Genomic DNA, 115,343 nt, shown 5'->3' on the forward strand with positions numbered 1-115,343 from the left:
ACGCCCAGGGACTCCAGTTCGGCGGCCAACTCGGCGGCGCCGGGTGCGGCGGGGCCGCGTCGGCTGGTGAGCAGCAGGTGCCGGACGCCGCGGGCGGCCAGCCTGCGGGCGAGGTGGCGGCCGAGCGCGCCGGTGCCGCCGGTGACGAGGACGGTGCCCTCGGGGTTCCAGGCGGGCGGCATGGTGAGCACGGTGCGGTGAGGGGCCGCGCCGTCCGGGGTGTCCGTGCGCAGGGCCGTCCGGGCGTGCCGGATGTCGTAGGTCCGGACGGCGTACGGGGTGGCCGAGGCGTCGGGCAGGTCCGCATGGGCCGTCCCGGCCGCGGTCGCGCGGTCGGCCGCGCCGGCCGCCCGTGCCCACGTCCAGCCGTCCGGTACGGGTGCGAGTGCGTGCTCCGCAAGGATCGCGAGGGAGGCGACGGCGACCGGCTCCGTGCTCGTGACCCGGTCACCGGCCCGGAGTCCCGTGACGCCGGGGCCGGTCTCGCTGACGGTGCCGGTGATCCGTGCGAGCGGTCCGTCGGCGGCCTCGCCGTTGAGGCCGGCCGCCGTGACGGCGATGCGTACCTCGCCTTCGGTGAGCGGCCGTGCCGCTTCGGGGCAGGGCAGCAGCCGCAGCTCGTCGGCGTCACCGCCCTCGGGCAGGCCGAGCCGCCAACCCGCTTCCACGGGCGGCAGCAGGGTCGGGGCCGTGGCCAGCCGGGCCAGTCGGCCGACGTGCAGTGTTCCGCCGCGCACGGCGAACTGGGCCTCGCCCGCGGCGAGGGGTCCCGCGAGCCGGGTGAGGGCGTCGGCCACGTCGGTGTCCTTCTCGGCGTCGAGGAGGACGAACCGGTCCGGGTGCTCGGAGTTCGCCGAACGCACCAGCCCCCAGGCGGATCCGCCCGAGAGATCGCTCACGGTGTCCTCGACGGCGGCACGGATCGCCCCGCGGGTGACGAAGACGAGCCGGGAGGCGGCGAACCGCTCCCCTTCGAGCCACTCCTGGACCAGGGCCAGTACCCGGCCCGTCAGGGCGTGGACGGCCCCCGGCACGTCGCCGCCGGTGCATTCGGGCAGCGGTACGACGACCAGGTCGGGCGACCGGCCTGCGGTGGCGTCGAGTTCGCCGAGCGTGGCGGCACGGGCGCCGAGGCCGTAGGGGTCGTCGGCACCGAGGGCCAGGGTGCGCGGTTCCCGGGCCGGCGCGCTCTGCGTGTCGGCGGGGACCCACTCCACGTGGAACAGCGGTTCGCGTTCGACCGAGCGGGCCGGTCCCGCGGCGTCCTCGTCGGCGGCCAGTGCGACCGAGGCGGCGGAGAGGACGGGGGCGCCTTCGGCGTCGTACGCACCGATGAGGACCGTGTCCTCGCCGGACCGGGTCAGCCGGACCCGCAGTACGGAGGCGCCGCCCGCGTGCAGGGTGACGTCCTGCCAGGTCCGGGGGCGCGGCAGCCGGTCCTCGGCGCCGATGCCGAGCAGGACGGCACCGTGCAGGCACGCGGCGGACAGGGCCGGGTGCAGGCCGAAGTAGCGGGCGTCGTCGGCGGCCTCGCCCGCCAGCCGCACTTCGGCGAACACGTCCTCGCCGTGCAGCCAGGCCGCGGTGAGGCCCTGGAAGACGGGCCCGGGTGCGCCGGCCCCGTAGAAGCCGTCGAGGTCGACGGCGGCCGCGCCGGTGGGCGGCCAGACCAGCGGGGCGGGCGGCGCGGTGAACGGCTGCGCGGTCAGGGTGCCGGTGGCATGCCGGGTCCACGGTTCGTCGGGGGCCGCGTCGTGGGGCCGCGCGTAGCAGGCGACCGTTCGGTCCCCGCTGTCCCCTTCGGGGGCGCCGACCCATACCTGGACGACCGGTTCGGCGCCGTCGAGCGGCAGCGGCGCGGTGACGGCGAACTCCCTGAGGTGTCCGCAGCCGACCTGGTCGCCCGCCTGGACGGCGAGTTCGAGGAAGGCGGTGTCCGGGAAGCGGGCGCTCCCCTCGGCGCGGTGGTCGAGCAGCCACGGGTGGACGCGGAGCGAGAGCCTGCTGGTGAACAGCACGCCGTCGGCGCCGGCGAGCGGGACGGCCGCGCCGAGCAGCGGGTGTTCGGCGGGCACGAGGCCGGCCGAGGTCACGTCCCCGGACAGGGGTGCGGGGCGCGGCCAGTACCGGTCGTGCTGGAAGGCGTACGTGGGCAGGGGGGTCCGGCGGGCCCCGGTGCCGTCGAAGAGCCGCGGCCAGTCGACCGCCACGCCGCTGACGTGCAGCCGGGCCAGGGCGGTGATCAGAGCGCTCTCCTCGGGCTTGCCGGCCCGCAACGCGGGAACGCAGAGGACCTCCGCGGCGTCCTCGGTGAGGCTCTGCGGGGCGAGGGCGGCGAGGGTTGTGTCGGGGCCGACCTCCAGGAAGGCGGAGGCCCCGGCGTCGCGCAGGGCGTGCACGGCCTCGGCGAAGCGGACGGTTTCCCGGACGTGCTCGACCCAGTACGCGGGATCGCGGAGTTGTTCGACGGAGGCCGGTGCGCCGGTGAGGGTGGAGACGAGCGGGATCTGCGGCTCGGCGACGGCGAGCGTGGCGACGACGGCCCGGTACGCGTCCAGCATCGGGTCCATCAGCGGGGAGTGGAAGGCGTGCGAGACCCGCAACCGGGTCGCCTTGCGGCCCAGCTCCGCGAAGTGGGCGCGTACGGACTCCACTTGGTCCTCCGCGCCGGACACGACCACGGAGGACGGCCCGTTCACCGCCGCGACCGACACCGACTCTCCGAGCAGCGGACGGACTTCGTCCTCCGACGCCTGCACGGCGAGCATCGCCCCGCCCTCGGGCAGCGCCTGCATCAGCCGACCGCGCGCCGCCACCAGCGTGCACGCGTCGGCCAGCGAGAACACCCCGGCCACATGGGCGGCGGCGATCTCGCCGACGGAGTGCCCCGCGACGAGGTCCGGACGGACGCCCAGCGCGGCGAGCAGCCGGAACAGGGCCACCTCCACGGCGAAGAGCCCGGTCTGGGCGTACTCCGTCCGGTCGGCCGCTTCGGCGTCGGATCCCCAGATCACCTCGCGCAGGGGTCGTTTCAGGTGCGGGTCGAGTTCCGCGCACACCGTGTCGAAGGCGTCGGCGAACACCGGGAAACGGGCGTGGAGTTCGCGGCCCATGCCGAGGCGCTGCGCCCCCTGTCCGGAGAACAGGAAGGCGGTGGTGTGACCGGCGGCCTCGCCGCGGGCGACCTCCGTGCCGTCGAGGAGCACCGCGCGGTGCGCGAAGACGGAACGGGCGGTGGCGAGGGAGAGGCCGACGTCGAGCGGGTCGCGGCCCGCGACGTCCGCGGTGAGGCGGGCGAGCTGCTCGTCCAGGGCGGCGGCGGTGGCACCCGACACCGGCCACGGGACGGCGGTGGCCTTCACCGACGGCGCGTCGGGCGCCGGGACGCGGTTCTCCGCGGGCGGGGCCTGCTCGATGATCGTGTGGGCGTTGGTGCCGCTGATCCCGAACGAGGAGACGCCCGCCCGCCAGGGGCGGTCCACCTCGGGCCACGGCCGGGCCTCGGTGAGCAGGTCGATCGCTCCGGCGGTCCAGTCGACGTGCGTCGACGGCTCGTCGATGTGCAGCGTCTTGGGCAGGACTCCGTTCCGCAGCGCGAGGACGGTCTTGATCACTCCTGCCACACCGGCGGCGGCCTGGGCGTGCCCGATGTTGGACTTCAGCGAGCCGAGCAGCAGCGGTCGCTCGGGGTCGCGGTCCCGGCCGTAGGTGGCGAGCAGGGCCTGCGCCTCGATCGGGTCGCCGAGGGCGGTGCCGGTGCCGTGGCCCTCGACGGCGTCCACGTCGGCGGGGGTCAGTCCGGCCGCGGCGAGGGCCTGGCGGATGACGCGCTGCTGGGAGGGGCCGTTGGGGGCGGTGATGCCGTTGGAGGCACCGTCCTGGTTGACGGCGGAGCCGCGTACCAGCGCCAGCACCTCGTGCCCGTGGGCACGGGCGTCGGAGAGGCGTTCCAGGACGAGCATGCCCACGCCCTCGGACCAGTTGGTGCCGTCGGCCGCGTCGGAGTACGCCTTGCAGCGGCCGTCCGCGGCGAGGCCGCCCTGGATGGTCATGCCGGCGAAACCGACGGGGGTCGCCATCACGGTGACTCCCCCGGCCAGGGCGAGCGAGCACTCGCCGCCGCGCAGCGCCTGGGCCGCGGAGTGCAGCGCCACCAGCGAGGAGGAGCAGGCGGTGTCGACGGTGACTGCGGGACCTTCGAGTCCGAGGGTGTACGAGATGCGCCCGGACAGCACGCTGGAGGCGAGGCCGGTGCCGGCGTGGCCGCCGATGTCCTCGCGGGAGTTCATCATCAGCGTCGCGTAGTCGAGGCCGCTGGTGCCGACGAACACTCCGGTGCGGCTGCCGTGCAGGGAGTCCGGCGCGATGCCGGCCCGCTCGACGGCCTCCCAGGAGGTCTCCAGGAGCAGGCGCTGCTGCGGGTCCATGGCGAGGGCCTCGCGCGGCGAGATCCCGAAGAAGCCCGCGTCGAAGTCGGCGACACCGGGAACGAATCCGGCCTCCAGGGTGGCGCTGCGGCCCCGCCCTTCGAGGTCACCCGCACCGAGGGTCTTCAGGTCCCAGCCCCGGTCGGTGGGGAACGGCGCGATGCCGTCGCCGCCGGTGGAGACCAGCTGCCACAGCTCCTCGGGCGTGCGAATCCCCCCCGGCAGACGGCAGGCCATGCCGACGATCGCGATCGGGTCGTCGTCGAGGGCGGCCCGGGGTGCGTCGGCCGACGCGCCGTCCGGCTCCCGGCCGCCGAGGAGTTCGGCGAGCAGGTGCTCGGCGAGGCCGGTGGCGGTCGGGTAGTCGTAGACGGCCGTGGCGGAGAGCTTCAGGCCGGTGGCCAGGTTGAGGCGGGCGGGGAGTTCGACGGCGGTGAGCGAGTCGAAGCCGAGGTCGCGGAACTTGCGGTCGGCGGAGACGGCTGCCTTGCCGCTGTGTCCGAGGACCGTCGCGACGTGGGTGCGCACCAGGTCGGTGAGGAGGGTCAGGCGCTCGGCGGCGGGCAGCGCCCGCAGCCTGAGGGTGAGTTCGTGCGCCTGCGAGGTGATGTCCTCGCGGGCCGTCTCCGCGTCGGCGATGGCCTGCCGTGCGGCGGGAAGCCCGGCCAGCAGGGGGTTGCCGCGCAGTCCGACGAGGGTGTCCAGGACCTGCGGCTGGCGCAGGTCGAGGACGATCAGGGTGGGGGCGGCCCCGGTGACGGCCTGGCGCAGGGCGGCGAGCGCGAGCTCGGGATGCACGGCGGGGACACCGGTGCGCCGGGCGGTGCTGTCGGTGTGCGTGGCGTCGGTGGCGGTGGCGGGCTGGGCCACACCCGCGCCGGGAGCGTCCGCGCTCGGGGAGGCGGTGCCGGACTGGGTCCTGCCCGGCACGGAGCCGTCGCTACGCGGGGCAGCCGTGCCGGGCCGGATCTCGGAGTCGGCGCGTACGCCCGCACCCCGTTCCGCGCCTTCGGTCCGCGCTCCGGGCTCGGCGGGCTCGCCGTCCATCCAGGCGCCCCAGGCCAGCGAGGTCGCGGGCAGGCCCCGGGCGTGGCGCTGCTGGGCGAGCGCGTCGAGGACCGCGTTCGCGGCGGCGGCCACGGACCGTCCGGGGGTGCCGACAGCACCGGCCACGGACGAGAACATCACGAATGCCGACAGGTCGAGGTCGCGGGTCAGCTCGTCCAGGTGGAGAGCCGTCAGCGCCTTGGCCCGGTGCACGGCGGTCAGTCGCTCCGGCGTCAGGTCGTCGAGGACACCGTCGTCGACGACGGCCGCCGCGTGGACCACGGCCGTGAGCGGGTGGGCGTCGGGGACGTCTGCCAGTACGGCGGCCAGCGCGTTGCGGTCGGCGGTGTCGCAGGCCACGACGGTGACCTCGGCGCCCAGGTCGCGCAGCTCGGCGACGAGTTCGGCGCTGCCGACCGCTTCGGGCCCGCGACGGCTGACCAGCAGCAGACGGCGTACGCCCTCGGCCGCCAGCCAGCGAGCGGTGCGGCTGCCCCGGCCGCCCGTGCCGCCGGTGATCAGCACCGTGCCCTCGGGGTCTGCGGCGGGCTGCCAGCCCGCGTCGGGTGCGCCGGGCGGTGCGGGCACGAGCCGCCGTACGTGTACGGCGGAGTCGCGCACCGCGATCTGGTCCTCGCCGTGGGAACCGGCCAGGACGGCGGCGAGCCGGCCGGTGGCCCGCGCGTCCGGCTCGTCGGGCAGGTCGATGAGACCGCCCCAGCGCTGCGGGTGCTCCAGGGCGGCCACCCGGCCGATCCCCCAGACGCCCGCCTGCTCGGGACGGGGCAGGTCCTCGGTCCGGGCCACGGCGACCGCGCCGCGGGTGACACACCACAGGGGTGCCGCGATCCCGGCATCGGAGAGGGCCTGGAAGAGTACCGCGGTCGCCGTCGCGGCGCCGCCGTCCGGAGCCGACAGGGCCAGCACGCCCGTGAATCCCGCCACCGGCGAGGGGAGTTGACGCAGAACGGCGCTCAGTGCCGTCCGGTCGGCGGTCGGGTCGACGGTGAGGTGCAGGGCCTCGGGCCCGGCTGCTTCCCGTACGGAGGCGGACCAGCTGTCGTCCGCGGTGCCCGCGGGCGTGACCACGAGCCAGGTGTCGGCGGGCTCGCCCCCCGCGGGCTCGTTCATCGGCTGCCACGCCTCGTGGAACCTCAAGGCGTCGAGCAGCGCCTGGTCACGGCGGTGGCGGCGCCAGTTCGACAGTGCGGGCAACACGGCGCCGAGCGCTTCGCCGTCCACGTCGAGGTCGGTGGCCAGTGCGGCCAGGTCCTGGCCCTCGACGGCGGTCCAGAACTCGGCGTCGGCCGGGTCGACCGCCGGGGCGTCGGGCCGCACGGCGGGGCCGGTCCGCGGCCAGTGCCGGGCACGCTGGAAGGCATAGGTGGGCAGGTCGACGAGCCGGGCGGCGGTGTTGTCGAAGAGCCGCGCCCAGTCGACGCGCACGCCACTGACGTGCAGCCGGGCGAGCCCGTCGACCAGGGCCCGCTCCTCGGGCCGCCCGGCGCGCAGGGCGGGCACGGCGACGCAGGTGCCGTCCTGGGCGCCGAGGGCGGTGCGGACGGCGGCGGTGAGGATGCCGTCGGGGCCCAGTTCCAGGAAGGCGGACACCCCGGCATCGCGCAGCGCGCCGACGCCGTCGGCGAAGCGGACGGTCTCGCGGACGTGCCGCACCCAGTAGTCGGGGGTGGTGACCAGGCCCGGCCCCGCGACCTCGCCCGTCAGGTTCGACACGAGCGCCAACTGCGGCTCCGCGAAGGCCATCCGGGCGGCCACGGCCCGGAACTCGTCCAGCATCGGGTCCATCAGCGGGGAGTGGAAGGCGTGCGAGACACGCAGCAGGTGCGTCCTGCGGCCCGCTGCCTCGAAGTGCGCGCCGATCCGCGCGACCGCGTCGGCCACGCCGGAAACGACCACCGAGGAAGGCCCGTTGACCGCCGCGATCGACACCGGTCCGGCGGCGATCGGTGCGGGGCCGCCGTCGCTCGGCACGGGCCGGCCGTCGACCGGCACGGACCCGGCGTCGGGCAGCAGCGCCCGCACCTCCTCCTCCGACGCCTGCACGGCCAGCATCGCGCCGCCCTCGGGCAGAGCCTGCATCAGCCGCCCGCGCGCCGCGACGAGCGCACACGCGTCGGCAAGGCCGAACACCCCGGCGACGTGCGCGGCGGCGATCTCACCCACCGAGTGACCGGCCACGAACTCCGGCCGTACGCCGAGCGATTCGACCAGCCGGAACAGCGCCACCTCGACGGCGAACAAGGCCGCCTGGGCGTACTCCGTACCGTTCAGCGCGTCTGCGTCCTCGCCCCACACGACCGTACGGACAGGGCGGTCGAGGTGCTCGTCCAAGGCCGCGCACACGGCGTCGAAGGCATCGGCGTAGACGGGGAAGCGGGCGTACAACTCCGCGCCCATTCCGATGCGTTGGGAGCCCTGTCCGGAGAACAGCACGGCCGCGACCCGGCTTTCCTCCGCCGTCCCGCGGGCGATCTCGACGCCGTCCACCAGCACGGCCCGGTGCTCGAACGTGCCGCGGCCGGCCGCCAGCGCGTACGCGACGTCGAGCGCGGGCAGTTCGGCCAGCAGCGGAGCCAGCCGGTCGGCCTGGGCGTCCAGGGCCCCTTCGGACTTGCCGGACACGACCCACGGCAGTACGGCGGGCTCCGAGACCGGCCGCGCACCCGGTTCGAGGTGCTTCGCGTCCGGTTCCTCGGCGGCCGGGGCCTGCTCGATGATCGTGTGGGCGTTGGTGCCGCTGATCCCGAACGCCGACACGGCGGCCCGGCGCGGCCGGTCGACGTCCGGCCACGGCACGGCCTCCGTGAGCAGTCGGACGTCGCCGCCCGTCCAGTCGACGTGGGTGGACGGCTCGTCCACGTGCAGGGTGCGGGGCACGGCGTCGTGGCGCATGGCCATGACCATCTTGATCACACCGGCGACTCCCGCCGCGGCCTGGGTGTGCCCGATGTTCGACTTGAGCGAGCCGAGGAGGAGGGGCTGCCCCTCCTCGCCGCGCTCCTGACCGTAGGTGGCCAGCAGGGCCTGCGCCTCGATCGGGTCGCCGAGGGCGGTGCCGGTGCCGTGGCCTTCGACCACGTCGACGTCGGCGGTCGTCAGACCCGCGTTGGCGAGGGCCTGCCGGATGACGCGCTGCTGGGCGGGGCCGTTGGGGGCGGTGAGCCCGTTGGAGGCGCCGTCCTGGTTGATGGCGGAGCCGCGTACGAGCGCCAGGACCTGGTGTCCGTTGCGGCGGGCGTCCGAGAGCCGTTCCAGGACGAGCACGCCGACGCCCTCGGACCAGCCGGTGCCGTCGGCGGCGTCCGCGTACGCCTTGCAGCGTCCGTCGGTGGCGAGGCCGCCCTGCCGGGTGAAGCCCGGGAAGCCCATCGAGGAGGACATCACGGTGACGCCGCCCGCGAGGGCGAGCGAGGACTCGCCGCTGCGCAGCGACTGGGCGGCCAGATGCATGGCCACGAGCGAGGAGGAGCAGGCGGTGTCGACGGTCACGGCGGGGCCTTCGAAGCCGAAGGTGTACGACACCCTGCCGGACACCACGCTGGCGGCGAGGCCGGTGCTGGCGTGGCCCTCGATGTCCTCGGGGGAGTTCATCACGAGGGTGACGTAGTCCTGGCCGCCGGTGCCCACGAACACTCCGGTCGCGCTGGAGCGCAGAGTGGCAGGGTCGATGGCGGCGCGCTCGATGGCCTCCCAGGAGGTCTCCAGGAGCAGGCGCTGCTGCGGGTCCATGGCGAGGGCCTCGCGCGGCGAGATGCCGAAGAAGCCCGCGTCGAACTCGGCGACCCCGTGCAGGAATCCGCCCTTCGCGGTGGCGCTGCGGCCCCGTCCTTCCGGGCCGGCTCCTGCGCCGAGGAGCGTGTCCAGGTCCCAGCCCCGGTCGGTGGGGAAGTCGGCGATGCCCTCCCGGCCGTCGCGGACGAGTTCCCACAGGTCCTCGGGGGAGTCGACCCCGCCGGGAAGCCGGCAGGCCATGCCGACGATGGCGATCGGGTCGTCGGCCGCCGCGGTGGAGACGGCGGCGGGCAGGCGCACCGCCCCTTCCTCGTCGAGGAGTTCGGCGAGAAGGTGGCCGGCGAGGGCGGTGGGGGTGGGGTGGTCGAAGACGAGAGTGGCGGGCAGCCGCAGGCCGGTGGCCTCGGTCAGCCGGTTGCGCAGTTCCAACGCCGTGAGGGAGTCGAGCCCCAGGTCGTGGAAGTCGCGCTCCGCGCCGACGGTCTGCGCGGAGGCGTGTCCGAGGACGGACGCGGCCTCCGTACGGACCAGCTCGACCACGGTACGCAGGCGGTCCGCCTCGCGCAGTTCCCACAGCCGGGCGGCCAGGGCGACAGCCGTCCCGGCCCCCGTTGCGGTGGTGGCGGCCATCCGCCGCCCGCCGCGGACCAGCCCGCGGAACATGGTGGGCACCTCGCCCCGCAACCGCGCCCCGGAACCGCTCGCGAGGCGGCCGAGGGGGACCAGGTGGGCGGCGTCGGTGGCCATCGCGGCGTCGAGGAGAGCGAGACCCTGCTCGACGGAGAGCGGCGGAACACCCGAAGCGGCGATGCGCTGCCGGTCGGACTCGGAAAGAGTCGCGGTCATACCGCCGGACGGCGTCCACGCACCCCAGGCAAGGGACTGCGCGGGCAGACCCTCCGCACGACGACGCACCGCCAACGCATCCAGGAACACATTCGCGGCAGCGTAATTACCCTGACCCGCCGAACCCATCACCCCGGAAATCGACGAGAACATCACGAACGCCGAAAGATCCATCCCCCGCGTCAACTCGTGCAGATGCCAGCCCGCATCCACCTTCGGACGCAACACCTGCGACACCCGCTCAGCCGACAACGACGTCACCACACCGTCATCCAGCACACCCGCGGTATGAATCACCGCCGACAGCTCCACCCCCGCCAACACCTGCGACAGAGCCTCCCGGTCCGCCACATCACACGCAACAACCGACACCCGCGCACCCAACGCGCACAACTCGTCCCGCAACTCCACCGCACCCGGAGCACCCAACCCCCGACGCGACACCAACAACAGACTCCGCACCCCGCGCTGTACGACCAAGTGCCGGGCAACCTCACGCCCCAACCCACCCGTACCACCCGTCACCAGCACAGTCCCGTCACCCAACGGGGACTCCACCGCACCGACCGCAGCACCCAACCGCGCCAGCCGGCCGACATGCACGACCCCGCCACGGACCAGCACCTGCGACTCACCCGCCGCAAGCACCTCCCCCACCGGCACCTCCCCGCCACCCTCAACATCCACCAGCACGAACCGCCCCGGATTCTCCGACTCCGCAGCCCGCACCAGACCCCACACCGCAGCACCCGCCAGATCAGCCCCCGACACAGCACCCCGCGTCACAAAAGCCAACCGCGCACCATCCCCCCTCCCCAGCCACTCCTGCACCGCAGCCAGCACACCCGCACACGACGCATGCACCGCCTCCGGCGAAACACCACCAACCACCGGGAACAACGCCAACGAGTCCTCGTCGACCGCGGACGCCCCCGACACGTCCGCCGGCACCCACTCCACACGCAACAGCCCGTCCCGACCCGGCACCCCCACCGGCACCACCGGCTCCCCGAGCACCAGCGACTCGACGCTCAAAACCGGCTCACCCGCAGCATCCACCAACAGCAACGACACCGAATCCGCCGCCGTACGGACGATCCGCGCCCGCACCACCGACGCACCCGCCGCATGCAACGACACCCCACGCCAGGAAACAGGAATCAACTCCCGCTCCCCCGCAACCTCCCGCACCACCTCCGCCAGCAACGCCGGATGCAGACCGAACCGCTCCGCCTCCAACGCCACCTCACCCGACAACGCGCACTCCACCTCGGGAGCCGTGGCTGCGATCTGTACGACTCCGGTGGTCGCACCGGCGACCAGTACGCCCGAGGCGTGTTCGATCCACTCGTCGTCCGCGTCCTGTTCACGCCGCGAGTGCAGCCTGACCGGTCGGGTTCCGTTCTCGTCCGGCGTACCCACCCACACCTGCACGGCGACCCCGCCGTCCACGGGGAGTACGAGCGGTTCGGTGTGCGTCAGCTCTTCGATCCGACCGCAGCCGACCTGGTCGGCGGCCCGGACGACGAGTTCCAGCAGCCCCGCTGCCGGGAAGACCACCTGTCCGTCCGCCACGTGCTCCGACAGCCAGGGCTGCGCGGCACACGAGAGCCTGCCCGTGAGCACCGTCCCCTCCGAACTGGCCAGGAAGACGGTGGCGCCCAACAGCGGGTGTTCGGCGGGCATCAGGCCCGCGCCGGCGACGTCTCCCACGGGCAGCGCCGGACGCGGCCAGTAGCGTTCGTGCTGGAAGGCGTAGGTCGGCAGGTCGACGACCCGGGCGCCCGTGCCGTCGTACCAGCGCGCCCAGTCCACCGCCACACCCGCGCAGTGCAACTTCGCCAGCCCGTCGACGAGCGCGCGCTCCTCGCCCCGGTCCTTGCGCAGCACCGGGACCGCCACGGCCTCCACGCTCGACTGCGCCAGCGCGCACAGGCTCCCGTCCGGCCCCAACTCCAGGAAGGTGTCGACGCCTTGTTCCGCCAGGGCGCGGATGCCGTCGGCGAACCGTACGGTGTCGCGCACGTGCCGCACCCAGTACTCCGGGTCGCACACCACCGCGCCGTCGACGGCCATCGATATCTGCGGGGGCGAGAACGTCAGCCCCGACACCACCGAACGGAACTCGTCGAGCATCGGATCCATCGACGGCGAGTGGAACGCGTGCGAGACACGGAGACGAGTCGCCTTACGGCCCAAGCCCTCGAAGTGGATCCGGACAGCCTCCACCGCATCCTCGACGCCCGACACGACCACGGACGACGGTCCGTTGACCGCCGCGAGGGAGATCGACTCGTCCAGCAGCGGCGTGACCTCGCTCTCCGACGCCTGTACGGCGAGCATCGCACCGTCCTCGGGCAGTGCCTGCATCAACCGGCCCCGGGCCGCCACCAGCGTGCACGCGTCAGCGAGGGAGAGCACCCCGGCCACGTGGGCCGCCGCCACCTCGCCGATGGAGTGACCTGCCACGAAGTCCGGACGCACGCCCAGCGACTCGACGAGCCGGAACGACGCCACTTCCACGGCGAACAGGGCGGTCTGCGCGCACTCCGTGCGGTTCAGCGCCTCCGCGTCCTCACCCCAGACCACGTCCCGCACCGGAACGTCCAGCCCCGCACACACCTCGTCGAAGGCCGCCGCGAACACCGGGAAACGCGCGTACAGCTCGCGACCCATGCCCAGCCGTTGCGCGCCCTGGCCCGAGAACAGGAAGGCGAGGTTCCGCCCGGATGCCTCCCCCCGGGCGATCTCGTTTCCGTCCACCAGGACGGCCCGGTGTCCGAGGTTCGTACGCCGCGCGGCCAGCGAGAAGCCCACGTCCGGGGCGGCCTCCCCGGAGACCGTGGCGAGCCGTGCCACCTGCGCGTCCAGCGCGGCGGCCGACTTCCCCGACACCACCCACGGCGCGACCGCGGGCACCACCAGCGGCTCCGTCGGCACGGGAGCCTCCGGCTCCGCCTCGGCGGACGGAGCCTGCTCGATGATGGTGTGGGCGTTCGTGCCGCTGATGCCGAAGGCCGACACGGCGGCTCGGCGCGGCTGTCCCGTTTCCGGCCAGTCCGTCTGCTCGGTGAGCAGCGAGACCTCGCCCGCCGACCAGTCCACGTGCGTGGTCGGCCTGTCCACGTGCAGGGTGCGCGGCAGCACGCCCTCCCGCATCGACATGACCATCTTGATCACACCCGCGACACCGGCCGCGGCCTGGGTGTGCCCGATGTTCGACTTGAGCGAGCCGAGCAGCAGCGGCCTGCCCTCGGGGCGGTTCTCGCCGTAGGTGGCCAGCAGCGCCTGCGCCTCGATCGGGTCGCCCAACGGCGTACCCGTCCCGTGCCCCTCCACCGCGTCCACGTCCGCCGCCGACAGACCGGCAGCCGCCAACGCCTGCCGGATCACCCGCTGCTGGGAGGGACCGTTGGGTGCGGTCAGCCCGTTCGACGCGCCGTCCTGGTTCACCGCCGAGCCACGCACGACGGCCAGGATGTCGTGCCCGTTGCGCTTGGCGTCCGAGAGCCGTTCCAGGACCAGCACGCCCGCGCCCTCGGACCAGCCGGTGCCGTCGGCGGCGTCCGCGAACGCCTTGCAGCGCCCGTCCCCGGCCAGCCCGCCCTGCCGGCTGAAACCGGCGAAGCTCATCGGCGTGGACAGCACGGTCACACCGCCGGCCAGGGCCATGGTGCACTCGCCCGAACGGAGGGCCTGCGCCGCGACGTGGAGCGCGACGAGCGAGGACGAGCAGGCGGTGTCCAGGGTGACCGCTGGGCCTTCCAGGCCGAAGGCGTACGAGATACGGCCGGACAGGACGCTCGCGGTCAGACCGGTGGTCGCGTGGCCCTCCACGTCCTCCAGGGAGTTCATGACCACGCCCACGTAGTCCACGCCCGCCGTACCGACGAACACGCCGGTCCGGCTGCCGCGCAGGGTGGCCGGGTCGATCCCGGCCCGCTCGAACGCCTCCCACGAGGTCTCCAGCAACAGCCGCTGCTGCGGGTCCATCGCCATCGCCTCGCGCGGCGAGATCCCGAAGAAGTCGGCGTCGAAGGACGCCGCGTCGACGAACCCGCCCTCCACCGAGGCGCTGCTGCCGCTGCCCTCACCGTTCAGGGCCGCCAGATCCCAGCCCCGGTCGGTGGGGAACGCCGAGATCCCGTCGCGGCCCTCCGTCACCATCCGCCACAGGTCCTCGGGCGAACGCACACCGCCCGGCAGCCGGCACGACATGCCGACGATCGCGATCGGCTCCTGCTTCTCCGACTCGACTTCCAGCAGCCGTTGGCGAGTCTGGTGCAGATCAGCGGTGACCCACTTGAGGTAGTCAACGAGCTTGCTGTCGTTCGACATGGAGGTGGAGCCTTCCTACAGCGAAAGAGAAGAGATGAGAGGCGGCGGTCGGACCGGATCAGCGGTCGGTCAGCCGGCCGAGCTCGTTGTCGATGAACGCGAGGACTTCGTCGGCGGTGGCGGATTCGATCCGCTCCGCGACCTCGGCGGACTCGGTGTCCTCGTCGTCGGCGCGCCACTTCTCCAGGAGGTGGCGCAGCCGCTGGGAGACCGCCGCGCGGGTCTGTTCGTCGGGCTCGGCCGCCGTCAACGCGGCGTCCACCCGGTCGAGTTCCGTGAGGAGCGCGGACTGGGCGTCCTGCCCTTCCCGGTGGTCCTGGAGCAGGACGGCCAGCAGATGTTCGGCGAGGACCGCCGGGGTCGGGTAGTCGAAGACGAGAGTGGCGGGCAGCCGCAGACCGGTCAGGGCGGTGAGCCCGTTGCGCAGTTCGAGCGCGGTGAGGGAGTCGACGCCGAGGTCCTTGAACTCCCGCTCGGCGTCCACGGACTGCGCCGACCCGTGCCGGAGCACTGCTGCCGCTTCCGCCTGGACGAGTTCCCGTACGTGTCGGAGCCGCTCCCCTTCACGCAGCTCGCGGAGCCGGGCGACGAGTACGTCCTGGGTTCCGGCCGCGGGGCCGCCGGTGGCTGCCTGCCGCTTGGCGCTCCTGACCAGGCCGCGCAGCAGCGGGGGCACTTCCCCGCGCATCCGGGGCGCGCCCGCCCCGGACATCCGGCCGAGGGGGACGAGGTAGGGGAGGTCGGTGGCCATCGCGGCGTCGAGGAGAGCGAGACCCTGCTCGACGGAGAGCGGCGGAACACCCGAGGCGGCGATGCGCTGCCGGTCGGACTCGGAAAGAGTCGCGGTCATACCGCCGGACGGCGCCCACGCACCCCAGGCAAGGGACTGCGCGGGCAGACCCTCCGCACGACGACGCACCGCCAACGCATCCAGGAACACATTCGCGGCAGCGTAATTACCCTGACCCGCCGAACCCATCACACCCGAGATCGACGAGAACAACACGAACGCCGAAAGATCCATCCCCCGCGTCAACTCGTGCAGATACCAGCCCGCATCCACCTTCGGACGCAACACCTGCGACACCCGCTCAGCCGACAACGACGTCACCACACCGTCATCCAGCACACCCGCGGTATGAATCACCGCGGAGAGCTCCACCCCCTCCAGCACTTCCGCCAGCGCTTCACGGTCCGCCACATCACACGCAACGACCGCGACCTCCGCACCCACGGCACACAGCTCATCCCGCAACTCCACCGCACCCGGAGCACCCAACCCCCGACGCGACACCAACAACAGACTTCGCACCCCGCGCTGTACGACCAAGTGCCGGGCAACCTCACGCCCCAACCCACCCGTACCACCCGTCACCAGCACAGTCCCGTCACCCAACGGGGACTCCACCGCACCGACCGCAGCACCCAACCGCGCCAGCCGGCCGACATGCACGACCCCGTCACGGACCAGCACCTGCGACTCACCCGCCGCAAGCACCTCCCCCACCGGCACCTCCCCGCCACCCTCGACATCCACCAGCACGAACCGCCCCGGATTCTCCGACTCCGCAGCCCGCACCAGACCCCACACCGCAGCACCCGCCAGATCAGCCCCCGACACAGCACCCCGCGTCACAAAAGCCAACCGCGCACCATCCCCCCTCCCCAGCCACTCCTGCACCGCAGCCAGCACACCCGCACACGACGCATGCACCGCCTCCGGCGAAACACCACCAACCACCGGGAACAACGCCAACGAGTCCTCGTCGACCGCGGACACCCCCGCCGACACGTCCGCCGGCACCCACTCCAGACTCAGCAAGCCATCCCGGCCCGGCACCCCTACCGGCACCACCGGCTCCCCGAGCACCAACTCTGCCACCGTCAGCACCAGTTCGCCCTCGGCGTCCACCAGCTCCGCCGCCAGCACGCCCGGGGCGGTCGACACGGTCCGCGCCCGCACCACCGACGCACCCGCCGCGTGCAACGACACCCCACGCCAGGAAACAGGAATCAACTCCCGCTCTCCCGCGGCATCCCGCACCACCTCCCGCAACAACGCCGGATGCAGCCCGTAGAGCCTTGCGTCTTCGCCGCGGCCCGGCAGAGTGGCCTCGCTCGTCGGCGCGTCGTCGGGGAGGTTCAGGACAGTCTTCTCGGGGGTCAGCCGACCGGTGGCGTGGCAGGTCCACGGCTCGTCGGGCCTCTCCTCGGGCCGCGAGTAGCAGCCGACGGTACGGGCGCCGGTCTCGTCGGGTGCCCCGACCGTCACCTGGACGACCACGGCGCCCGACTCGGGCAGCACGAGCGGTCGGTCGGCAAGGGCGAGTTCCCCGAGGTGCTCACATTCGGCCTGTTCACCGGCCCGCAGCACCATGTCCAACAGGCCCTCGCTCGGGAAGACCACGGGCCCCCCGGCGGAGCCGTCCGCGAGCCACGGCAACGCGGCCAGGGTCAGCCGGCCGGTGAGCAGTATGCTCCCTCCGGAGTCCGCCGGGGAGACGGCCGCGCCCAGGAGTGCGTGCCCCGTCGGGGCGAGACCCGCGCCCGCGACATCGCCCGTGCGGGCGGCGGGGACGGGCCAGTACCGCTCGCGCTGGAAGGCGTACGTCGGCAGGTCCACCCGACGGGCGCCGGTACCGTCGTAGAGCCGTGCCCAGTCGACTCCCACGCCCGCGCAGTGGAGCCGCGCCAGGCCGTCGACCAGGGTGCTCTCTTCGCCCCGGCCCTTGCGCAGCACCGGCGCCAGCACGACGTCCGCCGGGTCCTCGACGCCCCCGGCATCCAGGATCTCCCGAGCGAGGGCGGTCAGCACTCCGTCCGGGCCGAGCTCGGCGAAGGCCGTGGCTCCGGCCGCACGCAGCGCTCGTACGTCGTCGGCGAACCGTACGGTCTCCCGGACGTGCCGCACCCAGTACTCCGGGTCGCACACCACCGCAGCGTCCGCGGCCATCGGTATCTTCGGCGGAGAGAACGACAGTTTCGAGACCACCGCACGGAACTCGTCGAGCATCGGGTCCATCAGAGGTGAATGGAACGCGTGCGAAACCCGCAGTCGCGTCGTCTTCAGCCCCCGCCCCCGGAAGTGCGCGTCGATCCTCTCGACTGCCTCCTCCGCGCCGGATACGACCAGCGAGGCGGGACCGTTGACGGCGGCGACGGTGACGAACTCGGCGAGCCGCGGGCGCACTTCCTCTTCCGTGGCCTGCACGGCGAGCATCGCGCCGCCCTTCGGCAACGCCTGCATCAACCGGCCCCGGGCGGCCACCAGCGCGCACGCGTCGGCCAGCGACAACACCCCCGCCACATGCGCGGCGGCGATCTCACCCACCGAATGCCCGGCGACGAAGTCCGGCCGCACGCCCAGCGACTCGACGAGCCGGAACAGGGCCACCTCGACGGCGAAGAGGGCGGGCTGCGCATACGCGGTCCCGTTCAGCGCATCGGCGTCCTCGCCCCACACCACCTCGCGAACCGGTGTGTCGTCCCACTCCGCGCAGACCTCGTCGAAGGCGTCCGCGAACGCCGGGAAGCGTGCGTACAACTCCCTCCCCATGCCCAGCCGTTGCGACCCCTGGCCGGAGAAGAGCACCGCGAGGGACCTTTCGCGAGCCGCTCCACGCGCGATCTCGACTCCGTCCACCAGCACTGCCCGGTGGGTGAAACGGGCCCGTGAGGCCGACAGGGAGATGCCCACGTCGAGCGCAGACGCCTTGAGGCCCGCCAGCCGTTCGATCTGGGCGTCCAGGGCGGCCTGCGACCTGCCCGACACCACCTGCGGGGCCAGGATCGTCGCTCCGGACGATTCGCCGGACGCCTCGGACGGTGCGACCGGCGCTTCGGCCACTTGCTCCAGGACGACGTGCGCGTTGGTGCCGCTGAGACCGAACGAGGAGACCCCGGCCCGCCGGGGTCTGTCCGACTCCGGCCACACGGTGTTCTCCGTGAGGAGGCTGATGTCCCCCGCAGTCCAGTCGACGTGACCGGAGGGCGCGTCCACGTGCAGCGTGCGCGGCAGCACGCCCGCCCGCATCGACATGACCATCTTGATCACACCGGCCACACCTGCGGCGGCCTGGGTGTGCCCGATGTTCGACTTCACCGAACCCAGCCACAACGGTCCGCCGCCCGCGCCCCGCTCCCGGCCGTACGTGGCCAGGAGCGCCTGCGCCTCGATCGGGTCGCCCAACGGCGTACCCGTTCCGTGCCCCTCCACCGCGTCCACGTCCGCCGCCGACAGACCGGCAGCCGCCAACGCCTGCCGGATCACCCGCTGCTGGGAGGGGCCGTTCGGTGCGGTCAGCCCGTTCGACGCGCCGTCCTGGTTCACCGCCGAGCCACGCACGACGGCCAGGATGTCGTGCCCGTTGCGCTTGGCGTCCGAGAGCCGCTCCAGGACGACCACGCCGACGCCCTCGGACCAGCCGGTGCCGTCGGCGGCGTCCGCGAACGCCTTGCAGCGCCCGTCCCCGGCCAGCCCGCCCTGCCGGCTGAAACCGAGGAAGCTCACCGGGGTGGACAGCACGGTCACACCGCCGGCCACCGCGAGCGAGGACTCGCCGCTGCGCAGGGACTGGGCGGCCAGGTGCATGGACACCAGGGAGGACGAGCAGGCGGTGTCCACGGTCACTGCGGGGCCTTCGAGCCCGAGGGCGTACGACACCCGACCCGAGATGACGCTGTTCGCCAGGCCCGTACTGGCATGGCCCTCCACGTCCTCGCGCGAGTTCATCACCAGCGAGGCGTAGTCCTGCCCGGTGGTGCCCACGAAGACGCCGGTCCGGCTGCCGCGCAGCCGGGAGGGGTCGATCCCGGCCCGCTCGAACGCCTCCCACGAGGTTTCGAGCAGCAGCCGCTGCTGCGGGTCCATGGCGAGCGCCTCGCGTGGCGAGATCCCGAAGAAGGCGGCGTCGAAGTCGCCCGGAGCGGAGAGGAATCCACCCCTGCGGGTCGCGCTGCTTCCCCTGTTGCCGGGGCCGTCGTCGCCGAAGAGGGCGGCGAGGTCCCAGCCCCGGTCGGTGGGGAAGTCCGTCATTCCTTCCCGGCCTTCGAGAAGCATGTCGAAAAGGCCCTCGGGGGTGTCCACGCCGCCGGGCATCCGGCACGCCATGCCGACGATCGCGATCGGGTCGGCGTGGTCGGATGCGCGCGGTGCGTCCGTTTCCACGGCCTGCTGCTCGTCGAGCAGTTCGGCGAGGAGATGGCCGGCGAGGGCGGTGGGGGTGGGGTGGTCGAAGACGAGGGTGGCGGGCAGCCGCAGGCCGGTGGCCCGATTCAGGTGGTTGCGCAGTTCCAGTGCGGAGAGCGAGTCGATGCCCAGGTCCTTGAACTCCCGCTCGGCCTCGATCGACGTGGACGACGCGTGTCCGAGGACGCCGGCGGTCTCGGTCCGTACGAGGTGCAGCACCTCCCGAGCCCGTTCCTCCTCGGCGAGGACGCCGAGCCTCAGCCCGAGCGCCCCTGCGGTCGCCGACACGGCCCTCCGGCGGGCGTTCTTGAAGAGCCCGCGGAACAGCGGGGGCACCTCACCCCCGGGACGCTGCTCACCGCCCAGGCGGCCGAGGGGGACCAGGTGGGCGGCGTCGGTGGCCATCGCGGCGTCGAGGAGAGCGAGACCCTGCTCGACGGAGAGCGGCGGCACCCCCGAGGCGGCGATGCGCTGCCGGTCGGACTCGGAAAGAGTCGCGGTCATACCGCCGGACGGCGCCCACGCACCCCAGGCAAGGGACTGCGCGGGCAGACCCTCCGCACGACGACGCACCGCCAACGCATCCAGGAACACATTCGCGGCAGCGTAATTACCCTGACCCGCCGAACCCATCACACCCGAGATCGACGAGAACAACACGAACGCCGAAAGATCCATCCCCCGCGTCAACTCGTGCAGATACCACGCCGCATCCACCTTCGGACGCAACACCTGCGACACCCGCTCAGCCGACAACGACGTCACCACACCGTCATCCAGCACACCCGCGGTATGAATCACCGCCGACAGCTCCACCCCCGCCAACACCTGCGACAGAGCCTCCCGGTCCGCCACATCACACGCAACAACCGACACCCGCGCACCCAACGCGCACAACTCGTCCCGCAACTCCACCGCCCCCGGAGCACCCAACCCCCGACGCGACACCAGCAACAGACTCCGCACACCCCGCCGAACCACCAGATGCCGGGCAACCTCACGCCCCAGACCACCCGTACCACCCGTCACCAACACCGTCCCCCCACCCAACGGGGACTCCACCGACGGCGTTTCCGTGCCCAGTGCGGCCAGCCTCGCCACCTGTACGGATCCGTCACGGACCCGTACGTGCGGCTCTCCGGCCGCCAGCACCTCCGCAGCCGACCAGGCGCCCTCTGCTTCCACCAGCAGGAACCGGCCCGGGTTCTCCGATTCCGCCGCCCGCACCAGACCCGTGACGGCAGCGCCGGCGAGGTCGCCCCGCACCACGACCACCAGTCGCGCGCCCTCCGGGCGCTCCTGCGACAGCCATTCCTGCACCGCAGTCAGCACTCGGCCGCACGAGGCATGCACCGCCTCGGGCTCGTCACCACCGGCCACGGGCAGCACCGTCAACGAGTCCTCGTCGACCGCGGACGCCCCCGACACATCCGCCGGCACCCACTCCAGACTCAGCAAGCCATCCCGACCTGGCACCCCCACCGGCACCACCGGCTCCCCGAGCACCAGCGACTCGACGCTCAAAACCGGCTCACCCGCAGCATCCACCAACAGCAAGGACACCGAACCCGCCGCCGAACGCAGAATCCGCGCCCGCACCACCGACGCACCCGACGCATGCAACGACACCCCACGCCAGGAAACAGGCACCCACCCCCGCTCCCCCGCGACCTCCCGCACCACCTCCGCCAGCAACGCCGGATGCAGACCGAACCGCTCCGCCTCCACCGCCACCTCACCCGACAACGCACACTCCACCTCGGCGCCGCTGATGTCCGCGGGCGGCCGGCCGCCTGCCGGGGCGACCACGCCGGTCGCGTGCTCGGTCCAGGCCGCTCCGTCGGCGCGGGAGAAGAAGGCGACGGTTCGGGCGCCGGACGCGTCGGGTTCCCCCACGCGCACCTGTGTCATGACGCTGCCCTCCACGGGCACCGCCAGGGGCGCGGTGTGCACCAAGCTCTCGACCCGGTCGCAGCCGACGTGATCGCCGACCCGGAGGGCCAGTTCCAGCAGGCCCGTCATCGGTGTCGACCGTCCGGTCAGCCAGGGCTGGGCGTGCGCCGAGAGCCGGCTGGTGAAGACCACGCCCTCGGACTGGGCGAGCGGAAGGACAGCCCCGAGCATGGGGTGTGCCTCCGCGATCAGCCCCGCCGCCGTGACGTCGCCCGCGTCGGGGATGAGCGCGGGCCAGTGGCGTTCGTGCTGGAAGGCGTACGTCGGCAGGTCCACGATCCGTGCGCCCGTACCGTCGTACAGGCGCTCCCACTCGACCGTGGCCCCCGCGCAGTACAGCTTCGCCAGCCCGTCGAGGAGTGCGCGCTCCTCGCCCCGGCCCTTGCGCAACACGGGGGCCGCCACGGCCTCCACGCTCGACTGTGCCAGCGCGCACAGGCTCCCGTCCGGCCCCAGCTCCAGGAACCTGTGCACTCCCTGGGCTGCCAGTCCCCGCACCGCGTCCGCGAAGCGCACCGTCTCCCTGACGTGCCGAACCCAGTACTCCGGGTCGCACACCGACTCGTCGCCGAGGGCCATGGGAATCTCCGGAGCCGTGAACGACAGCCCCGACACCACGGCGCGGAACGCGTCCAGCATGGGGTCCATCAAAGGCGAGTGGAACGCGTGCGAGACACGCAGCCGCGTGGTCCGCCGGCCCGAGCCGTCGAAGTGGGCGCGTACGGCCTCCACCCCGGCCTCGGCGCCCGAGACGACGACGGCCGTCGGGCCGTTGACCGCCGCGATCGACACCCTCTCGCCCAGCAGCGGCGTCACTTCCTCCTCGGACGCCTGGACCGCGAGCATCGCGCCGCCCTCCGGCAGCGCCTGCATCAACCGGCCGCGCGCCGTCACCAGCGTGCACGCGTCGGCCAGGGACAGCACTCCCGCCACATGGGCAGCGGCTATCTCGCCCACCGAGTGCCCGGCCACGAAGTCCGGACGCACGCCCAACGACTCGACGAGCCGGAACAGCGCCACTTCCACGGCGAACAGGGCGGTCTGCGCGCACTCCGTGCGGTTCAGCGCCTCCGCGTCCTCACCCCAGACCACGTCCCGCACCGGAACGTCCAGCCCCGCACACACCTCGTCGAAGGCCGCCGCGAACACCGGGAAACGCGCGTACAGCTCCCGTCCCATGCCCAGCCGTTGCGCGCCCTGGCCGGAGAAGAGCACCGCGAGGGGGCTTTCGCCCGCCACCCCGCGCGCGACCTCGACACCGTCCACCAGCACGGCCCGGTGCGCGAAGCGCGCCCGTGAGGCCGACAGGGAGAAGCCCACGTCGAGCGCGGAGCCCGGCACTCCCGCCAGCCGCTCCACCTGGGCGTCCAGCGCGGCAGCCGTCTTCCCCGAGACCGGCCAGGGGGCGAGCGCCGCCGCGTCCGAGGGTTCGGCGGCGGGTTGCGCCGGGCCTTCCTCCAGGACGACGTGCGCGTTCGTCCCGCTGATGCCGAACGAGGAGACGCCTGCCCGGCGCGGTCGTGCACCGGCCGGCCACTCCGTGGATTCGGTGAGCAGGCGTACGCCGCCCGACGCCCAGTCGACATGGCTGGAGGGTGCGTCCACGTGCAGCGTGCGCGGCAGCACGCCCGCCCGCATCGCCATCAGCATCTTGATCACGCCCGCGACACCGGCCGCGGCCTGCGTGTGCCCGATGTTGGACTTCACCGAACCCAGCCACAACGGATTCGCGCCCTCGCCCCGCTGCCGGCCGTACGTGGCCAACAGCGCCTGCGCCTCGATCGGATCGCCCAACGGCGTACCCGTCCCGTGCCCCTCCACCACGTCCACATCCGCCGCCGACAGACCCGAAGCCGCCAACGCCTGCCGGATCACCCGCTGCTGGGAGGGACCGTTCGGTGCGGTGAAGCCGTTGCTCGCGCCGTCCTGGTTGACGGCGGAGCCGCGTACGACGCCGAGGACGCGGCGTCCGTTGCGTACGGCGTCCGAGACGCGTTCCAGGGCGAGTACGCCCACGCCCTCCGACCAGCCCGTTCCGTCGGCGGCGTCGGCGAACGCCTTGCAGCGGCCGTCGCCCGCGAGCCCGCCCTGCCGGCTGAACTCCATCAGGGAGCCGGGCGTGGACATGATGTTCACGCCGCCGGCGAGGGCGAGGGAGCATTCCCCGGCCCGCAGGGACTGGACCGCCCAGTGCAGGGCGACCAGTGAGGAGGAGCAGGCTGTGTCCACGGTCACCGCGGGCCCCTCCAGGCCCAGTTGGTAGGCGAGTCGACCGGAGACCGCGCTGGCGGCGATGCCGGTGCCGATGTCGCCGGTGGCGTCGTCGAGTGACCGGACGAGCAGGTAGGCGTAGTCCTGGCCGTTGGTGCCCATGAAGACGCCGGTGCGGCTGCCGCGCAGCCGCGACGGGTCGATCCCGGCCCGCTCGAACGCCTCCCAGGAGGTCTCCAGGAGCAGTCGCTGCTGCGGGTCCATCGTCGCGGCTTCCCGGGGCGAGATGCCGAAGAAGTCGGCGTCGAAGCCGGCCACGTCGTCGAGGAACCCGCCGCCCCGGCTCACGGAGTGGCCGCGCGCGTCGACTCCGGCGCCGCGCAGGGCGTCGAGGTCCCAGCCCCGGTCTGCCGGGAAGTCCGACATGGCGTCGGTTCCGGCCGCGACCAGGTCCCACAGGTCTTCGGGCGAGTGGACCCCGCCCGGGTAGCGGCAGCTCATCGCCACGACGGCGATGGGTTCGGTGGCGGCGGCGACCAGGTTCTGGTTCTGGCGCCGCAGCCGCTCGGTCTCCTTCATCGAGGACCGGAGCGCTTCGACGACCTTGTCGTGGGGCGTGGGCGTGGCCATGTTCTGCTCCGTCTGCTCCGTCAGTCCTGCGGTTCGGCGTGCGGGGTCGGTTCGGCCGTGAGACCGGACGTGGGGTGGGGGGTGGGGTCGGATTCCGGGTGGGGTGCGCCCGTGTGCAGGGCCGCCTGGACCAGCGCGTCCAGGTCCATCGCGTCGATGGAGTCGGCGTACGCGGCCCCCTCGCCCCGCTCCTCGGTCGGGGCCTCGGCCCGGCCGGTCTCGGCGGCGAGCTTCAGCAGCGGCTCCAGTACGCCGATGCGGCGCAGTTGGGCGACCGATACGGAGGCCAGCAGGTTCTGGAGGCGTGCCTGGTCCACGTCCTGCTGTTCGGCCGTGTCGTCGGCCGTCGCCGGGTCGAGCCGCCGGGTGATGTGCTCGGCGAGTTCGGCCGGGGTGGGGTGGTCGAAGACGAGGGTGGCGGACAGTTCGAGCCCGGTGGCCGCGGTGAGCTGGTTGCGCAGCTCCACCGCGCCGAGCGAGTCGAAGCCGAGATCGCGGAACGCCTTCTCCGGGCCGACCGCCGTGCTTCCGCCCAGTCCGAGGACCTCGGCGGCGCGGGTGCGCACCAGCTGGAGCACGGCGGCCTCGCGCCTGGCCCCGGGCAGCGCGGTCAGTTCGGCGCGCTGTTGTGGGACCGCCGTCCCGCCGGGTGCCTCCGGTGCCTGCGGCACGGCGAGGTTGTCGAGCAGCCTGCTGGGGCGTACGGCCGTGAAGGCGCGGACGAAGCGGTCGGGTTCGACGTCGGAGATGACGGTGATCGGCTCGGGCTCCATGACGGCGCGGCGCAGCGCCGTGACGGCCAGGTCCGGGTCCAGGGGCCGGATGCCGGCCCGGTGGGCGGCCCCGGTGGCCCGGTCGGCGGACGCCATGCCCGCGCCGCCCCAGGCCCCCCAGGCGAGGGAGGTGGCGGCGAGGCCGCGGGAACGGCGCTGTTCGGCGAGGGCGTCGAGGACGGCGTTGGCTGCCGCGTAGTTGCCCTGGCCCGGGTTGCCGACGGATGCCGAGGCCGAAGCGAAGAGGGCGAACACGGCCAGGTCCAGGTCCCGGGTGAGTTCGTCGAGGAGCAGCGCCGAGGTGACCTTGGCGTGGAACACGGCGGCGAACCGGTCCGGGGTGAGGCTGTCGATGACCGCGTCGTCGAGTACGCCGGCGGCGTGGATGACGGCGGTCAGCGGCGCGCGGTCGGGAAGGGCCGCGAGGACGGCCTCCAGTGCCTGGCGGTCGGCGGCGTCGCAGGCGGTGAGGGTGACCTCGGCGCCCGCTTCGGTCAGTTCGGCGCGCAGGGCGTCGGCGCCCGGGGCGTCCGGGCCGCTGCGGCTGAGCAGGACCAGGTGACGTGCTCCGGCGACGGCCAGGCGGCGGGCCACGTGCGCGCCGAGGGCTCCGGTGCCGCCGGTGATGAGGACGGTGCCTTCGGGGTCCCAGGCGCGGGTGGGCGGTGTGGCGGTCGCGCTCGGGGCGGTCGCCGTGCCGGTCGTGCCCGGGGTGTGTGCTGTGCCGGTCGTACGGTCGGCGGGGAGCGGGCTCAGCCTGCGGCCGTGCAGCGTCCCGGACCGGATCGCGACCTGGTCCTCCCCGTCCGGTGCGGCGAGGAAGGCGGTCAGCCGGGCGAGGGCCGCGGTGTCGGCCTCCGTCGCGTCGGACACGTGGGCTTCGGCATCCGTGGCGTCGGTCACGTCGGCGGCCGGAAGGTCGATCAGTCCGGCCCAGCGCTGCGGGTGTTCGAGGGCGGCCACGCGGCCCAGGCCCCAGACTGCCGCCTGCGCGAGACCCGGTACGGGCTCGCCGGGGGTCACGGCGACCGCGCCCCTGGTGACGCACCACAGGGGTGCGGTCAGCCCGGCGTCGCCGAGGGCCTGGAGGAGGGTGGCGGTCAGCGCCGCGCCCCGGGCGACGTCGGCGCTCCCTTCGAGCGCGAGGAGGGAGACGATTCCGGCGAACTGTGCTCCGGCGGGGCGCAGTTCACTCAGCCCCTTCGCCATCCGTTCCCGATCGGCGTCGACGTCCGGGACGATCTCGAAGCGGACGGTGTCCGGGCCCAGGCGGTCCAGGAGGGCCTGGGTCCAGGGGTCTGCGGCACGCGCGGCGGGCAGGACGGCGAGCCAGGTCCCGACGGGCGGGGCCGGGCGGCCCCTGGTGCCCGTCGGCGGGGTGGCGCGGTCGACGGTGCCCGCGAGCGGCTGCCAGGTGATGTGCTGGCGCCAGCCGTCGACGGTGGTCTCCTCGGCACGTCGGCGACGCCAGTCGTCGAGGGCGGGCAGCACCTTGGACAGCGCGTCGCTGTCGACGTCGAGGGTCCCGGCGAGCGAGTCGAACGCCTCGGAGCGTACGGCGCTCCAGAAGGCGTCGTCCGTTCCCGCGGCGACGGCGGCGACCTCGCCGGCCGCTTCGGTCGCCACGACCGGGCTCCGGTGGGCCCAGTACCGCTCGCGCTGGAAGGCGTACGTCGGCAGCGGCACCCGGCGTGCTCCGGTGCCCTCGAAGACGGCCGGCCAGCGCGGGGCGCAGCCTGCGACGTGCAGCCGGGCGACGGCCGCGAGGAGGGTGTCCTGCTCGGCCCGCCCCTTGCGCAGGGCCGGCACGGCGGTCACCTCGGCGGCCCGCGGCGTGCCGTCGACGTCCTGGGCCAGGGCCGACAGGGTGGCGTCCGGCCCGAGTTCGAGGAAGCGGGTGACTCCGCGGTCGGCGAGGGCGCGCAGGCCGTCGCCGAACCTGACGGTCTCGCGGACGTGCCGCACCCAGTACTCGGGGGTGCACATCAGCTCGGCGTCGGCGGGCTCCCCGGTCAGGTTCGACACCAGCGGAAGACTCGGGGCGGCGTAGGCGATGCCCCGGGCCACCCGTGCGAAGTCGTCGAGCATGGCGTCCATGTGCACGGAGTGAAATGCATGGCTGACCCGCAAACGCCTAGTCTTGCGGCCGGCGTCGGCGAAGCCCCGGGCGATCAGGTCCACGGCGTCCTCGTCACCTGCGACGACGACGGCCCGGGGGCCGTTCACCGCCGCCACCGACACCCTCCCGTGCCCGGCCGCCGCGAGGCGTTCGCGGACCTCGTCCTCGGTCGCCTGGAGGGCGGCCATCGCGCCGCCCGCGGGCAGTGCGGCCATCAGCCGGGCCCGAGCGGCCACCAGGGCGCAGGCGTCGTCCAGGGAGAACACCCCCGCCACGTGGGCGGCGGCGATCTCACCGATGGAGTGCCCGGCGACGAAGTCGGGGCGCAGGCCCCAGGACTCGACGAGCCGGTAGAGGGCCACCTCGATGGCGAAGAGGGCCGGCTGGGTGTACCCCGTGCGGTCGAGCAGGGCGGCCTCCGGGGCGCCCTGCTCGGCGAACAGGATCTCGCGCAGCGGCCGGTCCAGTTCCAGGTCGAACCGTGCGGTCACTTCGTCGAGGGCGCGGGCGAACACCGGTTGTGCGGCGTGGAGTTCGCGTCCCGCGCCGGGGCGCTGGGCGCCCTGGCCGGAGAACAGGAACGCGGTCTTCCGGCTGCGGGCGGCGGCCTCGCCGCGCAGTACGTGCGGTCCGGTGCGGCCGTCGGCGAGCGCCTTGAGCCCGGCCAGGAGTTCGTCCCGGTCGCCGGCGAGGAGGGTGGCCCGGTGGTCGAAGGAGGAGCGGGTGGTCGCCAGCGAGTACCCGAGGTCGGCGACCGCGAGGGCGGGCCGTTCGCTGAGGTGGGCGTGCAGGCGGGCGGCCTGGGCCCGCAGTGCCTCGGGGGTGGTGGCGGACACCGGGACGGGGACGCGGGCGGGAGTCGTACGGGTGGGGGCGGGTACGGGCGTCGGGTCGGCGGCGGTGGCGGACGTCGCGCCGAGGGTGGCCGGCTCCGGCGACTGCCGGATCGCGGCGAGGGGTTCGTCCTGCATGGGGTCGGTTGCCTGTTCCAGGATCACGTGGGCGTTGGTGCCACTGGCACCGAAGGAGGAGACGCCGGCGCGGCGCGGGCGGCCGGTGTGCGGCCAGGAGGTCGCCTCGGTGAGGAGGTCGACCGCGCCGGACGCCCAGTCGACGTGCGAGGACGGCGCGTCCAGGTGGAGGGTCTTCGGCAGGACGCCGTGCCGCATCGCCATGATCATCTTGATCACTCCGGCGACGCCCGCGGCGGCCTGCGTGTGCCCGATGTTGGACTTGACCGCGCCGAGGAGCAGCGGCCGGGCCGCGTCCCGGTCCCGGCCGTACGTGGCAAGCAGCGCCTGCGCCTCGATCGGGTCGCCCAGCTTGGTGCCGGTGCCGTGCGCCTCGACGGCGTCCACCTCGGCGGCGGTCAGCCGGGCGTTGGCCAGGGCGCGCCGGATGACGCGGCGCTGGGACGGGCCGTTGGGTGCGGTGAGTCCGTTGCTCGCGCCGTCCTGGTTGACCGCGGAGCCGCGCAGGACGGCGAGCACGTCGTGGCCGTTCCGGCGGGCGTCGGAGAGGCGTTCGACGACGAGTACGCCGACACCCTCCGACCAGCCGGTGCCGTTCGCCGAGTCGGCGAAGGCCCGGCAGCGGCCGTCCGGGGACAGCGCGCCCATCTCGCCGAACTCGACGAACCCGACGGGGCTGGACATGACGGTCACGCCGCCCGCCAGCGCCATGGAGCACTCCCCCGCCCGCAGTGCCTGCGCGGCCAGGTGCAGGGCGACCAGCGAGGACGAGCAGGCGGTGTCCACGGTCACCGAGGGCCCTTCCAGGCCCAGGGTGTAGGAGAGCCGGCCGGACAGCAGGCTGGCGGACTGGGCGGTCTCGACATGGCCGATCTGGCCGATGGCGGGCCGGTAGTCGCCGCTGCCGCCGCCGAAGAAGACGCCGGTGTCGCCGCCGCGCAGGGTGTGCGGGTCCACGCCGGTGCGTTCCAGTGCCTCCCAGGCCGCTTCCAGCACGATCCGCTGCTGCGGGTCGACGATCAGCGCCTCGCGCGGCGAGATGCCGAAGAAGGCGGCGTCGAAGTCGGCGACGTCGTAGAGGAAGCCGCCGCTCCGGGTGACGCTGCGGCCGCGTCCTTCCTCGTCGCCGTGGGCGAGGCGCTCCAGGTCCCAGCCCCGGTCGGCGGGGAAGTCGCCGATGGCGTCGACCTCGGCGCGCAGCAGCTCCCACAGGTCCTCGGGGGACTGGACGCCGCCGGGGTAGCGGCAGCTCATGCCGACGACGACGATCGGGTCGTCGGCGGTGTCGCCGGTCGCGCCGACGGCGGTGGCGGCCGTGTCGGCGGGAGCGGGCTCCTCCGCCTCCTCCAGCAGTTCCGCGCGCAGTTGCGCGGCGAGTGCCGTCGGGGTCGGGTGGTCGAAGGCGAGGGTGGCCGGCAGGGTCAGGCCGGTCGCCCGGCCCAGTTGGTTGCGCAGGTCCACGGCGGTCAGCGAGTCGAAGCCGAGGTCCTTGAACGCCTGGTCCACGGGGATGGCCTCGGCGTCCCCGTAGCCGAGCACGGCCGCCACCTCCCGGCGTACGAGGGCCAGCAGCACCTCGTCGCGCTCGGCGCCCCCGGGCCTCGCCAGGAGTTCCGCGCGCAGCGCGGCGGCGGCGCCCGTGCCCGTCGCGGGGTCGGCGGGCACGCCCGCGGTCCGTCCTTCGGCGGGCGCAGAAGCCTCGCGCACCTCGGGGAGTTCGGTGAACAGGCTGCTCGGCCGGGTCTGTCCGAAGGCGGGCGCGAAGCGTTCCCACTCCACGTCCGCGACGATGACGGACGCCGCGGCGTCGCCGGTGGCCCGCAGCATGGCGGCGAGGGCCCGGTCGGGGTCCATCGCGGGCAGTCCGCTGAGCCTGAGGTGCCGGTCGAGAGAGGCGCCGGTGAGTCCGGTCCAGGCTCCCCAGGCCACGGCGAGAGCGGGGTGGCCTTCGGCGCGGCGGCGCTCGGCGTAGGCGTCGAGCCAGGCACTCGCCGCGGCTCCCTGCTCCTGGCCGCGTACGCCCCACACACCGGCGATCGAGGCGAACAGGACGAAGGCGTCCAACTCCCTTTCGCCGAGGGCCTCTTCGAGTGCCGCCTCCAGGGTCTCCATCGCGGTCCGCACCTGCTCGGGGCCCTTCACGCCGACGCCGTACCCGGTGTGGATCACCGAGTTGAGCGGCTGGTCCGCGGGGATCGCGGACAGTGCCTGGGTGAGCGCGGCGCGGTCGTGGGGGGCGAGGGCGGCCAGGGTGAGCGTGGCTCCGGACCGGGCCAGTTCGTCTCCGAGTTCGGCGGCGACGCCGGGGGCGCCGGTGGCGTCCGGTTCGCTCGTGCCGATGAGCAGCACGTGGGCCGCGCCGCGGCGGGCCAGCCAGCGGGCGGTGTGCCCGCCGAAACCGTCGGCGTCGCCGAGGACCAGTACGGTGCCGGAGGGCGTCCAGACCTCTGCGGCCGGGTCGGGGGCCGAGCGTACGAGACGGCGGGCGTAGACGCCGGACGGACGCAGCGCCAGCTGGTCCTCGCCTCCGGGGCCGGCGGCGAGGAGAGCGCGCAGGCGGGCGGCTGTTCGCGCGTCGGGAATCCCGGTCACGTCGAGCAGCCCGCCCCAAAGCTGCGGGTGTTCGAGTGCGATGACGCGGCCGAGTCCCCACCCGGCGGCCTGCGCCGGATCGGCGGGCGCGTCGGCACGGCCCACAGCCACCGCCCCACGGGTGACCCACCACAGCGGGGCCTCCACACCGGCCTCGGCGAGGGCTGCCGTCAGGGCGTCGGGCAGCGGTGACGAGGAGGACAGCAGGGACAGCACGCCGTCGAACCGTCGGCCGAGCCCCGCCAGTCGTGCCGCGAGTCGCTCGGCGTCGGCCGGGTCGACCGCGACGCGTACCGCGTCCGGTCCCAGGGCGTCCACGATCCCGGCCGCCCACGGGTCGTCCGGGCAGTTCTCCGGTACGAGTGCCAGCCAGGTGCCGTCGAGGGTGTCGGCCGGGGTCGTGCCGAGCGGCTTCCAGGTGGTCCGGTAGCGCCAGCCGTCCACCACCGTGCTCTCGTCGAGGCCGCGACGCCAGGCGGACAGGGCGGGGAGGAGCGCGGTCAGCGCCGTCTCGTCCTCGGCCAGGCCCAGGGTGGCGGAGAGCGCGGGCAGATCGCCCCGCTCCACCGCGGCCCAGAAGTCGGCGTCGTACGCCTGCTGTTCCCGCGCGGCGCGTCCCGGCGCGGGCAGGGCCGCGGGCTCGGGCCAGTACTGCTCCCGCTGGAAGGGGTAGGTGGGCACGTCGGTGCGCCGGGCGCCGGTGCCGTCGTACAGGCGGGTCCAGTCGACCCGTACGCCGCTGACGTGCAGTCGTGCCAGGCCGGTGACGAGGGCCGCCTCCTCGGGGCGCCCGCCGCGCAGGGTCGGGGTGAACACGTGGCCGGCGCCGGTGAGGTTCTGCTCGGCGAGTGCGGCCAGGACGCCGTCCGGGCCCAGTTCGAGGAAGGCGTCGGCCCCTGCCTCGCCGAGGGCGCGGACCCCGTCGGCGAACCGGACGGTCTCGCGGACGTGCCGCACCCAGTACTCGGGGTCGCCCAGCAGCTCCGCCGTCGCGAGCGCGCCCGTCACGTTCGAGACGAGTGGCAGCAGCGGCGCGGCGAAGGACAGCCGGGAGACGACCTGCCGGAAGGCGCCCAGCATCGGTTCCATGAGCGGCGAGTGGAAGGCGTGCGAGACCCGCAGTCGGGTCGTCCTGCGCCCCCGCGCGGCGAACTCGGCGCGTACGGCCTCCACCGCGTCGGCCGCTCCGGAGACGACCACCGAGTCCGGTCCGTTCACGGCGGCGAGGGAGACGACGTCACCGAGCAGGGGCTCGACCTCGTCCTCCGCCGCCTGGAGCGCGGCCATCGCGCCGCCCTCGGGCAGGGCCTCCATCAGCCTGCCGCGCGCAGCCACCAGGGTGCACGCGTCGGCGAGCGTGAGGACGCCCGAGACATGGGCCGCCGTCACCTCGCCTATCGAGTGGCCGGCGACGAAGTCGGGCTGCACACCCAGTGATTCGGCCAGCCGGTACAGCGCGACCTCGACCGCGAACAGCCCGGCCTGCGCGTACTGCGTACGGTCGGCCAGGGCCGGGTCCGTGCCCCAGACGACGTCGCGCAGCGGCCGGTCCAGTTCCTGGTCCAGCCCGGCGCAGGCGGCGTCGAAGGCCGCGGCGAACGCCGGGAAGCGGGCGTACAGTTCGCGTCCCATGCCCGGCCGCTGGGAGCCCTGGCCGGAGAAGAGCACCGCGAGGGACCGCTCGGCGGCCGTTCCCCTGGCGATCTCCGTACCCGCCACGAGCACGGCCCGGTGCGCGAGGTGGGTACGCCCGGCGGCGAGCGAGAAGCCGACGTCCGTCGCCGACTCCGCCGTCCCGGCCAGCCGTGCGAGCTGCGCGTCGAGTGCGGCCGGGGACTTGCCGGAGACCACCCACGGTGCGACCGACGGCGCGACCGCGGCCGGTTCCGGGTCGGGGGCGGGCGGTGTCTGTTCCACGATCACGTGCGCGTTGGTGCCGCTGACGCCGAAGGCGGACACGCCCGACCTGCGCGGGCGCCCGGTGCGGGGCCAGTCCTGTTCCTCGCGGACGAGGACGACGGCTTCGTCGGCCCACTCCACGTGGGTGGACGGAGTGTCCACGTGCAGGGTGCGCGGGAGCACTCCGTGACGCATGGCCATGACCATCTTGATGACGCCGGCCATGCCCGCGGCGGCCTGGGTGTGACCGAGGTTGGACTTGACCGTGCCGAGGAGCAGCGGCCGTTCGCGGTCCTTGCCGTACGCGGCCATGAGCGCGCCGGCTTCGATCGGGTCGCCGAGCGGAGTCCCCGTGCCGTGTGCCTCCACGGCGTCGACCTCGGCGGGCGCGAGGCCCGCGTCGGCCAGTGCGTGGCGGATGACGCGTTGCTGGGCGCGCCCGTTGGGTGCGGTCAGTCCGTTGCTGGCGCCGTCCTGGTTGACGGCGGTGCCGCGCAGCACGGCGAGGACGGTGTGGCCGTGGCGTCGGGCGTCGGAGAGGCGCTCCAGGACGAGGACGCCCGCGCCCTCCGACCAGGAGGTGCCGTCGGCGGTGTCGGCGAAGGCCTTGCAGCGGCCGTCGGGGGCGAGACCGCCCTGGGCGGAGAACTCGACGAACGAGTCGGGGCTCGACATCACCGAGACGCCACCGGCGAGGACCAGGGAGCATTCGCCGCCGCGCAGGGCGCGCACGCCGAGGTGGAGGGCGACGAGGGAGGAGGAGCAGGCGGTGTCGACGGTGACGGCGGGCCCCTCCAGGCCCAGGGTGTAGGAGAGCCTGCCGGACATCACGCTGGCGGTGTTGCCGGTGGCGACGTGGCCCTGGACGTCGGAGGCGCCGCGACGCAGGACGGAGGTGTAGTCCTGGCCGTTGGTTCCGATGAACACACCGGTGGCGCTGGCGCGCAGCGAGTCGGGGGCGATCCCGGCCCGCTCCAGCGCCTCCCAGGAGGTCTCCAGGAGCAGGCGCTGCTGCGGGTCCATGGCGAGGGCCTCGCGCGGGGAGATGCCGAAGAAGCGGGCGTCGAACCGGCCGACGCCGTCCAGGAAGCCGCCTTCCAGGGTGGCGGAGCCGCCCCGGCCGAGGGAGTCGAGGTCCCAGCCGCGGTCGGTGGGGAAGGCCGAGATGGCGTCCTCGCCGTTCGCGAGGAGCCGCCACAGGTCCTCGGGCGAGGCGATGCCGCCCGGGAACCGGCAGCCCATGCCGACGATCACGATCGGGTCCCGGTCCGTGGCGGACGCCGCCGCGGGGGCCGCCGGGAGCCGGTCCTGCGGTTCCTCGTCGCCCAGCAGCTCGGTGAGCAGGTGCGCGGCGAGGTCCTGCGGGGTCGGGTGGTCGTAGACGAGAGTGGCGGGCAGTGCCAGGCCGGTGGTCGCGCTGAGGGTGTTGCGCAGTTCGACGATGGTCAGCGAGTCGAAGCCGAGGTCGGTGAACGCCTGGTCGGCGTCGACGGCCACGGCGTCGGCGTGGCCGAGCACGGCCGCCACCTGGGCCCGCAGGAAGTCCAGCACGAACTTGGCGCGACCGGCCGCGGGCAGGGCGGTGAGCCGCTGCCGCAGGCCGTTCTCCTCCCCGGCCGCGGTCCGGGCCGCCGTCGCGGCGGTCGGGGGCGCGGCGAGGTCGGAGATCAGCGGGTGGGGCCGCGTCGCGGTGAAGACCTGGGCGAACCGGATCCAGTCGATGTCCGCGACGGTCAGGGCGGCCGGGCCGGTGTGGTCCAGGGCGCGGGTCAGCGCGTCGAGTGCCAGCTCCGGTGCCATGGGCGTGTAGCCGCCGCGGCGGACCCTGGCCCCGATGCCGGTTCCGCCGCCGGCCATGCCGGTGCCGGCCCACGGGCCCCAGGCGAGGGAGACGGCGGGCAGGCCCTGCCCGCGCCGGTGCTCGGCGAAGGCGTCCAGGAAGGCGTTGGCGGCGGCGTAGTTGGCCTGCCCGGCCGCGCCGAGACTCGCCGCGGTGGACGAGAACAGCACGAAGGCGTCCAGGTCCGTGTCGCGGGTCAGCTCGTGCAGGTGCCGCGCGGCCGTGGCCTTCGGGCCGAGCACGGCGGCGAACGCCTGCGGGGTGAGGGTGTCGAGGACGCCGTCCTCGACCACGCCGGCCGCGTGGAAGACCGCCGTCAGCGGCAGGTGTTCCGGTACGTCGGCCAGGACGCGGGCCAGCGCGTCGCGGTCGGCGACGTCGCAGGCGGCCAGGGTGACCTCGGTGCCCGACTCGCGTATCCGTGCGGCGAGTTCCGCGGCTCCGGGCGCGTCGGCGCCGCGTCGGCCGACGAGCAGCAGGTGGGCCGCGCCGCGGGCGGCGAGCCGTCGGGCGACGTGCGCGCCGACGCCGCCGGTGCCGCCGGTGATCAGGACGGTTCCGCGGGGAGCGTACGGGCGGGCGTCCACGGGGTCGGCTGCCGGGAGGCGGGTCAGCCGACGGGCGTAGAGACCCGCGGCGCGCACGGCCACCTGGTCCTCGCCGCCGAAGCCGCTGCCGCGCGTGGCACCGATCCCACCCGTCCCACCGGAACCAACGGGGGCTTCCTCCCGCGTGAGCAGTCCCGCGATCCGCTGCGCGGCGGGCTCGTCCAGGACTTCCGGCAGGTCGATGAGCCCGCCCCAGCGCCCGGGGTGTTCCAGGGCCGCGCTGCGTCCCAGTCCCCAGACGGCGGCCTGGTCGGGGTCGGCGAGCCGGTCGGAGCGGCCGATGCTGACCGCGCCCCGGGTCAGGCACCACAGCGGGGCGTCGATCCCGGCGTCGCCGAGGGCCTGGACGGCGGTGGCCGTCGGCAGCAGGCCCTCGTCCTGGAGCGCCAGGAGGGAAAGGACTCCGGTGAATCCGCCGCTTTCGGTGGCGCGTTCACGCAGCCGCTCGGCGAGCGTGCCGCGCGTCTCGCCCGGCGGCACGGTGAGGGTGATCCGCTCGCCGCCGAGCCGGTGGAGCAGTTCCGCGCCGTGCTCCCCGTCGGCAGGCACCAGGCAGAGCCAGGCCCCGGTGAGCGCGGTGGGCGTGCCCGGGGCGGCGGGCAGCGGCTTCCAGGTGCCGGCGTAGCGCCAGCCGTCGACGGTGGACGCGGCGCGGTGCTTGCGCCGCCACGAGGTGAGGGCGGGCACGACGGCAGTCAGCGTGGCGTCGTCCAGGCCGAGGTCGGCGCCGAGCGCGGGCAGATCGGCCCGCTCCACGGCCGCCCAGAACGCCGAGTCCACCGGGTCCTCGGCCCTCCCGGCGGTACCCGCGGGGCTCGCCTCCGGCCAGTACCGCCGGCGCTGGAAGGCGTACGTCGGCAGGCCCTCGAAGTCGTCGCGCCCGCTGCCGGGGAAGAACGCGGACCAGTCGACGCGTGCGCCGCTCGTGTGCAGCCGCGCCAGGGCGCCGACCAGCGCCGGGGTCTCCGCGCGGTCCCGGCGCAGGGCCGGTACGACGGTGCGGCGCTCGTCGGTCACGGACTCCCGGGCCGCGCCGCTCAGTACGGCGTCCGGGCCGAGTTCCAGGAACACGGTGGTGTCCAGTGCGGCGAGGCGGCGGGCGGCGTCGGCGAACCGCACCGTGGCACGCACCTGCTCGACCCAGTACGCCGGGGTGCACAGCTGCTCGGGATCGGCGATCTCGCCGGTCACGGTCGACACCAGCGCGATCGTCGGCGCGTGGTAGGTGATCTTCCGTGCGGTGCGGGCGAAGGCGTCCAGCATCGGCGCCATGTGCGGCGAGTGGAAGGCGTGGCCGACCCGCAGCCGCCTGGTCCGGCGGCCCTGCGCGGCGAAGCGCTCGGCGAGTTCCAGAACCGGTTCCTCGTCGCCGGACAGGACCAGTGAGCGGGGGCCGTTGACGGCCGCGAGCGCCATCCGGTCCTCGTGGCCGGCCAGCAGCGGCAGCATCTCCTCCTCCGTGGCCTCCACGGAGACCATCGCGCCCCCGGTGGGCAGCGCCGACATCAGCCGGCCGCGTGCGGCGACCAGCGTGCAGGCGTCCTCCAGCGAGAACACCCCGGCGACGTGGGCGGCGGCGAGTTCGCCGATGGAGTGCCCGGCCAGGTGGTCGGGCCGTACGCCCCAGGATTCGACGAGCCGGTGCAGTGCCACCGCCAGGGCGAACAGGGCGGGCTGGGTGTACGCCGTGTCGTCGAGCAGCGCGGCCTCGGCGCTGTCGGGTGCGGCGAACATCACCTCGCGCAGGGGCTGTTCCAGTTCGAGGTCGAAGCGGGCCAGTACGGCGTCCAGCGCGTCGGCGAACACCGGGTACCGGTCGTACAGTTCGCGGCCCGCGCCGGGTCGCTGCGAGCCCTGACCGGTGAAGAGGAACGCGGTGCGCGAGCGCGCGGCGGCACGTGAGGTCAGCAGGGCGGCGTCCGGCAGCCCGTCGCGCAGTGCGGTCAGGGCCCGTACGCACTCCTCGTGCGTGTCGGTGACCACGGCGGCCCGGTGTTCCAGGGCGGCGCGGCCGGTGGCCAGGGCGCGTCCCAGGGCGGGCAGTTCGGCCGGCCGGTCGGCGAGCGTGTCGAGCAGGCGGCCGGCCTGGGCGCGCAGTGCGGCCTCGGTGCGGCCGGACAGCACGAGGGGGACCACCCCGTGGGTCGGTGCGGTCTCGGGGGTCTCGGGGGTCTTGGGCTCGGCGGACTCTGCGGGTTCGTCGGCCGGGGCCTGTTCCAGGACCGTGTGGACGTTGGTGCCGCTGAGGCCGAAGGAGGAGACGGCTGCGCGGCGCGGACGGCCGGTGCGCGGCCAGTCCCGTTCGCCGGTCAGCAGCTCGATCGCGCCGGACGTCCAGTCCACGTGGCTGGAGGGCCGGTCGATGTGCAGGCTCGGGGGCAGTGTGCCGTGCCGCATCGCCATGACCATTTTGATGACGCTCGCCACGCCGGAGGCCATCTGGGTGTGGCCGATGTTGGACTTCACCGAGCCGAGCAGCAGCGGCTGTGCGGCGTCGCGGTCCTGGCCGTAGGTGGCGAGCAGCGCCTGGGCCTCGATGGGGTCGCCGAGGCGGGTGCCGGTGCCGTGTCCTTCGACGGCGTCGATCTCGGCGGCGCGGACGCCCGAGTTGGCGAGCGCCTGGCGGATGACGCGTTGCTGGGAGGGGCCGTTGGGCGCGGTCAGTCCGTTGGACGCGCCGTCCTGGTTCACGGCCGAGCCACGGATGACGGCCAGCACCCGGTGGCCGTTGGCCAGCGCGTCCGACAGCCGCTCGACGAGGACCAGGCCGACGCCCTCCGCCAGGCTCATGCCGTCGGCGGCCTCCGCGTACGGCTTGCAGCGGCCGTCGACGGCCATGGCGCGCTGGCGGCTGAATCCGACGAAGGCGTTCGGCGTGGCCATGATGCTGACGCCGCCGGCGAGGGCGAGCGTGGACTCGCCGCCGCGCAGCGACTGGCAGGCCAGGTGCAGCGCCACCAGCGAGGACGAGCAGGCCGTGTCGAGGGTGACGGCGGGGCCCTCGAAGCCGAAGGTGTAGGAGATCCGGCCGGACAGGACGGACGGCACGGTGCCGGTGACCAGGTGGCCCTCGGCGCCGTCCTGGGCGGAGCCGCCGGAGGTGTAGTCCTGGTAGCTGGCGCCGATGAAGGTGCCGGTGCGGCTGCCGCGCAGCGCGGCCGGGTCGATCCCGGCGCGCTCCAGGGCCTCCCAGGAGGTCTCCAGCAGCAGCCGCTGCTGCGGGTCCATCGACAGGGCCTCGCGCGGCGAGATGCCGAAGAAGGCCGCGTCGAACTCGGTGGCGGAGTCCAGGAAGCCGCCGCGCGTCGAGTACGTCTTGCCGGGCCGGTCCGGGTCGGGGTCGTAGAGCCCTTCGGCGTCCCAGCCCCGGTCGAGGGGGAACTCGCCGGTGGCGTCGCCTGCGGCGGTGACGAGCCGCCACAGGTCCTCCGGCGAGGCGACGCCGCCCGGGTAGCGGCAGCTCATGCCGATCACCGCGATGGCGTCGTCGTCGCCGTGCGCGGACGCGGACGCGGCCACGGCTGCCGGGGCCGGGGCAGCGGTCTCGGCGCCGACGACCTGCGTCCGCAGGAACTCGACCAGGGAGAGCGGGTTGGGGTAGTCGAAGACCATCGTGCTGGGCAGGGTGAGGCCGGTGACGGCGGCCAGCCGGTTGCGCAGGTCCACGGCGGTCAGCGAGTCGAAGCCGACGTCGCGGAACGCCCGCTGCTCGGACAGCACGTCCGGGGAGGCGTGCCCGAGGGCGATGGCCGCCTCGGCGCGGACGAGGTCCAGCAGCGCCCGGTCCTGCTCGACGGCGGGCATCGTGCGCAGTCGGGCGATGAACTCGCTGTCGCCGGAGGGCCGTTCGGACGCTCGCTGTGCCAGCTTCGCCACCTCGGCGATGTCCTCGAACAGGGCCGTGGGCCGTCCCGAGGTGAACACCGGGTGGTAGCGGTCCCAGTCGATGTCGGCGACGGTGACGACGGGCGCGTCCTCGGCGAGGGCCTGGCGCAGCCCGGTGAGGGCCAGCTGCGGGTCCATGAAGTTCAGGCCGCTGCGCCGGATCTGGCCGGGGTCGACGCGGCCGAGCTTCAGGTCGTCGGACCAGATGCCCCAGGAGACGGCGGTGGCGCGGGCGCCGCGGGCCCGGCGGTGCTCGGCGAGCGCGTTGAGGTAGGCGTTCGCGGTGACGTAGGCGGCGTGCCGGCCGCTGCCCCACATGCCTGCGGTGGAGGAGTACAGGACGAACGCGTCGAGCTGGTCGTCGTCGAGGAGTTCGTCCAGGTGCCGGGCGCCGCTGACCTTGGCGTCGACGACCTTGGCGAACGCCTCGGGGCTCGTCTCCGCGAGGGAGGCCAGTTCGATGACGGCGGCGGTGTGCACGACGTTGCGCACCGTGCGGCCCTCCGCCGTCAGTCCCTCCAGGAGGGCGGCGACGGCCGCACGGTCGGTGAGGTCGCAGCTGCGGAACTCTGCCTCGCAACCCGACTCCCGCAGTTCCGCGACGAGTTCGGCGGTTCCGGGTGCGTCGGCACCGCGTCGGCTGGTGAGCACGAGGTGCTCGGCGCCCTGTCCGGCGAGCCAGCGGGCCAGGTGCGGGGCGAGGGTGCCGGTACCTCCGGTGATCACGGTGGTGCCGCGCGGGCGCCAGGCGCCCCCGCCGAGGTCGCCGCTCGTGGCGGCACGGGCGATGCGTCGGGCCAGGACCCCGGTGGCGCGCAGGGCGAGTTGGTCCTCGCCGGTCGTGCCGCCGAGGACGGCGGCGAGCCGTTCGCGACCGCGCGCGTCCAGCGGGGTCTCGGGCAGGTCGACGACGCCGCCCCAGCGGTCGGGGTGCTCCAGGGCGGCGGTCCAGCCCAGGCCGTGGATCTGGGCCTGGACGGGGCGGGCGAGCCGGTCCGCGCGTCCGGTGGACACCGCTCCCCGGGTGACGCACCACAGGGGTGCGCCGATGCCCGCGTCGCCGAGGGCCTGCACGAGGGAGAGCGTCAGGGCGAGCCCGGTGGTGAGCGCGGGCACGGCCCGGCCCGGGGCCTCGTCGGCGGCGAGAAGTGAGACGATGCCGGTCAGGCACGTGCCGTCCTCGGCCGGGGCGGCGATCCCGGCGGCCAGCCGCTCGGCGAGCACGGCCCGGTCGGCGCACGCGTCGTCCAGCACCAGGTGCCGTACGTCGGCCCCGGCGGACGTCAGGGCTTCGGTGACGTCGGCGTCGGCCGGGGCGTCGGCGGTGGCGACGACGAGCCAGGTCCCGGTGAGGCGGGCGGGGGGCAGTCCGCCGAGGGGCTTCCACGCGGCGCGGTAGCGCCAGGCGTCCACGGCCGCGCGGTCCCGGCTGCGGCGTCGCCAGCCGGCGAGCGCGGGCAGCAGCGGGGTGAGCTCGGACTCCGCCATCCGCAGCCCGGCGGCCAGCGACTCGACGTCCGACTCCTCGACGGCGGTCCAGAACGCGGCGTCCGCCGGATCCTCCTCGCCCGTCGTGCGCGGCTTGCCGGGCAGTGCCCACAGGTGCTCGCGCTGGAAGGCGTACGTGGGCAGGGCGACGCGGCGTGCGTCGGTGTCCGCGAAGGCGCGGCTCCAGTCCACCCGCGCGCCGCGGACGAACGCCTCGGCCACGGAGGTCAGGAAGCGCTGCGTGTCGCCCTTGTCGCGGCGCAGGCTGCCGATGGCGGCGGCCCGGTGTCCGGTGTCCTCGGCGACTGCCTGGACGGCCATGGTCAGCACGGTGTGCGGGCTGCTCTCCACGAAGACCTGGTGGCCCTGGTCGAGCAGGGCGGCCACGGCGGGGCCGAAGCGCACGGTCCGGCGCAGGTTCCGGTACCAGTACGCGGCGTCCAGAGCGGCGGTGTCCAGCCAGTCACCGGTCACGGTCGAGAAGAAGGGGATCTCCGAGGTGCGCGGGCGCACGGGGGCCAGGGCGGTCAGCAGTTCGTCCTCCAACTGCTCGACCTGCGCCGAGTGGGAGGCGTAGTCGACCGCGATGCGGCGGGCCCGTACGCCCTCCGCGGCGAGCTCTTCGACGAGCGCGTCCAGGGCTTCCGGGTCGCCCGCGACGACCGCGGTCCGGGGCCCGTTGACGGCGGCGACGGAGATGCCTCCGCCACGCGCCGCGAGACGTTCCTCGATCTCCTCGGCGGGCAGCGGTACGGAGACCATGCCGCCGGAGCCCGCCAGGCCGCGGGCGATGGCCTGGCTGCGCAGGGTCACCACGCGGGCGGCGTCCTCCAGGGTGAGGGCCCCGGCGACGGCGGCCGCGGCGATCTCGCCCTGCGAGTGGCCGAGCACGGCGTCGGGGGTCACGCCGTACGAGGCCCACAGGTGGGCGAGCGAGACCATGACGGCGAACGTCGCGGGCTGGACCACGTCGACCCGGTCCAGGGAGGGCGCGCCCTCCGCGCGGCGCAGGACGTCGACCAGCGACCAGTCGGTGTGGACCGCCAGGGCGGCGGCGCACTCGTGCAGGCGCTCGGCGAACACCGGCGACTGGTCGAGGAGTTCGGCGGCCATGCCGACCCACTGGGAGCCCTGTCCGGGGAAGACGAACACGGTCTTGCCGTCGAGGTCGGCGGTCCCGTGGACGACGGCGGCGGACGAGTCCCCGGCGGCCAGGGCGTCGAGTTCGGTGCGCAGTCGGCCGGTGCGGTCGCCGAGGACCACGGCGCGGTGTTCGAACAGCGCGCGCGTGCCGACGAGGGAGTGGCCGATGTCCGCCGGTCGCGCTCCGGCCTCCGCGCCCCGGCGGTCGAGGTGTGCGGCGAGCTGCGCGGCCTGGGCCCGCAGGGCGCCGGGGGTCCTTGCGGACAGCACCCAGGGGGTCACGGCGCTGTCCGGGGTGGGTGCCTCCGCGCCGAGCTCGGCGGCGGCCGGGTCGGTGACGGACGAGGTGCCGGGGACGGCCGGCAGTGCGCGGCCGTCCGCGGCCTCCGGGGCCCCGGTCGGCTCCGGCTCGCCGGGCGCGCCCGCGGTCCCCGGCGCCTCCTCCAGCACCACGTGCGCGTTCGTGCCACTGATTCCGAAGGACGACACCGCGCAGCGCCGGGCGCGCTCGTCGGCGGGCCAGGCGGTCGGGGTGGTCAGCAGGGCGACGGTGCCGTCGCTCCAGTCGATGTGCGAGGACGGCTCGTCGGCGTGCAGGGTCTGCGGGAGCACGCCGCCCCGCAGCGCCATGACCATCTTGATGACGCCCGCGACGCCGGCCGCGGACTGGGTGTGGCCGATGTTGGACTTCACCGAGCCGAGCAGCAGCGGATTGCCGGTGGGGCGGCCCTGTCCGTAGACGGCCTGGAGGGCCTGGGCCTCGATGGGGTCGCCGAGTGCGGTGCCGGTGCCGTGGGCCTCGACGGCGGTGATGTCGGCGGCGGTCAGGCCCGCGTTGCTGAGTGCCTGGCGGATGACGCGCTGCTGGGAGGGGCCGTTGGGGGCGGTGAGTCCGTTGGACGCGCCGTCCTGGTTGATGGCGGAGCCGCGTACCACGGCCAGTACGTCGTGGCCGTTGGCCTGGGCGTCGGAGAGGCGTTCCAGGACGACGACGCCGACGCCTTCGGCGAGGGTCATGCCGTCGGCGGCCTCGGAGAAGGGCTTGCAGCGGCCGTCGACGGCCAGTGCGCGCTGCCGGCTGAACGCGATGAACGGGGCGGGGTTGGTCATGACGGTGGCGCCGCCGGCCAGCGCGAGGGAGCTCTCGCCGTTGCGCAGGGACTGGCAGGCCAGGTGCAGGGCCACCAGCGAGGAGGAGCAGGCGGTGTCCACGGTGACGGCCGGGCCTTCGAGGCCGAAGAGGTAGGCGAGGCGGCCGGAGAGGACGCTGGGGCTGGTGCCGGTGACGGCGTGTCCGGCGGACGCGTCGTCCATTCCGGTGCCGTACTCCTGGTAGGTGGAGCCGATGAAGGTGCCGGTGGCGCTGCCGTGCACGGCGGCCGGGTCGATGCCCGCCGATTCGAACGCCTCCCAGGTGCTCTCCAGCAGCAGCCGCTGCTGCGGGTCCATGGAGAGGGCCTCGCGCGGAGAGATGCCGAAGAACTGGGCGTCGAACTCGCCGGCGTCGTGCAGGAATCCGCCGCGGACGGAGTACGTCTTGCCGCCCGCGTCGGGGTCGGCGTCGTAGAGGTCCTCGGGCCAGCCGCGGTTGACGGGGAACTCGGAGACGGCGTCCACGCCGTCGGCGATCAGCTGCCAGAACTGTTGCGGGGAGCGGACCCCGCCGGGGAAGCGGCAGCTCATGCCGACGATGGCGATGGGTTCGTCGTACCGGCCGGCGAGCACGGCCCGCGGGGCTGCCTGGGCGTCGGCCGAGCCGAGTATCTCGCCGCGCAGGAAGGCGGCGAGGGCGACCGGCGTCGGGTGGTCGAAGGCCATGGTGCTGGGCAGCGCGAGACCGGTGACGGTGGCCAGCCGTGTGCGCAGTTCGACGGCGGTCAGCGAGTCGAAGCCCGCGTCGCGGAAGGCGCGGGTGGGGGCGACGGACTCGGCGGAGGCGTGCCCCAGGACGGTGGCCGCCTCGCGGCGCACCAGGTCGACGAGCTTGCGGTCCCGCTCGGGCTCCGGCAGCGCGCGCACCGCGCGGACGAACTCGGAGGCGGTGGCCTCGTTCTTCGGGGCGGCGGCGGCGAGTGCGCGGACCTCGGGCAGTTCGCCGAAGAGGCGGCTGGGGCGGGCCGCGGTGAAGACCGGGACGTAGGTGGCCCAGTCGACGTCGGCGACGGTGACGGCGGTGTCCCGCTGGAGGATCGCCCGGCCCAGTTCGGCCAGGGCGGTGGCGGGCGCCAGGAAGCGCAGCCCCTGGCGGGCGAGGCTGTCGGAGACGGCCTCGTGGGTGGCCATGCCGGCCTCCGCCCACGGGCCCCAGGCCAGGGAGGTGGCGTTCAGGCCGCGGGCGCGGCGGTGTTCGGCGAGGGCGTCGAGGTAGGCGTTCGCGGCGGCGTACGCGCTCTGCCCGGCGCTGCCCCAGACTCCGGCGACGGACGAGAACAGGACGAAGAAGTCCAGGTCCCGGTCCTTCAGGAGGGCGTCGAGGTGTGCCGCGCCGAGCAGCTTGGCGGCCGCGTACGCGCGTACGTCGGCGAGCGGTGTCGCGGCGAGCGGGGCGGCCTGGCCGAGCCCGGCGGCGTGGATCACCCCGGTCAGCGGGTGCTCGGCCGGTACGGAGTCCAGCAGGGCCGCCAGCGCGTCCCGGTCGGCGACGTCGCAGGCGGCGAGAGTGACCTCGGCACCCAACTGCTGGATTTCTGCGGCGAGTTCGGCAGCTCCGGGTGCGTCCGGGCCGCGTCGGCTGGTGAGGACCAGGTGGGCGGCTCCGTGCTTGGCGAGCCAGCGGGCCACCTCCGCTCCCAGCGCGCCGGTGCCTCCGGTGACGAGCACGGTGCCCGAGGCGGTGAAAGCACCGTCCTGGGGAAGCTCGGCGGCGGGAGCGCGCACCAGACGGCGGGCGTAAGTGGCGCTGCCGCGCAGGGCGAGCTGGTCCTCGGCGGCCTCGCCCGGGGCGGTGGCCAGCGCGCTGACGAGGCGCTGCACGGCGGGCGCGGTCAACGTCTCGGGCAGGTCGAGCAGCCCGTGGAAGGCGTGCGGGCGTTCCAGGGCGGCCACGCGGCCCAGGCCCCAGGCGGCCGCCTGGAGGGGCCGGGTCACGGGGTCGGAGCCGCCGGTGGAGACGGCGCCACGGGTGACGGTCCACAGCGGAACGGTGCTCTCGTTGTCGTGCAGGGCCTGGGCGAGGGCCACGCCGAGTGCGAGTCCCGCGGGCAGGTCGGCGCCGACGGGGTCGGTGGTGTCGGTGGTGTCGGCGAGGGGCAGCAGCGACAGCAGGCCGTGGTGCTCCCCCGCCTCGTCGAGCCGGGCGGCGAGTTCGGCGCGGTCCGGGCGCGTGGCGTCCAGGACGAGGCGGGTGAAGCGGGCGCCGTGGCCGCGCAGGGCGTCGAGGAGTGCGGTGTCCTCGACGGCGTCGGTGGTCAGGACGAGCCAGGTGCCGTCCAGGACGGGGGCGGCGGCGGCGCGGACCTGCTGCCACTGGACGCGGTGGCGGGCGGCATCCAACAGCGTCCGCTCGGCGTGGTGGAGCCGGTACGTCGACAGGGCGGGCAGCAGCGCGGCGAGACCTGCGTGCTGCTCGTCGCGCAGGCCGAGGATGCCCGCCACGCCGTCGGCGTCGCCGCGCTCGACGGCTCCCCACAGCGCGGTGTCGGCGGGGCCGGTGGTCCCGGGGGCGGCCGTGGCGGCGGTCCGCTCGGGCCAGTAGCGCTCGTGCTGGAAGGCGTACGTGGGCAGTTCGACCCGGCGCGCGCCGGTCCGGGCGTGGTACGCGGCCCAGTCCACGGCGATCCCCCGCACGTGGAGCCGGGCGAGCGCGGCGGTGGCGCTCCGTTCCTCGTCGCGGCCGGTGCGCAGCAGCGGGACGCAGGCGACGGCGTCGTCGCCGATGACGTCCTGGGCGAGGGCGGACAGTACGCCGTCCGCGCCGAGTTCGAGGAAGGTGGCGGCACCGGCCGCGCGGGCGGCGCACACACCGTCGGCGAAGCGGACCGCGCGGCGGACGTGCTCCACCCAGTAGCCGGGGGTGCACAGTTCTCCGGCCGCGGCGATGCGGCCGGTCACGTTGGAGACCACGTCGAGGACGGGCGCGGTGTACGTGAGCTGTTCGGCGACGGCGCGGAACGCGTCGAGCACGGGCTCCATGCGAGCCGAGTGGAAGGCGTGGCTGACCCGCAGCCGCTTGGTCTTGCGGCCTTCGGCCGCGAACCGCGCGGCCAGCGCGAGGACTTCGTCCTCCTCCCCGGCGACGACGACGGAGTCCGGTCCGTTGACGGCGGCGACGGAGATGCCGTCGGTGAGCCGGGCGAGCACCTCCTCCTCGGTGGCCCGAACAGCGACCATGGCCCCGCCCTCGGGCAGCGCCTGCATCAGCCGGGCCCTTGCGGACACCAGCGTGCACGCGTCGGCGAGGGTGAACACCCCGGCGCAGTGCGCGGCGGCGATCTCACCGACGGAGTGCCCGAGCAGCGGCCCGGGGCGCACCCCGAGCGAGGTGATCAGCCGGAAGAGGGCGACCTCGACGGCGAACAGGGCGGGCTGCGCGTAGCCGGTACGGTCGAGCAGCGCCGCCTGAGCACTGCCTTCGGCGGCGAACACGACGTCGCGCAACGGCACCTCGAAACCGTGGTCCAGATGCTCCAGCGCCTCGTCCAGCGCCGCCGCGAACACCGGGAACCGGCCGTACAGCTCCCGTCCCGCACCCGCCCGCTGGGAGCCCTGCCCGGCGAAGAGCAGACCGAGTACGCCGTTGCCGCTCCCGCCTTCGCACAGTGCCGGGTCGCTCTCGCCGCGGGCCAACGCGCGCAGGGCGCGCTGCAGCTCGGTGCGGCTGCCGACGGCCACGGCGCGCTGCTCGAAGGCGGGCCGGGTGGTGGCCAGGGACAGCCCGATGTCGTCGGTGGGCAGGTCGGCGTGCGTCTCGGCCCAGGCGCGCAGGCGCACGGCCTGGTCGCGCAGCGCTGCCGGGGTCCGGCCGGCCAGCGGCCAGGCGGTGACCCGGGACTCCTCGCGCGGGGCGGGGGCGGGCAGGGCGGGCGCCTGCTCGATGATGACGTGGGCGTTGGTTCCGCTGATGCCGAAGGAGGAGACGCCGGCCCGGCGCGGTCGGCCGGTCCGGGGCCAGGGCGTCTCCTCGGCCAGCAGCTCGACGGCTCCGGTCTGCCACTCGACGTGCCGGGAGGGTGCGTCCGCGTACAGGCTGCGCGGGACGGTCTCGTGGCGCAGCGCCATGACCATCTTGATGACGCCCGCGACACCGGCGGCGGCCTGCGTGTGGCCGATGTTGGACTTCACCGAGCCGAGCAGCAGCGGCCGTTCGGCGTCGCGGTCCTGGCCGTAGGTGGCGAGCAGCGCCTGGGCCTCGATGGGGTCGCCGAGGGTGGTGCCGGTGCCGTGTCCTTCGACGACGTCGACGTCCGTGGTCCGCAGACCGGCGCCGGCCAGGGCCTGGCGGATGACGCGCTGCTGGGAGGGACCGTTGGGGGCGGTCAGCCCGTTGGACGCGCCGTCCTGGTTGATGGCGGAGCCGCGCACCACGGCGAGGACGGTGTGTCCGTTGCGGCGGGCGTCGGAGAGCCGCTCCAGGACGAGGATGCCGACGCCTTCGGCCCAGCCGACGCCGTCCGCGCCGTCGGAGTACGCCTTGCAGCGTCCGTCCGGGGACAGGCCGCGCTGACGGGAGAACTCGATGAGGGAGGTCGGGGTGGACATCACGGTGACGCCGCCCGCGAGGGCGAGCGAGCACTCACCGGCGCGCAGCGCCTGCATGGCCCAGTGCAGGGAGACCAGCGAGGAGGAGCAGGCGGTGTCCACGGTGACGGCCGGGCCTTCGAGGCCGAGGGTGTAGGACACCCGGCCGGTGGCGATGGACGGCGCGGTGCCGCTGCCCTGGTGGCCCTCGAAGCGGCTGTCGGTGAGGGTGGCCGCGTAGTCGTTGTACATGACGCCCGCGAACACGCCGGTCTGCGAGCCGCGCAGCGAGAGCGGGTCGATGCCCGCGCGCTCGATGGCCTCCCAGGACGCCTCCAGCAGCAGTCGCTGCTGGGCGTCGGTGGCCAGTGCCTCGCGCGGGCTCATCCCGAAGAAGTGCGGGTCGAACTCGGCCGCCTCGTGCAGGAATCCGCCGGAGCGGGTGTACGCGGTGCCGGGGTGGTCGGGGTCCGGGTGGTAGAGCGCGTCGAGGTCCCAGCCGCGGTCGGTGGGCAGGCCGGAGACGGCGTCGGTGCCCTCGTGCACCAGCTGCCACAGGTCGTCGGGCGAGGCGACCCCGCCCGGGTAGCGGCAGCTCATGCCGACGATGACGATCGGGTCGTCCGAGGCGGCGGTGCGCGGGGCGGCGGCCACGGCGGCTGCGCCGCGCTCCCCCATGAGTTCGTCGAGGAGGTGCCCGGCGAGGGCCGTGACCGTCGGGTAGTCGAAGATCACGGTGGCGGAGGTGCGCAGTCCGGTGGTGGCGCGCAGCCGGTTGCGCAGTTCGACCGCGGTCAGCGAGTCGAAGCCCAGGTCCTGGAACTGCCGTACCGGGTCCACGTCCTCGGGTGTGCCGTGCCGCAGCACCGCGGCGACCTGGGCGCGGACGAGGTCGACGACGACCGCGGTGCGGTCCGGCCCGTCGAGCCGGGCGAGCCGCTGGACGAGTCCCGCGGCGGCTTCGGAGCCCGCGACGACGGATCGTCGGACGGGGGTGCGGACGAGTCCGCGCAGGAGCGGCGGTACGTCACCCAGCGCGCGCAGCACCGGCAGGTCGAGCCGGGCGGGCAGCAGGACGGGCGCGTCGACGGCGAGGGCGGCGTCGAAGAGCGCGAGTCCGTCCTCCTCGGTGAGGGCGGGCGTGCCCCGGGCGGCGAGTCGCTCCAGGTCGGCCTCCGACATCCCGCCGGTCATTCCGGCGGTGGGGGCCCACGGTCCCCAGCCGAGCGAGCGGGCGGGGAGCCCTGCGGCGCGCCGCAGGTGGGCCATGGCGTCGACGAAGGCGTTGGCTGCGGCGTAGTTGCCCTGCCCGGGGGCGCCGGCCGAGCCGGAGAGCGAGGAGAACAGCACGAAGGCGGCCAGGTCGGGGCAGTGTTGCCGGGTGGCCTGGTGCAGGTGCCAGACGGCGTCGGCCTTGGGCCGCAGGACGGCGCTGATCCGCTCGGGGGTCAGGGAGGTGACCACGCCGTCGTCGAGGACTCCGGCGGCGTGCACCACGGCGGTCAGCGGGTGCGCGGCGGGCACGGCGGCGAGCAGCCGGTCCACGGCGGCCCGGTCGGTGAGGTCGCAGTCCTCGACGGCGACCCGGGCGCCGAGCGCGCCCAGTTCGTCGGCGAACTCGGCCGCGCCTTCGGCAGCGGAGCCGCGCCGGCTCGCCAGCAGCAGGTGGCGCACGCCGCGCCGGGTGACGAGGTGGCGGGCCAGGGCCCTGCCGAGGCCGCCGAGGCCGCCGGTGATCAGGACGGTGCCCTCGGGGTCGAGGGACGCCCCGGCCGGTTCCCGGCGCGCCCTGGCGAGCCGGGCGACGAGCGCGGAGCCGTCCCGCACGGCCAGTTGCGGCTCCGCCCCGGTCAGGGCCTGCGGGGGCACGGCGGCGGGGGCTCCGGGGTCGAGGTCGAGCAGGCCGAACCGGCCGGGGTGCTCGGCCTGGGCGGAGCGTACGAGGCCCCAGACGGCCGCCGCCGCCGGGTCGCGGACGCCCTCGTCCTCTTCTGCGGCGACCGCGCCGCGGGTGACGAAGACGAGCCGGGAGTCCGCGGTGGCGTCGTCGTCGAGCCACTCCTGGAGCTGCCGGAGGACGCGCGCGGTCAGGGTGTGCGCCGCGGCGGCCGGGTCGCCCGCGGTCGCCGCGAGGACGGGCGCCAGGACCACGGCGGGCGGTGCGGCGCCTTCGGCCCGTACGAGGGGGGCACCGAGGCCGTACGGGTCCTCGCCGAGGACGGCGACGGACGGCGCGGCGGCCGGCGCGGTGGTGCCGCGCGGGCGGGTCCACCGCAGTTCGAACAGGGCCTCGCGGGCGAGCGCGTCGGCGGGGTCCGCCGCGGTCTCGGGCAGGGCGCGCAGGACGAGCGAGCCGACGGTGACGACCGGCCGTCCCTCGGTGTCGGTGACGCTCAGCGCGACCGCGTCGTCACCGGCCGGGGAGAGCCTGACCCGTACGGCGGTGGCGCCCGTGGCGTGCAGGGTGACGTCCTGCCAGGCGAAGGGCAGTCCGCCGCGCCCGTCCTCGCCCAGGTCGAGGAAGGCGCAGGGGTGCAGGGCCGCGTCGAGCAGGGCGGGGTGGATGCCGAACGCGTCGGCGGCGGCGGTGGACTGCGGCAGTGCCACTTCGGCGTACACGTCGTCGCCGGAGCGCCAGGCGGCCCGTACGCCCTGGAACAGCGGCCCGTAGCCGAAGCCCGCCTCGGCCATCCGGGGGTAGAGGCCGTCGAGGTCCAGCGGGCGGGCGTCGGCCGGCGGCCAGGGTCCGGCGGCGGGCTCGTCCGCGGCCGTCGGGTGGTGGTCCGTGGCGGCGAGGACTCCCTCGGCGTGCTGGGTCCACGGCTGTTCCTCGTCGACGGCCGCGTCCTGGCCGGCGTCGGGCCGGGAGTGGACGGTCAGGGTGCGTCGGCCGCTCTCGTCGGGGCTGCCGACCCACACCTGTACCTGCACGCCGCCCTGTTCGGGCAGGGCCAGGGGCGCGGCCAGGGTGAGTTCCTCGACCCGGTCGCAGCCCACCTCGTCGCCGGCCCGGACGGCCAGTTCGAGGAAGCCCGTGCCGGGCAGCAGGACGGTGCCGCGTACGGCGTGCTGGGCCAGCCAGGGGTGCGAGCGGAGGGAGAGGCGGCCGGTGAGCAGCAGGCCGTCGGAGTTGGCGAGGGAGACCGCGGCGGCGAGCAGCGGGTGGTGGGCGGCGCCCAGACCGGCGCCGCGCACGTCTCCCGCGTGGCGGCCGAGGGCCGTGCGGGGCCAGAAGGATCGGTGTTCGAACGCGTACGTCGGCAGGTCGACGGGGCGGGCCGCGGTGTCGGCGAACAAGCCGTCCCAGTCGACGCCGATGCCGCGCACGTGGAGTGCGGCGACGGCCTCGGTGAGGGTGTCGGCCTCGGGGCGGCCGGGGCGCAGCAGCGGGCTCGCCACCGGCTCCTCGGCGGCGGCCTGGGCGAGGGCGGACAGCACGCCGTCGGGGCCGAGTTCGAGGAAGGCGCCGACGCCGTGGCCGGTCAGCCAGGTGAGGGCGTCGGCGAAGCGCACGGTGCGGCGGGCGTGGTCGGCCCAGTAGTCGGGCGAGGCGAACTGGCCCTCGGTGGCGGGGACGCCGGTGAGGGTGGAGATCACCGGGACGGACGGGGCCTGCGCGTCGAGTCCGGCGACGACGGTGCGGAACTCCGCCAGCATCGGTTCCATCAGCGGCGAGTGGAAGGCGTGCGAGACGCGCAGCGGCTTCGTCTTGCGGCCGAGCCCGGCGAAGTGCGCGGCGACGGCGGCGGTCTCGTCGGCGTCTCCGGCGACGACGACGGAGTCCGGTCCGTTGACGGCGGCGACGGAGATGCCGTCGGTGAGCCGGGCGAGCACCTCCTCCTCGGTGGCCTGAAGAGCCGCCATGGCCCCGCCCTCGGGCAGCGCCTGCATCAGCCGGGCCCTCGCGGACACCAGCGTGCACGCGTCGGCGAGGGTGAACGCCCCGGCGCAGTGCGCGGCGGCGATCTCACCGACGGAGTGCCCGGTGAGGAAGTCGGGCGTGATGCCGAGGGACTCGACGAGCCGGAAGAGGGCGACCTCCACGGCGAACAGGGCGGGCTGGGCATAGCCGGTACGGTCGAGCAGCGCCGCCCCGTCACTCCCCTCGGCGGCGAACAGCACCTCGCGCAACGGCACGTCGAACCCGTGGTCCAGGTGCTCCAGCGCCTCGTCCAGCGCCGCCGCGAACACCGGGAACCGGCCGTACAGCTCCCGTCCCGCACCCGCCCGCTGGGACCCCTGCCCGGCGAAGAGGAAGCCGAGTCGGGTGCGTCCCTGGACGGTGCCGCGCACGAGGCCGCCCCGCCCGGCACCGTCGTCGTCCGCGAGCGCGGTGAGCGCGGCCAGTGCGTCGGCCCGGTCGGCGGCCGTGATCACGGCGCGGTGTTCCAGTGCGGCCCGGGTGGTGGCCAGGGAGTACGCGAGGTCGGTGTCGGGGTGCGACGGCTCGGCGGCCAGGAACTCGCGCAGCTGGGCCGCCTGGCCGCGCAGGGCCTGCGGGGTGCGGCCGGACACCAGCCACGGGAGCGGACCGGGGTCGGCCGTCCCGGGGGTCCGCGGCTCGGGGGCGGCGGTGTCCTCGGGGGCCTGCTCGATGATGACGTGCGCGTTCGTGCCGCTGAGGCCGAAGGAGGAGACACCCGCTCGGCGGGGTTCTTCGCGCCGGGGCCACGGGGTGGCCTCGGTGAGCAGCCGTACGGCGCCGGCCGACCAGTCGACGTGGGTGGACGGTTCGTCCACGTGCAGGGTCCTGGGCAGCAGTTCGTGGCGCAGGGCCAGCACCGTCTTGATGACGCCCGCGACGCCGGCGGCGGCCTGGGTGTGGCTGATGTTGGACTTGACCGAGCCGAGCAGCAGCGGTCGTGCGGCGTCGCGGTCCTGGCCGTAGGTGGCGAGCAGCGCCTGGGCCTCGACGGGGTCGCCGAGGGTGGTGCCCGTGCCGTGGGCCTCGACCACGTCGACCTGGTCGGCGGAGAGCCGGGCCCCGCGCAGGGCCTGCTCGATGACCCGTTGCTGCGAGGGCCCGTTGGGGGCGGTCAGGCCGTTGGACGCACCGTCCTGGTTGACCGCGGAGCCGCGCACCACGGCCAGCACCCGGTGTCCGTTGCGGCGGGCGTCGGAGAGCCGCTCCAGGACGAGCACGCCCACGCCCTCGGCCCAGCCGGTGCCGTTCGCGGAGTCGGCGAAGGAACGGCAGCGGCCGTCGGCGGCCAGGCCGCCCTGCCGGGCGAACTCCACGAAGGTGGTGGGGCTGGACATGACGGTGACGCCCGCGGCCAGTGCCAGTTCGGATTCGCCGGAGCGCAGGGACTGGGCGGCCAGGTGGAGGGCGACGAGCGAGGAGGAGCAGGCGGTGTCCACGGTGACGGCGGGGCCGACCGTACCGAAGACGTAGGCCAGGCGGCCGGAGATGACGCTGGTCGCGTTGCCGGTCAGGACGAATCCCTGCACGTCGTCGTCGGCCCCGGTGCGGTACTCCTGCGGCATCGCGCCGACGAACATGCCGGTACGGGTGGCCCGCACGGCGAGCGGGTCGATGCCGGCCCCTTCGAATGCCTCCCAGGACGCTTCGAGCAGCACCCGTTGCTGCGGGTCCATGGACAGGGCCTCGCGGGGCGAGATGCCGAAGAAGGCGGGGTCGAAGTCGGCGGCGCCCCGCAGGAACCCGCCGCGGACGTCGGTGGGGCCGTCCGACGGGTCGAGTTCCCAGCCGCGGTCGGCGGGCAGCCCCGTGATGCCGTCCCGTTCCTCCACGAGCATGGTCCACAGGTCCTGCGGGGAGGCGACGCCGCCCGGGTAGCGGCAGCTCATGCCGACGATGGCGATCGGCTCGACGGCGGCCGTCTCCAACTCGTGCACCCGCTGCCGCGAGCGCTGGAGGTCGGCGCTGGCCCGCTTGAGGTAGTCCCGGAGTTTCTGCTCGTTGCCCATATCAACTCAACCCATCTGGAAGCCCGGCGGACAGCAGGGGATCAGGCGCGGCAAAGCGCGCATACCTGCAGACCAGCGGCAAGTCTCCGGTCGGGGGCGCCAGGAAAATCCCTAGTTCCTGCCCGGAGGACGGGGCAGCGGGGGCGCTCCACCCGTCGCGGGCCGGCCGCGGCGGTCCCCCGGCGCTCGGCGCCCGACGGCGGGCTCTAGGGGTTTACGGAACGGGGCGAAGGCAGGATCGGCGGCATGTCCGAAACCGTGGTGGACGGCTCCGGGTCCGACCGACTCACCGACCTCGTCGAGCCGCACGAGCACTGTGCCCAGGCAGGCCCCGAAGAGCTGGACGAGTTCGTCGAGCTGGCCGAACTCGACGACCAGCTGATCGCTCTGGTGCTCCGGCGAGCACGGCGGGCCCGGGACGTCCAGCTGGTCCGGCGGACCTCCGGCCGGCCGATGTCACCGCTCGCCCGGGAGAACGAGATGCTGCGGCGCTACGCACAGCGTCTCGGCCGCGAAGGCACCGCGATAGCCCTGGCCGTGCTCGCGCTGTCGCGGCGCCACTGAGCCCTCGGCCGACCGCGCCCCGGCGGCACGGAGCCGGCGGACAGCCGGGCGACACCCCTGGCTGTCCGCCGGCCCGATGCGCGATTCCGGGCCGCCCCGCTACCAGCTCGCCCCCGAGAGTTCCGCGCGCTGTCCGCTCACCAGGCGGGCCTGCCGCAGGTCCGACTCCACCATCATCCGCATGAGTTCGGGGAAGTCCACCTCCGGTTCCCAGCCCAGGTGCGTACGGGCGTGGGAGTAGTCGGCACAGAGGGTCTCCACCTCCGCGGGGCGCACGAGTCCGGGGTCCACGGACACGTGGTCCTCCCAGTTCAGCCCCACGCATTCGAAGGCGATCCGGGCCGCGTCGCGCACCGAATGCATCTGGCCCGTGCCGACCACGTAATCGTCCGGCTGATCCTGCTGGAGCATCAGGTGCATGGCACGGACGTAGTCCCCGGCGTATCCCCAGTCACGCACCGCGTCGAGATTTCCGAGGTGCAGTTTCTCCTGGAGACCGAGCTTTATCTGCGCGACGGCCAGCGAGATCTTCCGGGTCACGAACTCCGCGCCGCGTCGGGGCGACTCGTGGTTGAACAGAATGCCGGACACGGCGTACATGCCGTAGGACTCCCGGTAATTCCGCGTCATGTAGTGGCCGTACGTCTTCACCACGCCGTAGGGGCTGCGCGGGTGGAAGGAGGTCGTCTCGCTCTGCGGCGACTGCGTCACCATGCCGAACATCTCGGACGACGAGGCCTGGTAGAAGCGGATCTGTCCGTCGACCACGCTGCTCGCCGACGGCTTGGTCAGCCCGCTGACGATCCGGATCGCCTCCAGCATCCGCAGAACGCCGGTTCCGTTGACTTCGGTGACCAGTTCCGGCTGCTGCCAGGACATCGGAACGAAGGAGATCGCCCCCAAGTTGTAGACCTCGTCCGGCTGCACGGTATTGACCGCCGTGACCAGGCTGCCCTGGTCCATCAGATCCCCGTGCACGAATTCGAGGTCGGGGACCAGTTGGCTGACCCGGTCCTTTCGCGGATTCGCCTGCCCCCTGGTCAGTCCCCAGACCCGGTACCCCATGGAGAGCAGATGCTCCGCCAGATACGACCCGTCCTGTCCGGTCACACCAGTGATCAGCGCGCGCTTGGCCATTCCCTACCCCTTCGTCTTCACGGAGGGGCCAGCGAAGCAGTAAAGGAGCTAAGGAATTTGCGAGACTTCGGCCGCTCTCCACCGGATCCCTGGCGCGCCCGCCGGGGCGACGACCGCGCGGCGCCGCGGTCCCCCGTCCGGCCGCGTCCGGCTCGCGCATCCGGGGGGACCCGCATCGGATGGGAGATCCGTGTGACGGCCCGGAAGGCGGGGCACGCGCACAGCCACAGGGACGCGGCGACCGGATCGCCCGCGTCCACCACGTCGAAACCGTGAGGAGTCCGTCATGCCCCGAGGTTCCAGCCCCAAGCGTGAGCGCCAGTACGAGCACATCAAGGAGGGTGCCGAGAAGCGGGGCACCTCCACCGAGCGCGCCAAGGAGATCGCCGCGCGCACCGTGAACAAGGAGCGGGCCCGCGCCGGCGAGTCGAAGACGGCGAGCAAGACGTCCACCCGGGACAAGAAGTCCGCCTCGGAGCGCGGCGGCGAGCGCTCCCACAGCGGCTCCCAGGGCCCGACGAAGGACCAGTTGTACGAGGAGGCGAAGAAGCGCGGCGTCGAGGGCCGTTCGTCGATGAACAAGCAGGAGCTGGCCAAGGCCCTGGGCCGCTGACCTGCCGCCGGGCGCGCAGGACACGGGGCTGGGGCGGGGCGCCGCCGTCCCCGCCCCCGCCTCGCGTCGACGCGGGTGCTCGGCCGCCGGGTGTGAACCGGGCGCATGCGGTCATACGACATCTGCGCGACGATCAGCAGTGATCGAGCAGACAGTTGGCGTCCCCGTCGTCTGGAGGAACCGTGGTCGTACGGCACCAGCTCATCCGTCGCCCCCCGCACGCCCTGTGGGAGGTGCTCAGGGACGAGTCCCGCTACTCCGACTGGGTGGTGGGCACCCACTCCACCTGTCCGAGCGGGCAGGAGGTCTGGCCCCGGCCCGGAGCCACTCTGCACTACACCGTCCGGCTGGGTCCCAAGGAGTTCGAGGGGACCACCGTCGTCCGTCGCCACGATCCTCCGCACGCGCTGGAGCTGGAGGCGCACAGCGGCCCTCTCGGCAGTGCGCGCATCGCCTTCGACATCCGCCCCTGGGGCGAGAACACGCTGGTCATCCTGGACGAACACCCGCTGCGCGGGGTGGGCGGCGCACTGCACAACGGCGTGGTCGACTTCCTCATGCAACAACGCCATCGTCTGATGCTCGGCAGGCTCGCCCGCGTCGTCGAGGAGTCGGCGCCCGCGCGCAGCGAACAGGGCGCCGATGTCTGACGCGGTCGTGGTCGGCAGCGGCCCCAACGGTCTCGTGGCCGCCAACCTGCTGGCCGACGCCGGCTGGCGGGTGACCGTGCTGGAGGCGCAGGACGAGCCGGGGGGCGCGGTGCGCAGCGACCGCGCCGTCGACCCGGACTTCGTCAGCGACGTCTTCAGCGCGTTCTACCCCCTGGCCGCCGCCTCCCCCGTCATCGGCGCCCTCGGCCTGGAGGAGTACGGGCTGCGCTGGAGCCGCGCCCCGCACGTCCTCGCGCATCCCCTGCTGGACGGGCGCTGCGCGGTGCTGGACCGCGACCGTGCCGTCACGGCCCGGAGCCTGGAGGGCTTCGCCCCCGGCGACGGGCAGTCGTGGCTGGATCTGTGCGCGGGCTGGGACCGGGTGGGCGGCCCCGTGCTGGACGCCCTGTTCGCGCCGTTCCCCCCGGTGCGCTCCGCTGCCGTGCTCGCCGCCCGGGTCCGCGCCGCGGGCGGGCTGCGGTTCGTACGGGAACTGCTGCTGCCGGTGCGGCGACTGGGTGAGGAGAGGTTCGCCGGGGAGGGCGGCAGGCTGTTGCTCGCCGGGAACGCGCTGCACGCGGACCTCGCCCCGGAGGCGGCGGGCAGCGGCGGCTTCGGCTGGATGATGTCGATGCTGGGGCAGAGCTACGGCTTCCCGGTCCCCGTCGGGGGCGCCGGGGCGCTGACCGACGCCCTGGTGGCGCGGCTGCGGGAGCGCGGCGGCAGCGTGCACTGCGGGCAGCAGGTCACCGAGGTGGTCGTGCGGGGCGGCAGGGCGCTGGGCGTCCGCACCGCCGACGGGCAGGCGCACCGGGCCCGGCACGCCGTACTGGCCGACGTCGGCGCACCACAGCTGTACGGGGAGCTGGTCGCCGAGCAGCACCTGCCCTCACGCGTCCACGACGATCTGCGGCGCTTCCAGTGGGACTTCGCGACCTTCAAGGTCGACTGGGCGCTCGACGGACAGGTCCCGTGGACCGCGCCCGAAGCGGCCGGGGCCGGGACCGTCCACCTCGCCGACGGCGTCGACGAGCTCACCCGCTTCGCCGCCCAGCTGGCCACCGGGCGGGTCCCCGACCGCCCGTTCCTGCTCTTCGGCCAGATGACCACGTCGGACTCCTCCCGCTCCCCCGTCGGCACGGAGTCCGCGTGGGCCTATACGCACGTGCCGCAGAAGGTACGGGGCGACGCCGGGGAAGCCCGGCTGACCGGCCGCTGGGACAGGGGCGAGCAGGAGGCGATGGCCGACCGCATGGAGGAGCAGGTCGAACGGTACGCCCCGGGCTTCCGCGACCGGATCCGCGCGCGCCGCATCCTCGCGCCGCCCACCCTCCAGGCGGCGAACGCCAACCTGCACCACGGGGCGATCAACGGCGGCACGGCGTCGCTGCACCAGCAGCTGGTCTTCCGTCCCGTGCCGGGCACGGGCCGTCCCGAGACCCCGGTCAAGGGCCTCTACCTCGCGTCGGCGTCCGCCCACCCCGGCGGCGGGGTGCACGGCGCTCCGGGGGCCAACGCGGCCCGCGCCGCGCTCCGCACCCGCGGCCCGGTGCACGGCGTGGCCGTGGCCGCCCAGCGGGCGCTGACCCGGCGGCGGTGAGCCTGCCCCTCGACGGTCGCGGGCTTCCCGGACCTACCCGTCAGAGCGTGTTGCTCTCGGTGGTGATCAGGTCGAGGGCCGCCGCCGGGCCCCCGCCGGTGAAGGCGGTGCGTTGCCGGTCGGCTCCGGTGCCGTCCCGCAGGAGACGGTGCACCCAGCCCGTCACGAGGGGGGCGTCGCCGGACGCGTCGAGCGCCGGGGCGAGGTGCCGCAGGAGGCGGTGGCGCAGCACGTCTCCCGCGGGTCGCCGCGTGCCGGCCGGGTCGATCAGGGCGCCACTCAGACCGTGCCGGGCGGCATGCCACATGGCGGCCCGCAACAGCTCCGGCGCGGGGTCGGGGGCGGGGGCGCCGGCGGCCGTGTCGGCCGCGGCGGTCTCCACCAGGGCCCGGGTGACCCCGGCGAGCGCGACCGCGTCGTCCACCCGCAGCTGGACGTCCAGGCACCGCACCTCGACGGTGGGATAGCGCTCCGAGAGGCGGGCCTGCCAGTACACCTGTCCGGTGTCGGCGATCAGGCCGCCGGTCAGCAGGTGGCGCACCCGCCGGTCGTAGTCCGCCGCGTCCCGGAAGTACGGAGGCACGCCGGTGACCGGCCAGCGGCCGAAGATCACCGTGCGCCAGCTGGCGAAGCCGGTGTCCTTGCCGTCCCACAGCGGGGAGTTCACCGCCATGGCCGTCAGCGTCGGCAGCCAGACCCGGATGCGGTTCAGGACCTGCACGCCCGCTTCCCGGTCGGGCACCGCGACGTGGACGTGCATGCCGTTGACGAGCTGCTCGGCGACGAGCTGGGGCGCCTGGGTGCGCATGGCGAGGTAGCGGGCCCGGTCGGTGACCGGCACGGGGTCCTTGTCCCGCAGCGGGGGCGTCGCGCAGGCCGCGAGGCGGCAGCCGTGCGCCTCGGCCGCCGTGCCGACGGCCTGCCGCAGCCCGCGCAGGTGGACGTCCACCTCCGCCAGCGTGCCGCACACCGGGGTGGCCACCTCGACCTGCGCCTGGAGCAGTTCCGGCTGCACCTCCCCGCCCCGGTCGGACGCCCCGTCCTCCAGCTCCGTCGCGCGGCGCACCTTCTCCGCCTGGGCCACCGGGAGGCCCGTCACGGGGTCGATCAGCAGGTATTCCTCTTCGACGCCGATCGTCGTCATCGATCGCCCTCCGCTCCGCTCGCTGCCGTGTCCGGCCGCGAGGCGACTGATCGACACGCATCGCGGCGTTGTTCACCTGAGGAGGTGCGTTCGTTGTCGGGTGTACCCGTGGGCCCGCGGCCCACTCGCGGGCGACGGAAGCCGACGCACCTCCGCGGGCCGCGCGGGTGGTGGCCGGACGACCGCGGAACGCGGTGGCACCGGAGGTCCTTCGGCCCGGGACGGCCACCGCCTCCCGCTGCCCCGACGTGCCTGCGGTCCGAAGCACGACATGCGCTTGCCCTGTCATCCTGCGGTGCGCCGTGGCGACCCGCACCTTCAGCGGACCGCGGTCAAGGGCCCCCGTACCTCTAGGACCGGCCGCGCACCCCCACCTCACTCCGTCCGTTGTGCCCCGGTTTGCGGTGCCCCTGCGGCTGTGGCGGAATGGGCGAGGTCCGGGGCTGCTTGCTCCGCCCGGCGGCGGCACACCCGTGCCCCACCGGACGGCCGGGCGCGGCCGACGCCCCGGGACACCGGCAGCGGCACTCTCGTACCACCTCGTGAGCAGGAGCGGCAGGCACATGAAACAGCACGCACCGGCCGACACGTACGGGCACCCGAGCGGCGGCACCGCGCTCTTCGACACGATCCGGGTGGCGTCCGTACCCGCCGGACACGTGTACGTACGGCACTGCTCCGACCCGCGGCGGCCGGACGGGGTCGTCCGGCTGCGCGACCCGCGACCCAACGGGGCGCCCAGCACCTCGCAGCGCTGGTGGCCGCCCGTCATGCTGGACCCCGCCTGGGTGGACGCGCACCACGAGGAATTCGACGTCTTCCACCTGCACTTCGGGTTCGACGCACAGTCGCCCGCGCAACTGGACGCCCTCGTCGAGGCGTTGCGACGGCACGGCAAGCCGCTGATCCACACCGTGCACGACCTGCGCAACCCGCACCAGTGCGACCCCGCACCGCACGAAGCCGCTCTCGACGTCCTGGTACCGGCCGCCGACCACCTCATCACGCTGACGCCCGGGGCCGCCGCCGAGATCGCGCGGCGCTGGCAGCGCGAGGCGACCGTCCTGCCCCACCCGCACGTCGTGGCGGAGCCCCGCCTGTCCCGGCCGCGTCCGCACCACGACGGCTTCCGGGTCGGCGTGCACGCCAAGAGCCTGCGCCCGAACATGGTCCTCCTGCCGGTCGTACGGGTTCTCGCGGAAGCGGTGGCAGACCTGCCGGACGCCCGGTTGCAGGTGAACGTCCACCACGAGGTGGGCGACCCGGCCGCGCACGCCCACGCGCCCGACGTACTGGCGGAGCTGCGCGACCTGGCCGACGCCGGACGGCTGCGCCTGGAGGAGCACGACTACTTCGACGACGACGGGCTGTGGGACTACCTGTCGTCGCTGGACCTCTCGGTACTGCCCTACGCGTTCGGCACCCACTCCGGCTGGCTGGAGGCGTGCCACGACCTCGGCACCGCCGTGGCCGCCCCGTCCTGCGGCTGCTACGCCCAGCAGCGGCGGTGCCTGTCCTACGGCAACACCCAGCGCGACGGCCTGGACGAGGCGTCCCTGCGCGCGGCGGTGCTGGAGGCCCACCGGGTCCGCCCCGCGTGGCGGGCCTCGCCGGCGGAACGGGAGGCCGAGCGGGCCGCCGTGGCCGCCGCGCACCGCACGATCTACGCGGGGCTCCTGGGATGAGCGCATCCCTGCGCATCGCCATGGTCGCGTCCGCCCGCTTCCCCATCAGGGAGCCGTTCGCCGGCGGGCTGGAGGCGCACACCTGGTCCCTCGCGCGCGCCCTGGTCGCACGGGGCCACCGGGTCGCGCTCTTCGCGGCCCCCGGCTCCGACCCCGCCCTCGACGTCACGGAGCTTCCGGTGCACCGGCCGACGCTGAGCACGGCCGCGCGGTCGGACGTCAGCATGCCGGACCGCAGGTGGATGGAGGAGCACCACGCGTACCTGCGGCTGATGCTGGACCTCGCGTCGGACGCCGGGCGGCGCTTCGACGTGGTGCACAACAACAGCCTGCACTACCTGCCGCTCGCGATGGCCCCGGCCGTACGGGCGCCGCTGGTGACCACCCTGCACACCCCGCCCACGCCCTGGCTGGAATCCGCCATCCAGACGTCGGCCGCCGCGCGGGACGGCCGACGCGCGCTCACGTTCACCGCGGTCAGCGCGCACACCGCCGCCGCCTGGCAGCCGCTGGTGACCGACGCCCGGGTGATCCGCAACGGCGTCGACCCCGCCAGGTGGCCCAGCGGTCCCGGCGGCCCGCACCTGGTCTGGTTCGGGCGCGTCGTACCGGAGAAGGGACCGCATCTGGCCGCCGAGGCCGCCCGCAGGGCGGGCCGTTCCCTGCGCCTGGCGGGGCCCGTCGGGGACCGGGAGTACTTCGAGACGCGGGTGGCGCCACTGCTGGACGAGGACATCCGTTACGTCGGCCACCTGGACCGCCGCGCGCTGGCCGCGCTCGTGGGCTCGTCCGCGGCGGCCCTGGTGACGCCGTGCTGGGACGAGCCGTACGGGCTGGTCGTCGCGGAGGCGTTGTCCTGCGGCACCCCGGTGTGCGGTTTCGACCGGGGCGCGCTCGCCGAGATCCTCACCCCGGAGTGCGGCCTGCTGGCCCCGCCCGACGACATCGACGCCCTGGCCGCACTCGTCGACGACGTCACCCGTCTCGACCGCCGCGCGGCACGCGAACGCGCCGAGCGGTTCTGCACGCTGGACGCCATGGCGGACGGCTACACCGCCCTCTACCAGGAACTCGCGGCATGATCGGCTACTACGTGCACCACCAGGGCCGCGGCCATCTGCACCGCGCCGTGTGCGTCTCCGGGCACCTGCGCACCCCCGTGACCGGCTTCTCCTCCCTTCCCCGGCCCGACGGCTGGGAGGGGGACTGGGTCCGCCTGCCGAGGGACGCCGACGCCGTGCCGGGAGCGCAAGCGGCCGGGGCGGCGGATCCGACGGCCGGTGGCGCACTGCACTGGGTCCCTCGCCACCACCCCGGCCTCCGGGGCCGGATGGGCGCCGTCGCGGACTGGATCACGCGGGCCGCGCCCACCCTGTTCGTGAGCGACGTCTCCGTGGAAGTGGCCCTGCTGGCCCGGCTCATGGGGATTCCCGTCGTGGCGGCGGCGATGCGCGGCGACCGCTTCGACCCGGCCCACCGGCTCGGCTACACCGTCGCCGACGCCCTCCTCGCGCCCTGGCCCGCGGAGCTGTCCGAGCCCGGCTGGCCGCGGGCCTGGCTGGACAAGACGGTGCACACCGGGGCGTTCTCCCGGTACGACGGCCGCCCCCGCGCGCACGAGCGCCCCGCCGACGGCTCACGGGAGGTCGTCGTCATGCTGGGCGCCGGGGGCTCGGGCCTCGGCGGCGACGACTTCCGGCGGGCCGCCGCGAGCACCCCCGGGTGGACGTGGACGGTCCTGGGCGCCCCGGGCGAGACGTGGGTCGACGACCCGTGGCCGGTGCTGTGCCGGGCGGACGTGGTCGTCACCCACGGCGGCCAGAACGCCGTCGCCGAGTGCGCCGCCGCCCGCGTCCCCACGGTCGTCGTCCCGCAGGACAGGCCGCACGGCGAGCAACGCGCGACCGCCGAGGCCCTGCGGGCCGGCGACCTGGCCACCGTACGGGCGACCTGGCCCGAGCCCGGGGAATGGGCCGGCCTGCTGGACCGTACGCGGGAGCGGCCTGCCGACCGGTGGGCACGGTGGGCCCCGGGGGACGGCGCCCAACGGGCCGCCGAGGCGCTCGACCACCTGTCGGCCACCGCTCTGGAACGGCAGCCGGCATGAAGACCCCCGAGAGGCCCGGGAGGGAGGACCACCGCGCGCGGGAAGCGCGGCGGTCATCGCGCGGCAGCGCGGCGGACGGCACCGCGAAAAACAGCACGGCGAGCAGCACCGCGAACAGCACCGCCGACAGCACTGCGAGCAGCACCGCGGACAGCAGGAGGATCGCGGTCATCACCCTGGTCGCCGGCCGGCACCGGCACCTGCGGCTCCAGCAGGCCGGACTGGCGGCCGGGGCACGCCGTCCGGACCACTACGTGGTCGTCACCATGGGCGACCACAAGGTCCCGGACGCCGTGGCCGAGAGCCGCCCGGCGATGGACACGGTGCCCGTGGCGCTCGACGCCGCCGGGCGGCTGCCGCTCGCGGCGGCCCGCAACGCCGGCGCCCGCCACGCCGTGGCAGCCGGCGCCGGCCTGCTGGTCTTCCTCGACGTGGACTGCGTACCGGGGCCCGCGCTGCTCGCCCGCTACGCCGAGACCGCCGTGGACGGAGCCCTGCTCTGCGGTACGGTCGCCTACCTGCCGCCTCCTCCGCCCGAGGGCTACCGGCTCGCCTCCCTGCCGCGCCTGGCACCGCCGCACCCCGGGCGGCCGGTCCCCGGCGACGCGGAGGTGCTGCGCGACGGCGACCACCGCCTCTTCTGGTCGCTGTCCTTCGCCCTGACCTCCCGCACCTGGCAGGACATCGGCGGCTTCTGCGAGGAGTACAGCGGGTACGGCGGCGAGGACACCGACTTCGCCTCCACCGCGGCCTCCCGGGGAGTCGGCCTGTGGTGGGTCGGCGGCGCGCCCGCGTACCACCAGCACCACCCGGTGAGCCGGCCCCCGGTCGAGCATCTCGACGACATCCTCCGCAACGGCGCCCTCTACCGGAGCCGTTGGGGTTCGTGGCCGATGGAGGGATGGCTGCGCGACTTCGCCGGCCTCGGCCTGGTCAGCTACGACGGCGCCCGTGACAGCTGGCGGAAGACGGCGGGCTCGGGGTCCCTCGCCGAGGGGTAGTTGGCCCCGGCGGCGATCTGACTGTAGCTTCGGCAGCACGGCGTGCACGGTCCCCCCGTCCCGCACGCCCTCTTCGGCAGCGGCATCGACCGCGGCTGCCCTCCGCGCAGCACCCATTCGCTCTCGCACCGGCCTGCCTCGCGACCCTGCCGTGCACCGGCCCCCTCCCCCGGGCCGAGAGCCGCCCCGGCCGGCGCCCGCACGGCCGGGTTCCCCGCGTCCGCTCCACGTCTCCACCGCAGCCGCCGGCCACCGCCGGTACTGCCGCACGGCTGCGACCGCATCCACTGGGCCGGGCCACTTCCGAAGGGTTCACCTTGAAGTTGAGCGATCTGCTGGCCGGCCAGGAACACCACGTCCTCCAGGGCGACCCGAGCACCACCGACATCTCCGCGGGCGCCACCTTCGACGTCGACCGCGTCACGCCGGGATCCGTCTTCGTCGCCGTGCCCGGACACCGGGAGGGCGGCCCCGCGTGCGTGGCGGCGGCGTTCGCGCGCGGGGCCGTCGCGGTCCTCGTCGAGGAAGCGGACCCGACGCTCCCAAAGACGCCGTGGCCCGCCGACAGGTGCACCGTGCGGGTGCCGGACGCCCGCCGGGCGGGCGCGGTGGTCGCCTCGCGGTACTTCGGCGAACCGGGCCGCGGGATGGACATGGTGGCGATCACCGGCACCAACGGCAAGACCTCGGTCTCGTACATGGTCGAGTCCGTCCTGCGGATCTCCACAGGGGCGAGGGTGGGCGTCATCGGGACGGCCGGCAGCCGGATCGGCGACGAGCTCGTCCCCATGCCGCCGTCGGTGCTCACCACCCCCGAATCACCCGACCTCCAGTACCTGCTGGGGTACATGCGGGACCGTGCGACGGGCAGCGTGGTGCTGGAGGCGACGTCGATGGCGCTGCTGACGTACCGGATGGACCGCACGTTCGTCGACGTCGGGGTGTTCACCAACCTGACCCAGGACCACCTGGACGACCACGGGACCATGGCCGACTACCGGGACGCCAAGCTGCGGCTCTTCCAGGGGCTGTGCCGGCACGCGGTGGTCAACGCCGACGACCCGGTGGGCGCCGGGATCGTGGCGATGATGCCGGGTGCGGTGACCACGTACGCGCTGGACGTGCCGGCCGACTACCGGGCGACCGACCTGGAGGTGAGCGCCACCGGCACCCGGTTCACGCTGCTGCACGACGGGCGCGCGTACCCCGCCTCGATTCCGTTCCCCGGCCGGTACTCGGTGGCCAACGCCCTCGCCGCGCTGGTCTCCTGCCACGTGCTGGGACACGACCTCGGGGCCCTGGTGGCGGCGCTCGGACAGATGCCGCCCGTCCCCGGCCGGTTCGAACGCTTCGAGACCCCCGGGGGCACCTCCGTGGTGGTGGACTACGCGCACTCCCCCGACTCCCTGGACAAGGTCCTCACCAGCATCCGCGGGTACGCACGCGGCCGGGTGATCACCGTCTTCGGCTGCGGCGGCGACCGGGACACCACGAAGCGTGCCGAGATGGGTCGGATCGCGGGCAGTCACTCGGACCTGTGCGTCCTGACCTCGGACAACCCCCGCGACGAGGACCCGGAGGCCATCCTGGACCAGATCGCCCCCGGCCTCGCGTCGACGGGGACGCCCTTCGAGCAGCTCGCCGACCGGCGCGAAGCCATCGCCCACGCCCTGGCGGCGGCCGGCCCCGGAGACACCGTCCTCGTCGCCGGCAAGGGCAGCGAGCCGCACCAGACCGTACGGGGGGAACTCATCCCGTTCAGCGACATGGCCACCGTGCGCGAGCTCGCCCTCCGGCGGACGGCCGCCCGCACCCCCTGACCCGGCCGGATGCCTCCGCCCGTTCGTGCGGCGGCGGGGCGCGTCCTACGGACTGGCGGTGGAGACCGCGTACACCCAGGGACGCTCGGGAATCGTGCGGTCCACGGTGATGTCCAGGGTGGGCAGCGGCTCCTTCTGCCTGTGGACCAGGCCGGCCCACTGGCGGTGCGGCATGAAGACCCAGCCGACGGTCTTCCGGTCGCTCTCGCGAATGGTCACCTCGCCCTCCTGGAGGGCCGCGGTGGAGGTGCCCACGTCCTTGAGGAAGGTGTCGAGGTCGGCGGGCGTGGTGGCGAACCGCACGTGCATCCGGCTGGTCTTCCAGTTGTTGGTCTCGTAGTAGGCGAGGTTCTGCGCCATCAGCGGGATCGGCAGCTGGTAGATCCGGCGCTGCACCTGGGAGGGCCAGCCGACGGTCAGTCCGCCGGCGGAGGCCTCGCGCTCCTTGTTGCGGCCGCTGTCGCGGCTCTGCTCCGCGGAGATCACCAGGTATCCGGCGGGGATGCCGATGAGCAGGACGATGATGAGCGCGGTGAGGGTGCGGCGCACGATCACGTGACGGCGGGTCTCCGGCGGGCGGTCCTCGCGGCCGTCGGAAGAAGGGCCCTGGCGGGGGATGGCGGACGTCATCGGGTGGTTCCCTCGGCGCCGTCGGCGCGGGTCGTGCGGTCGGTGCCGGTCGAGAGTCCGGTGCCGGTCGTAAGGTCGGTCGCCGGTGCGTCGACGGCGTGGGACGGGTCGGGCGGGGCGGTCGCGTCGGACCGGTCCCCCGGGGAGGCCGGGCCGCCGGTACCGTTCGGGCCGTTCCCCTCCCTCGGCCCGCTCCGGCCGTCCGGATCGCTCTCCGTGCCCCGACGGCCCTGGCTGCTCCGGCCGTTCTCCTTGCTGCGGCCGTTCGCCGGGCCGGTGGCGCCCGCGCCGATGGTCGTGGCGAGGTCGGACAGGGCGGCGCCCGGAGTGGTCGCGGTGCGCAGGGCCTGGGCGTAGCGCTCGTAGCGTTCGTGGCGCTCCACCCGGCGGCGGTTGGTGCGGCGGAAGCGGCGGGCGACGAGGCGGGCGAGATCGGCGGCGCCGACCATGCCGGCCTCCGGACCCAGCTGCGCCTTGGCGATGCGGGCCTCGGGCCGGTAGCCGCGCCCGGTGAGATGGCGGCGGAAGGCGTCCCGGGCCGGACCGATGAGGAGGTCGTCGGCGGCGCTGACCCCGCCGCCGATGACGAAGCAGGACGGGTCGAGGGCGGCGGCGAGATTGGCGATGCCGACGCCGAGCCACTGGCCGATGTCCTGGAGGAGTTCGACGCACATGGCGTCGCCGCCGCGGGCCAGCTCGGTGATGAGCGGTCCGGTGATCTCCTGCACGTTGCCGCCGACGCGCTCGATGAGGTGGTACGCGACCGGGGAGTCGGCGGCGGCGAGTTCGCGGGCCTCGCGGACGAGGGCGTTTCCGGAGCTGTACTGCTCCCAGCAGCCTCGGTTGCCGCACGGGCAGCGGTGTCCGCCGGGCACGACCTGCATGTGGCCGAACTCGCCGGCCACTCCGAACTTGCCCCGTTTGACCTGCCCGTCCTCCAGGATGGCTCCGCCGATACCGGTGCCCAGGGTGATCATGACGAGGTGGTCCTCACCGCGTCCCGCACCGAACCGCCACTCCGCCCAGGCCGCCGTGTTGGCGTCGTTGTCGACGAGGACGGGAACCGCCAGGCGGGCCGAGACGGCGTCGCGCAGCGGTTCGTTGCGCCAGGCGAGGTGCGGGGCGAAGAGCACCTTGTTGCGGTCCGCGTCGACCCAGCCCGCCGCGCCGATGCCGACCGCGTGCACGTCGTGCCGGTCGGAGAGGTCCAGGACCAGCTCGACGATGGTGTCCTCGACGACCTTGGGGCTCTTGGACTTGTCCGGGGTCTCGGTGCGGAGCGTCTCCAGGATGTTGCCGTCGGCGTCGACGACGCCCGCCATCACCTTCGTGCCGCCGATGTCGATGCCCACGGTGGGCACGCGCGGCGCGGTCAGGTGGGAGCGGCGCTCGCGCGGGCCGACGGTGCGCAGCACGGTGGCGCGGGCGGTGCCACGGGTGGCGAAGTCACGGTAGGTGTTGCTCATCGGCCGGGGCCTTCCGCGTGGGGCGCTGTCCCGTGGGGCCGGGAGGGGCGGGGGGAACGCACGGTGGATCGTCCCTGCGGTGTGGGGGGAGCCGCGCCTCGGAACGTGCCCGGGGGCCCGGCGGCGGACGGCGCCCGCCGCCGCCGATTCTGCCATCCATACGGGTGCGGAACTCGTCCGGACGGGCGGGTGGGCCCGGCGGGGAAGAGAAACGGGCCGTGGCGTTTCTCACCCGCCACGGCCCGTCCGCCGTTCCTTCCGCCGTTTCCGGGGGCCGGGCGGCGCCTACTTCCCCGGCTTGCCGTCCGCCGGGAGGCCGCCCAGGCGGGAGGGGGCCGCGGCGCGTTCCAGTTCGTGGCTGAGCTCGTCGAGTTCGCTGCCGCCGGCCATCTGCCGGGTGAGTTCGTCGAGGGTGGTCCCGTCCTTGGTGCCGCTGCCGGACATCGCTCCCCTCTTGAGGAGCACGAAGCGGTCGCCCACGAGGTGGGCGTGGTGCGGGTTGTGCGTGATGAGGACGACGCCCAGGCCCGCGTCGCGCGCGGCGGCGACGTACTTCAGGACGACGCCGGACTGCTTGACGCCCAGGGCGGCCGTCGGCTCGTCGAGGACGAGGACCTTCGCGCCGAAGTACACGGCGCGGGCGATGGCCACGCACTGCCGTTCACCGCCGGAGAGGGTGCCGATCGGCTGGTCGACGTCGCGCAGGTCGATGCCCATGCGCAGCAGTTCGGAGCGGGTCGTCTCGCGCATCAGCCGCACGTCGAGGCGGCGGAGCGGGCCGCGTCCCTTCGTGGGCTCGGAGCCGAGGAAGAAGTTGCGCCAGACGGGCATCAGCGGGACGACGGCGAGGTCCTGGTGGACGGTGGCGATGCCCCGGTCCAGGGCGTCGCGCGGGTTGACCAGGGTGGTGTCCGCGCCCCCGATGCGGAAGGTGCCCGCGTCGTGCTGGTGCAGTCCCGCGATGATCTTGATGAGGGTGGACTTGCCCGCGCCGTTGTCGCCGAGGACGCAGGTGATCTCGCCCGCGTGCACTTCGAGGGAGACGCCTTCGAGGGCCTTGATGTTGCCGTAGAACTTCGACACGTGGTCGAGTTCGACGAGCGGCGTCCCGGGCGCCGCCGGGGTGGTCCCGGGGTCGACGGCTGTGCTCATGACCGTGCCTCCGCTCGCTTGCGCACCCATGCGTTGAGCAGGGTGGCCAGAAGGAGCATCGCTCCGAGGAAGAACTTGAACCAGTCCGGGTTCCACTCGGCGTACACGATGCCCTTGCTCGTCATGCCGAAGATGAACGCGCCGACCGCCGAGCCGACCGCGGAGCCGTAGCCCCCGGTGATCAGGCAGCCGCCGATGACGGCCGCGATGATGTACGTCAGCTCGTTGCCGACGCCCTCGCCGGACTGCACGACGTCGTAGCTGAACAGCAGGTGCTGGCCCGACACCCAGGCGGCGAACGCGACGCCCATGTAGAGGCCGATGCGCGTCTTGTTGACGGGTACGCCGGTGGCGCGGGCGGCGTCCTTCTCGCCGCCGACCGCGAAGATCCAGTTGCCCGCGCGGGTACGCAGCAGGATCCAGGTGGCCAGGGCGATCAGCACGAACCACCACAGGATGGTGATCTTGAGGCTGACCGGGCCGAGGGTGAGCTGGGAGGCGAAGACGGCCTTGGCGGACTCGAAGCCCTCCATGTCGCCGATGGACTTGGTGGAGACGGTGCCGCTGATGAGTTTGGTGAGGCCGAGGTTGAGGCCGGTCAGCATCAGGAAGGTGCCGAGCGTGATGATGAAGCTCGGCAGCTTGGTCCGGGTCAGCACGAAGCCGTTGAAGACGCCCAGCAGCAGCGTCACGAGCAGCGAGACGAGGACGCCGACCCACACGTTGGCGGTCATCTGGTAGCTGAACATCGAGGAGATCAGCGCGGAGCTGGTCACCATGACACCGGCGGAGAGGTCGAACTCGCCGCCGATCATCAGCAGGGCGACGGGCACCGCCATGATGCCGATCGTGGAGGCCGCGTAGAGGACGGTGCCGAAGCTGGAGGCCCGCAGGAAGCTGTCAGCGGCGATCGAGAAGAACAGGAACACGGCGACGGCGCCGACGACGGACCCGAGCTCGGGGCGGCCCATCAGCTTGCGCAGCGGCGAGGTGTGGACCAGCCGTTCGTCGGGCCCGCCCGGTGGGGCGGGCGTTCGTGGTGCCGGTGCTGTCGCTGTCATCGGGTCCCCCGCTTCGTGTACGCCTTCAGCTCGGCCGCGCTGTCCTTGGTGATGATCTGGGGGCCGGTGAGGACGGGCCTGCCGCCGCCGAGCACGTCCGCGTTGTAGCGGTACAGCCAGAGCAGGTCGACCGCCTCGTACCCCTGGAGGTAGGGCTGCTGGTCGACGGCGAAGCCGAGGGTGCCGGCGGCCAGGGAGTCGGCGACCTTGGCGTTCAGGTCGAAGGTGTCGATCTCGGCGTCGCTGCCCGCCTGCTGCTTGGCCTGCACCGCGGCGTCCGCGAACGGCGCGCCGAGGGTGACGACGGAGTCGATGTCCTTGGTCGTCTGGAGCTTGGCCTCGATGGAGGCCTGCACGTCGGGCATGTTGGTGCCGTCGACGTAGAGGTTCTCCACCGTGCCCTCGAAGGTCTTCTTGAGACCTTCGCAGCGCTGTTCGTGGCCGACGTTGCCGCGCTCGTGCAGGACGCACAGCGCCTTCTTCTTCGCGCGCCTGCCCAGTTCCTCGCCGACCGCCTCGCCCGCGATGGTCTCGTCCTGGCCGATGTGGCTGAGCGCGCCGAACGCCTTGGACTCGGCGGTGCCCGAGTTGATGGTGATCACCGGGATGCCTGCCTTGACGGCCTTGGCGACGACCGCTTTCATGGCGTCCGGCTTGGCGAGGGTGACGATCAGGCCGTCCACCTTCTTGTCGATGTACGTGTCGACGAGCTGCGCCTGCTGCTGGGCCTCCGCGCTGTTCGCGTAGAGGAAGTCGATGTTGTCCTTGACCGCGGCCTGCTTGGCGCCCTTCTGGACGATGTCCCAGAACGTGTCGCCGGCCCCCGAGTGGGTGACCATGGCGAAGGTCCACTTGGGGGTGTTCACCGCGGCCCTGCCTTGGGCGGCGGCAGCAGCCGCGCGCTCCTCGGCCCGCTTTCCACCTGTGCTGCTGCAACCGGTGAGGGAAACCCCGAGCACCGCCGCCAGCACGGCGCTCAGCGCGCGTACCCCTGTCCGAACCCTTGCCACGACGTCGTGCCCTTCTCGCTGTACTCCTGGGTGCGGCCGGGTGGCGTCGAGCCAGACCCCGGCCGCCCAAGTATCGGGCATGGGGGTCCGTCGTGCGGTGGGCGGGTGTGCCATCGGGCGGATCACCGGCTGTGTCACCGGGTGCCGCGGGCGGTGTATTTCTCCAGGGCGGGCACGTCCTGTGCGGTGACGACGGCGGGGCCCGTGAGGACGGGGCGGCCACCGCCCAGGACGTTCCCGTTGGTGCGGTGCAGCCAGATCCCGTCGACGGCGAGGTAGCCCTGGAGGTAGGGCTGCTGGTCGACCGCGAAGCCGACCTCCTTCGACTTCAGGCTCTTCACGACGGCCGCGTTGAGGTCGAAGGTGACGACCTCGGCGGTGCTGCCGGAGCCGGCCTTCGCCTTGACCGTCGCATCCGCGAAGGGCGCACCGAGGGTGACGACGACGTCGATGTCCTGGGCGGTCTGGAGCTTGGCCTCGATGGAGGAGGTGCTGGCGGGCATGTTGGTGCCCTCCACGTTGAGGTTCTCGACGGCGCCCTTGAACGCCTTCCGCACTCCGGCGCAGCGCTCTTCCAGGGAGACGTTGCCCTGTTCGTGGATGACGCACAGGGCCTTCTTCCTGCCGCGGGCGTTGAGCTCCTCCCCCACGCCCTCCCCGGCGACCGTCTCGTCCTGGCCGATGTGGCCGAGCGCTCCCAGGCCCGGGGAGTACCGGCCGCCCGAGTTGACGGTGACGACGGGGATGCCTGCCGCGACCGCCTTCTTCACGGCCGCGCCGACCGCCTCGGGCTTGGCGAGGGTGACGACGATGCCGTGCACCTTCTGGTCGATCGCCGCCTCGACGAGCTGCGCCTGTTCCTTGCCCTCCTTGTGGGCGGAGTACAGGAACTCGACGTTGTCCTTGGCCGCGGCCGCCTTGGCGCCGTTCTGCACGATGTCCCAGAAGGTGTCGCCCTCACCGGAATGGGTGATCATCGCGATTTTCATGCGGGGCGTGCCGGCGGCCTGGCCGCCGCTCTCGCCCCGGGCCGGTTTCTCCTCCGACCCCTTGCCTCCGGAACCGCTGCACCCGGTGAGCGCGAGCGCGGTGAGTGCGCAGGTGGCGGCCAGGAGGGCCGCGGTACGGGTGGTGCGTGCTGTACGGGTGGTACGCATGCTCGGGTCCGCCTCGTCTCCCCCGCCGCCCCGTTGACGGCTGGGGGAGTTCTAGCGGCGGCCGCGGGATCCCGTCAATGCTCTTGTCCGGACATCGCCCGAGACCGTGCGAGATCCTCACGGACGCCTCCCCACGGGTGTTCCCTCACGGGCGCGCGAGGAGCTGGAAGTCGAAGGCGTACCGCGAGGCCCGGTAGAGGTGCGCGCCGAACTCGACGGCGCGGCCGGTGCCGTCGTAGGTGCGGCGCTCCATCGTGAGCAGCGGCGCCCCCTCGTGCTCCCGCAGAAGGGCCCCCTCCTCCGCGCCTGCGGCCCGCGCCCCGACCGTCTGGTGGGCGCTGTGCAGGGCGACCCCGGCGGCGCGCATCACCCGGTAGAGACCGGTGGCCTCCAGTTCCATGGTGTGCAGCGGCAGGAGTCCGGCGGGGAGGTGGTTGCGGAGGTACGCCACGGGCTCGCCGTGGGCGCAGCGCAGCCGGTCGACGCGGTGCACCTCGGCGCCCTCGGCGACGCCCAGTGCGGCGGCGACCGCGGCGCCGGCGGGTTCGACGGCGTTGTGCAGCACGCGTGTGGTGGGGCTCTGCCCGGCCGTCTCCAGGTCGTCGTACAGGCTGCTGAGTTCGAGGGGGCGGCGCACCTGGCTGTGCACGACCTGGGTGCCGACGCCTCTGCGGCGGACGAGCAGGCCCTTGTCGACGAGGGACTGGATGGCCTGTCGGACGGTCGGCCGGGAGAGGCCGAGGCGGGCGGCCAGTTCGATCTCGTTGCCGAGGAGGCTGCCGGGCGGGAGCCTGCCCTCCTCGACGGCGGCTTCGAGCTGCTGGGCGAGCTGGAAGTACAGGGGGACCGGACTGGCGCGGTCCACCCCGAGCTGGAGGGCGACGGTGGGGTCGGTCGCTTGTTTCGGCACGGCAGTGAGCGTAGCCCCGCCGCGGCGGCCCGTCACCAAGTCCCGTGGTGCGAAGCCGTTGTTGTCAGGACATGGCGTCGGCCGCACGTCCGGGCCCACGGTCGCCCTGTCGTCCGTTTGTCCGGACATTCGGCGACGCCATTGTCCTGTTGTCAGGACACATCCTTGACAGCCCCCCGGGCCTGCTGTCGAGTGGAGGGCATGCGCATCGGACTCTTGGGCACGGGCCGCATCGGCTCCTTCCACGCCGAGGTTCTCGCCCGGCACCGGGCGGTGGACTCGCTGCTGATGGCCGACGCGGACGCGGGCCTGGCCGCCGAGGTCGCGCAGCGGGTGGGGGGCGAGTTCACCCCTGCGGAGGACCTGTTGACGGCGGATCTCGACGCGGTGGTCATCGCGTCGGCGACGTCCTCGCACGCGGAGCTGATCGGCCGGGCCTCCCGGGCCGGGCTGCCCGCGTTCTGCGAGAAGCCGATCGCCTTCGACCTGCCGGGCACCCTGGAGGCGCTGCGGGAGGTCGAGGCGGCGGGAACCGTCCTGCAGATCGGCTTCATGCGGCGCTTCGACGCCGGGTACGCGGTCGCCCGCGAGCGGGTGCGGACGGGTGGGCTGGGGAGGCTGCACACCGTGCGCACGGTCTCCTCGGACGCGGCTCCGCCGCCCGCCGCGTACCTCCCTCTCTCCGGCGGCCTCTACCGGGACTGTCTGGTCCACGACTTCGACATCGTGCGTTGGGTCACCGGCCGCGAGGTGGTGGAGGTCTACGCGACGGGCTCGGCGGCGGGACCGGAGATGTTCGCCGCGGCGGGCGACGTGGCCACGGCCGCCGCCGTCCTGACGCTGGACGACGGGACGCTCGTCACGGCGACCTCGACGCGCTGCAACGGGGCCGGGTACGACGTGCGGATGGAGCTGGCCGGCGAGCTGGACCAGCTCGCGGTCGGCCTGGACGAGCGCACCCCCCTCACCTCGACGGAAACCTCCGGCCCGCCCGCTCCGGCGAAGCCCTGGTCCGGCTTCCTGGAGCGGTTCGCACCGGCGTACGAGGCGGAACTGGACGCGTTCCTCGCCGTCGTACGCGGGGAGCGCGCGAATCCCTGCGACGGGCGTGAGGCGCTGGCGGCGCTGCGGGTGGCGGAGGCGTGCGAGGTGTCCCGGCGGGAGCGCCGGCCGGTCCGGGTGGCGGAGATGCCCGGAGCCTGAGCGTCCGCCCCACCCGGCGCATCCGGTCTCGGTGGGGAACGTCCGCGCCACCGGTGCGTCCGGTCCCCGCGGGCTCAGTAGCCGACGGTGAACCGCTCGCCCACGTGCTGCGGGCGCTCGATCTCGTCGACCAGGGCCACCGCGTAGTCCTCCGTGCTGATGCGGCTGTTGCCCTCGGCGTCGAGGACCAGGTTGTCGGTGTCCGTACGGTAGACCCCGGTGCGCTCCCCCGGCTCGATCGTCCCTGCGGGGCTGAGGTTGGTCCACTCGACGTCGGTGACCGTCCGGTAGAAGTCCAGTGCGTCGCCGTGCGCGTGCATGATCTGGAGCAGGAACTCCGGCAGGCCCTCCGCGTCCCACACCAGCTTGCCGTCCGGGGTGCGCAGCGAACCCGCGCCGCCCACGGCGATCAGCCGGGGCGCGTCCTCGCCCAGCGCGCGCACTCCGCCGACCAGGGCCTTCGCCGAGGGTTCGATCGTCGCGAGGTGTCCGGGTCCGTCGCCGCCGCCGACCGCGCTGACCAGGACGTCCTGCCCCTTGGCGACCTCGGTGACCGACGTGGGGTCGAGGACGTCACCGGTGACGACGGTGAGGTTCTGGTGCGCGGGCGCGGTGAACTTCGCCGGGTCCCGGACGACGGCCGTCACGTGGTGGCCGCGGTCGAGTGCCTCGCGCAGGATACGGCTGCCGACGGTGCCGTTGGCGCCGAAGAGGGAGATCTTGGCCATGGGAGGGTTCCTTCCGAAACGATGTGGGAATGGTGATTCTGCGGATACGGAGAACGAGGCCGCCCCGCTCGCCCTCCAACATAGGAGGTGGAGCGCCTGAATGCCGGGTACGCTCCGGACACATGGTGGTGAAAAAGCGACAACCGGGTGAGGAGGGAAGTCTCCCCATCCCGGAGGTCGGTTTCCGCGCACCTCATACGGCCCCGGCCGGAGTCGAGGTGCTGACGCTCGCGCGGCTGCGCCGCAACGCCTGTGCCGCGTCGATCTCCCTCACGCACCGCCCCGACTTCCACCATCTCCTCGTACTCGACGGCGGTGCGCTGCCCCTGACCGTCGACTTCGCGTCGTACCGGCTGCTGCCGGGCGAGTGGCTGTGGGTGCGGCCCGGTCAGGTGCACCGCTGGGAGGGGCTGTCGGGGGCGGAGGGCGTCCTCGTCCTGTTCGAAGCGGGCTTCCTCGACGCGGCGACCAGTGCGGCGGCCCGGCTGGACGATCCGTTCGGGCCGACGGTCCGGCGTCCGGCGGTCGGCGAGGGGGTCGCGCTGCGGCGGGCCCTCGACCACCTGGACCACGAGTTCCGGTCGCTGCGGGACGAGGCGCCGCTTCCTTTGGAGACCCACCTCGCCGTGCTCCGCCACCTCCTCGCCGCCCTGGCCCTGCGACTCGCGCACACCGGCGGGCAGGAGGACGCGGCCGGCGGCGGCCCCGAGGCGTTCCTCCGCTTCCGGGCCGCCGTGGAGAGGGACTTCGCGCGCACCCGTCGCGTCGACGACTACGCCCGCGACCTGGGCTACGCCCCGCGCACCCTGTCGCGGGCGACCCGGGCCGCGGCGGGGGTCGGGGCGAAGGAGTTCATCGACCGGCGAGTCGTGCTGGAGGCCAAGCGGCTGCTGACGCACAGCGACCACAGCGCGGCCGCGGTCGCCGCCCGGCTCGGCTTCCGGGACGCCGCGAACTTCGGCAAGTTCTTCCAACAGCGCGTGCACGCCAGCCCGTTGGCGTTCCGCGCGACGGCGCGCGGCGAGACCGCCCCGGACGCTACGGCTGCACGGTGAGGACGGTGCCCTGCGCCACCGCGCACAGCCTCTCGGCGCCCGCGCCGTCCACCGCGTACAGCTCGCAGCGGCAGGCCGCCTGCCGTCGTCCGCTGTGCAGGACCGAGGCGCGGGCGCTCAGGGTGGGGCCGGTCGCCGGCCGGAGGTACTGGAGCGAGAATCCGCCGGTCAGGACGGCAGGCCCCAGGACGGATCCCGCCGCGAAGGTGAGCGCGTTGTCCGCGGCGTAGGCCAGGACACCGCCGTGCAGGAAGCCGTTCTGCTGGCGCAGCTCGTCGCGGGCGTCCAGTTCCACCACCGCCTCGCCGTCGCCGAACGCGACGATTCGAGCACCGAGCAGAACACTGAACGGCTGTGCCGCGAGCGTTTCCTGCGCCTGCGTCAGGCCGAACCCGGGGGCCACTGCCTCACCACCGTACCGGCAGCTTGCGCACGCCCCTGATCAACAGTCCCGGCAGCCACTGCCACGGCTCGCCCCGCGGGTCGAGCGCCAGGTCCGGGCAGCGCTCCAGCAGCGCACGGAGCGCGATGCGCCCTTCCATGCGGGCCAGCGGGGCGCCCAGACAGAAGTGGATGCCGTGGCCGAAGGCGAGGTGCCCCTGCGGGGAACGCCGGATGTCGAAGCGGTCCGGGTCCGGGTAGCGGGCGGAGTCGCGGTCGCCGGCGCCGATGGCGACGAGCACCGGTTTGCCCGCGGGCACGGTGACGCCGCCGATCTCGACCTCTTCACGGGTGAAGCGGAAGGTGGCGGTCTTCACGGGGCCGTCGTAGCGGAGGATCTCCTCCACGGCGCCGTCGATGAGTCCGTCGAAGTCGGCGCGCAGGGCGGCGAGTTGTTCCGGATGGGCGAGGAGGGCGCGTACACCGTTGGAGATGAGGTTCACGGTGGTCTCGTGACCGGCGACGAGCAGCAGGAAGGCCATGCCCACCAGTTCGTCGGGAGCCAGCTGGTCGCCGTCCTCGTCCTGGGTCCTGATCAGGGCGCTGAGCAGGTCGTCACCGGGCTCGCGGCGCTTCTCCTCGATCAGCTCGGCGAGATAGAGGCCCATGTCGTTGACCGCCGCCGCGTTCGCCTCCTCGCCGGTCGGCGCGACGACCTCGTTGGACCAGGCGCGGAAGCGGTCCCGGTCGAGGTCGGGGACGCCGAGGAGCTCGCAGATGACGGTCATCGGCAGCGGAAAGGCCAGTGCGTCGACCAGGTCCGCGGACGAACGCCCCTTCTCCGTCATGGAGTCGAGGAGGCGGTCGGCTGTCGCCTGCACGCGTGGGCGCATCGCCTCCACCCGCCGCGTGGTGAACTCGCGGGCGACGAGCTTGCGAAGCCGGGTGTGGTGCGGCGGGTCGGCCTCCAGCATGTTGGTGTTGATGGCGTGGCCCGGCTCGTCGGCCCACAGCTCGGAGACCCGCCAGTTCTTGCTCAGCCTGGGGTCGGCGAGGGCGCGGCGCGCCTCCTCGTAGCCGACGACCAACCACATCTCGTCCGCCTCGGCGGTCCGGACACGATGCACGGGCCCGAGGGCGCGCATCCGGGCGTAGTAGGTGTACGGGTCCGCCGTGAAGTCCTCGGCGTGTTCGCTCAGGTCGACAAGTGTCATGCCATTCCCTCCCGTTGGCTTCTCCTCCTCACCCTACGTCGCGGCCGTCGGCGAGCAGTCCGGCGTCGTGGGCGAGCAGGGCGATCTGGACCCGGTTGTTGAGGTCGAGCTTGGCGAGTATGCGCGAGACGTGCGTCTTCACGGTGGGGACGCTCATGTAGAGCCGGGCGGCGATCTCGGCGTTCGAGCATCCCTGACCGACGGCCACGGCCACTTCCCGCTCGCGTTCGGCGAGTTGGCCGAGCCTGCGCCGGGCGCGGTCCTGCCGGTCCTCGTTTCCGCCCGTGCCCGCGACGTGGTGGATGAGCTGCTGGGTCACCGCGGGCGAGAGCACCGGATCCCCGGCGGCCACCCGTCGCACCGCCGCGACGATGTCGGCGGGCGGGGTGTCCTTCAGGACGAAACCGGCGGCTCCGGCGCGCAGGGCGCGCAGCACCTGGTCGTCGGCGTGGAAGGTGGTGAGGACGATCACCTCGGGGGCGTCGGGCGCCGCGCGTACCCGCTCGGTGGCGGTGAGGCCGTCGACGCCCGGCATGCGGATGTCCATCAGGATGACGTCGGGTCGTACGTCCCTCACCGCCTGCGGGACGTGCGCGCCGTCGGATGCCTCGCCGACGATCTCGACGTCGTCGGCGCCGCCGAGCATGAAGGTGAGTCCGGCGCGGACGAGAGGGTCGTCGTCGACGAGGAGGAGTCTGATGGTCATGGGCTCACGGTAGCCAGCCGTCCGGCCGCACCCTCGCGGTGGGTCGGCGGGCGTGGTGGCGCTCATGCGGCCCACGGCAGCCATGCGGTGACGCGGAACCCGCCGTCCTCGGCGTGGCCGTGACCGAGGCGGCCGCCGGCGAGGGCGGCGCGTTCGGTGAGCCCGATGAGTCCCTGGCCCGACCCGGGGACGGCGGGCGCCTCGCCCTCGGGAGCGGGGTTTCGGACCTCGACCGTGAGGCCGTCACCCGGCCGGCCCGAGACGGTGACGGCCACCTCGGCGCCGGGGGCGTGCTTGCGGGCGTTGGTGAGGCCTTCCTGGGCGATCCGGTAGACGGTGCGGCCGACGGAGGCGGGCACGGCGCCGGGGTCGGCGACCCCGTTGTCGAGGACCACCTCCATGCCCGCCTGCCGGGACTCGGCGACCAGGGCGTCGAGGGTGGCGAAGGTGGGCTGCGGCCGGTGCTCGTCGCCCGCGTGCGGGCTGCGCAGGACGCCGATGATCTCGCGGAGGTCCTGGAGTGCTTCGTGGGCGCTGTCGCGGATGACCCCGGCGGCGCGGGCCACTTGGGCGGGCGGGGCGTCGGGCCGGAACTCCAGGGCCCCGGCGTGCACACTGAGCAGGGTCAGCCGGTGGGCCAGTACGTCGTGCATCTCGCGGGCGATGGCCTCACGGGCCAGCCGCTGTGCCTGTTCGGCCCGCAGTCCGGCCTCCACCTCGGCGCGCCGGGCGCGTTCGCGCAGCGACACGACGAGTTGCCGGCGGGCGCGTACGAACATCGCCCAGCTGACGACGAGCAGGGTGACCACCAGACCGGCGACGGCGGCGGCCCGGAAGGACATCGAGGGGTCCGGTCGCAGTGCCGTCTGGAGCAGCCCGGCGCCGACGGCGGCCACCACGAACCGGCCCGCGATCCTGAAGGGCCGGTGCACGGTGACGACGAACAGGGCGACGGCAGCGGCCCCGGAACTGGCCGGCGAGAAGACGGAGAGAGCCGTCAGGGCGCCCGCGACGCCGAGGGGCCAGCGCCTCCGCAGCCAGAGCGCACAGCACGCCAGCGCACCGCACACCTGCTCGAACACCAACACGGCCCGGGATTCGCCCAGGTCGCCCACGGCGTCCGCGACCGCGAGCCCGACGGCGGCGGCGAAGAGGAACATCAGGAGGTCGACGGTCCAGTCCCGCAGGGTACGGCGCGGCGGACGGCCCCGCTCGGCCGTCGGTTCACGGTGGCCCATCGCCGACGGCAGCAGCCACCGGTACTCCTGATCGCTCATGCGTTCCAAAGTACGCAGCCGGAGATGGAGCGGTGGCCGTCTGCGCCGGGGCCGGTACCGAAGTTGCCCGGTCTGCGACTTCGGTCGGCAGAGGCCCGCGTCCGGCAGACCGACGACGGATTCCGGATGCGGACCCGGGCGGTCCACGGTGGTGCGCATGAAGCGCATTCTCGAAGTCGCCGGGTTCCTGATGATGCTGTTCGGCGTGGCCGGGCTCGTCCACGAGTGGTTCGACTGGTTCCGGCTGTGGGGGGTCGTGGAGAAGCTGGGCTGGTTCGAGGGGTACGAGATCTACGCGAACATCGTGCTTGCGGTGACCGGGCTCGCCCTGGTGGCGGCCTCGGAGCGGGCGGGCAGAGCCGGCGGCTCCCGGGGCTGAGCGTGTGTCACGGCGTCACCCGGCGGCCACCACCGGTCGGGCCACCGAGGCCCGTCGCCCCCACGCCGTGCCCGCCAGCACGAGGACACCGCCCAACAGGCCGAGCGCGCTCAGCCGTTCGCCGCCGATCGCGATGCCGACGGCCGCCGCCCAGAGGGGTTCGGTACCGAGCAGCAGACTGACCCGGGACGGCGAGGTGCGGCGTACCGCCCACATCTGCACGGCGAACGCGAGCAGCGTGCAGAACACGGACAGGAACAGCAGCCCCGCCCACTCCCCCGCCCCGAACCCGGCGGCCACGCTCCACGGCGTGGGCCCGGTGCCGGGCGCGGCGGCCAGGACCGCGAACACGGCGACGGCCGACCCGAGTTGTACGGTGGTCAAGGACAGCGCGTCGGCTCCCTCGACCGACTTGAGCCGCGACATGAACAGCACGTGCACGGTACGCGCGAGCGCGGCCAGCAGCATCAGCAGGTCCCCCGCGGAGGGCTCGGTGAAGCCGCCGCCCTGGGTCAGCAGCACCACGCCCAGCACCGAGACTCCGGCGGCGGCCAGGAAGGCGCGGGGCGGCGCGGTCCTGGTGACGACGGCCTCGGCGAGCGGTGTGAAGATCATCGTGAGGCTGATGATCAGTCCCGCGTTGGTGGCCGAGGTGTGCACGATTCCGTACGTCTCCAGCAGGAAGATCCCGCTGAGCACGAGCCCCAGCAGCCCCGCACCGCGCCACTGCGCGGCGCTGAGCGCCCGCAGCTTCCGCCATCCGACGAGGACCAGCACCGGCAGCACGAGCGCGAACCGCAGCACCAGCACGGCCACCACCGTCTGCGTCGTGGTGATCCCCTTGGCCGCGAGGTAGCTGGCGCCCCAGACGACCGCGACGCCCAGCAGGGGAAGATCGGCGAACCGGGCCGCACGTGCGGGCGCGGGCGGGCGCAGGGCGGGCGAGGTGGCAGCCACGTCGTGTCTCCAACTGACGGCGGGTGTGGAGGCTTCGGCGGCTCGCACGCGGAGCGCTCACCGTACCGGGATGTCGATCATTCCGGGAAGGTCTGCGGCCGACCGGTCCGGACGGCCCGGCGGGGCATCGAACCGGGCCCGCCGGACGCGTCCGGGACGGCGGGGCAGAACCCGGGCCGGGGTCGCCGGTGAGGCGGGAGGTTCGTGTCCGAATGGTGCCAGCGCGGAGGAGGTACGGCCGGTTTCCTTGAACTCACAAGTACCGCACGGGATCTCCGGCGCGGACGGAAGACCGGAAGAGGAAACCGACATGTCTACGACGACGGACGCGACGACCACTGCGGGCACGCTGACCAGGACGGCGTTGGTCACCGGCGGCAGCAGGGGCATCGGGGCGGCCATCGCCCTGCGACTGGCCCAGGACGGCACCGATGTGGCGATCACCTACGTGGACGGGGAGCGAGCCGCACGGGACGTGGTGCGCAGGATCGAGGCCCTGGGGCGGCGGGCGCTCGCGGTGCGGATGGACGCGGCGGACTCCGAGTCGGTCACCTCCGCCGTGGCGACGGTGGCCGACGCCTTCGGGCGACTGGACGTCCTGGTGAACAACGCGGGCATCGGCGTCCTGGGTCCGATCGAGGGCCTGACACTGGCCGACGTGGACCGGGTGCTGGCGGTCAACGTCCGGGCGGTGTTCCTGGCGTCGCAGGCCGCGGCGTCCGTACTGGAGGACGGCGGACGCATCATCTCGACCGGTTCGGCCCTGACCCGGTACGTCGGCGGCCCCGGCAGCAGTCTGTACGCGATGAGCAAGTCGGCCCTGACCGGACTGACCAAGTCGCTCGCACGCGAGGTCGGAGACCGGGGCATCACGGTCAACCTGATCCACCCGGGCGCGGTCGACACGGACATGAACCCGGCGGACGGCCCGCTCGCGGGACCGCAGCGGGCGGCCACGGCGCTCGGCCGGTTCGGACGGGCGGAGGAGGTCGCGTCGCTGGTGGCCTACCTGGCGGGTGACGGGGGCGCGTACGTGACCGGAGCGGAACTGGTCATGGACGGCGGGCACGCCGCCTGACGCGTCAGGCGGCCGGGCTCCGGCCCGGAGGCGCATGCCGGCCGGCACCGAAGTGCGGTGACGGGCCGACGGGCCGGGGGGCGGCGATGCCCAGCAGGGCGATGTCGTCGTGCTCCCGGCTGCCGAGCCACTGGGCCGTGCGGTCCTCCACCTCGGAGATCACCGCTTCGACCGGCAGGTGGGCGCAGTCGGCGAGCACGGAGCGGAGCCGTTCCTCGCCGAACATCTCCCTCCCCGCCGGACCGCCCCGGGCTTCGGTGACGCCGTCGGAGTAGAGGAGGCAGACGTCGCCCGCCCGCAGCACGGTGCGGCAGGTGCGGGCGGTGACGGAGGGCAGCGCGCCGATCAGGGTGCCCTTGGTCGGGACCTCCTCGACCGTGCCGTCGGCGCGGACGACGAGCGGCGGCGGGTGGCCGGCGGCCGTCAGCCGCAGGGCGACCTCGCCGCGGCTCAGCGGGGTGGCTCCCGCGAGCACCATGGTGGCGAAGCGGCCGTCGCCGTCCTCCATGAGGGTGGCGTTGAGGTGTGCGAGGAGTCGGCCGTGGTCCCTCTCCAGGTGCCGCAGCGCGGCCAGGGTGTTGCGGATCTTGCCGGTCAGGACGGCGGCCCTGGCGCCCTTGCCGCAGACGTCGCCCAGGACGAGGAAGGTCTCGTCACCGGGGCCCGTCCCGGGGTGGACGTCGTAGAAGTCGCCGCCGATCAGGTCGGCGGCGCGGGACGCCCGGTAGGCGGCGGCCAGGTCGAGACCGCTGGAACGGCGCAGGACGGGCGGCAGCAGGGGGCGCCGGAGCACGGCGGTGGTCTCCGCCGTGTCCGCGTGCAGGGCCGCGGAGGAGACGGCCGCGCCCGCGCGGGCGGCGAAGACCCGCGCGAAGAGTTCCTCGTCCTCGGTGAAGGGGGGTGCTCCGGCCCGGCGCAGCAGGACGATCGCACCGGCCGGCCCGTCTCGCCCCGGCATCGGGGTGACGAGCACGGGACCGGGCGGCCCCAGCCCTTCCGGAGCCAGCCACCGGGGGACGCGGTCGGGCGCCGTCCACCGGGACGGTACGGGTGCGAGTCCGGCCAGCGCGTCGGCCAGGCCCGGCACCTCGCCGACGTCCTCGGACAGGATCCCCTCGCCCGCGAGCCTGCCGTCGACGGCCGAGGTGATCCAGGTCGGGCGGGCCTCGGTCCGGGCGACGACCACGGCCGCGTCGGCCATCCGCCCGCCGGCGAGTTCCGCCACCGCCTGCACGGACTGGTGCGGGCCCAGGGGGGCGAGCAGCCGGGTGGAGGCACGGGCGAGGAAATCGGCCCGGTCCCGTTCCTCCTGCCAGCGGCGCTGCCAGGAGACCTCCCGGGTGACGTCGTCGAGCAGCCAGGCCGCGTACCCGTCGGGCAGCGAGATCCGACGTGCCGTCAGTTCCCTCGCGCCGAAGATCCCCTGGGTGCGCGCCAGTTGTCCGTACTGGGCCAGCGCCAGCCAGTCCGGTACGAACGGCTCGCGCATGGCCTCGTCCTCGCGGAGCAGCGGGAACAGGCCCCGTGCCGACTCATTGAGCAGCCGGACGAGTCCGGTGCCGTCCAGCAGCACGACGGCACCCAGTCCGCTCTCCACCAGGGCGTGGGCCAGTGCGTCGCTGGACCCGGGCCGTGGGTGCGCGCGCTCGGCGGGGCGGTCGGTGGAACGGGGGGAGGAAGTCACAGCGGCAGACGAAGCCAGTACGGTCCTGAGCCGTTCGGCTCCTGCCCCCCTTTCGGAACTGGCTGCACGCGACGACAACTGTTGCCGCACGGCAACCGTCTCGCGTCCGTCCCCGGCCTGGCAAGCGGAGCACACAAGACCTTCACAGCCAATTCCACCCCAAACCCCCATACAGGGACATTGCACCCCTCGGTGGTCACGACTCCCACACACCGGATACGATGCGCGCGTGGACCGGCTCTCGGGCTCGTCACCGGGCAGGAGTCCGCAGCAGTCGGGAGAGGCGGGAGCCGTGCACGGAGTGAGCGCTGGCCCGCGAGGCGTCGTCGACCAGGGCCCCTCCCCCCGATCCGGTGCCTCCCGTGGCGCGGCCCCTCGACGCGGTACTCCTGGACCCGCGGTACGCCGGGGCGGCCCCGGTGACCGGCTACGCGGAGCGAGCAGCCCCGTCCGCCCGCTCCTGCCGTCCGGCGGGCTCTGCCGGGGCTTCCTGCCGGGGCGGCCAGCTACGGCCGGCGATGCCCGCGTCCACCGCGGAGCAGAACTCGCCGAGCCCGTGCACCAGCGCCTCGCGGGCCCCCGGGGACATCGTCGCGACCGCGGCGACCAGTGCCTCTTCGCGCCGGGCCCGCAGGTCCCGCAGGTAGGCACGGCCAGGGACGGTCAGCCGCAGTTCGACCTCGCGCCTGCTGACCGCACTGGCCGTCCGCTTCACGTACCCGAGGGCCTCCAGGCGGTCGCAGAGCCTGCTGACCGACGGCGGGGCCGCCCCGAGCACCGTGCCGAGCGTACGCAGGTTGATTCCCTCGTCACGCTCCAGGATGTGCATGACCCGCAGTTGAGAGGTGGACACCGGAGCTGCGGACACGGCGTCCCTGCCCCGCTCCCACAGCACTTCGAGAAGTGCGATCACGTCGCACGCGACCCCCGCGGCAGCGGCGCTTCCGGCCTCCGCGGGGCCACCCGCGGCGTCGGCGCCAGAAGCTTCTTCACCACGACGGCGTGAGTCCTGGAGGTTCACGCTTGCCCTCCCCGTAATACATCCTTCGAGAAAGTGATTCTCCGACGTTGGACAGACTCGCGTCCGTGGAGCGCACCCTGCGCGCCGCCGACCCCCACGCGCTGCTCGACACGGCGCGCACGATCCTTACGGACCTCTACGGCTCCCTCGGAGTCGACCTGTACATGGCCGACTACGCCATGACGATACTGCAACCGGTCGGAACGCTCCCCCGTACCGCCCCACCCGTCTCGGCCCATACAGGGGCCCCCGGGCGGGCTTTCGGTGCGCAGGAGCCGTACTCGTGTGCGGGCTCCTTCCCGGATTCCGTGACCGCACACCTCCCGGTGACGGTGCGCGGCGACCGGCTCGGGGTGCTGTCCGTCACGGTTCCCGAGAAGTCGTACGACGCCGTGAGGATGGCTGAACTGGCGGACTTCGCCGAGGCGTTGGGGCATCAGATCGTGGTCGCCGAACGCGATACGGACCTGTACCTCCAGGCCCGCAGGGCGGAGCGGCTGACGCTGGCCGCGGAAATCCAGTGGCAGTTGCTGCCCGGCCGCTCCTGCGCCCGCGCCGAGTACCAGCTGGGCGCGCAGTTGGAGCCCGCCTACGCGATCCACGGCGACAACTTCGACTGGTCCACCTCGGCCGACCACCTCACCCTCACGCTCACCAACGGCATGGGCGAGGGCATCGAGGCGGCCCTGCTCACCAGCCTGGCCATCAACGCCCTGCGCAACGCACGCCGTGCCGGACTCGACCTCACCGACCAGGCGTGCCTGGCCGACCAGGCGATCTACGGCCGGCACCGGGGCGAACAGCACGTGTCGGTCCTGCTGCTGCGCTTCCACCTGCCGACCGGGAACGTGGAGGTCGTCGACGCGGGCTCACCGCGGATCTGGCGGCTGCGGGACGGCGCGGTCGAACCGGTCGACCTGGAGGGGCAGCTGCCGCTCGGCATGTTCGAGGACACCGTCTACACGTCGCAGCAGTGGCGGGTGCGGCCCGGGGACCGGCTGCTGTTCGTCAGCGACGGGGTGTACGACGTCGCCTCGCCGGCCGGGGAGCGCTACAGCGAGAAGGCCCTGGCCCGCGCCATCCAGTCGACCCGGCTGCTGCCGCCCGCACAGGTGCCGCGCGCGGTGCTGCACGAGTTGGCGGGACACCGCGGGGAGGTGCTGGCGGAGGACGACGCGATGATCGTGTGCCTGGACTGGCACGGCCGTACGCAGGAGTCCTAGGCCGTACGGAGCCCGGCGGGGAGCGTACGCGGGGATCGCGGGCCGTACGAAACCCGGCAGCGAGCGTACGCCGGGGGTCCCAGGCCGTACGAAGCCCGGCGGGGGCTGTACGCGGGGGCCCGGACCGTACAGGTTCCCTCTGGGGCCGAGTGGGGGATTCCCTGGCCGTACGCCGACGGGGCCCGCCGACCTGTGCGGTCGACGGGCCCCGTCCGAGTGGGCGATCCCCCTGTTCAGCCGCCGAGTTCGTGGTGGCGCGCGGCCAGCGCGGCCGCGCCCGACTCGGTCAGCGAGCCGAAGAGCCGCAGCCGGGAGATGCCGCCGTCCGGGTAGATGTCGATCCGCACCTGGTCGGCCGCCGGAGCGGAGGCCGGCACGAAGCGGTGGTTGGTGTCGGGCTGGAGGCGGGTGCGGGGCAGGATCTCGGTCCACCCGCCCGCGTCGCCGTCGCGCACCGAGAGGGCGGCCCAGCCGGCCGAGTTGCCCTTGAGGTAGGCGGTGTCGATCTCGACGGCACGGATCTCGGCCTGGCCCACCAGGTGGTAACTGACCCAGTCGTTGCCCTTGTCGCGGCGGCGCCGGGTCTCCCAGCCGTCGTCCATCTTGTGGGAACGGCCCGGGTGGATGGTGTGGACGGCGGGCGAGTAGAAGCGGTCGGAGGCGTCCTCGACGCGTCCGCCGTTCTCCAGGGCGAGGAGGTCGAAGGTGCCGAGGGCGGTCAGCCAAGCGGGGTCGGGGACCACTTCGCCGTACACGCGCAGGCGCGCGATGCCGCCGTCGGGATGCTGGTTGACGCGCAGGTGCGTGAAGCGCTGCTCCACGGAGACGGCGAATCCGTTGGCGGCGTGCCCGCCGACCGCCGTGCGCGGTACGAGGGTCGTCCACTTGACGTCCTCGCAGAGGAGGTCCTCGGGCGAGGGGGAGCCGGGGAGGGAGGTGCCTTCGACGGACACGGCCTGCGGGTAGTTGCCGCGGAAGTGGGCGGTGTCGACGACGATGCCGCGTACGACGCCGGGGGCGCCGAGACGGACCAGTGCCCAGTCGTGGTCGTCGGCGGTGGGGTGCGGCTGCTCGGCCGAGACGCCGCGCCGGCGGCGGGTCTCCCAGCCGTCCATGATCTTGCCCTTGTGGCCGAAGCGCTCGGGGTCGAAGTGGGCGGGCTCGGGGAGCAGCATGTTCTCGCGCTCGGCGAAGAACTCGTCGTTGGCGGCGATCACGCCCGCGCCGAGACGGCGGTCGGCCAGGTCGGCGAGGTGCGTGAAGGGGAGGTCGGCGGTGCGGTAGTCCGCGTACGGGTCGCCACCGCCGAAGGGGGCGGCGTCTCCGGTGAAGGAGGGGATCTCCGTCATGAGGATCACTTGTTCCTTTCGAGCAGGCGGCCGGCGGGCTCGGCGAGGGTGCCTTCGTGGGCGATGCGGGTGCCGCGCAGCCACGTCTGCTTGACGACGCCGTGCAGGGTCTTGCCCGCGTACGCCGTCACCTGGTTGCGGTGGTGGAGTTCGGCGGGGTCGACGGTGAAGGTCTCCTCGGGGGCGAGGACCGCGAAGTCGGCGTCGCGGCCGGCCTCGATGGCGCCCTTCTGGGTGAGTCCGGCGAGGTCTGCCGGGGCCGCCGCCATCCAGCGGACGACGTCGTCGAGGGAGTGGCCGCGCCTGCGGGCCTCGGTCCAGATCGCGGGCAGTCCGAGCTGGAGGGAGGAGATGCCGCCCCAGGCCGACGCGAAGTCCGGCGTCTTGAGGTCGGTGGTGCACGGGGAGTGGTCGGAGACGATGCAGTCGATCGTCCCGTCGGCGAGACCCGCCCAGAGCACGTCCTGGTTCTCGGCCTCACGGATCGGCGGGCAGCACTTGAACTCGGTCGCTCCGTCGGGGACTTCCTCGGCGGTGAGAGTGAGGAAGTGCGGGCACGACTCGACCGAGACCTTGACGCCGTCGCGCTTGGCGGCGGCGATCAGCGGCAGCGCGTCGCAGGACGAGAGGTGCAGGACGTGCACCCGGGCGTCGAGGCGCCTGGCGAGGGCGATGAGGCCCTCGATGGCGGTGTTCTCGGCGTCGCGCGGGCGGGAGGCGAGGAAGTCGGCGTACTTCTCCCCGGACCTCTGCGGGGCCTCGGCCAGGTGGTGCGGATCCTCGGCGTGCACGATGAGCAGGCCGCCGAGGCCCGCGATCTCGGCCATGGACCGGGCCAGCTGCTCCTGGTCCAGTTCCGGGAACTCCTCGACCCCGGAGGGCGAGAGGAAGCACTTGAAGCCGAAGACCCCGGCCTCGTACAGCGGCTTGAGGTCGGCCACGTTGGAGGGGACGGCCCCGCCCCAGAAGCCGGTGTCGACGTGCGCCTTGGGACGGGCGACGTCCTGCTTGACGCGCAGGTTGTCGGCCGTGGTGGTCGGCGGGAGGGAGTTGAGGGGCATGTCGAGGAGAGTGGTGATGCCGCCGGCCGCGGCGGCCCGGGTGGCCGTCCAGAAACCCTCCCACGCGGTACGTCCGGGGTCGTTGACGTGCACGTGGGTGTCGACGAGGCCGGGCAGCAGCGCGTGCTCGCCGAGGTCTTCGAAGCGGGCGCCGGCGGGCACCCGCTCGCCCTGTGGCCCGTACGCGTCGTGCGGGAGGACCGCGACGATCTTCCCGCCGGCGACGGAGACCGTGGCGGGGCGGGTGCCGTCGGGGGTGACGACGCGCGTGGCGCGCAGCACCAGTTCTACGTTTTCCGCTTCCGCCGACTCGATCACTCGTGTCTCCTATTCAACGAACTGTTGAAGCGGAGTCTTCATCCGGACCCCCGCTCCGTCAAGGGCCGTGTGAGCACCGACACCCGCCTTGGATGATTCCACAGAATGGAAACATGATTCCGCCATGCAGAACGTAGCTCCCACCATGAGGAGCATCCCGGACCACCCCAGGTAGTCTGCTGCCTTGCCTGCCCGCCCCGAAAGGACCGCTCCGTGCCGACGTCCAGCGCCAGCGCCACCGACGCCTCCAAGCCAGCCTCCGCGAGCGGCGGCGTGCAGTCCCTGGAGCGCGCCTTCGACCTCCTTGAGCGTATGGCCGACGCGGGCGGTGAGGTCGGCCTGAGCGAACTCTCCGCCAGCAGCGGGCTGCCGCTGCCGACCATCCACCGTCTGATGCGCACCCTGGTGGCCTGCGGTTACGTACGACAGCAGCCGAACCGGCGGTACTCGCTGGGCCCCCGGCTGATCCGGCTCGGCGAGAGCGCGTCGCGGCTGCTCGGCACCTGGGCGCGGCCCTACCTCGCACGGCTCGTCGAGGAGACCGGCGAGACCGCGAACATGGCTCTGCTGGACGGCGACGAGATCGTGTACGTGGCGCAGGTCCCGTCCAAGCACTCGATGCGGATGTTCACCGAGGTGGGACGTCGGGTGCTGCCGCACTCCACCGGCGTCGGCAAGGCACTGCTCGCGCACACCCCGGCGGAGGAGGTACGGGCGCTGCTCGCCCGGACCGGCATGCCGGCGGCCACCGAGAAGACCATCACCACCCCCGAGGGGTTCCTGGAAGCACTGGAGCAGGTGCGGCGGACGGGGTACGCCGTGGACGACAACGAGCAGGAGATAGGGGTGCGGTGCCTGGCGGTGTCCGTGCCCCACTCGCCCACGGCGGCGGCGGTCTCGATCTCCGGGCCGGCGGGGCGGGTGACGGAGGCGGCCACCGAGAGGATCGTGCCGATTCTGCTGGAGGTGGCGCAGGACCTCTCGGGGGCGTTGGCGAACACGGCGACGCAGGGATAGAGCGGCGCGTACCTCTCGCGGGGCGAGGCGTACGCACCGGCGCCTCGCCCGGAGGGCGTACGGCGGGGGTGCACGTCCGGTGGGCGGCCGGGGGGTGCACGTCCGGCGGGGGCCGCCCCCTTGCCCGCTCGTTCCGCCCCTTGGGCGGCCCCGCTGCCCAAGGGGCGGACGTGGGGGCAGACCAGGCTACGGGGCGAGGGTGCCGTCGGTCATGGTCAGGACCGCTTGGGCCGCGGTCAGGTGCGCGGGGTCGTGGGTGACGAGTACGGTGGCGACCCCCCGCTCCCGGGCCAGACCGCCCAGCAGGTCCAGCACCGCCGCTCCCCGCTCGTGATCGAGCGCACTCGTCGGTTCGTCGACGAGCATCACGGCCGGTTCGTTCATCAGGGCCCGCGCGATGTTGATCCGCTGCCGCTGCCCCCCGGACAGCTGGTGCGGGCGGCGGTCCGCCGTGTCGGCGAGCCCCACCGCGTCCAGCAGTTCCAGGGCCCGTGACCGCGCTTCGCGCGGCTTTCGCCCGGACAGGTGCGCCATCACCTGGAGCTGTTCCACGGCGGTCAGCGAGGGCAGCAGGTTCGGCTGCTGGAAGACGATGCCGATCCGCTCCCTGCGCAGCTCCGCCTTCTCCGCGGGGCTGAGCGCTCCCGTCTCGGTGCCGTCGACCACCACCTTCCCGGCGTCGGGGGTGACCAGCGTCGCCGCCACGGCCAGCAGGCTGGACTTCCCGGATCCGGAGGGCCCGACGACCGCGACGAGCCGGCCCGCCGCCACCTCCAGCGAGACGGAGTCGAGCGCGGTGAGGCGGGTCCGGTCGCCGTCCGGGTAGGTGAGGGTGACGTCGGTCATGACGAGGGTCATCGGGCGCTCCCGAGCGCGGTGAGGGGGTCGACGGCGGTGATGCGCCGGATGGACAGGGCCGCGCCGACGACGCCGAGCGCGATCATCACGAGGGCGGGCCCGAGCAGCGTCGCCGCTTCCAGGACGAAGGGAACGGTTCCGCCGATCAGCGCCCCGGCCAGCGTCGCGATCCCGGTGCCGAGCAGAGTGCCGGCGGTCAGCATGACCACGGCCTGCCCGAGCGCGTCCTTCAGCAGGTAGGGGGTCGAGGCGCCCAGCGCCTTCAGCACGGCGATGTCGCCGCTGCGCTGGATCGTCCAGACGGTGAAGAAGGCCCCGACGACCAGGGCGGAGATGGCGAAGAGGAAACCACGCATCAGCTGGAGCGAGCCGTTCTCCGCCTGGTACGAGGCGAGCGCGGACAGCGAGTCGGCCAGCGGCACCGACCGGGTTCCGGCGGCCTTGTCCCCCGCCGCGTAGTCCGCTCCGTCGCGTCCCTCCAGGGCGATGACGGTGGCCTGTTCCTCCATGGACGTCCCGCTGTGGCCGAGCTTCTGCCAGTCGTCGAGCGAGGTCCACACGACGGGCTGGTGGCTGTACATGGCGTCGCCCTCGACGGCGGCGACCTTCTCGTCGAGCGAGCCGAGGCGCACGGTGTCGCCCACCCCGATCTTCAGCTCGTCCGCGGCCTTCGCCGAGAGCACCACCCGGCCCGGCCCGAGCATCCCGGACGCCGGGGCGATCTTCGCCGCCGGTTCGACGCCGAAGGCCGCGACGGCGACCGTGCGCTCCCCCGCCCAGCCGTTGACCGTACGGATGCCGATCGGCTCGGCGCTGCGGATGCCCGGCTGCCTCGCCCAGTCCCGCCACGCGCTCTCCCCGACCGAGGAGTTCGTGAACGACACCTCCTGGCCGTCCGGCGGCGGTGCGAAGGCGAGCCGGTCGGCGGGCAGCGAGGTGAGGGCGACGGTGTTGTCCCGGGCGAGCCCCGCGGTCAGCCCGGACAGCAGGCCGACGAGCAGCGTGATCAGGACCACGACGGCCCCCATGAGGGCGAAGCGGCCCTTGGCGAAGCGAAGGTCTCTCCATGCGACGAACATGGTCCCCACCTTGCGCGGCGCGGGAGGGAAAAACATCGGGCAGGGGTTCGCTCCGGCATCAATCCTTTGGTTGATCTGCGACGAGGACGTCCCCTTTAGGCTGGTACGAACCATGGAACCCCTGCCACCGGCCCCCACGCCGGCCCCACTCGTGCTGACCCCCGTCCTGCGGGTGCTGCGGCTGTGCCTGCACGCGCTGCTCGCCGGGCTGCTCGCCCTCGCGTCCGTGAAGGCGGTCGCCGCGGGCGGCCCGCACGCGTACGCGGTCGTCGCGGCGGCCCTCGTCATGGCCGGGGTGTACGCCGCCGGCGTGCTGAGTCCCGCGGTCAGCCGCTCGCAGCGGGCGGCCGCGCTCTGGCTGGTGGCCCTCGGGGCGTCCTGGCTCGCACTGCTCGCCGTGTCGCCGGACGGTCTGTGGACGGCGTTCCCGCTGTACTTCCTCCAGCTGCATCTGCTGCCGATGCGGTGGGGGCTGTCCGCCGTCGCGGTGACCGCGGCCGCCGCGATCGCCAGTTTCGTCGCTCACGGACAGGCGGTCACGCCCGGCACGTTCATAGGGCCGCTGCTCGGCGCCGCGGTCGCCGTGGCGACCGTGCTGGGCTATCAGTCGCTGCACCGGGAGAGCGAGCGACGACGCGAGCTGATCGACGAACTCCTTTCCACCCGGGCCGAGTTGGCGGAGGCCGAGCGGGCAGCGGGCACCCTTGCCGAGCGGGAGCGGCTGGCCCGGGAGATCCACGACACCCTCGCCCAGGGCCTCTCCAGCATCCAGTTGCTGCTGCGCGCCGCCGAGCGGGCGCTGCCGCAGGCGGATCCCGCGCTGGCGCACATCCGGCGGGCGCGCGAGGCGGCGCAGGACAACCTGGCGGAGGCGCGTCGCTTCGTCCGCGCGCTGAGCCCGCCCGATCTGGAGCACGGTTCGCTGGCCGCCGCCCTGGAGCGGCTGTGCGCGCCCTCGCCCGGCGGTCCCGCCGTCCAGTTCGGGGTGAGCGGAACACCGGTCGAGCTGCCCACCCCGTACGAGGTGGCCCTGCTGCGCATCGCGCAGTCGGCGCTGGCGAACACGGTGCGGCACGCGCGCGCCGGACGGGTGGAGATCACGCTCAGCTTCATGGGAACGTCGGTCTCGCTCGACGTCGTCGACGACGGCGTCGGCTTCGATCCCCGGCGCACGACACGGCGGCCGAGTGCGGACGGCGGCTTCGGTCTGCCCGCCATGCGCTCCCGGGCACGGTCCCTCGGCGGCACCCTGAGCGTCGAGTCCGCGCCGGGCCAGGGCACCGCCGTCGCCATCACCCTGCCGTTGCCGCTGTCCGCGGCCGGGCCCGCCCCCACCGCCCCAGGACGGGAGTCACGCCCATGACGAGTGCTCCGATCCGGCTGCTGCTCGCCGACGACCATCCGGTCGTGCGGGCGGGGCTGCGCGCCGTGCTCGACACCGAGCCGGGCTTCGTGGTCGTGGCGGAGGCCGCGACGGCGGAGCGCGCGGTGGAGCTGGCGGCGGCCGGCGGCGTCGACGTCGTCCTGATGGACCTCCAGTTCGGTCCCGGCCGGATGCACGGTTCGGAGGCGACCGCCGCCATCGCGGGCCGCCCCGGCGCACCCCGGGTACTCGTCCTCACCACGTACGACACGGACGCGGACATCCTGGCGGCCGTCGAGTCCGGGGCCGCGGGCTACCTCCTCAAGGACGCCCCGCCGGAGGAGCTGGCGGCTGCGGTGCGCACGGCGGCGGCAGGGCAGTCGGCGCTGGCGCCGGCCGTCGCGCACCGGCTGATGGACCGGATGCGCACCCCCGCCGAGGCCCTCACCAAACGCGAGCTGGAGGTGCTCCAGCTCGTCGGCGAGGGCCTGTCGAACCAGCAGGTCAGCAAGGCGTTGTTCCTCAGCCAGGCCACCGTGAAGTCACACCTGGTGCACATCTACGCGAAACTCGGTGTGGACTCCCGTACGTCCGCCGTAGCGGCGGCGACGGCCCGCAGGCTGATCCGAAGGTAAGGAACCTAAGACCCCCATGACCTACTTCATGTACGACGTCCACGGCAACGCGGTCGACGAGCCGGACGCCGGCACCGTCCGCAGGCTCGTCCAGGAGGCACTGGCCGCCACCGACACGGACAACCCGGACGTCTCGCTGACCCACGAGAGCGGCTGGTCGCTGAGCGCGTTCGCGGGCGGACTGCTGCTGTGGGAGAACGTCGAGGACGAGACGGCGGCGGCCGGCTCCCTGGACAAGGTGGCCGAGGAGGAGGTGCTGCGCCTGTTCGCGCTGCTCGCGCGGGGCGAGGCCGACAAGGTGGCGGAGCTGGACTGGCAGCGGGCCGCCTAACCGAGGTCCGGCGGGGTGGGCGGGCCGTCGCGAGCGCCCTCGGGGAATCGGCCGTCGCCCGGCGGGTCGCCGTCCCGGCGGTCGTCGTCGAAGCGGTCGACCGCGGCGCGCACCCGCCCCACCGCGGGCGCCAGCGCGCTCACCGATCCGATGGCTCCCGCGATCAGCAGCAGCGAGCGGCGCAGCCGCGGCACTTCGGGGGTCCCGCCCCGGAGCATGGCGGCCAGTCCGGCCAGTTCGTCCTCGGCTATCGCCCGGTCCGACAACTCGGCTGGTAACGCCGCCAGTTCACGACGGAGTCGCGCGACGACCGTATGGAGTTCGGCGACTCGCGGGTCGCCGCCGCTCCACGTCGCGCACCGCTCCTCGGCGCTTCGCAACAAAGCTCTCCCCCTCGCACGTCCTCGTGCTCCTGCCGCGGCGCGCTCCCTGCCGAACGTTCCGGGGCGACGGGCACGCTAACGCTCTCGCCGCGTGTGCGCCACCGTACGGACCGTGAGGGGGCCCCGGAGGTTGAGCGCCGGCCCGTCACATCCGTGGTGCGGTCCTGGCCCGGTACGGGTACGGCCCGCAGCTCACGCGCCCCCGGCGAGCACGGCGCTCCTACGGTGGAGCGGAAGCGCGCGCGAGGGTGTGCGGTGTCGACGAGGAGAGGGGTACTCATGGCGAGCGGCTGCCGGGACTGCCGTACGTGCACGAAGAGTTTGCTGGGGCGTACGGGACGGAACGTGCTCTACGCGGTGTCGCTGTCCTGGCTCGTCAAGCCGGTGTTCCTGCGGAACTGCCCGCAGTGCGGTCATGTGCTGCGCCGCCACCGACGGCGCGGTGACGGCTCGTTCCAGGACTGACGGCCGCGGCCCTCCTGCGGCACGGACGCCCCGCCCCCCGCAGCGCGCCGGACCTCCCGGTCCCGTGCGGTCGGCCGCATCTGAGGTATCCAGGGACCATGCCACGCGCCCGGAACACCTCGCCCGCATCCGGTCCGGCCCGCCCGCCGGACCCGCCGCCCGCCGCGTCCACCGCGGGCCTCGTCCTCGCGGCCGGCGGCGGGCGCCGTCTCGGGGGCCGGCCGAAGGCGCTGCTCCCGCACCGCGGCCGGCCGCTGGTGGAGCACGCGGTACGGATGCTGCGCGAGGGCGGCTGCCACCAGGTCTACGTCGTCCTGGGCGCGGCCTCGGACGCGGTACGGGAGCGCGCCGACCTGGACGGCTGCGTACTGGTGGACAACCCGCACTGGGCGGACGGGATGGGTGCCTCCCTGCGCGCGGGCCTCGCAGCCCTCCCCCGGGACGGGCGGTTCGCAGCGGCGCTGGTGTCGCTCGTGGACCAGCCGGGGATCGGGGCGGCGGCGGTGGCGCGGGTACTGGCCGCGGGCGGCACGGGACTGGCTGCCGCCGCCTACGGCGGAGAGCGCGGGCACCCCGTCCTCTTCGGGGCGGACCGCTGGCCCGAGGTCGCCAGGAGTGCGGTGGGCGACCGCGGGGCACGCGTCTACCTGACGGAGCACGCCGACGCGCTCACGCTCGTCGAGTGCGGCGATGTGGCACAGGCGTACGACATCGATCTGCCCGAGGACCTGTCGCGGCTCGACGGAACGGGCGGGCCGCAGGCGCGTGCGGCCACCTGAGGTGACCGGTGCGGCACTCAGGGACACTTTCTGTCGCGCCGAAGAATCTCGACATCAACAAACCATTGAACTTCCACCATGAGGAAACTAATATCCACTGATCAGAAGCGCTTGATCGTACGAACCACACTGAACGGCGCCCGCGCCCGTACCTCGGCCCCCTCGGCACTCCGTGCCGTGTGTCGTCCGCCCGGCGGCCGCGAAGGCACCGCCCCGCGAAGGAGTGACCGCTCATGTCCGCACCAGCGCCGTCCCCGCTGGCCATCGTCGACGCCGAGCCCCTGCCCCGGCAGGAAGAGGTTCTGACCGACGCGGCCCTCGCGTTCGTGGCCGAGCTGCACCGGCGGTTCACCCCCCGCCGCAACGAGCTGCTGGCCCGACGCGGTGAGCGCCGCGCCGAGATCGCCCGTACCTCCTCGCTGGACTTCCTGCCCGAGACGGCCGCGATCCGCGCGGACGACTCCTGGAAGGTCGCCCCGGCCCCGGCCGCGCTGAACGACCGCCGCGTGGAGATCACCGGTCCGACCGACCGCAAGATGACCATCAACGCCCTGAACTCGGGCGCGAAGGTCTGGCTCGCCGACTTCGAGGACGCGTCCGCTCCCACCTGGGAGAACGTGATCCTCGGCCAGCGCAACCTGATCGACGCCTACACCCGCGACATCGACTTCACGGACCCGAAGTCCGGCAAGTCGTACGCACTGAAGGACGACTCCGAGCTGGCGACGGTCGTCATGCGTCCGCGCGGCTGGCACCTGCAGGAGCGCCACCTCCGGGACGCCGACGGCGACTGCGTCCCCGGCGCGCTGGTCGACTTCGGCCTCTACTTCTTCCACAACGCCAAGCGGCTCATCGAGCTCGGCAAGGGACCGTACTTCTACCTCCCGAAGACCGAGTCCCACCTCGAAGCGCGCCTCTGGAACGAGATCTTCGTCTTCGCCCAGGACTACGTCGGCATCCCGCAGGGCACCGTCCGCGCCACCGTCCTGATCGAGACGATCACGGCGGCGTACGAGATGGAGGAGATTCTCTACGAACTCCGCGACCACGCGGCGGGCCTCAACGCCGGGCGGTGGGACTACCTCTTCTCGATCGTGAAGAACTTCCGCGACGGCGGCGCGAAGTTCGTCCTGCCGGACCGCAACGCGGTGACGATGACCGCGCCCTTCATGCGGGCGTACACCGAACTCCTCGTCCGCACGTGCCACAAGCGCGGCGCGCACGCGATCGGCGGCATGGCCGCCTTCATCCCCTCGCGGCGCGACGCGGAGGTCAACAAGGTCGCCTTCGAGAAGGTCAAGGCGGACAAGGACCGCGAGGCGGCCGACGGCTTCGACGGCTCGTGGGTCGCCCACCCGGACCTGGTCCCGATCGCCATGACCTCCTTCGACGCGGTCCTCGGCGAGAAGCCGAACCAGAAGGAGCGGCTGCGCGAGGACGTGTCCGTCGCCGCCGGTGACCTCATCGCCATCGACTCGCTCGACGCGAAGCCGACGTACGAGGGTCTGGTCTCCGCCGTCCAGGTCGGCATCCGGTACATCGAGGCGTGGCTGCGGGGGCTGGGCGCGGTCGCCATCTTCAACCTGATGGAGGACGCTGCCACCGCCGAGATCTCCCGCTCCCAGATCTGGCAGTGGATCAACGCGGGCGTCGTCTTCGAGAACGGCGAGAAGGCGACGGCGGAACTGGCCCGCAGGATCGCGGGCGAAGAACTCGCGGCGATCCGCGCCGAGCTGGGCGAGGAGGCGTTCGCGAACGGGAAGTGGCAGGAGGCGCACGACCTGCTGCTCACGGTGTCGCTCGACTCGGACTACGCGGACTTCCTGACGCTGCCGGCGTACGAGCGGTTGGTGGGGTAGCGGACGGGATTGCTGGGGCGGGGGCGCGTACGGGGGTGGTCGCGAGGCCGCCCCGGGGGACGCGTACGAAGCGGTTGGCGCGCCGACGCCTGCGGGGCGCGACGTGCGGCGGGGTGTACGTACGCAGCGGTCGCGGGCGTACGGAGGGGGCGCACCTCCGGTGGGGGGCCGCCCCTTGCCCGCCCTTCCCCAAGCATTCGGCTCCGCTCGTGCAGGGAGGTACCTCCGCGCCCCCGGGGGCGGCCCCGCCGCCCGAGGGGGCTGAGGTGGAGCGGGTCCGCCGCCCCGGGGCTCACGCCGGGCCGCCTCGCCGGTCAAAGGGCTGCCGGGGAGCTGGCGGGCCGGAGCTGGGGGCTAGCGGACCGGTTCGGCCAGTTCGCCTCGCAGGCGCTGCGCCCTCAGGACCAGTTCCAGTTCGAAACGGCGGTCCGGGTCGTCGACCTCTTCGCCCCACAGCTCCCGGATCTGCCGCATCCGGTATCGCACGGTTTGCGGGTGCACACCCAGCCGGGCCGCCACCTCCGGCGCTCCGCCGCGTGTCTCCAGCCAGGCCAGCAGGGTCTCGGCCAGTCGTCTCCCCTGGGTCCGCCCGCACCCGGCCAGCGGTGCCAGGCACCTCGCCGTCAGGTCCCCGATCAGTTCCTCCGGCGGCAGCAGCACCAGCGCCTCGGTGTGCTCGGTGCAGTGCAGCAGTCCGTCCGAGGGCAGCAGTCCCCGTTCCATGAGCCCGACCGCGGCCGTCGCCCAGCGCAGCGACTTGGCCGCCTCGGCGAGCGGGACGGCGGGGCCCATCGCCCCGGTCCACCCGGTCGTCGCCCGCCGCAGCTGTTCCGGCCGGCCCGGCCGCAGCGGGTCGGGCACCACCATCAGGGGCTGTTCGCTCTCCATGTCGAGCAGGACGTCGTCCCCGACCGCGGGGGCGACGCTGTCCCGGGAGGGCCGCAGCAGTACGCCCACCCCGACCCGATCCGGCAGCGCCCAGCCGATCCGGGCCGCGTGCGCGGCGAACTCGGCGAGGTGGTCCGCCGGGTCGCTTCCCACGCCCGTGACCCGCTCGCGCAGAATGGCCTGGGCCAGCTTCCTTTGCAGCCGCAGACGTTCACCGGCCTGCCGGGCCGCGGCCTCGGCGTAGCCCCGTACCGACTCGTCCACGAGTCCGTCGAGGAACGCGAAGCCCGCCTCGGCCAATTCGTACATGGCGGGCGGCGGGATGCTCACCTGCTGGCCGATCTCCGCGAGACGCCGCCACGCGAGACGTACGCCCAGCCGGTAGACCGCCTGGAGGGAGTCCAGGGACCGGCCGTGCAGGCCCTCGCCCCGGCCGAACTCCTGGAAGACCTCCAGGTGGAAATGGGGCCGGCGTCCGTCCTGGCGCACCAGGTGCTGCACGAAGTCCTCCAGCGCCCGGCGGATACCGACGAGCGCCATGAGGTCGCCCTGTTCGTCGACGATCAGCGGCATCCGGGGGTGTTCGCGGCAGATCTCGTCCAGGATCTGCCGGGCGAGCGCGGGCACTTCGGCGAGCGCCAGGTCGGCGAACTGCCGTACCTGGAGCCGGGGCACGTCCGTCCAGGCGGACGTCTCGGGCGGTTCGCGGACCTGCGGCGGGTCGGGAACGGTGTCCACTCCGGTCATCTGCGCGGGGTCCCCGTCTCGTAGCTGATCAGGGGCACGTTGGGCTGTTCCGGGGTGGCGTTGAGCAGTGCCACGATGCCGAACGCCGCCCCCACCGCCAGCGCGGCGGCAACGAGGGAGGTCAGTAGGGCTGACACGAGTCTGGGCATGGCGGGTGGCCTCTCTGACGCTGGTCCCCACCGGCGGCCTGACAGCTAGCCCACAGTGTCATCACCTGATTGACAGTCGTCAAGAGCGCGCTTACGGTTCCCGGCCCATACGCACTGTGTACGAAAACCCACTCCGCGTCCTCCCCCTCCCGGCCCTCCTGGAGCACCCGTATGCGTCGCACCGCTTCCCCTCTGTCGCTCGTCCTGCTGGGCACCGGCGTGTTCCTGCTCGTGCTGGCACCCCTGCTGACCTGGTACGTAAGCCCACGGGCAAAGAGCAACCCGATCGACATCGACACCACGACCGTGTTCGAGGGCACGGGCAGTTACTTCGACACCAAGGACATCAAGACCGTCACGGACGCACCGCTCACGATCACGCGCCAGGTGCGCGGTGACGTGGCCGACAGCCTGAAGAGCGGCCGGGCCGTCTGGGACGTGTCGACCTCGGTGGACCACGAGGGCACCCTGCCGGCCGCCGACACCACCGATTCCCTGCAGTGGACGCTGGAGCGCTGGGTCACCGACCGCCGCACCAACGAGCCGGTGCACTGCTGCAAGGAGAAGCCGGTCTTCGACGGCGAGGCGTACCTGAAGTTCCCCTTCGACGTGCAGGAGCGCTCGTACCGCTGGTGGGACGGCACGCTCGGCTCCACCGTCGTCGTCAAGTTCGACGGCACGAAGAAGATCCAGGGCTACGAGGGCTACCTCTTCACGGGCAGCGTGCCGCCGACCAGGACGGGCACCCGGATGGTCCCCGGACGCATGGTCGGGCTGCCCGAGCGGGGCCAGGTCCTCGCCGAGGAGTGGTACGCCAACCACGGCATCGAGCTGGTCGTCGACAAGCGGACCGGGCGCATCGTGAACGCCGCGATCGGCCCGCGCAAGACCGTCCGCGCGCCGGGCTCGAAGAAGGACTCCATGGTGCTGCTGGACAGCGAGCGGATGGAGTTCACCGAGGCCACGCAGCGTGCGCAGGTGAGGCAGGCATCGGCGGACAGCGACAAGCTGCGGCTGGTCGGCGAGACGCTGCCGATGGGCGGCGGGGCGGCCGGGCTGGTGCTCGCCGCGACGGGCCTGGTGTTCGTCGTACGGGGGCGGCGGAGCGAGCGGACAGCACCGTAGGCGCTCGGCTCGCTTACCGACTGCACGTTGTGATGAGGCATCAGGCCATATCGGTGCCGAAATTGTCACGCAGGTGAGTAGCCGCGTCGAACAGCGTGCCGAAAACTACCTATCCACCCCACCGCATGCACCCTTTCGCACTCGTACGTTCCTCCAGGTACCGCACCCCGAAACGAGTTGGAGCTCGGATGCCCCAGCACGTACCCCCCACCGTGCACGCTGTGAAACCCCTCCAGGCGCTGCGGCTCCAGGAGACACACCAGCAGGCCGGTCCGGAAGTTCAGTCGCCCACCCGCCCCGAGGCCCACGAGCAGGCTCTCGTACAACCCCGCAGGATCGTCTTCCTGTCCCGCCGCGACCTGGGCAACCCGGCCGCCGGCGGGTCGGAGCTCCTCGTCGACCGCCTCGCCCAGGGGCTCACCGCGCTCGGCCACCAGGTGACGCTCCTGTGCGGGGGACCCGCCGCCTACCGCGACTACCGCGTGGTGTCGGCGGGCAGCGACCTCGGGCACTTCCTGAAGGCCCGGAGCACCTTCACCCGTCAGGTCGGTGACTGCGACCTGATGGTCGAGGTCTGCAACGGGCTGCCCTATCTGACCCCGCTCTGGCACCGGGGTCCGACGCTGTGCCTGGTCAACCACGTGCACACCGAACTCTGGGGCATGCGCTTTCCCGGCCCCGCCGCCGGGATCGGCCGCCGCCTCGAACACTGGGCGCTGTCCGCTGCCCAGCGCAACAACCTCCTGGTCGCCGTGTCCGACTCGACGGCGAGCGCGCTGGGCGACCTCGGTGTCGACCGCGGTCGCATCCGCGTCGTGCACAACGGCGTCGAGGAGCCCGGCGTACGGCTGCCGCGCGCACCGGAGCCGGTGTTCCTGGCGATGGGCCGGCTCGTCGAGTACAAGCGCATCGACCTGCTGCTGCGGCTGTGGGAGCGGGTGCGTCCGGTGACCGGCGGGAAACTGGTCATCGTCGGCGACGGGCCCGAGCGCGCACGGCTGGAGGCCATGGCGGGCCCCGACGTCGTCTTCAAGGGTTACGTGTCCGAGGCGGAGAAGCACCAACTCCTCAGCGAGGCATGGCTGTTGCTGCATCCCTCCGCTGTCGAGGGGTGGGGCCTGGTGGTCACCGAGGCGGCCACCCGCGCCACTCCTTCCCTCGGCTTCGACGTGCCCGGACTGCGGGACTCGATCGAGGACGGGGTGACGGGCGTACTGGCGCGCGGCGAGAGTTCCTTCGCCGCGGCGTGGTGCGCGCTCACCCTGAACGAGGGGCGTCGCGAGGCGATGGGCCGGGCGGCGGCGGTGCGGGCCGAGCGCTACCGCTGGTCGAGCACGGTGAGCCAGTTCCGTACGGTCGCGGCCGAAGCCGTCTCGGGCACGGTCCGGGCGAAGAGCACCGCAGAGGCGGCAGTCCTGAGATGAAGAACGACCGCACCACCACCCTCGGGCCTCTCAGGGACCCTTCGTTCCGCCGCAGTGCCGCGCTCTTCCGCGCGTTCCTGCGTGAACAGCACGACCCCGAGCACTGCTACTCGCTGCTCGCCAGGGACGCCGCCGACCAGGTCGAGCGCTACGTCCCGCTCCGCGACCGGGTGGTCGTGGACGTCGGCGGCGGCAGCGGACACTTCGTCGAGGAGTTCCGCCGGCGCGGCGCGGACAGCTACCTCTTCGAGCCGGACCCACGGGAGTTGACCGCCGGGGGGCGCAAGCCGACCGACGGCGCGGTGGTCGCGGACGGCTATCTGCTGCCGCTCGCCGACGGCGTCGCCGACGTCTGCTTCTCCTCCAACGTGCTGGAGCACGTGGCCGACCCGCAGACCTTCCTGAGCGAGATGGTGCGGGTGACCCGTCCCGGCGGGCTGATCTACGTCTCGTTCACCAACTGGTACTCGCCGTGGGGCGGCCACGAGTGGGCGCCCTGGCACTACCTGGGTGCCGAGCGGGCCCGCCGCCGCTACGAGCGGCGCACCGGCAGGCCGGCGAAGCACACCGTCGGCGAGAACCTCTTCCCGATCCACATCGGTACGACACTGCGGCAGGTCAGGTCACGCACCGACGTGTCCGTGGTGTCGGCACGGGCCCGCTACTGGCCGCTGCTGCCGACCCTCGCCCCCAAAATCCCGGTGCTGCGCGAGTTCACCACCTGGAATCTCCTCCTCATCCTCCGGCGGTGCCCATGACCAGTACGCTCCCCGCCCCACCCCGCCCACCGTCGCACGCCGCCCCGCCCCCGGACGGCCCGCGCCCCGGCGGTGACAACGGGCCCAGGTCGCGGAAGTGGCTGTTCGGATTCTGGGCGGCGGTGCTGGTGGCGTTCCTGGCGGTCTCGCCGGGGAAGATGACCTTCGAGACCAAGCTCGGAGTGGCGGCCGACCCGTTCAAGTTCATAGCGGACCTGGGCGAGTTGTGGCACTCGCGGGCCGGTTTCGGCGGCATCTTCGACCAGTACGTGGGCTACGCCTTCCCGATGCTGCCGTACTACGCCCTCACCGATCTCGTCCAGATCCCGGTGTGGCTCGCCGAGCGGCTCTGGCTGTCGCTCGTGGTGACGGTCGCGTTCTGGGGTGCGCTGCGACTCGCCGAGCGGCTGGGCATCGGCACGTCGCCGACCCGGTTGCTGGGCGCCGCGGCGTACGCGCTGTGGCCCACGTACACCATCGTCATCGGCTCGACGTCGGCGGCGGCCCTGCCGGGCGCCCTGCTGCCGTGGGTGCTGCTGCCGCTGGCCACCTCCCGGCTGAGCGCGCGGAGTTCGGCGCTGCGTTCGGCGCTCCTCATTCCCTGCATGGGCGGGGTGAACGCCGCCTCCACGCTGGCCGCGCTGCTGCCGGTCGCTTTGTACCTGCTGAGCCGTCCTGCCGGTCCGCGCCGCCGCACGCAGATCGTGTGGTGGGTGCCCGGCGTGCTGCTCGCCACCGTGTGGTGGGTGGTCCCGCTGCTCCTGCTGGGCATCCACGGCGAGAACTTCATGCCGTACGTGGAGCAGGCCGAGACCACCACCGCCACCATGTCCGCGACCGAGCTGCTGCGCGGAGCGGGCAACTGGACGGCGTACCTGAACTTCGGTGAGGCCTGGCTGCCCGCCGGCTGGACGGTGGCCGCGTCGGTACTGGCGATCCTCGGCTCGGCGTGCGCGGCGGCGATCGGGCTGGCGGGCATCGCCCGCCGGGACGTGCCGGAGCGTCGCTGGATGCTGCTGGTCGTGGTGTCCGTCGTCCTCGTCACCCTCGCCGGCTACGGGGGTTCGCTCGGCGCGCTGTTCCCGGGCACCGTGCAGGACTGGCTGAACGGCTGGCTGGTCCCGTTCCGCAACATCTACAAGTTCCAGTCGGGTCTGGCGCTCGTCCTGGTCCTGGGCCTGATCCACGCGGTCGCGGTGGCGGCCGAGCGGCGCGGGACCCGCAGGGTTCCGGGCCGCCGGTACGTGCCGGTCGTCGCGGCCCTGTTCGTCCTGCCGGGGCTGCTGCTGCCGTACGTCAACGGCAGCATCCTCCAGCCCGGCGCCTTCAGCAAGCTGCCCAACCACTGGGAGAAGACGGCCGCCTGGCTCAAGGACAACTCCCCGGCCAATCGCGCCCTGGTCGTTCCGGCGACCGCGCACGGCATCCACACCTGGGGCTCGACGATCGACCAGCCCCTCGACGTGCTCGCCGAATCGCCGTGGGCGCAGCGGGACTTCGTTCCGTTCGGCACGCCGGGCAACCGGCGGGCGCTGGACGCCGTGGAGCAGGCGCTGCTCTCCGGAGGCGAGGTTCCGGGGCTTGCGGACTACCTGAACCGGACCGGCATCCACTACGTCGTCGTACGCAACGACCTGGACCCCGACCAGATCGGGTACGTGCCGCCGCAGACCGTGAAGCGCACCCTGGAGTCCTCCGGCTACCGCAGGATCACCGCCTTCGGACCGGTGATGACCGGCGGCCGCATCCCCGACGACACCCCGGTGCAGATCGAGGGCCTGTTCCCCAGGCAGCAGGCGGTGGAGGTGTACGAGCCGCCGTCCGGCACCCCGGAGCCGGGGCGCGCCGCGCTGAAGCCGGTGTCGGACACCGCGGTGGTGAGCGGCGGACCCGAGTCGCTGCTGCAGCTGTCGCAGGACCCGTCGATGCGCAACCGGCCCGCGGTCCTCGCGGGGGACAACTCCCCCGGGCTGGACTCCCCCGCGGTGCTCGCGTCCAGTGACGGACTGCGCCGTGCCGACACCCGGTTCGGCCTGGTCAACACCAACACCTCGCACACCTACAGCGCGACGGACCGCAATCCGTCCGGCAGTGTGCAGGACCCCGGCCGCGAGCCGCGCCAGATCCTGCCGACGCAGGGGGCCAAGCACCAGACGAAGGCCGTGCTGCGGGGCGCCAAGTCGGTGACCGCGTCCAGCAGCGGCAACTGGCTCTTCCACCTGCCGCAGTACGACCCGGTGAACGCCTTCGACGGCAACCCGGACACCGCGTGGACCGAGGGCAGTGCGGCCGAGCCGGTGGGCCAGTGGCTGCGGATCGACTTCGCCGCCCGCACCCCGGTGCCGGCCACGATCCGGGTGTCGCCGCTGCCGTCGGACGGCATGCGGGCCGCTCCGACCCGGGTCCGGGTGCAGACCGACCGGGGGAGCGAGACGAGCCCGCTGCAGCCGAACGGTCAGCCGCAGTCGATCAAGGCGCCCGCGGGCGAAGCGAGTTGGCTGCGCATCACGATCGAAGAGGCGCAGCAGGGCCGGCCCGGTCTGATGGGCGCGGGTTTCTCGGCCGTCGACATCCCCGGGGTGCAGGTGACCAAGCTGCTCGCCCTTCCCGAGGACATCGACAAGGACGCGGACGTGGTGTCCCTGCACCGCGGAAGCGACCCGGGCGGTCTGTCCCCGGTGTCGGCCGAAGTGGGCCTGCACCGGCAGTTCACCATCCGGGAGGCGGGCGCGTACTCGCTGAAGGCGACGGCGCTGCCGGTCCCGGGCGACGCTTTGGACCAGCTGCTCTACCGTCAGGCTCCGGACCAGCGGCGGATGTTGACCGCTACGGCGGACTCGACGGCGAAGCTGGGCGCCTCCCTGTCGCCCCGCAACCTCGTCGACGGTGATCTCACGACCTCGTGGATCTCCGGCAGCAAGTCCGTCCTGCATCTGCGGTGGCCGGAGAAGCGGCTGGTGGGCGAGATCGTGTTCGCGGCGGCGGGCGGCCTGTCCACCCGTCCCGAACAGGTCGAGATCAGTTCGCCGGACGGGGCGGCCACGGCCTCCGTGGACCAGAACGGCCTGGCCCGCTTCGAGCCCATCAACACCGACCGGCTCGACATCACCATCACCCAGGTGGCGCCGCTGACCATCCACAACCCGGTCGCCGAGGGCGAGTTGCAGCTCCCGGTCGGTCTGAGCGAGGTGTACGTCCCCGCCCTGGACGACTACCGCGTGCCGCAGCCGAACCCGGACCGCACCTTCTCGCTGCCCTGCGGTCAGGGACCGATCCTGTCCATCGACGGCACCCTGCACGCGACGAGCGCGCGCGGCCAGATCCGTGACCTGACGGAACGCCGCCCGATCGACGTGTCGCTGTGCGCCGGCGAACAGGCCAACGGAACGGCCCAGTTGGCGACGGGCACGCACCGGGTGGAGGCCGGCGACGTCGGCCCGCTGGCGATCACGGACATCACGCTGAGGCGCGGCGAGGAGGCCCCGCAGCCGTCCGCGGCCACTCGTGAGCTGACCGTCGACGACTGGTCCGGGGACTCCCGTACGGTGCGGGTCGGGGCCGGGCAGGCCTCGTACTTCCAGATGTACGAGAACCAGAACGCCGGCTGGTCGGCGACGCTCAACGGCAAGGAACTCACCCCCGTGCGCCTGGACGGCTGGCAACAGGGCTGGCTGGTCCCGGAGGGCGAGGGCGGCACCGTGAAGCTGGAGTTCGAACCGGCCGCGTGGTATGTCGGCGGGCTGATCGGCGGCGGAGTGGCACTGCTCGCGCTGATCGGACTGGTCGTGTGGACCCGCAGGGACCGCGAGCCGGAACCGCTCGCCCCCGCCGTGTCCGCGCCTCCCGCACCGGGGCCGGTACTGGGCCTGGCGGCGCTCACCGTCGTCATGGTCCTGATCGCAGGGCCGCTGGCGCTGCTGGTTCCCGCTCTGGCGGCGGTGGCCCACTTCCGGCACACTCTGCTGCCACCGATCGCGCTGCTCGCCATGGCGGGCGCGGGGATCGCGGCGGCATGGGGCGCGGGGTCGCCGGTGGCGGCGGAAACGGGCGCTTTCGGGCCGGCGGCGCAGGTACTGGCGCTGGTGGCGGTGGTGGCGGCGGTCGTCACGACGGGTGACGTGTGGCGGCGGCGGAGGGGGGCCGGCGAGGGTGCCTGAAGTGGGCCCAACCGGGGTCCGGGGGCGGGACGTACGGGCAGGGGCGGGACGCTCCACGGGGCGGCGCCTCCTGTCCGGCCTCCCCCACCGGTCTCCCGGCTCCGCTCGAAAGGGGGCCTCCCCCGTGCCCCCGGGGGTGGTCCCGCGCCCCCGGGGGCTGCGGCGTGCGCTCCCGCAGCCCGTGGGGGCCCGCCGGTGTTCCCGGCCCGGCCGTGGTGCGTGGACGCGGGGCCGCCGGGCCCCGTGTCCGGGCGGCGGTCCGCCCCGCCCCCTGCCCAGCACGCCGCTGCCCCGTCCCAAGGAGATCGGACCATGACCACCGTGCAGCCCCCGACCCGCCCACGCCGCGATCCCGGCCACGCCCCCCGCGCCCCGTTCTCCGTGGTCGACGAGATCACCCGGCACTGCCTCGATCCGCACGAGCCCGAGACCGTGCACATAGAAGTGCACCTTCCCGAGGCGCCCGATCCCGACCGGCTCCGCGCCGCGTTCACGGAGGCGCTGCGCCGCCACCCCCGCATCCTGATGCGCGAGGCGCCGGGCCCCTGGTACCGCCGCCGGTACGAGTGGGAGCTGACCCCGCATCCGGACACCGCCGACGTGGTGACCTTCACCGCGCCCGGCCCCGACGCGCTGCCCCGGGCGCGGGCGCGCGCGCTCGCCGAGGCGCCGGCGCTGTCGCTGTCCCCGCCGATCCGGCTGGAAGCGGTCGGCAGCGTGCTCGTCCTCACCGTCAACCACACCGCCCTGGACGGCCCCGCCTGCCTGCGCATCCTGGCCACCGCCGCCGAGCTGTACGGTGGCCGGGACAACGCGCCCGCGACGACCGCCGCCCCGCCCCGACCCGACACGCATCCGCAGAACCCGACGCCCACCCCGGGGTGGGCCCCGGTGGCCCGGGTCGCGCCGGGCAGCGCGCGCGGCCGCGGCAACGGGCTCCTCGTCGCGGACCTCCCGGTTCCGCGGCGGCCGCGCGGCGCCCCGTACACCGTCAACGACCAGCTCATGGTGGCGACCGCCCGCATGATCGCCGACTGGAACCGCGAGCACGGCGCACCGCCCCGCCCCCTGCGCATCACGATGCCGGTGGACGACCGCTCGCGCGGGATGGACATGCCCATCGGCAACGGCACACGCCTGGTGGAGGTCCCCTACACACCCGCTGAGCTGCAGGAGAGCACGGACGCCCTCCTGCTGCGCACCGCCGACCGCACCCGCGCCCTCAAGGCCCTCTCCCGGCCCCAACTCGGCCACGGAGCGGCCCTGCTCACCGCGCCGGTCGTGCCGGTCGCCGTACGGGCGGCCCTCACCCGCGGGATCCGCCGGGCCGCCGCCCCGTGGACGTCCACCACGCTCCTCAGCAACATCGGGCGCGTTCCCTATCCGTTGGACTTCGGCGACGGTGCCGGTCGGGCCACGGCCGTCTGGTTCTCCGCGCCCGCACGGATGCCGCGCGGGCTGACCGTGACCACGGCCAGCACCCACGGGCGGCTGCACCTCGCGCTGCGCTGGTCGACCGCGCTCCTCGGCGCGCAGGACGGCGAGCACCTCCGCGAACTCTTCGAAAAGCACCTCAACTCCACTGCTTCGACAGGCGGTTCGGCATGACGACCGGCACAGCGCGAAAGCCCGCCCCGCATCTGCGGGACTTCTACGAGAACCCGGCCGTGCCGGTCGCGTCCGGCGACGCCCGCAGCCTGCGCCAGGCCGCGATGCTGGCCGCGGCCCTGCGCGGCACCCCTCCCGCACCGGGCAGGCCCGGGACGCCGCGCACCGAGCACGCCACGGTCCTGGACATCGGCTGCGGCGACGGCACGGCGGCCGTCACGGCCGCCCCCCTCCTCGGCGGGCACCGCGTCGTCGGCGTCGACTGGTCCCAGGACGCGCTGCGCCGCGCACACGCCTCCTTCGCGGCGGTCGCCGGTACCGCGAAGTCCGCCGAGCTGACCGCCGTGCGGGGCGAACTCACCGACGGCGGGCTGCCGTTCGCCGACGGAGCGGCGGACGCCGTGCTCTTCAGCGAAGTGATCGAGCATCTCGTCGACCCGGACAGCGCCCTCGACGAGATCCGCCGGGTGCTGGCTCCCGGCGGCCACCTCATGCTCTCCACCCCGAACCTGGCCGCCTGGTACAACCGGGCACTCCTGCTCGCCGGCGTGCAGCCGGTGTTCTCCGAGGTGAGCCTGCGCGGCATCCACGGGCGCCCCGGCCGGGAGGTCGTGGGCCACCTGCGCCTCTACACCGCGCGCGCTCTGCGCGAGTTCCTGACCGCGTCGGGCTTCGACGTCGTACGGGTCGCGGGCGCGCCCTTCCACGGGGTGCCGCGTCCGCTGCGCCGGCTGGACCGGTTCGCCTGCGCGGCGCCCTCGGTCGCGTCGATCCTGCTGGTGCACGCCCGCAAGCGCGAAGACCCCGGTGACGGGCCCGGGGGCGGAGGCCGGTGATGTGGTGGGGGGTGGCGGCGGCGCTGCTCGCGAACGTCTTCTTCAGCGGGGGTTTCGTCCTGGAGAAGCGGGCCCTGAACAGCCTGCCGGGTCTCGACATCCGCCGCCCCGCACGCGCCGTGCGCCTGCTGCTCGGGAGTCCGCTGTGGATCGGCGGCTCGCTCGCCCTCGCTGCCGGGTTCGTGGCCCAGCTGGTCGTCTACAGCACCCTGCCGATGGCCGTGGCCCAGGCCCTGTTCATCTCCGGCCTGGTGCTCCTGCTGCTGCTCTCCTCCCGCGCCCTGGGCGAGCGCACGTCGGGCCGCGAGCGCGGGGCGATGGCGGCGATCGTGGTCGCACTGCTGATGGTCGTCCTGTCCCTCGACGCGCACACCGACGCGATCGGCACCAGCTCACCGGCCCCACTGATCCTGCTGCTCAGCGGGGTGTCGATCGGTGCGGGCATCTGGGTGTACGCGGCCGCCGACCGGCGCGGCTCCCGCACTCCGCCCCCGAGGCCACGCAAGGCGCACGGCACCCACCGGGCGCCCAAGAAGCCTTCCAGCGGGGTGGCGTACGGGGTCGCGGTCGGGCTGGTCTACGGCGTCAGCTCCCTCGCGATCAAGGGCGTCTCCGGCCACCTGGACCTGGGCGACCTCGCGGGCACCCTCGTCGCCCTGCTGTCGTCCCCGTACCCCTACCTCCTGCTCGTCACCGGCGCGACCGGCCTGATCCTCTCCCAGACGGCGCTGCAACGCTGCCGCGCCTCCCTCGTCGTCCCCGTCTGCACCACGACGTCATGTCTCTACACCGCCTCCCTCGGCTCGCTCGCCTTCGGCGAGTCCCTGCCGGACGATCCGCTCCGGCTGACGCTGCGCATCGCGGGCGCCGCCCTGGCCGTCGCCGTCCTGCTCTCCCTGCCGTCCTCCGAACCACCGGCCTCCGCGACACCCCGGGAGCTGCCGCCGCGAGAGCCCCTCCCCGAAGTGCCGCCGACCGTCAAGATCCCGTTCGTCAATTCCCCTCCCCTCGAAGGACGTGAGCCATGAACCCCGCCGACCCGCTCCTCAAGATCCTCGCCTGCCCGCTCGACAAGGGACCCCTGACGCTGCTGCCCGAGGGGGACGTCCTCTACAACCCGCGTCTGCACCGCCGCTACCCCATCGTCGACGGCGTGCCCCAGCTCCTTCCGTCCTCCGGCGAGCAGGTCGACGCATCCGAACACCAACGCCTCACCGCGCACCTCTGACGTCTCCCCGGGCCCGGCTCCCGCACACACCGCGCGCACCGGCCAACTCCGGTCGGCCGGTTCCGGGTTCCCGTGCCCCCCTCCCTCAGGCGGCGGAGAGCGTCCCGTCCGCTCTCCGCCGCCGGCTTCCGCTCCTCGGCGGACGCCGGGTGGGGCCGCGCCTCCTGACCGGCGTGGCTTTCGCGGGCGTGGCGGTCCTGGCCGTGCTCTGGACTCCGTTCGCCGCCTGGTGGGCCCTCCCGCACCCGGAGATGACCGCGGCCGGACGCGTGTGGGTCGGCTTTGTGTACCTGCCCCTGGTGCTCTGGGCCCCGCTGCTGTGCGCGGTCGCTCTCGACCTCAGGCGTCGCAGCCGTCCCGTACCCCCCACCCGGCATTGACCACCCAGGGGGTGACACATGGGGTGATCGGGTCTACGCTGCCCGGATGGAAAGCGCGGAGGGACTCGAAATCGGGCAGTTCAGGGGCCCGTGGCGGATCACCATGTGGTGGCCGGAGGGCGCCGTGTCGGGCGGCCCGCAGAAGATCGTCATCGAGGCCGAGGAGGACGCCCCACCGGGCGACGTCGCGCGCGGCATCTCCACGACGGTGCTGCGCCGGCTCGACCTCGCGGGAGCGGTGGAACGGGCCAGGGAACTGGCGCCGACGACGCCGCCCTGGCAGGCCGAACGGGGCCGGCTCCTGGATCTGGTCCGTCTCGCGGCCCGCCTGCTGACCGACGAGGGCGTCTCGCCCCGGTACCTCTCGGTGCTGTGCCTGACCTACCGGGACCTCACGGACAAGGGGGTGCAGGCCCCGGTGCCCTGGCTCGCCGAGCACCTCGACCGCCGCTCCGAGACCGTGAAGGACCACCTCAAGAAGGCCCGCCGGGACGGCTACCTCACGTCCCGCGCGGGCCGGGCCGGCGGCGCACTGGGCGACCGGGCGGCGGAAGTGCTGGCGACACTGGACGGGGTGCCGCCGGCCGCTGCCCCGTGATCCGCGCACCGGGCGGGGGGCGGCGTTCCCCCGCAAGCGCTGCCCGCGCACCGGGCGGGGACGGCGTTCCCTCGCAAGCGCTGCCCGCCGCACGGGGCAGGGACGGCGTCGCCCGCGAGCGCCGCCCCCGCCCGGCTCGGCCGTCCCCCGCCCGTCCCACCCCCTCGCGATCGAGGGGCTCAGGGACTCAGGGACTCAGCACGGTCGCACGGGGTTCGTCTCGCTGTAGACGTCGCTGTCCTTCATCCAGCCCACCCGCCCGTTGTCCGCCTTGGTGAGCAGCCAGCGGTTGGGGTGCGGGCCACCGCCGCCCGTGGGGTCGGCCTCCAGGCGGCAGGTGAACCAGGACGGGTTGGAGTGCATGTAGCCGACGATCGTGACGCTGTCGGCGGCCCAGACCGCCGCGCCGCGCTTGTTGTTGCACCACCACTTGCCGCCACTGTGCCAGCAGGGGGCAGCGGCCTGTCCCTTCGCTGCGGCGGGCGTGTGCGGGGCGGCGGCCCGGGCGGCCGTGCCGAGGCCGGTGGCGGCGAGGACGAGTCCTGCGGCGACGGTGGCCGCGGCGATGCGGATGCGGTGGGTCATGACGTTCTCCCTGGGTTCCTTCGACGGATGCTCGGTACCGAAGACCTTGCACCGGTTCGGCCGGGGCGCACCCTGTTTCCTCGTTGCCCGTGCGCAGGGGCAACACCCGGGGAAACGTCCGGCCCGGAGCCGCGGCGGCCCACGCGTCCGCCGGCCCGGCGCGCCACGGCCCTCAGCGGGTCGTGGTGACCGTCCGCACCGCCGAGAAGTCCCCCCACTTCCCGTCCGGCAGCTTCGCGCGCAGGGCGACGCGGTAGCGGGTGCCGGGCGGTTCGGCGACGGTGAGCGTATAGGTCACCGGGCCGGGCGGCGGGGGCGCACCCCACACGAGGGTCGTCGCGAACTCGCCGTTCAGGTGGAGCTGGTACTCCTTCACCTCGCCCCCGGTGCGGGGTTGGGTCCAGCGCAGTACGAGGGTGCGCGCACCTCCTTCCGTCCCGGCGGTGACCGTCAGGCCGGTGGGCGCGGTGGAGGGTCCGCGCCCCGCGCCCGAAGGAGTCGTCAGGTCGAGGGAGTTGCTGTCCGGGGAGGAGTTCTCGGCGGCGTCACGGGCACGCACGGTGAAGGTGTAGACCGTGCCCGGCCGCAGCCCGTCGACCCGGGTGGTGGTCTCGGTGCCGGGGGCGCTGTGGATGCGTGAGTCCTCCTGGTAGACGTCGTAGGCGGTGACGGCGCCGCCCGCGTCCGTGGCGGCGCCCCAGGACAGGGTGACCGCGGTGCCGCCGGTCACGGTGCCTCGGAGGCCGGTGGGGGCGGTCGGCGGTGTGCGGTCGTCGGGGGCGGAGGCCCGGGTCTTCGCCGTGACGACGGCGCTCGGGTCGGAGAGGTTCCCCGCGGCGTCCTTGGCACGGACGGTGAAGTCGTACGTGCGGGAGGGGGCGAGGTGCTCGACGTCGACCATGGTCGTGGTCGCGGCGACGGTTCTGACCTTCCGGCCCTTCGCGTAGACCTCGTAACCCGTCACCCCCCTGTCGTCCGTGGCCGGGCTCCACATGACGTGGACGGAGGTGGCGCTGCCCGACTGGGCGGTGACTCCGGCGGGGGCAGCGGGCCGTGTGGTGTCGGGCGGCGGCTGGGCCTTCGCTCCGCCGCCGCATGCGGTCGTCGCGAGCAGGGGCAGCAGCAGGGCACAGGCCAACACGGTGCGAACGGTGGGGCGTTGCACGGCAGGACCTCTCATCCGTGGGGAGGACAGAGACAATGGTCCAGACCTGTATGCCACGGCCGGCTGTCGCAGGCAAGGGGATGCGCGCGCCCGGACCGGACAGGAGCGTTCCGGGCTCCGCCCACGCGCCTGCGCCGCCGCCCGCCGCCGCCCCGGCCCGCACCACCCGGCTGCCCGCCGCCCGCGCCGCGGGCCGACGGCTCAGCGGGTCGGCCGCTCCCCCGGCCCGTGACGCCGCGCGTGCCGTGCGCGGGCGGCCTCGTGGGCCTCGCGCAGCAGCCGTACGAGCGTGTCCGTCGTCCGCTCGGCGGGGTTGACGACGCAGATCCAGCTCTGCGCCCCGTACACCGGGTGCGGCAGCACGACGTCGGTGGCGGTGTGGTCGCGGGGGCGCCCGGGGCCGCGCGGGTCCTCCTCGGTGAGTGCGCGAAAGGTCGCGCGGTCGACCTGGACGTTCACCCGCCGGCGGTCGGCGGCGTCGAGGGCGGACGCGGTGTCGCCGGGGTGGTCGCTGGTGACGATCGTCGCGTAGGGCTGGGTGCGCCCGGGGACGCGGCCGTCGGGCGCGTAGTAGACGTACGCGTCGCCCCATGTGGGTTCGGGATGTGCGCTGCCGGGCTGCGGGGTGACGACCAGGACGCCGGGGAGCGCTCACACGGTGGCGAGCAGGTGTTCCATACTCATGGTTCAAGTCTCGGCTTCAAGTGCTTCTGTGGGGTTTGCCGGTGTCCGAGCGTGCTCTTCGTACCTCCGACGTGGCCCGCGTGTCGGGGTACTCGGTGCAGCAGGTGCGTGACCTGGAGCGGCTGGGCGTCCTGCCGCCCGCCGCCAGGTCGGCCAACGGGTACCGCGGCTACGCACCCGTCCACGTGCGGGCACTGCACGCCTACCGGGGGCTCGCGCACGCCATGGGCCCCGTCGACGCCCGCCGGCTGCTCGTCGAGCTGGGCGCGGGCACGCTCGCGGACGCGGCCGCCGCGGTCGGCGCCGTCCACGTCCGCCTCGCGCGCGAACGCGAGGAGGTGCTGCACGCCCAGCAGGCCCTGCGGGCCATCGGCGACGAGACGGGCGAGGACCCGCCGGAACACGAGGGCGACGCCATGACGATCACGGAACTCGCGGAGGCCCTCGGCGTCCGGACCTCGACCTTGCGCTTCTGGGAGGACGAGCGCCTCCTGGCCCCCGCGCGCGTGACCTCGCTGCGGGCCCGCCGGTACGGGCCCGACGCGGTCGCCGCGGCCCGGATCGTCGTGGCGCTGCGAGGCGCCGGTCACGGGATCCCCGCCGTGCGCGAGACGCTGCGCACCCTGCGCCGGGGCGGCGGGCTCGACGAGACCTCCCGCGTCCTGCGGGATCGCCTCGACCGGATCGCCGACCGCTCGGTGGCACTGCTCCGGGCGGGTTCGGACCTGGCGGCCGTGGTGACCCACCGCGCCGCGGCGGTCCACCGAACGGTGCAGTGCGCGGTCCTTCCGGCGGACGACGCCGCGCCGCCCCCGCGTTCCTAGGCTGGAGGCATTCCAGAAACGAAGGAGCCCCCCGGTGAGCCGTGCCACGAAGTATCTGATCGACGGAGCAGTGACGTTTCTCGTCGGCCTGGCGCTGAAACTGTTCGGCGGCGGGGTGGACGTTCCGTGGGTGACGCTGCCCAAGGTCGGGGTGGTCGTCATGGTCGTCGGCGCCGTGACGGTGGTCGCCGGGCTGTGGGAGCTGGCCCGCGGGGCGGCCGTCCGCAGGAACTGAGCCCGCGCCACCGACGCGATCCCGGCAGCCCTGGTCGGGTGGCTCTCAGCTGGTGAAGAAGTCGCTCACCTTGTCCGCGAACTGCTGCGGGTGGAGCTGGTGGATGCGGTGGCCGCCGGGAAGGGTGATCTGGGCGCAGTCGGGGATGCGGTCCGCCATCTCCGGCAGGTCGGACTGGTCCATCTCGCTGTCCGGGCCGCCGGTGATGATCAGGGTCGGGGCGACGATCTCACCGAGTCGCTCCAGCCACTCCTGGGGCGGGTCCGCGAGCTGGGCCTCGATCTCGGGGAGCGCGTTCTCGTCGTAGTCGACGGGGCCGTCCGCCGGACGGATGTCCTCCGCTCCCGCGAAGGGCGCCGGCGTCTCCTCCAGTACCAGACGCTCCACCCGGTCCGGGTACTCCTGGGCCAGCAGGTAGGCGACGACGCCGCCCATGCCGTGGCCGACCAGGCCGGCCCGGTCGATCTTGGCCTCCTCGATGAAGCCCAGGACGTCGTCCCGCATCAGTTCGAGGTCGTACTCGT

The 115,343-nt window shown here is 73.8% G+C and carries 63 protein-coding genes and 1 pseudogene (2 of these 64 running past the window's edge); 33 read left to right on the forward strand and 31 right to left on the reverse strand.

All coding sequences use genetic code 11. The features are described from left to right. The 3 genes in view from ACQPZG_RS07330 to ACQPZG_RS07340 are tightly spaced (at most 58 nt apart) and all read right to left on the reverse strand, a layout consistent with a single transcriptional unit that may run on beyond the window. A protein-coding gene (locus ACQPZG_RS07330) for a type I polyketide synthase (RefSeq protein ID WP_433545012.1) crosses the window boundary here: on the reverse strand, positions 1-14,411 show its 5' portion. Its footprint begins 1,873 nt before the window's first position; the window shows 14,411 of its 16,284 coding nt (coding positions 1-14,411); its start codon is at positions 14,409-14,411; its stop codon lies off the left edge, out of view. Positions 14,412-14,469: 58 nt separating this feature from the next. Next, a complete protein-coding gene (locus tag ACQPZG_RS07335) occupies positions 14,470-24,393 on the reverse strand; it encodes an SDR family NAD(P)-dependent oxidoreductase (RefSeq protein ID WP_433545013.1) in 9,924 nt (3,307 codons plus the stop codon). A 20-nt stretch (positions 24,394-24,413) separates the two neighbouring features. Then, positions 24,414-53,318, reverse strand: a complete 28,905-nt coding sequence (locus ACQPZG_RS07340) for a type I polyketide synthase (protein WP_433545014.1) — start codon at positions 53,316-53,318, stop codon at positions 24,414-24,416. Positions 53,319-53,564: 246 nt separating this feature from the next. Here ACQPZG_RS07340 and ACQPZG_RS07345 point away from each other — a divergent pair, with 246 nt between their 5' ends. Then, the gene (locus ACQPZG_RS07345) at positions 53,565-53,882 is read left to right on the forward strand and encodes a chorismate mutase (RefSeq protein WP_433545015.1); all 318 of its coding nucleotides are present in this window, start codon (positions 53,565-53,567) and stop codon (positions 53,880-53,882) included. Positions 53,883-53,981: 99 nt separating this feature from the next. Here the strand turns inward: ACQPZG_RS07345 and ACQPZG_RS07350 are convergent, their stop codons facing one another. Next, complete coding sequence (locus ACQPZG_RS07350) at positions 53,982-55,019, reverse strand: GDP-mannose 4,6-dehydratase (protein WP_433545016.1); 1,038 nt, start codon at positions 55,017-55,019, stop codon at positions 53,982-53,984. A gap of 286 nt (positions 55,020-55,305) precedes the next feature. On the opposite strand from ACQPZG_RS07350, the gene ACQPZG_RS07355 reads away from it, so the two are divergent. The 3 genes from ACQPZG_RS07355 (at position 55,306) to ACQPZG_RS07365 (ending at position 57,882) form a co-directional block, all read left to right on the forward strand. Beyond that, positions 55,306-55,632 (forward strand): plasmid stabilization protein, encoded by a 327-nt coding sequence (locus ACQPZG_RS07355; protein ID WP_433545017.1) that lies wholly within the window; start codon positions 55,306-55,308, stop codon positions 55,630-55,632. A gap of 182 nt (positions 55,633-55,814) precedes the next feature. Beyond that, positions 55,815-56,282 carry an SRPBCC family protein gene (locus ACQPZG_RS07360; protein WP_433545018.1) on the forward strand — a complete coding sequence of 156 codons (468 nt, stop codon included), beginning with the start codon at positions 55,815-55,817 and terminating at the stop codon, positions 56,280-56,282. Next, complete coding sequence (locus tag ACQPZG_RS07365; RefSeq protein ID WP_433545019.1) at positions 56,275-57,882, forward strand: phytoene desaturase family protein; 1,608 nt, start codon at positions 56,275-56,277, stop codon at positions 57,880-57,882. The genes ACQPZG_RS07360 and ACQPZG_RS07365 overlap by 8 nt, the downstream gene beginning before the upstream one ends. 40 nt (positions 57,883-57,922) lie before the next feature. On the opposite strand, the gene ACQPZG_RS07370 is transcribed toward ACQPZG_RS07365, so the two are convergent. Beyond that, positions 57,923-59,026, reverse strand: coding sequence for a carboxylate-amine ligase (locus tag ACQPZG_RS07370; RefSeq protein WP_433545020.1), 1,104 nt, complete (start codon positions 59,024-59,026; stop codon positions 57,923-57,925). A gap of 563 nt (positions 59,027-59,589) precedes the next feature. Between ACQPZG_RS07370 and ACQPZG_RS07375 the strand changes: the two genes are divergently transcribed. The 5 genes from ACQPZG_RS07375 (at position 59,590) to ACQPZG_RS07395 (ending at position 65,639) form a co-directional block, all read left to right on the forward strand. Continuing rightward, positions 59,590-60,711, forward strand: a complete 1,122-nt coding sequence (locus ACQPZG_RS07375) for a glycosyltransferase family 1 protein (RefSeq protein ID WP_433545021.1) — start codon at positions 59,590-59,592, stop codon at positions 60,709-60,711. Beyond that, entirely contained in the window at positions 60,708-61,793 is a 1,086-nt protein-coding gene (locus ACQPZG_RS07380; protein WP_433545022.1) for a glycosyltransferase, read from the forward strand. The genes ACQPZG_RS07375 and ACQPZG_RS07380 overlap by 4 nt, the downstream gene beginning before the upstream one ends. Continuing rightward, entirely contained in the window at positions 61,790-62,818 is a 1,029-nt protein-coding gene (locus ACQPZG_RS07385; protein ID WP_433545023.1) for a glycosyltransferase, read from the forward strand. The genes ACQPZG_RS07380 and ACQPZG_RS07385 overlap by 4 nt, the downstream gene beginning before the upstream one ends. Then, positions 62,815-63,819, forward strand: a complete 1,005-nt coding sequence (locus ACQPZG_RS07390) for a glycosyltransferase family 2 protein (RefSeq protein ID WP_433545024.1) — start codon at positions 62,815-62,817, stop codon at positions 63,817-63,819. The genes ACQPZG_RS07385 and ACQPZG_RS07390 overlap by 4 nt, the downstream gene beginning before the upstream one ends. A 317-nt stretch (positions 63,820-64,136) precedes the next feature. After that, entirely contained in the window at positions 64,137-65,639 is a 1,503-nt protein-coding gene (locus ACQPZG_RS07395; RefSeq protein WP_433545025.1) for a UDP-N-acetylmuramoyl-L-alanyl-D-glutamate--2,6-diaminopimelate ligase, read from the forward strand. Between the two features lie 45 nt (positions 65,640-65,684). On the opposite strand, the gene ACQPZG_RS07400 is transcribed toward ACQPZG_RS07395, so the two are convergent. From ACQPZG_RS07400 to ACQPZG_RS07430, 7 genes and pseudogenes are all read right to left on the reverse strand, one after another. Further along, the gene (locus ACQPZG_RS07400; protein ID WP_433545026.1) at positions 65,685-66,269 is read right to left on the reverse strand and encodes a hypothetical protein; all 585 of its coding nucleotides are present in this window, start codon (positions 66,267-66,269) and stop codon (positions 65,685-65,687) included. Between the two features lie 332 nt (positions 66,270-66,601). Next, positions 66,602-67,735 (reverse strand): annotated as a pseudogene (locus ACQPZG_RS07405) (ROK family glucokinase); the annotation flags it as partial. Positions 67,736-68,020: 285 nt separating this feature from the next. Then, positions 68,021-68,887 (reverse strand): ATP-binding cassette domain-containing protein, encoded by an 867-nt coding sequence (locus ACQPZG_RS07410; protein WP_433545027.1) that lies wholly within the window; start codon positions 68,885-68,887, stop codon positions 68,021-68,023. Continuing rightward, positions 68,884-69,948, reverse strand: coding sequence for an ABC transporter permease (locus ACQPZG_RS07415; RefSeq protein ID WP_433545028.1), 1,065 nt, complete (start codon positions 69,946-69,948; stop codon positions 68,884-68,886). Before ACQPZG_RS07415 ends, ACQPZG_RS07410 begins: the two co-directional genes overlap by 4 nt. Further along, positions 69,945-70,958, reverse strand: coding sequence for a sugar ABC transporter substrate-binding protein (locus ACQPZG_RS07420; protein ID WP_433545029.1), 1,014 nt, complete (start codon positions 70,956-70,958; stop codon positions 69,945-69,947). The genes ACQPZG_RS07415 and ACQPZG_RS07420 overlap by 4 nt, the downstream gene beginning before the upstream one ends. Before the next feature lie 134 nt (positions 70,959-71,092). Next, the gene (locus ACQPZG_RS07425; RefSeq protein WP_433545030.1) at positions 71,093-72,115 is read right to left on the reverse strand and encodes a substrate-binding domain-containing protein; all 1,023 of its coding nucleotides are present in this window, start codon (positions 72,113-72,115) and stop codon (positions 71,093-71,095) included. Between the two features lie 145 nt (positions 72,116-72,260). Next, entirely contained in the window at positions 72,261-73,025 is a 765-nt protein-coding gene (locus ACQPZG_RS07430) for a GntR family transcriptional regulator (protein ID WP_433545031.1), read from the reverse strand. Between the two features lie 201 nt (positions 73,026-73,226). Between ACQPZG_RS07430 and ACQPZG_RS07435 the strand changes: the two genes are divergently transcribed. Next, positions 73,227-74,228, forward strand: coding sequence for a Gfo/Idh/MocA family protein (locus tag ACQPZG_RS07435; protein ID WP_433545032.1), 1,002 nt, complete (start codon positions 73,227-73,229; stop codon positions 74,226-74,228). A gap of 74 nt (positions 74,229-74,302) precedes the next feature. Here the strand turns inward: ACQPZG_RS07435 and ACQPZG_RS07440 are convergent, their stop codons facing one another. Next, a complete protein-coding gene (locus tag ACQPZG_RS07440) occupies positions 74,303-74,956 on the reverse strand; it encodes an NAD(P)-dependent oxidoreductase (protein ID WP_433545033.1) in 654 nt (217 codons plus the stop codon). 125 nt (positions 74,957-75,081) lie between these two features. On the opposite strand from ACQPZG_RS07440, the gene ACQPZG_RS07445 reads away from it, so the two are divergent. Continuing rightward, a complete protein-coding gene (locus tag ACQPZG_RS07445; protein WP_433549298.1) occupies positions 75,082-76,011 on the forward strand; it encodes a helix-turn-helix domain-containing protein in 930 nt (309 codons plus the stop codon). Here the strand turns inward: ACQPZG_RS07445 and ACQPZG_RS07450 are convergent. The 4 genes from ACQPZG_RS07450 to ACQPZG_RS07465 all read right to left on the reverse strand — a co-directional run bounded on the left by ACQPZG_RS07450 (position 75,995) and on the right by ACQPZG_RS07465 (position 79,589). Next, positions 75,995-76,414 (reverse strand): PaaI family thioesterase, encoded by a 420-nt coding sequence (locus ACQPZG_RS07450; protein ID WP_433545034.1) that lies wholly within the window; start codon positions 76,412-76,414, stop codon positions 75,995-75,997. The genes ACQPZG_RS07445 and ACQPZG_RS07450 overlap by 17 nt on opposite strands. Before the next feature lie 4 nt (positions 76,415-76,418). After that, positions 76,419-77,606 (reverse strand): cytochrome P450 family protein, encoded by a 1,188-nt coding sequence (locus ACQPZG_RS07455; protein WP_433545035.1) that lies wholly within the window; start codon positions 77,604-77,606, stop codon positions 76,419-76,421. A 28-nt stretch (positions 77,607-77,634) separates the two neighbouring features. Further along, the gene (locus ACQPZG_RS07460) at positions 77,635-78,312 is read right to left on the reverse strand and encodes a response regulator (RefSeq protein ID WP_433545036.1); all 678 of its coding nucleotides are present in this window, start codon (positions 78,310-78,312) and stop codon (positions 77,635-77,637) included. Positions 78,313-78,374: 62 nt separating this feature from the next. Next, positions 78,375-79,589 carry a sensor histidine kinase gene (locus ACQPZG_RS07465; RefSeq protein ID WP_433545037.1) on the reverse strand — a complete coding sequence of 405 codons (1,215 nt, stop codon included), beginning with the start codon at positions 79,587-79,589 and terminating at the stop codon, positions 78,375-78,377. Between the two features lie 157 nt (positions 79,590-79,746). On the opposite strand from ACQPZG_RS07465, the gene ACQPZG_RS07470 reads away from it, so the two are divergent. Next, positions 79,747-79,968, forward strand: coding sequence for a hypothetical protein (locus ACQPZG_RS07470; protein ID WP_433545038.1), 222 nt, complete (start codon positions 79,747-79,749; stop codon positions 79,966-79,968). A 15-nt stretch (positions 79,969-79,983) separates the two neighbouring features. Here the strand turns inward: ACQPZG_RS07470 and ACQPZG_RS07475 are convergent, their stop codons facing one another. Then, entirely contained in the window at positions 79,984-80,925 is a 942-nt protein-coding gene (locus ACQPZG_RS07475; RefSeq protein WP_433545039.1) for a DMT family transporter, read from the reverse strand. Positions 80,926-81,235: 310 nt separating this feature from the next. On the opposite strand from ACQPZG_RS07475, the gene ACQPZG_RS07480 reads away from it, so the two are divergent. Further along, positions 81,236-82,003 carry an SDR family oxidoreductase gene (locus ACQPZG_RS07480; RefSeq protein WP_433545040.1) on the forward strand — a complete coding sequence of 256 codons (768 nt, stop codon included), beginning with the start codon at positions 81,236-81,238 and terminating at the stop codon, positions 82,001-82,003. Positions 82,004-82,007: 4 nt separating this feature from the next. On the opposite strand, the gene ACQPZG_RS07485 is transcribed toward ACQPZG_RS07480, so the two are convergent. Then, on the reverse strand, positions 82,008-83,687 hold the full coding sequence (locus ACQPZG_RS07485) for a SpoIIE family protein phosphatase (RefSeq protein WP_433545041.1): 1,680 nt from the start codon (positions 83,685-83,687) through the stop codon (positions 82,008-82,010). Positions 83,688-84,114: 427 nt separating this feature from the next. Beyond that, the gene (locus ACQPZG_RS07490) at positions 84,115-84,600 is read right to left on the reverse strand and encodes a MarR family winged helix-turn-helix transcriptional regulator (RefSeq protein ID WP_433545042.1); all 486 of its coding nucleotides are present in this window, start codon (positions 84,598-84,600) and stop codon (positions 84,115-84,117) included. Positions 84,601-84,755: 155 nt separating this feature from the next. On the opposite strand from ACQPZG_RS07490, the gene ACQPZG_RS07495 reads away from it, so the two are divergent. Next, a complete protein-coding gene (locus tag ACQPZG_RS07495) occupies positions 84,756-85,931 on the forward strand; it encodes a PP2C family protein-serine/threonine phosphatase (RefSeq protein ID WP_433545043.1) in 1,176 nt (391 codons plus the stop codon). A 233-nt stretch (positions 85,932-86,164) separates the two neighbouring features. Here the strand turns inward: ACQPZG_RS07495 and alc are convergent, their stop codons facing one another. Both alc and allB read right to left on the reverse strand, forming a co-directional pair. Then, the gene (gene alc, locus ACQPZG_RS07500) at positions 86,165-87,280 is read right to left on the reverse strand and encodes an allantoicase (RefSeq protein WP_433545044.1); all 1,116 of its coding nucleotides are present in this window, start codon (positions 87,278-87,280) and stop codon (positions 86,165-86,167) included. Positions 87,281-87,285: 5 nt separating this feature from the next. After that, positions 87,286-88,656, reverse strand: a complete 1,371-nt coding sequence (gene allB / locus ACQPZG_RS07505) for an allantoinase AllB (protein WP_433549299.1) — start codon at positions 88,654-88,656, stop codon at positions 87,286-87,288. A gap of 216 nt (positions 88,657-88,872) precedes the next feature. Here allB and ACQPZG_RS07510 point away from each other — a divergent pair, with 216 nt between their 5' ends. Further along, on the forward strand, positions 88,873-89,676 hold the full coding sequence (locus ACQPZG_RS07510) for an IclR family transcriptional regulator (protein WP_433545045.1): 804 nt from the start codon (positions 88,873-88,875) through the stop codon (positions 89,674-89,676). A 186-nt stretch (positions 89,677-89,862) separates the two neighbouring features. On the opposite strand, the gene ACQPZG_RS07515 is transcribed toward ACQPZG_RS07510, so the two are convergent. Both ACQPZG_RS07515 and ACQPZG_RS07520 read right to left on the reverse strand, forming a co-directional pair. After that, positions 89,863-90,534, reverse strand: coding sequence for an ABC transporter ATP-binding protein (locus ACQPZG_RS07515; RefSeq protein ID WP_433545046.1), 672 nt, complete (start codon positions 90,532-90,534; stop codon positions 89,863-89,865). Then, positions 90,531-91,613: an ABC transporter permease gene (locus ACQPZG_RS07520; protein WP_433545047.1), complete on the reverse strand. Its 1,083-nt coding sequence runs from the start codon at positions 91,611-91,613 to the stop codon at positions 90,531-90,533. The genes ACQPZG_RS07515 and ACQPZG_RS07520 overlap by 4 nt, the downstream gene beginning before the upstream one ends. A 112-nt stretch (positions 91,614-91,725) precedes the next feature. On the opposite strand from ACQPZG_RS07520, the gene ACQPZG_RS07525 reads away from it, so the two are divergent. Genes ACQPZG_RS07525 through ACQPZG_RS07535 form a run of 3 tightly spaced genes read left to right on the forward strand, consistent with a single transcriptional unit; the run spans position 91,726 to position 93,942 of the window. Further along, on the forward strand, positions 91,726-92,976 hold the full coding sequence (locus ACQPZG_RS07525; protein ID WP_433545048.1) for a sensor histidine kinase: 1,251 nt from the start codon (positions 91,726-91,728) through the stop codon (positions 92,974-92,976). After that, the gene (locus tag ACQPZG_RS07530) at positions 92,973-93,611 is read left to right on the forward strand and encodes a response regulator (protein WP_433545049.1); all 639 of its coding nucleotides are present in this window, start codon (positions 92,973-92,975) and stop codon (positions 93,609-93,611) included. Before ACQPZG_RS07525 ends, ACQPZG_RS07530 begins: the two co-directional genes overlap by 4 nt. Before the next feature lie 16 nt (positions 93,612-93,627). Further along, positions 93,628-93,942, forward strand: coding sequence for a hypothetical protein (locus ACQPZG_RS07535; RefSeq protein WP_433545050.1), 315 nt, complete (start codon positions 93,628-93,630; stop codon positions 93,940-93,942). Here the strand turns inward: ACQPZG_RS07535 and ACQPZG_RS07540 are convergent. Continuing rightward, the gene (locus tag ACQPZG_RS07540; protein WP_433545051.1) at positions 93,939-94,322 is read right to left on the reverse strand and encodes a DUF5955 family protein; all 384 of its coding nucleotides are present in this window, start codon (positions 94,320-94,322) and stop codon (positions 93,939-93,941) included. The genes ACQPZG_RS07535 and ACQPZG_RS07540 overlap by 4 nt on opposite strands. A gap of 282 nt (positions 94,323-94,604) precedes the next feature. Between ACQPZG_RS07540 and ACQPZG_RS07545 the strand changes: the two genes are divergently transcribed. From ACQPZG_RS07545 to aceB, 3 genes are all read left to right on the forward strand, one after another. Further along, positions 94,605-94,790, forward strand: coding sequence for a hypothetical protein (locus tag ACQPZG_RS07545; protein ID WP_433545052.1), 186 nt, complete (start codon positions 94,605-94,607; stop codon positions 94,788-94,790). Positions 94,791-94,888: 98 nt separating this feature from the next. Beyond that, the gene (locus tag ACQPZG_RS07550) at positions 94,889-95,569 is read left to right on the forward strand and encodes a nucleotidyltransferase family protein (RefSeq protein WP_433545053.1); all 681 of its coding nucleotides are present in this window, start codon (positions 94,889-94,891) and stop codon (positions 95,567-95,569) included. Between the two features lie 233 nt (positions 95,570-95,802). Beyond that, complete coding sequence (gene aceB, locus ACQPZG_RS07555) at positions 95,803-97,428, forward strand: malate synthase A (protein ID WP_433545054.1); 1,626 nt, start codon at positions 95,803-95,805, stop codon at positions 97,426-97,428. Positions 97,429-97,782: 354 nt separating this feature from the next. Here the strand turns inward: aceB and ACQPZG_RS07560 are convergent, their stop codons facing one another. Further along, positions 97,783-99,063, reverse strand: coding sequence for a helix-turn-helix domain-containing protein (locus ACQPZG_RS07560; RefSeq protein ID WP_433545055.1), 1,281 nt, complete (start codon positions 99,061-99,063; stop codon positions 97,783-97,785). Then, positions 99,060-99,200 (reverse strand): hypothetical protein, encoded by a 141-nt coding sequence (locus tag ACQPZG_RS07565; RefSeq protein ID WP_185027729.1) that lies wholly within the window; start codon positions 99,198-99,200, stop codon positions 99,060-99,062. The genes ACQPZG_RS07560 and ACQPZG_RS07565 overlap by 4 nt, the downstream gene beginning before the upstream one ends. Positions 99,201-99,383: 183 nt before the next feature. Between ACQPZG_RS07565 and ACQPZG_RS07570 the strand changes: the two genes are divergently transcribed. The 10 genes from ACQPZG_RS07570 (at position 99,384) to ACQPZG_RS07615 (ending at position 111,326) form a co-directional block, all read left to right on the forward strand. Next, positions 99,384-100,337 carry a DUF3068 domain-containing protein gene (locus tag ACQPZG_RS07570; protein WP_433545056.1) on the forward strand — a complete coding sequence of 318 codons (954 nt, stop codon included), beginning with the start codon at positions 99,384-99,386 and terminating at the stop codon, positions 100,335-100,337. 188 nt (positions 100,338-100,525) lie between these two features. Next, positions 100,526-101,761, forward strand: coding sequence for a glycosyltransferase family 4 protein (locus tag ACQPZG_RS07575; RefSeq protein ID WP_433545057.1), 1,236 nt, complete (start codon positions 100,526-100,528; stop codon positions 101,759-101,761). Continuing rightward, positions 101,758-102,519 carry a class I SAM-dependent methyltransferase gene (locus tag ACQPZG_RS07580; RefSeq protein ID WP_433545058.1) on the forward strand — a complete coding sequence of 254 codons (762 nt, stop codon included), beginning with the start codon at positions 101,758-101,760 and terminating at the stop codon, positions 102,517-102,519. The genes ACQPZG_RS07575 and ACQPZG_RS07580 overlap by 4 nt, the downstream gene beginning before the upstream one ends. Continuing rightward, the gene (locus tag ACQPZG_RS07585) at positions 102,516-106,676 is read left to right on the forward strand and encodes an alpha-(1->3)-arabinofuranosyltransferase domain-containing protein (protein WP_433545059.1); all 4,161 of its coding nucleotides are present in this window, start codon (positions 102,516-102,518) and stop codon (positions 106,674-106,676) included. The genes ACQPZG_RS07580 and ACQPZG_RS07585 overlap by 4 nt, the downstream gene beginning before the upstream one ends. A gap of 312 nt (positions 106,677-106,988) precedes the next feature. After that, entirely contained in the window at positions 106,989-108,284 is a 1,296-nt protein-coding gene (locus tag ACQPZG_RS07590; RefSeq protein ID WP_433545060.1) for a condensation protein, read from the forward strand. Next, positions 108,281-109,120, forward strand: coding sequence for a methyltransferase domain-containing protein (locus tag ACQPZG_RS07595; RefSeq protein WP_433545061.1), 840 nt, complete (start codon positions 108,281-108,283; stop codon positions 109,118-109,120). The genes ACQPZG_RS07590 and ACQPZG_RS07595 overlap by 4 nt, the downstream gene beginning before the upstream one ends. Continuing rightward, positions 109,120-110,148, forward strand: coding sequence for a hypothetical protein (locus ACQPZG_RS07600; protein ID WP_433545062.1), 1,029 nt, complete (start codon positions 109,120-109,122; stop codon positions 110,146-110,148). The genes ACQPZG_RS07595 and ACQPZG_RS07600 overlap by 1 nt, the downstream gene beginning before the upstream one ends. After that, positions 110,145-110,348, forward strand: coding sequence for a Trm112 family protein (locus tag ACQPZG_RS07605; RefSeq protein ID WP_433545063.1), 204 nt, complete (start codon positions 110,145-110,147; stop codon positions 110,346-110,348). The genes ACQPZG_RS07600 and ACQPZG_RS07605 overlap by 4 nt, the downstream gene beginning before the upstream one ends. A gap of 173 nt (positions 110,349-110,521) precedes the next feature. Next, positions 110,522-110,728: a hypothetical protein gene (locus tag ACQPZG_RS07610; protein ID WP_433545064.1), complete on the forward strand. Its 207-nt coding sequence runs from the start codon at positions 110,522-110,524 to the stop codon at positions 110,726-110,728. Positions 110,729-110,774: 46 nt separating this feature from the next. Beyond that, complete coding sequence (locus ACQPZG_RS07615) at positions 110,775-111,326, forward strand: hypothetical protein (RefSeq protein WP_433545065.1); 552 nt, start codon at positions 110,775-110,777, stop codon at positions 111,324-111,326. 195 nt (positions 111,327-111,521) lie between these two features. Here the strand turns inward: ACQPZG_RS07615 and ACQPZG_RS07620 are convergent, their stop codons facing one another. From ACQPZG_RS07620 to ACQPZG_RS07630, 3 genes are all read right to left on the reverse strand, one after another. Further along, positions 111,522-111,911, reverse strand: a complete 390-nt coding sequence (locus ACQPZG_RS07620) for a hypothetical protein (protein ID WP_433545066.1) — start codon at positions 111,909-111,911, stop codon at positions 111,522-111,524. A gap of 172 nt (positions 111,912-112,083) precedes the next feature. Beyond that, positions 112,084-113,091 carry a fibronectin type III domain-containing protein gene (locus ACQPZG_RS07625; RefSeq protein ID WP_433545067.1) on the reverse strand — a complete coding sequence of 336 codons (1,008 nt, stop codon included), beginning with the start codon at positions 113,089-113,091 and terminating at the stop codon, positions 112,084-112,086. A gap of 186 nt (positions 113,092-113,277) precedes the next feature. Further along, on the reverse strand, positions 113,278-113,712 hold the full coding sequence (locus ACQPZG_RS07630; RefSeq protein ID WP_433549300.1) for a DUF6194 family protein: 435 nt from the start codon (positions 113,710-113,712) through the stop codon (positions 113,278-113,280). Between the two features lie 89 nt (positions 113,713-113,801). Between ACQPZG_RS07630 and ACQPZG_RS07635 the strand changes: the two genes are divergently transcribed. Both ACQPZG_RS07635 and ACQPZG_RS07640 read left to right on the forward strand, forming a co-directional pair. After that, complete coding sequence (locus ACQPZG_RS07635) at positions 113,802-114,584, forward strand: MerR family transcriptional regulator (protein WP_433545068.1); 783 nt, start codon at positions 113,802-113,804, stop codon at positions 114,582-114,584. A 34-nt stretch (positions 114,585-114,618) separates the two neighbouring features. Then, complete coding sequence (locus tag ACQPZG_RS07640) at positions 114,619-114,819, forward strand: DUF5708 family protein (RefSeq protein WP_433545069.1); 201 nt, start codon at positions 114,619-114,621, stop codon at positions 114,817-114,819. Between the two features lie 45 nt (positions 114,820-114,864). On the opposite strand, the gene ACQPZG_RS07645 is transcribed toward ACQPZG_RS07640, so the two are convergent. Continuing rightward, positions 114,865-115,343, reverse strand: the 3' portion of a protein-coding gene (locus ACQPZG_RS07645) for an alpha/beta fold hydrolase (RefSeq protein WP_433545070.1). The gene runs 202 nt beyond the window's last position; the window shows 479 of its 681 coding nt (coding positions 203-681); its start codon lies beyond the right edge, outside the window; the stop codon is at positions 114,865-114,867.

This window comes from Streptomyces sp. CA-294286 (genome assembly GCF_050947155.1).
Taxonomy (GTDB): Bacteria; Actinomycetota; Actinomycetes; order Streptomycetales; family Streptomycetaceae; genus Streptomyces.

What these genes read in the sequence shown, in the direction of transcription:
- ACQPZG_RS07335 (WP_433545013.1), bottom strand. Translation starts at nt 24,393, where the DNA reads ATGGCCACGCCCACGCCCCACGACAAGGTCGTCGAAGCGCTCCGGTCC.
- ACQPZG_RS07340 (WP_433545014.1), bottom strand. Translation starts at nt 53,318, where the DNA reads ATGGGCAACGAGCAGAAACTCCGGGACTACCTCAAGCGGGCCAGCGCC.
- ACQPZG_RS07345 (WP_433545015.1), top strand. Translation starts at nt 53,565, where the DNA reads ATGTCCGAAACCGTGGTGGACGGCTCCGGGTCCGACCGACTCACCGAC.
- ACQPZG_RS07350 (WP_433545016.1), bottom strand. Translation starts at nt 55,019, where the DNA reads ATGGCCAAGCGCGCGCTGATCACTGGTGTGACCGGACAGGACGGGTCG.
- ACQPZG_RS07355 (WP_433545017.1), top strand. Translation starts at nt 55,306, where the DNA reads ATGCCCCGAGGTTCCAGCCCCAAGCGTGAGCGCCAGTACGAGCACATC.
- ACQPZG_RS07365 (WP_433545019.1), top strand. Translation starts at nt 56,275, where the DNA reads ATGTCTGACGCGGTCGTGGTCGGCAGCGGCCCCAACGGTCTCGTGGCC.
- ACQPZG_RS07370 (WP_433545020.1), bottom strand. Translation starts at nt 59,026, where the DNA reads ATGACGACGATCGGCGTCGAAGAGGAATACCTGCTGATCGACCCCGTG.
- ACQPZG_RS07375 (WP_433545021.1), top strand. Translation starts at nt 59,590, where the DNA reads ATGAAACAGCACGCACCGGCCGACACGTACGGGCACCCGAGCGGCGGC.
- ACQPZG_RS07380 (WP_433545022.1), top strand. Translation starts at nt 60,708, where the DNA reads ATGAGCGCATCCCTGCGCATCGCCATGGTCGCGTCCGCCCGCTTCCCC.
- ACQPZG_RS07385 (WP_433545023.1), top strand. Translation starts at nt 61,790, where the DNA reads ATGATCGGCTACTACGTGCACCACCAGGGCCGCGGCCATCTGCACCGC.
- ACQPZG_RS07390 (WP_433545024.1), top strand. Translation starts at nt 62,815, where the DNA reads ATGAAGACCCCCGAGAGGCCCGGGAGGGAGGACCACCGCGCGCGGGAA.
- ACQPZG_RS07400 (WP_433545026.1), bottom strand. Translation starts at nt 66,269, where the DNA reads ATGACGTCCGCCATCCCCCGCCAGGGCCCTTCTTCCGACGGCCGCGAG.
- ACQPZG_RS07410 (WP_433545027.1), bottom strand. Translation starts at nt 68,887, where the DNA reads ATGAGCACAGCCGTCGACCCCGGGACCACCCCGGCGGCGCCCGGGACG.
- ACQPZG_RS07415 (WP_433545028.1), bottom strand. Translation starts at nt 69,948, where the DNA reads ATGACAGCGACAGCACCGGCACCACGAACGCCCGCCCCACCGGGCGGG.
- ACQPZG_RS07425 (WP_433545030.1), bottom strand. Translation starts at nt 72,115, where the DNA reads ATGCGTACCACCCGTACAGCACGCACCACCCGTACCGCGGCCCTCCTG.
- ACQPZG_RS07435 (WP_433545032.1), top strand. Translation starts at nt 73,227, where the DNA reads ATGCGCATCGGACTCTTGGGCACGGGCCGCATCGGCTCCTTCCACGCC.
- ACQPZG_RS07440 (WP_433545033.1), bottom strand. Translation starts at nt 74,956, where the DNA reads ATGGCCAAGATCTCCCTCTTCGGCGCCAACGGCACCGTCGGCAGCCGT.
- ACQPZG_RS07455 (WP_433545035.1), bottom strand. Translation starts at nt 77,606, where the DNA reads ATGACACTTGTCGACCTGAGCGAACACGCCGAGGACTTCACGGCGGAC.
- ACQPZG_RS07460 (WP_433545036.1), bottom strand. Translation starts at nt 78,312, where the DNA reads ATGACCATCAGACTCCTCCTCGTCGACGACGACCCTCTCGTCCGCGCC.
- ACQPZG_RS07465 (WP_433545037.1), bottom strand. Translation starts at nt 79,589, where the DNA reads ATGAGCGATCAGGAGTACCGGTGGCTGCTGCCGTCGGCGATGGGCCAC.
- ACQPZG_RS07470 (WP_433545038.1), top strand. Translation starts at nt 79,747, where the DNA reads ATGAAGCGCATTCTCGAAGTCGCCGGGTTCCTGATGATGCTGTTCGGC.
- ACQPZG_RS07480 (WP_433545040.1), top strand. Translation starts at nt 81,236, where the DNA reads ATGTCTACGACGACGGACGCGACGACCACTGCGGGCACGCTGACCAGG.
- alc (WP_433545044.1), bottom strand. Translation starts at nt 87,280, where the DNA reads ATGACGGAGATCCCCTCCTTCACCGGAGACGCCGCCCCCTTCGGCGGT.
- ACQPZG_RS07515 (WP_433545046.1), bottom strand. Translation starts at nt 90,534, where the DNA reads ATGACCCTCGTCATGACCGACGTCACCCTCACCTACCCGGACGGCGAC.
- ACQPZG_RS07520 (WP_433545047.1), bottom strand. Translation starts at nt 91,613, where the DNA reads ATGTTCGTCGCATGGAGAGACCTTCGCTTCGCCAAGGGCCGCTTCGCC.
- ACQPZG_RS07525 (WP_433545048.1), top strand. Translation starts at nt 91,726, where the DNA reads ATGGAACCCCTGCCACCGGCCCCCACGCCGGCCCCACTCGTGCTGACC.
- ACQPZG_RS07530 (WP_433545049.1), top strand. Translation starts at nt 92,973, where the DNA reads ATGACGAGTGCTCCGATCCGGCTGCTGCTCGCCGACGACCATCCGGTC.
- ACQPZG_RS07535 (WP_433545050.1), top strand. Translation starts at nt 93,628, where the DNA reads ATGACCTACTTCATGTACGACGTCCACGGCAACGCGGTCGACGAGCCG.
- ACQPZG_RS07545 (WP_433545052.1), top strand. Translation starts at nt 94,605, where the DNA reads ATGGCGAGCGGCTGCCGGGACTGCCGTACGTGCACGAAGAGTTTGCTG.
- ACQPZG_RS07550 (WP_433545053.1), top strand. Translation starts at nt 94,889, where the DNA reads ATGCCACGCGCCCGGAACACCTCGCCCGCATCCGGTCCGGCCCGCCCG.
- aceB (WP_433545054.1), top strand. Translation starts at nt 95,803, where the DNA reads ATGTCCGCACCAGCGCCGTCCCCGCTGGCCATCGTCGACGCCGAGCCC.
- ACQPZG_RS07560 (WP_433545055.1), bottom strand. Translation starts at nt 99,063, where the DNA reads ATGACCGGAGTGGACACCGTTCCCGACCCGCCGCAGGTCCGCGAACCG.
- ACQPZG_RS07570 (WP_433545056.1), top strand. Translation starts at nt 99,384, where the DNA reads ATGCGTCGCACCGCTTCCCCTCTGTCGCTCGTCCTGCTGGGCACCGGC.
- ACQPZG_RS07575 (WP_433545057.1), top strand. Translation starts at nt 100,526, where the DNA reads ATGCCCCAGCACGTACCCCCCACCGTGCACGCTGTGAAACCCCTCCAG.
- ACQPZG_RS07580 (WP_433545058.1), top strand. Translation starts at nt 101,758, where the DNA reads ATGAAGAACGACCGCACCACCACCCTCGGGCCTCTCAGGGACCCTTCG.
- ACQPZG_RS07585 (WP_433545059.1), top strand. Translation starts at nt 102,516, where the DNA reads ATGACCAGTACGCTCCCCGCCCCACCCCGCCCACCGTCGCACGCCGCC.
- ACQPZG_RS07590 (WP_433545060.1), top strand. Translation starts at nt 106,989, where the DNA reads ATGACCACCGTGCAGCCCCCGACCCGCCCACGCCGCGATCCCGGCCAC.
- ACQPZG_RS07595 (WP_433545061.1), top strand. Translation starts at nt 108,281, where the DNA reads ATGACGACCGGCACAGCGCGAAAGCCCGCCCCGCATCTGCGGGACTTC.
- ACQPZG_RS07600 (WP_433545062.1), top strand. Translation starts at nt 109,120, where the DNA reads ATGTGGTGGGGGGTGGCGGCGGCGCTGCTCGCGAACGTCTTCTTCAGC.
- ACQPZG_RS07605 (WP_433545063.1), top strand. Translation starts at nt 110,145, where the DNA reads ATGAACCCCGCCGACCCGCTCCTCAAGATCCTCGCCTGCCCGCTCGAC.
- ACQPZG_RS07615 (WP_433545065.1), top strand. Translation starts at nt 110,775, where the DNA reads ATGGAAAGCGCGGAGGGACTCGAAATCGGGCAGTTCAGGGGCCCGTGG.
- ACQPZG_RS07620 (WP_433545066.1), bottom strand. Translation starts at nt 111,911, where the DNA reads ATGACCCACCGCATCCGCATCGCCGCGGCCACCGTCGCCGCAGGACTC.
- ACQPZG_RS07625 (WP_433545067.1), bottom strand. Translation starts at nt 113,091, where the DNA reads ATGAGAGGTCCTGCCGTGCAACGCCCCACCGTTCGCACCGTGTTGGCC.